Source organism: Pseudomonas sp. WS 5021, from assembly GCF_012985535.1.
In the GTDB taxonomy this organism is placed as follows: Bacteria; Pseudomonadota; Gammaproteobacteria; order Pseudomonadales; family Pseudomonadaceae; genus Aquipseudomonas.
In genome coordinates this window covers 1-115343 of record NZ_JAAQWP010000007.1, presented here as the reverse complement: position 1 = coordinate 115343, position 115343 = coordinate 1, and the positions used below count along the sequence as shown (strand labels likewise).

Below are 115343 nucleotides of genomic sequence, written 5' to 3'. Positions count from 1 at the left end.
GAGATAAAGCCTTCGGACGTGGCATAGATAAACGTCACGGGCTGAAACAGCGCTATCGCATACAGCACATTGCGCAACGGGTCGAAGGCTATGGTCGGCCGCACTTCGTCAGCGGGCAGCAAGGCGTACAGCTCGTTCGCGTCCGACCAGCGAAACCAGTAGACCGCCACGCTGAACAGCACGTAGGCCAAGGCAATCGTCGCCGAAAAACACCACAGGAACCGCCACGAGCCAAACCCGCGGCGCATACCCACGTTGATGCTCCACTTGGTCAACTGGATGGTCACGCAGTCGATCACAATCGCCACCAGCAGGCCCTTGCCATAGAAGTCTTTGATGGCTTGCAGCACGTTCGGCGGCGGCGGCACATTGAACACGTGCTCGGGATTTTTAAACAGGTAGAGATCCAGCAGCCACACCACAAAAAACACCAGCGACACCAGCAAGGTGTACAGCGGGATGCTGATCAGTTGGCGCCGGGCCAGGAACGTACTCCCGAACACCCGCTGGAAGAGGTTGGCCCACAACTGGGCGATCCCGATAAACCGGTCGCGACCAAGGCTCATGCCACTCAAGGTCTTGAGTATTTGCAGGCGACTTTTCTTGGTGCCGAACGCAACGGCGACCAACACCCCGGTACACCCGAACAAAACGGTGGAAACGACGATCAACGCCCCGATCATTTCTTTCACACTGGCATCCCTTGCTGTGAATTTTCGCGCTGCACATCCTGGCTTATCCCACGCGTAATCCGCAAGCAACGGCGGTTTACCGCTCCCTCTAATACGATCAAATGACCACCCATCGAATAAAAAACATCCAATCGAACCTATCCGCTGACAGCCCACTCCACCTTACTCAACCCGGATGGTGGAGTAGTGATCATGGCTCAGCCATCGATATTGGTATTGGAAGACGACGAGATCATTCGCTCGTTGATGGTGGATGTGCTGGAGGAGTTCGGCGCGGTGGTGACGTCTTTTTCTTCAGCCGATGAAGGGATGATTTTCCTCGAGCGCACCAGTGACCCGGTGGACCTGATTGTCAGCGATATCCAGATGCCCGGCCTGCTCAATGGCTATGACCTGAGCAAGGTGGTGGCCCATCGCTGGCCGTCCTTGCCCGTCGTGCTGACGTCGGGCAATACGGTGATGGCGGCGCAGTTGGGCAATACGGTGAAGTTCCTGCCCAAGCCATGGAGCACCGAAAGGCTGCTGCACTGCGTGCAAACCGCCTTGGAACAGGGCCCTTCCCTGCACTAATGGCATCGCGACACCTACACAATCGAACTTCGCGCTAAGCCGTGAGGTCTTTCTTTGGGTAAGTTTTGATATTTCTGACGCCAATGTCAGATTTATCAATACATCCCATCAGATAAAGACTATAGGTTGTATAGAATTGCGCCCCACCCTTATCCACGCGCCAGCCATGGCCTGCCCTGGCCCACCAGCTCGAGCTTATTGAATGCATCCACAGGCCCATGACGTTGGTGTGCCCTCCCTGCTTGAAGCCCTGCGTTCAGGCACAGGTCTGCTACACGTGGCCCTGGAAAAGCGCTTGCCGTTCTTTTCTGCACAACTGGATGCCGGCTGGTATCAGCGATTGCTTGAGGCTTACTACGGTTTTTACCGCCCAATGGAATCGCGACTGTACGACAGTGGCTTGATTCCCGTGGGATTCGACCAGGCCCTGCGGGTAAAGACGCCGACCTTGCACACCGACCTGAACGCCTTGGGCTTGGCCAACCAGGCAATTGCCGGGTTGCCCGTCTGCCCTGCGCTACCCCGCCTCGACACACCGGCCGCCTGCCTGGGGGCGCTGTATGTGCTGGAAGGCGCGACCCTCGGCGGCCAGGTGCTGCGCCGGGAGATGGCCCAACGCCTGGCGCTGGACGCCAGCAACGGCGGGGCCTTTCTCAATGTATACGGTGCCGAGACCGGTCGGCGCTGGAAAGATTTTCTCGACTATTTGGGCCACGTCCCGCTGGACGACCTCGGCCGTCAGCAGGCGGTGGACGCGGCCTGCTCGACATTCCGCTGCTTTGAGCAATGGCTCGACGGCCAGGAGGTATTGCTGTGAAACCCCAGGATTTTGAAGAATTACTTGCCAACTGCGCCGACGAGCCCATTCGTTTTCCCGGCGCGATCCAGCCCCATGGCGTGCTGCTGACCCTGCGCGAACCGGACCTGCAGATCGTGCAGGTCAGTGCCAACGTCGCCAGCCTGTTCAATCACCAGCCCGATGCCTTGCTCGGCCAGACACTGGACACGCTGCTGGGAGCGGAAAATGCCAACCTCGTGCAGCAGATGGCCAGCCAATCCAGTTTCATCGACGCCCCGGCGCTGCACGTCACGCTCAACGGCGCCGAGTTCGAGGGCCTGCTGCATCGCCACCAGGGCGTGCTGGTGCTGGAGTTCGAGCCGTTGCACAAGCATTTCCAGCCCAAGCCACAGAATGGCCGCACCAGTAACCTGGGCAAGATGTTGCAACGTTTGCAGTCGGCGAAAACCCTGCAAGCCTTGTACGAAATCAGCGTCAGTGAAATCCAGGCCATGACGGGCTACGACCGGGTGCTGATTTATCGCTTCGAAGAGGAAGGCCACGGCCAGGTCATCGCTGAAGCATCCGCGCCGTCCATGGAACTGTTCAACGGCCTGTTCTTCCCGGCGTCCGACATCCCGGAGCAGGCCCGCGAGCTGTACCGCACCAACTGGCTGCGGATCATCCCCAATGCCGACTACGAGCCGGTGCCACTGCTGCCCAAGCTACGCCCGGACACCGGGCAGCCCTTGGACTTGAGTTTCTCGACCCTGCGCAGCGTGTCGCCGATCCACTGCCAATACATGAAGAACATGGGCGTGCTGTCGTCCATGAGCATTTCCCTGATGAAGGGCGACAAGCTGTGGGGCCTGATCAGTTGCGGCAACCGCACGCCACTGCACGTGCCCAACGACTTGCGCACCACCTGCCAGACCATCGGCCAGGTGCTGTCCTTGCAGATCAGCGCCATGGAAGCCCTGGACACCAGCCGCCAGCGCGAGGAAAAGGTCGCGGCACTGGGCGTGCTCAACCAGGCGATGAACGCTGCCACCGACAATGTGTTCGATGGCCTGGCCCAATACCCGCAAGTGTTGATGGACCTGGCGCAGGCCGGTGGCGTGGCGATCATTGACGGCCAGCAACTGCACCGCTACGGCCACTGCCCGGAGCCGGCGCAGATCCGTGCGCTGCACAAATGGCTACAGGAAACCGGGCAACCGGTATTTGCCAGCCACCACCTGTCAGCGCTCTACCCGCCGGCGGCGGACTACCAGCCAGTGGCCAGCGGCGTCCTCGCCATGAGCCTGCCCAAGCCGGTGGACAATGGCGTGCTGTGGTTCCGTCCGGAAGTCAAAGAGAACATCCAGTGGAGTGGCGACCCGAAGAAACCGTTGGCCCTGGAAAAATCCGACACGGGCCTGCGCCTGCGCCCACGCACCTCGTTTGAAATCTGGAAAGTGGAAATGGCCGGCATCTCCACCAAGTGGAGCCACGGCGACCGTTTTGCCGCCAACGACCTGCGCCGTTCAGCCCTGGAAAACGACCTGTCACGCCAGGTCCTGCGCGAGCAGCAGGCAGTGCGTGCCCGTGATGAATTGGTGGCAGTGGTGTCCCACGACCTGCGCAACCCGATGACCATCATTTCGATGCTCTGCGGCATGATGCAAAAGGCCTTCAGCTCCGATGGCACCCATTCTTCGCGGCGTATTTCCTCGGCCATCGACACCATGCAGCAAGCCGCCGGACGCATGAATGTGTTGCTCGAAGATTTGCTCGACACCTCCAAGATCGAGGCCGGCCGCTACACCGTCAGGCCCGTGCAACTGGAGGTCAGCCAGATCTTTGAAGAGGCCTATGCGCTGCTCGCGCCACTGGCTCTGGCAAAGGGCGTCGACCTGTCGTTCAACGCCGAACCCGGCCTGCAAATCAATGCCGACCCGGAGCGCCTGTTCCAGGTGCTGTCGAACCTGATCGGCAACGCCATCAAGTTCACCCCACGCCTGGGCAATATCGGGATTTCGGCGATGAGCAATGGCGAGGAGATTGTATTTGCGGTGCGCGACTCCGGCGAAGGCATTGCCCCCGAGCAACTGCCCCACGTGTTTGACCGCTATTGGACCAAGGGCGAAAACAACCCGACGGGCAGTGGCCTGGGCTTGTACATCAGCCAGGGTATCGTCCAGGCCCACGGCGGGCGGATCGAGGCCGAAAGCGAACTGGGGCGAGGCAGCGAGTTTCGCTTTACCGTACCCAAGGTGGCGGGCTTGTGCTGACCGTTTTGTAGGCGCCGGCTTGCCGGCTCCTACAGGTGTTGGTTGCTTTGACAAAACACCGACATCCACTGCGTTAACCTAGCCAGTCCAATCCCGCACAGAGCCATGTTTTCATGCTGCAACCCGAGACTTTGCCCGCCGTCCTCGCCGGCCCCCTGTTGCGCCGCCTGGAGCCGGGGCGCCTGGTGTTGTGGCTGGTGGGCAGTCGCGCGCTGGCATTGACCCTGCGGCTGCAGTTCAGCCAGGACCAGCACCCATGCGTTCTGGATATTGAACTCGACGCCACCCGCTGCCAGGTGATCCCCGTGGGCCGCGCAGCCTTTATCCACCTGATCGATGTACCGCTGGCCACGCCGCTGCCCCAGGACGTCCCCATCAGCTACGACCTGCTGATCAATGATGGAGCCGGTATCATCCAATGGGCCCCGCACCTGCTGTACCCAGGTGCCAAGACCCCGGATTTCATCCTGCACAGCCGTATCCACCAGTTGCTGCACGGCTCTTGCCGCAAACCGCACCATTACGCCGATGAAGGCCTGCTTTGTGCCGATCGCCTGCTGGCCGCAGACCGCAGCCTGACCCAGCGTCCGGCCCTGTTGATGATGAGTGGCGACCAGGTGTACGCCGACGATGTGGCCGGGCCGATGCTGCGCGCCATCCACGGGCTGATTGCACGCCTGGGCCTGTTCGACGAGCACCTCGATGGCGCCGTGGTGGACGACAGCGCCAAGCTCTACGACCACCCCGCCAGCTACTACCATCGCGCGGACCTGCTGCCGGCCCTGGAAAGCAACGAGACCCTGCGCGAACGCTTTTTTGGCGGGGTGAAAAAACCCATCTTCACCAGCAGCACCGCCGACAACCACCTGGTGACTTTTGCCGAACTCATGGCGATGTACCTGCTGGCCTGGTCGCCGACACCCTGGACCCTGATCGCCGCACAACCTCCCAGCGGGCTCACGCCCAAAGAACAGGAGCGCTACGCCCGCGAGCAGGTGCCTGTGGATAAGTTTCGCGACGGCCTGGGTGGAGTGGCCCGGGTGTTCGCCCATGTGCCATGCCTGATGATCTTCGATGATCACGACATCACCGATGACTGGAACCTCAGCGCCCAATGGGAACAGACCGCCTATGGCCACCCGTTCTCCAAGCGCATCATCGGCAACGCGCTGCTCGCCTATATGCTCTGCCAGGGCTGGGGCAATAACCCCGATGCCTTCGCCCAACTCGTGGAAAAAACCCTGGCCCTGACGGCAACTGCCCAGGACCACGCCAACCATTTGTCCGCGCCCGCCCAGGACCAGTTGCTCGAAGACCTCCTGAAGTTCCAGCAGTGGCACTACGTGCTGCCCACCACCCCGGCGCTGGTGGTCATCGACACCCGCACACGGCGCTGGCGCAGCGAATCCACGCTCAAGCAACCCTCCGGCCTGCTGGACTGGGAAGCCTTGAGCGAGCTGCAACAGGAACTGCTCGACCACCCTTCGGCGATCATCGTATCGCCCGCGCCGATCTTCGGCGTCAAGCTGATCGAGACGGTGCAGAAAGTCTTCAGTTGGTGCGGCTACCCACTGTTGGTCGATGCAGAAAACTGGATGGCCCACCGGGGCGCCGCGCAGGTGATCCTGAATATCTTCCGCCACTCCCGAACCCCGGGTAACTACGTGATTCTGTCGGGGGATGTGCATTACTCGTTCGTCTACAAAGTACTGATCCGCCAGCGTAATGCCGGGCCGCACATCTGGCAGATCACCAGCAGTGGCATCAAGAACCAATTCCCGCCGCGCCTGCTGGAATGGTTCGATCGCCTCAATCGCTGGCTGTACTCACCCCGTTCGCCCCTGAACTGGCTCACCCGCCGTCGCCGCATGCAGGTGGTGCCGTACATCCCGGCACATGCCGAAGCCGGCGAACGCCTGTGGAACAGTGCGGGCATTGGCCAGGTGTTTTTCAACGAGCAGGGCCAGCCCGAGGCGATTTACCAGCACAACGCCAACGGGACGCCACCCACGCGCATGCTGGAACCGCAATAGCCCAGCCGGCGCCAATAATGGCGTTTAGCCACACTTTCATCGCCCCTTCTAAGCCGGCAAACCTCGTTGTACAGTACGCGCAGCCACGGAGTATCGGCGTTAACACCTGACTGGCCACAGTGAGCCAGCATCCTCGCAGGGAGCGCGCAGATGGGCGATACATCCGATTTTGATCCGTTGAAAAGTGAGCTTTTCGACGTCAACGCCGACCTGGTCCATGCCATCATGGAACTGGTCAGCGATGGAATCTGGGACTGGGATGCCAACACCGGGTTTGTCTATCGCAACCCCGGCTGGTACGAAATGCTGGGCTACGATCACCACTCCCTGGAAAACACGGTGTTCACCTGGGAAAGCGTGATCCACCCCGACGATTACCCCCATGTGATGAAACTCTTCGACGACTACATCAACAGTCGCACCCCCCTTTATCAGGCCGAATATCGCTGTCGCAAAAAAGACGGCACCTGGTTGTGGATCGAAGACCGAGGCTACATCATCGCCCGCAACCCCGATGGCTCGGTGTGGCGCATGGTCGGCGCCCACCGCAGCATTCATCAACGCAAACGTTCCCTGGAACAGCTCGAGCGGCGCAACCAATCCCTTGAAGCGCTGGTAGCCGAACGCACCCGCGAACTGTCGCGGGTCAACCAGCAACTGCAGTTGCAACTGGACGAAAACCGCTCCCTGGCCGAGCGCGATACCTTGACCCGGATTGCCAACCGCTATCGCCTGGAAAAAGTCCTGTTCGAGGAGTGCGAGCGCGCCCAGCGGTTTCGCCTGCCGTTGGCGGTGATTGCCATGGATGTCGATGATTTCAAGCCCATCAACGACCAGCACGGTCACGCCGTAGGTGATGCCACGCTGTTGCGGGTGGTCGAACGCCTGGAACACTGCGTGCGCCAGGGCGACCTGCTCGCGCGCTGGGGAGGCGATGAGTTCATGGTGGTCCTGCCCAAAAGCACCATGGAAACCGCCAGGAAGCTGGCCGAGCGCATCCGCCAGGCCATTCACGACATCCCCCCCGTGGGCGATTTCAAGGTGACCTTGAGCCTGGGGCTGGCGCAACGCCTCCCTGACGAGCCCCCCACCAACCTGATGGCCCGGGCAGACCAGGCGCTGTACCGGTCCAAGGCAGCGGGCAAGGACCGGGTTTCACAGTAACCGCGCACAGGCTCCGACAGTCCGCACTACACCAGACTGTAGGAGCCCAGATCAGTAACGCGCGTCCACCGGCTTACCGCCGTTCGGCCAGTCCTTCACCTTGTCCGGGAAGTCAGGGCGTGGTTTTTGCGAGAAGTAGGCAGCGACGTCTACCGCTTCCTGGTCCGACAAGCCGCCCTGGCCCAGTGGGAATTTCTCGTGGAAGCCGATCGGCATGTTGCGTTTGACGAACGCTGCCGCCGTGTAGGTGCGGGCCATGCCGGCGCCGATGTTGAAGGACTGATCGCCCCACAACGGTGGGTACACCAGGCTGCCGTCGGCGCGGGCCAGGCCCTCGCCGTCGTTGCCGTGGCACACCGCGCATTGCTTGGCGTAGACCTGCTCGCCATTGGCCAGGTCGGGCTTGATGGCCGGGTCGATCTTGCCTACGCCACGGCCGGGGACTTTGTCCTCGGGCTTGGTGTTGTTTTTCATCCAGTCGAAGTACGCCACCATCGCCTGCATGTCCGCCGATTGTGGTGGCACGGGCTTGCCATTCATCGAGCGGCGGAAGCAACCGTTGATGCGCTCTTCCAGGCTCACCACCTTGCCAGCACGCGGGGCGTAACTGGGGAAGAATGCCGACACACCCACGAACGGCGAACCATCAGCCACAGTGCCAGCGTTGAGATGGCAACTGGTGCAGTTCAGCGAGTTGCCGACATTCTCGGGCAGCAGTTCCTTGGTTTGCAGGTGCAGGCGCATGCCGCGTACCACCTGGTCGGCATTCGGCGCCGCCAGCAGGTTGGCCAGGCGCGGCGTCTCGAACGCCGAGGAGTCGGTGCTGACCGGGTTGAGCTGGTCACGCATTTTCTTCACCTGGGCGGTGCTGATTGGCGTGCCTTCGTTACCCCAGCGCGTGCGCACAAAGGTGAGGATTTCCGCTACTTCGTTATTCCCCAGGCGTGCGAAGCCCGGCATGGTGTAGACCCGGGGATGGGCGGCGGTCTCGGCGGTTTCCCAACCGGTGAGGGTGATGTGCAGCAGCGAGGTCGGGTTGCTGGCCATCACGCCGGCGTTGCCGGCCAATGCCGGGAACAGGCCCTTCACGCCCGCGCCGTCGCTGCGGTGGCAATCGCTGCAAAACTGCATATAGCCCAGGCCGCCCCGGCTGGTGAACAAGTCCTTGGGCAGTTCGACAGGGCCTTTGGCGACAGCCGGCATCGGCAAGTCGTCCTTGCCCGGTGGCAGGGATTTGAGATACGTCGCAATGGCCGTCAGGTCGGCATCCGTGAAGTGCTGGGTGCTGTGACGGATCACGTCCACCATGTTGCCCGACACGGTGGCAAAGCGGTTCTGCCCGGTCTTGAGCAACTGCACGGTGTCTGGCACCGTCCACAGGTTACGCAGGCTCAAGGCACGCCAGTGTTCGACGGTTTCCCCGCCCAGGTAGTGCTCGCCGCCGCTGCCGGTGTCGCTCATGGCTTTTTCCTGGAAGGCGATACCCCGCGGGGTATGGCACGAGCCGCAGTGGCCGAGGCCCTGGACCAGATAGGCGCCGCGGTTGAGCACGGCATCCCGGGCCGGGTCGGGCTGGAACGGTTGTTTGTCGAGGAACATGAAATTCCACAACGCCAGGCCCCAGCGCTGGTTGAACGGGAAGCCCATGTCTGCCTCAAGGTTGACCTTTTTCACCGGCTCGACGGCTTGCATCAGGTAGGCGAACAGGGCCCGCATGTCCTCTTCGCTCATCTTCGCGTAGGACGGATACGGCATCGCCGGGTACAGGTTCATGCCGGCCGGTGTCACGCCTTCGCGCATCACGCGGTCGAACTGTTCGAAGCTGTATTGACCAATCCCGGTCTCACGGTCCGGGGTGATGTTGCTGGAGTAGATGGTGCCCATGGGCGTGTTCAGCTCCAGGCCACCCGCCATCTCGGCGCCTTGCTTGGCGGTGTGGCAGGCGATGCAGTCACCCAGTTGGGCAACGTATTTGCCCTGGGCGATCAGTTCGGTATCGGGTTTGGCGGGTTCGTTGGCGTGCAGGGGAAGCGCAAGACACAGCGTCGCCCCCATCAAGGCCAAACGTGACAGAGAAAGGGCCATCGCATTATTCCTTTAATAACCTGGCCTGGGGGTTGGCCCCTGGGTACAGGTTTTGTCTTCGTTTTTATGAGGTCATCAGGCGGATAACCGGGGCTGGGTAAGCCCCGGTTGTGTTGTAGCGGATTTTCGATGGTGGCCCGTTGATATGGATCAGGGCCGAAGCGCTTCAGGCGTTTTGCAGGTAGTGCGCAGCGTCGAGTTCGATCATCACCGGCTGAGGGGTGGCGGCCAGGCTTTGCAACAACGCGTGCAAGGCCTGTGGCGTGTCGGCCATGTGGTGGGCGACGTGGCAACTGCGGGCCATCGCGGCAAAGTCCGGGGTCAGGATATCCACCCCCAGCGGCGTGATTTCCCGGGCCTGCATATAGTCCCGGATCTCGCCGTAGCACTGGTTGTTCCACACCACCAGGATCACGCCGATGCCGGCCTCGCGGGCCGCGATCAGTTCGTTGCTGGCAAACTGCAGGCCGCCATCGCCCACCAGCGCCACCACCGATCGCTCGGGCTTGGCCAGCTTGGCGCCGATTGCCGCTGGCAATCCGTAGCCGAGGGTGCCGTAGCCGGTTCCGGCATTAAACCAACTGTTGGCAGCCGGGGCCTGGTAGCCCACCGCGCCCTGGTACACCGGCTGGGTCGAATCGCCGACGATCAGCGGGTCGACCAGGCTGTCGCGCAGCAGGTCCAGCAAGCCTTGCAGCCCCTGCTGCTTGGCATTCCACGTCTCGCGCTCCAGGCGGTTGACGCGCTGCACGCTGTCCTGCGCCCAACGCCCGCTCGGCGCCGGCGGACTGACCTCATCCAGCAGCGCCTGCAACCCTTCGCGGGCATCGCCCACCAGCCCGACATGGGCGCGTTGCACGCCCATGACTTGCATCGGGTCGATATCCAGGCGGATCAGCGGCGCCTTGAATTTCAGTGGGCCAAGGCCGAAGAAATCGTAGTCGGTTTCTCCCAGTTCAGTGCCCACGGCGAGGATCACATCGGCCTCGTCAAACAACGAACGGCCATGCCTGGAAGACTGCACGCCGTCCAGCAACAACGGGTGGCCCATGGGCAGCAAGCCACGGGCATTGGTGGTCAGGGCCACCGGCGCTTGCAGGCGTTCGGCCAGTTGCTGCAAGACTTCGGCGCAATCACGGGCGCCGCCGCCGGCGAGGATCAGCGGCCGCCGCGCCTCATTGAGCAGGCTCAACGCCGCCCGCAGCGAGGCCGGCGCCGGGGCCGGGGCGCCTGGCAGGCTGCGGGGCATCAGGTTGAGGTCCACGGCGGGCATGTCCAGCACATCCAGGGGGATTTCCAGATGCACCGGGCGTGGGCGCGCGCACTTGAACACGGCGAAGGCGCGGGCCAGCAATTCCGGCAATTGCTCCGGCGATTGCAGGGTATGGCTGAACGCACACACACCAGCGACCATCGCGCGCTGATCCGGCAGCTCGTGCAGATGCCCGTGGCCCAGGCGCAGGTGTTCGCGGCGGTTGGTGGTGGAAATCACCAGCATCGGCACCGAGTCGGCATAGGCCTGGCCCATGGCGGTCAGAATATTGGTCATGCCGGGGCCGGTGATGATGAAACACACCCCCGGCTTGCCGCTGGCGCGGGCGTAGCCGTCGGCCATAAAGCCGGCGCCCTGCTCATGGCGCGGGCTGACATGGCGCAGGCGGCTGCCGTGCAGGCCGCGATAGAGCTCGACGGTGTGCACGCCGGGGATACCGAACACGGTATCTACCCCATAACCTTCCAGCAGGCGAACCAGGGACTGGGCGCAGGTGGTCATTGCTCATTTCCTTCTTATTGTTCTGTGTCGATTGGCCAGACCTTAGGACGCGCTCGGAGGGCGGACAAGCAAAAAATTTACCGGCCATTGGCAAAAAAAATTCACGGATTGCCGCGCGTCAAAGCCCGCCACCCAGCTGCGATTTCACCCACTCGCCAAATGCCTGTACCACCGGGCGCTCGACTTTCTGGTGATCGGCCACCAGGTAATAGCCACGGTTGGATTCGATCTCGGTCTCGAACGGCCGCACCAGCAAGCCCCTGGCCAGGGCCTCGCCGCTGATCAGGTTGTCGCCCATGGCGATGCCCTGGCTGGCGATGCACGCCGACTGCACAAAGTGCGCATCGGCAAACACGATGCCGCGCTGCACATCGACATTCGGTGCACCGGCGGCGGCCAGCCAAACGCGCCAGTCGGAGTAGTCGATCATATGCAGCAACGGCGCACCGGCCAGGTGCTCCGGGTTCTTCAGGCCGCCCATGGTGTTGACCAGGCGCGGGCTGCACACCGGGAAGTAGCGCAGCGAGACGATCTTCTGCACATGCTGGTTGGGCCAGTCGCCCATGCCGTAGGCGATAAACAGGTCGGCGCCGTGGTCGCTGGTGTCGTCCGGGGTGCGCGGAGAAATCAGGTGCAGTTCGACCTGTGGATAAAGTGCCTGGAAGTCGGCGATATGGGTGCACAACCAATAGGTGGCAAACCCCGCCGGGCTGCTGATACACAGGCGCCCGCTGACCTGCTGGCCATCGAAACGCTGCCCGGCCTCGAGGATATTGGCCAGCAGCCCGTGGATATCCCGGGCATAGCGCTCGCCCTGCCAGGTGATGCGGATATTGCGCCCGGTGCGCTCGGTCAGGGCAAAACCCAGGGTCTGTTCCAGGCTCTTGATCTGGTGGCTGATGGCGCTGGGGGTGAGGTTCAGCTCGGTCGCGGCCTCGGACACGCTGCCCAGCCGGGCCACCGCGTCCAGCGCCCGCAAGGCGGTCATGGAGGGGTAACGCATGGATGTTCACCTGCTCAAAGATACCCGCACCATAGCCGCAATCGCGCCTGAGACATAGCCGCCGACGCGCGGGACAGTTGAATTAAATTTCAATATCGAGCGAAAAATGCTCGATTGACCTCAAGTGGCCAGTGGCTATTCTCGAACTGCATCACGGCATTCCAAGACTGGCCGGCGATGGTCGTCAGCGATGACGTGGGCATTCTGGATAAACGCGGTGTTCTGGCGTTTTTCGCTGGCAAGCCAGCTCCTACAGGGGGCGGTGTCCAGGTTGATCAATTTACAAAAATAAAGAGGGAAAACCCTTGAACCCAGTCACCCCGGTGGTCGCCATCGATGCTCTGCACAAGAGCTATGCCGCGCACCATGTTCTCAAAGGCATTTCCCTGCGCGCCAATGAAGGCGATGTGGTGTCGCTGATCGGCTCCAGCGGTTCGGGCAAAAGCACCCTGCTGCGTTGCATCAACCTCCTGGAAATCCCCTGCAGCGGCAGCCTGCGCATCAACGGCGAAGAAGTGCGCCTGAAAAAGGACCGCGCCGGCAACCCGCTGATCGCCGATCCTGACCAGGTGGCACGCCTGCGCACGCAACTGGGCATGGTGTTCCAGAGCTTCAACCTGTGGCCCCACCGCACCGTGCTGGAAAATGTCATCGAAGCACCGGTGTATGTGTTGGGTGAAGACCGCAAGGACGCCATCGCCCACGCCGAGCACCTGCTGGAAAAAGTCGGCCTGGCCAGCAAGCGCGATACCTTCCCCGCCTTCCTGTCCGGCGGCCAGCAACAGCGCGTGGCCATCGCCCGCGCCCTGGCCATGCGCCCGCGCGTATTGCTGATGGATGAACCCACCTCGGCCCTCGACCCGGAACTGGTCGGCGAAGTGCTGAAGGTGATCCAGGGCATCGCCGAAGAAGGCCGCACCATGATCCTCGTCACCCACGAAATGGCGTTTGCCCGCGATGTATCGAGCAAGGTCATGTTTTTGCACCAAGGGTTGGTTGAAGAAGAAGGCACGCCCCAGCAAGTCTTCCACAACCCCACCAGCGAGCGTTGCCGCCAGTTCGTCATGGCCCAGGACAATCGCGTTTGAACTGCCGCTTCCATCCTTCAAAACAATAACTTCGAAAGGGTCAAGCCATGCATAACTCTCTGAAATCCCTCGCCGCCGGCTGCGTGCTCGCCGTGCTGTCCCACAGTGCAATTGCCGCCGAGAAAATCGTCTTCGGCATCGCCCTGGAACCCTACCCGCCGTTCTCCGAAAAAGCCGGCAATGGCGCCTGGAGCGGCTTCGAGCCGGACCTGATCAAGGCCCTGTGCGAACGCCTGCGAGCCCAGTGCCCGCTCAAGGAAGTGTCCTGGGACGGTTTGATCCCGGCGCTGCAATCGAGCCAGATCGACGTGATCCTCAACTCCCTGAGCATCACCGAGGAGCGCGAAAAGGTCATCGCCTTTACTGCCCCGTACTACCAGACCCCGGCCATGTGGGTCGCCGACAAAAGCCTGGATCTGGTCACCACCCCCGAAGGCCTCAAGGGCAAGCTGATCGGCGTGCAGGGCTCGACCTCCAACGCCACTTACCTCAAAGCCTACTACGCCAAGGGCTCGACCCTGCGCTACTACAACACCCAGGACGACATGACCGCCGACCTGCAAAGCGGGCGGATCGACGTGATGCTCGCCGACGCCCTGACCATCGAGCCGATGCTCAAGTCTGATGCCGGCAGCGGCCTGGCCGACAAGGGCCTGGCGCCCAAAGACCCGCTGTTTGGGTCCGGCATCGGTGCCGCAGTGCGCAAGGGTGACGACAGCCTGCGCGAGCAGCTCAACACCGCACTGGCGGCGCTCAAGGCTGACGGCACCTACGACAAAATTCGCAGCCGCTATTTCAGCGTCGATATTTCCGCGCAATAACGTCCAACGGAACGCGCCATGATTTCTTTGTCCGAACTCACCCAGCTGTTCGTCGCCGATGGCTGGCTCAACGCCCTGCTCCAGGGGGCGGTGGTGACCTTACAGATTTCCGCCGGGGCCTTTGTGCTGGGCCTGGGCATCGGCCTGCTGGTGGCCATGATCAAGCTCAAGGGCCCACGCTGGATGGTGCGCCTGGCCAACCTGTACACCACGCTGTACCGCGCGGTGCCGGAGCTGCTGCTGATTTTGCTGCTGTATTACGCCGGCACCGACCTGCTGAACATGGCGATGGCCGCCATGGGCCGCGAGAGCGTGACGGTCAACGGTTTTATCGCCGCCGTGCTGGTGCTGGGCATCGTCCAGGGCGCGTATTCGGCAGAGATCATTCGCGGCGCGATCCAGGCCATTCCCGTGGGCCAACTGGAAGCGGCGCGGGCCTTTGGCATTGAGCGCTGGCTGCTGGTGCGCCGGGTGTTGCTGCCGAGCATGTTGCCGTTTGCCATGGCCGGCCTGTCAAACCTGTGGCTGGTGCTGGTCAAGGACAGCGCGCTGATCAGCATCGTCGGCTACAGCGAGTTGCTCTCGGTGGGCAAACAGGCGGCCGGTTCCACCAAGCATTACCTGGTGTTCTACCTGGCGGTGGCGGCGGTGTATTTCATCATCACCCTGATTTCCAACGGCGCCTTCCGGGTGTTCGAGCGACGGATCAACCGCTGGATGCCGCAGCACTAAGGAGCGCAGCCGATGGACTTTTCATGGATCAACAGTTTTGGCAACGAACTGCTGCACGGCCTGGGCATCACCCTGAAGTTGCTGGCCTTGTCCGGGGTGTTTGGCTTCTTGCTGGCGGTGCTGGTGGCGTTGGGGCGCTTGTCGTCCAACCCACTGATCAGCGGGCCGTTGCGCGCCTATACCGCAGTATTCCGGGGCACGCCGCTGCTGGTGCAGATCTACATCCTGTATTACGGCGTGGGCAGCGTGTTTGCCAGCTACCCGCTGATTCGCGGCAGTTTCCTCTGGCCGTACTTGCGTGAAGGTTTCTGGTACGTGGCCCTGGCGCTGATTTTGTGTGTCGGCGCCTATGTCGGCGAAGTACTGCGCGGTGCCCTGCGCGCCGTGCCACGGGGCGAACTGGAAGCGGCGCGGGCGTTTGGCATGAAGCGCCTGATGGTGCTGCGCCGGGTCTGGTTGCCACGGGCCCTGGAGTTGGTCAAGCCGACGCTGGTGGGCGAAACCGTGCTGCTGCTCAAGGCGACTGCGCTGGCCTCCACCGTGGCCGTCACCGACCTGCTCGGCGCCGCCAACCTGGTGCGGGCACAGACGCTGCGGGTGTATGAGCCCCTGTTGGCGGTGGCGGTGATCTACATTGTCCTGGCGTTCGTGATCGAACACGTCTTCTCGCGCTGGGGCAAAGTCCCGCAGCGCCAGGCTTGAATCAATTTTAGGAGAACAAGGATGCGTTATTCACCGTTTGTCGAGCGCATTAGTGGCGAGTCCGTCAGCGCCTGGGATATTCACTACGCGGCCGTCGAAGCCCGTGGCCGTGGCGAAGATGTGATTGTGTTGAGCGTCGGCGATCCCGACTTCGCCACCGCCAGTGCCATCTGCGAAACCGCCGTCGACGCCCTGCGCGCCGGCGACACCCATTACACCCACGTCCTCGGCCGACCGGCTCTGCGCGAGGCGATTGCGGCCAAGCAAAGCCGTCTGCAAGGCATTGGCGTACACGCCGATAACGTGGCCCTGGTGGCCGGTGCGCAAAACGGCCTGTTCGCCACCTCGTTGTGCCTGTTCAGCCATGGCGACGAAGTGCTGGTGCCGGAGCCGATGTACCTGACCTATGAGGCGTGCATCCACGCCTCCGGTGCGCGCATCGCGACCATCGAGCAACCGGCGGCCAACGGCTTTCGCCTGACCCGCGCGGCCCTGGAAAAAGCCATTAGCGCCAAGACCCGGGGCATTGCCCTGGCCACGCCGTGCAACCCCACCGGGAACGTCTACAGCCGTGAAGAGCTGGAGTTGGTGGCGGAAGTCGCCCGCGAGCATGACTTGTGGGTGATTTCCGATGAGGTCTACGGCCAGATCACTTACGACCAGCCGCACCTGAGCATCGCCTCGCTGCCGGGCATGGCCGAGCGCACCGTGGTGCTCAACAGCCTGTCGAAAACCCACGCCATGACCGGCTGGCGCGTGGGTTGGGTGGTGGCGCCGACCACATTGGTCGGCCACCTGGATAACCTGCTGCTGTGCATGCTCTATGGCTTGCCGGGGTTTATCCAGGAAGCGGCGATCAAGGCCCTGGAACTGGATGACGAGGTGGTGAGCGACGCGCGCACCGTGTATCGCCGCCGGCGTGACCTGGTGGTGGCCGGTCTGGGTGACATCGCCGACCTTGATTGCCGGGTACCGCAGGCCGGGATGTTCATGCTGGTGGACGTGCGCCGGACGGGGCTGTCGAGCATGGACTTTGCCTGGCAGCTGTTCCGCGCCACCGGGGTGTCGGTGCTCGATGCCCAGGCGTTTGGCGCCAGTGCCGAAGGCTTTGTGCGCATCTCCTTTACCGTCGCCGACGACACCCTCAAAGACGCTTGCCAGCGGATTGCCGGGTTTGTCGAGGGCCTGCGCGCCAACCGCTGATTCTGTGAACACTGGGCTTTATGTGGGAGCTGGCTTGCCTGCGATAGCATCGCCTCGGTGTATCAGTTAGACCGAAGCGATGCTATCGCAGGCAAGCCAGCTCCCACACAAGCCAGCTCTCACATTTGATCTTTGCTCGTCTTGAATATTGAGGTTTCCCCCGTGACCGCTTCCGACCAATTCACTTCCACCCACTCCGTTGTCGGCGAGCACGCTGACCTGGTGTTGCACCACGGCCGTTTCTACACCCTCGACCCGGCCCAGCCATGGGCCGACGCGGTGGCGATTCGCGGGGGACGTTTTATCGCAGTCGGCACACTCGCCGACCTGCAACACCTGATCGGCCCGCAGACCCGCCAGCATGACCTGCTGGGCGCATTCTGCATGCCCGGCCTGCACGACATGCACACCCATCCGGACCTCGCCCTGGCGCCACGCTACAGCGATGACCTGGACGTGGGCATCGAAGATCCCACCCCCGAACAACTGGCGGCGGCGATCCACGCCTACGCCGATGCCCACCCAGGCGATGGCTGGATCTACGGCCAGTACTGGGTGCGCTATACCTTCCGCGAAGCCGGCCTGACCCCAGGGCGCGAGTGGCTCGACAGCATCATGCCGGACCGCCCGGTGGCGCTGCTGGACCGTATGTGGGGGACCATGATGGTCAACTCCTGCGCCTTGAAACTGGCCGGCATCGACCGCCACACCGCCGACCCGCGCAACGGCTATATGGAGCGCGACGAACTCAGCGGCGAGCCCAACGGCCTGATGATCGACGGCGCCTACGCGCTGATCCACGCGGCCATGCCGCCGACCCCGGTGGCGGTGCTGCGCCGGGCCTATCGCGACGGCGTGCATTTCCAGAGCTCGCGTGGCGTTACCGCGACCAAGTATGTTCACGTCTGCGAGCGACGCCTGGACGCCCTCAAGGAGCTGGACGACGCGGGCGAATTGAGCCTGCGCGTGGAAGCCGCGATCAGTTGGCAGGACGACATCTTCCCGGTGCGCCGGCGTTGGGAATTGCTCGGCGGCGAGCGTCACTACTATCGTAGCGCGCGGCTGAACGCCAACGCGGTGAAGTTCCACTTCGACGGCACCGTGGAGCCCAAGTCTTCGTACCTGATGACCCCCTGGGCGGCCGACTCCACCTGGCGCGGCAAGCTCAACCTGACCCCGGAACATATCACCGACATGGTGGTGGACATGGACCGGCGCGGCCTGCGGGTGATCGCCCATTGCACCGGCGACGGCGCTTCCGATGTATTTCTCGATGCGGTAGCCGAGGCGCGGCGGGTCAACGGTGACAGCGGCATTCGTCACCAATGTGCCCACAGCACCCTGCTACATCCGGGCAACCTCAAGCGCTTCAAGGCGCTGAACGTGATCGCCGAGTTCTCCCCGGCGGCCTGGTACCCGACGCCGTTTGCCAGCGGCGCCCGCTCCGGTTACGGCGCCGAGCGCCTCAAGCGCATCTACGACTTCAAAGGCGTGCTGGCCGAAGGCGGCCTGGCGGTGATGGGCACCGACTGGCCGGTGGCCTCGATTGACCCGTGGTTGGCCCTGGAAACCATGGTCACCCGGCAAAACCCCTGGAACCAGGAACCGGACTGCTTCGGCGAGCCGATCACCCTGGAGCAGGCACTGCAAGTGGCGACCCTCAACGGCGCCCACGCCATGGGCCTGGAGCACTCCACCGGCAGCCTGGAGGTGGGCAAGTGCGCCGACCTGATCGTGATCGACCGCGACCTGTTCGCCCAGCCCGCGCGCAACTACATCCACCAGACCCAGGTGCTGCTGACCCTGGTCGATGGGCGGCCGGTGTACGACCGCCTCAACACTTTTGAAGGCACGGCGCTGCAAGCCGTGTGGCAAGGCCTGCCGCCGGTGATCGAATGAATAGCGAGCGTATTGCGGTCACGGTAGTCTCGGGCTTTCTCGGCGCAGGCAAGACCACCCTGCTCAACCGTATCGCCCAGCAGCCGCAACATGGGCGCATGGCGGTGATCGTCAATGACTTCGGCGAGCTGAATATCGATGCGGCGATCATCGCCGAAGTCACCGACGCCGTGTTCAGCCTGCAGAACGGCTGCATCTGCTGCACCGTGCAAGAGGACCTGCTGGCGCAACTGGTGAGCCTGAGCCAGATGCGCCCACGCCTGGATCGGATCGTGATCGAGTGCAGCGGCGTGTCCGACCCGCAACGCATTGTACAAACCCTGGGTTATCCACAACTCAAGGCGCACCTGTACCTGGATACGGTGATCACCCTGGTGGACGCCAGCGGCTACAGCACCCTGGAAGGTGAATTCGCGCGCTTGTCCAGGGCCCAGGTGGCGTGTGCCGACCTGGTGCTATTGAACAAGGCCGACCTGGTCAGCGCCGCCGAACTGCAGCGCCTGCGCGCCGAGATCGGGGCGCGTACGCGGGTGATCAGTACCGTCCAGGCGCAGATCCCCGACGCCCTGCTGCTGGGCGAACGCAACCCACGCAACGGCCTGACGCCGGTGCCGGCGCCGCACCACGAACTGTTCGAAAGCTGGACCTGGCAGGGCACCCAGGCCCTGCCGGCCAAAGCCCTGCGCGATTGGCTGGGGCAACTGCCCAAGGATTTGTTCCGCCTCAAAGGCCTGGTGCATTTACAGGGCAACGACCAACCCTTCTGGTTGCAACATGTGGGCAACCGCAGCCAGTTCACCCTGGCCGGCGGCGAGCATGCGCAGGATTCATCGCAACTGGTGTTCATCGCCCGACGTGGCAGCGAGCTGCGGGAGCGGCTGGAGACACAACTGCAAGAGATACAGGGCCTGTAGACGCGGATGACGATGAAGGCAGAGTGCCGCCTTGACCTTGCTACCCTGGCCCTTGAAAATGCCCGACGCTTTTTCGTCTCCCCGCTTACAGAAGTAGTGAAATTTCAATGTCCGATTCCCGTACTGAAGAATCCGTAGTCACCTTGCAATCCAAAGCTGAATACGAAAACGCCATCAATCTTTCACAGCATGTGCCAGCGGCCAAGAACATCAGTGAAATGGTGCTGGACGCGTTCCATACCTCCAAGGAAAGCGACCAGATCCGCGAATTGCGCATCGCCATCCGCCAGGCCCACGACGCCTTCGACGATGACCAGGCCTACGACCTGATGGGCCAGCTCAAACAGCTCAAGGACGCCGAAGCGGCCGACAACGCCGCCCTGGAAGACCTGAGCAGCAAGTTTTCGATCAGCCGCATCCTGTCCAGCTTCAAGGACGACCCCGAGTTCCAGGAACTGGTGTATGGCCTGGCGCTCAAGGTGCTGAACCAGACCCACCAGGCCATCAGCAACCCGAGCGCCGGCAAGGGCAAGGCCGCGCGGGCGAAGAAGGAATTGGAAGTGTTTGTGATCAGCAAGGACGGGATCAGCGTGACCCTGCCGCTGCGCACGCCGCGCTCCAAACTCAATGTTGACCGCGAGGCGCTGGAGTTCCTGGGGTTCAGCTTTGTGGGCGAAGGGGATGAAGCGGAGCTTGAGAGTGAGAGCTTTGTGGATAACTCCGGTGTCGAGCAGCCTTTGACGCGCAAGAGCATCGTCACCGCGCTGCAACAGCAGACTGCGTTTGACGGTTACAGCATCGCCCAGCAATAAGCCCTACCCCCTCTAAATGTGGGAGCGGGCTTGCTCGCGAATGCGCAGTGTCAGTCACTTATTTGTTGATTGATACACCGCTTTCGCGAGCAAGCCCGCTCCCACAGGTAAGCAGCTCCGCGCTCTGGTTTTGCTGTTGCTTTTGATCTCAGGCGCCCCGTTAAACCACGATGGCCGCAGGCAGGTATTGCGCAGTGGGCACCCCGGCAGGATGCCGGGGTAGCCGCGACACGGCCATGGATGGCCGATCGCGGCGGGCCCACGGAGCAATGCCTGACTGCGGGCATGCCGAGCCTAGGCGAGGCACCGAGTGGTGGGGCAAGAGCCCTTTGCTTACTTTGGGGCTTTTCCAAAGTGAGCCGCCGTCAGGGCGGAACCCTAGGCCGCCGTTACCGCAGAAATGGATATGTACTCATACCAAACCACCCCCACAAAAAAGCCCCGCGCTTCTCTCGAAGGCGGGGCTTTTCATTGCATCCCAACTCAGTGGGCGTAAGTCAGCAGCAACTCTTTCGGCACCTGGAAATCCAGGGACATCATCACGCTCAAGGCCGTGATGGTGAAGATCGAGAAGACGAACAACTTGCGCGCCCAGACAGTGTCATCCACCGCCTTGTAGCCGGTCCAGGCCATGTACAACCAGTACATGCCCATGGCCGCGGCGACGGCGAGGTAGCTCATGCCGGCGTAGCCACTGAAGGTCAACATCAAGGTCGCCACGAGGAAGGCCAGGATGTAGAGCAGGATGTGTTTCTTCGCCACCTGGATGCCGCGCTTGACCGGCAATACCGGAATCGAAGCCGCCAGGTAATCGTTGAAACGGAAGATCGCAATGGCGTAGGAGTGCGGCATCTGCCACAGGCTGAACATCACCAGCAGCACCAGCGCAGCCATGTCGAAGCTATTGGTCACAGCGACATAACCAATCACCGGCGGCATCGCCCCCGACAGGCTGCCCACCAGCGTGCCGTGAACCGACTTGCGCTTGAGGTACAGGCTGTAGAGGCCGACGTAGATGACAAAGCCGATCACGGCAAACAACGCCGCCAGCGGATTGGCCACCGTGTACAGCAATGCCACGCCGGCAACACCGAGGACGGTCGCGAAGATCAGTGCCAGTTTCAGGGAGATTAGGCCCTGGACCAGCACACGATTCTTGGTGCGCTCCATCTTGATATCGATGTCACGGTCGATGCAGTTGTTGAACACGCAACCGGATGCCACAACAAGGGAAGTGCCGATCATTGCCGCCAGGAAGATGGCCAGATCGACATGCCCCTTGGAGGCCAGGAAGAAACCGCCTGCCACAGAAAGCACGTTACCGAAAATGATCCCCGGTTTGGTGATTTGGATAAAGTGCTTGAGCGACATCGGGTCTTACCTCACTTCGCCATCATGTAGGTGTGGATGCTGAACATGATCCACAACGACAGGCCGACCAGCAGCAGGATCACAATGGCCGTGAACACAAACGCAATCACGTTGTTGCGCTGGGCCTGGGAGCGATCCAGGTGCAGGAAGTAATACAGGTGGACAACCACCTGGATCACCGCGAACAACAGCACGATGGCCAGTGTCGTGGCCTTCGGCAAGGTTGGGTACATCACCAGGCCGAACGGGATGATCGTCAGGATCACCGACAGGATGAAGCCGATAGCGTAAGACTTTACGCTGCCGTGGCTCGCATCATGGCTGTCATGGGAGTGTGCATTAGCCATTACAGAGTCCCCATCAAGTAGACAACGGTGAAGACGCAGATCCAGACCACGTCCAGGAAGTGCCAGAACAGGCTCAGGCAGCTCAGGCGGGTCTTGTTGGTCGACGTCAGGCCATGCTTGTTGACCTGGTACATCATGATCGCCATCCAGATCAGACCGGCGGTGACGTGCAGACCGTGGGTACCGACCAGGGTGAAGAACGCCGACAGGAAGCCGGAACGGCTAGGGCCGTAGCCTTCGGAGATCAGCAGGTGGAACTCGTTGATCTCCATGGCGATAAAGCCAAGGCCGAGCAGGAAGGTCAGGCCCAGCCACTTCAGCACGCCCGCCTTGTTGCCACGGAAGAACGCCAGCATGGCGAAGCCGTAGGTGATCGAACTGAACAGCAGCAAGGCGGTTTCGCCCAGTACGTAATTCAGTTCGAAGATGTCGTGGCCCGATGGGCCACCCGCTACGTTGTTTACCAGTACCGCGTATACCGCGAAGATCGATGCAAACAGGATGCAGTCGGTCATCAGGTAGAGCCAGAAACCGTATACGGTCATCTCGCCCGAGTCGTGGTGATGGTCATCGTGCCCATGGTCATCGACATGGGCGTGTCCAGCATTGGTCACTAAGTTCGACATGGTTTAAGCCTGTTCCAACGAGGTTTCAACACGGTTGGCCGGAATCTTCTTCTCGGCTACCAGGCGAGCGTGCTGCTCGGCTTCGATGCGCTCGATCACGTCGACCGGCACCATGTAGCCTTGATCATCACGAGCCGCGTGGATCACGAAATAGATCACGGTGCCAGCCAGGCTTGCGATGGCCAGCCACCAGATGTGCCAGATCATCGCGAAACCGAAGACCGTCAACAGCGCGCCCATCACCACGCCAGTGGCGGTGTTGTTCGGCATGTGGATCGGCTCGTAGCGCACAGGTCGCTGGTACGCAGTACCGTTTTCCTTGGCTTCGGTGAACGGATCGATGGTCTCGGCCTTAGGCAGCACGGCGAAGTTGTAGAACGGCGGTGGCGACGAGGTCGACCATTCCAGGGTGTGTGCATTCCATGGGTCGCCGGAGTCGCAGGCGTTTTGCTTGCGGTCACGGATACTCACGTACAGCTGGATCAACTGGCAGGCAATACCGACAGCGATCATCACCGCACCGAACATGGCGACGTACAGGTACGGCACCCACTCAGGGTTGGTAGTGGCGTTCAGACGACGGGTCATGCCCATGAAGCCCAGTGCGTAGAGCGGCATGAACGCGACGAAGAAGCCGGTGATCCAGAACCAGAATGCAGCCTTGCCCCAGCCTTCGTGCAGCTTGAAGCCGAACGCTTTCGGGAAGTAGAAGCTGAAGCCAGCGATGTAGCCGAATACCGCACCACCGATGATCACGTTGTGGAAGTGCGCGATCACGAACAGGCTGTTGTGCAGCACGAAGTCAGCACCCGGGATGGCCAGCAGTACGCCGGTCATGCCGCCGATGGCGAAGGTCACCATGAAGCCCAGGGTCCACAGAACCTGGCTGGTGAAGCGCAGGCGGCCGTGATAGATGGTGAACAGCCAGTTGAATAGCTTCACCCCCGTCGGGATCGAAATCAGCATCGTCGCCAGGCCGAAGAAGGCGTTGACGCTGGCCCCCGAACCCATGGTGAAGAAGTGGTGCAGCCAGACCATGAAGCCCAGTACGGAGATCGCGCCCGAGGCGTAGACCATCGAGTGGTGACCGAACAGGCGCTTGCCGGTAAAGGTCGAGATCACTTCGGAGAAGATACCGAACGCTGGCAGGATCAGGATGTACACCTCAGGGTGACCCCATGCCCAGAACAGGTTCACGTACATCATTGGATTGCCACCAAGTTCATTGGTGAAAATGTGGAAATCCATGTAACGGTCAAGCGTCAGCAGGGCCAGGGTAGCGGTCAGGATCGGGAACGAAGCCACGATCAGGACGTTGGCCCAGGTGCAGGTCCAGGTGAAGATCGGCATGTCCATCAGCTTCATGCCTGGGGTACGCATTTTCAGCACGGTGGCCAGGAAGTTGACCCCCGTCAGCGTCGTACCCAGCCCGGATAGCTGTAGCGCCCAGATGTAGTAATCCATCCCCACGCCCGGACTGTATTGCAGCCCCGACAACGGCGGATAGGCAACCCAACCGGTCTTGGCGAATTCGCCGACGCCCAGGGACAGGTTGATCAGCACGACGCCGGAAACCAGCAGCCAGAAGCTCAGGGAGTTGAGGAACGGGAACGCAACGTCACGCGCACCGATCTGCAGCGGCACTGCCAGGTTCATCAGGCCGGTGAAGAAAGGCATCGCCATGAAGATGATCATGATCACACCGTGGGCGGTGAAGATCTGGTCATAGTGTTCAGGCGGCAGGTAGCCAGGCGAACCCTCGGTGGCCATGGCCAACTGGGTACGCATCATGATGGCGTCGGCAAAACCACGCAGCAGCATGACCATGGCGACGATGATGTACATCACGCCGATTTTCTTGTGGTCGACCGACGTCAGCCACTCGGTCCACAGGTAGGTCCACTTCTTGAAGTAGGTGATTGCCGCAAACAGCGCCAGACCACCCAGCGCGATCATGGCGATGGTCACCATCACGATCGGCTCGTGGAATGGGACCGCTTCCCAACTTAATTTACCAAACATCGTTTACTCCTCTGCCCCGGCAGCTGAATGCGAATTTGCGTCCGTCCCTTCCACAGCAGCCACTTCTTTCTTCTCGTGCTTGACCGGCTTGCCTGGCTTCATCCCTTCATACTTATCGATGATTTTCTGAAACAGGTCCGGCGTGTACGAGGAGTACAGCTCTACAGGGTTGTTCTGGCTTGGCTTGGCAAGGGCTTCGTATTCAGCTTTTTCAAGCTGTTTTGGTGAGCTCTTGGCTTCTTGTACCCAGGCATTGAAGTCTTCCTGGGTGGTGGCGATTGCTTTGAATTTCATGCCGGTAAAGCCCGCGCCACTGTAGTTGGCGGAGATACCGTCGAGCTCGGCGTTCTGGTTGGCAATCAGGTGCAGCTTGGTCTGCATGCCCGCCATCGCGTAGATCTGGCCACCCAGGCCCGGGATGAAGAACGAGTTCATCACCGCATCCGAGGTCACTTTGAAGTTGATCGGGGTGTTGGCCGGGAACACGATCTTGTTGACGGTGGCGATCCCTTGCTCGGGATAGATGAACAGCCACTTCCAGTCCAGCGCGACCACTTCGATAGTGATTGGCGGCACGTCGGATTCCAGCGGACGGTAAGGGTCCAGCTCGTGGGTCGACTTATAGGTGATGTAACCCAGGGCGATGATGATAAGTACAGGTACCAGCCACACCGCGATTTCAATCTTGGTGGAGTGCGACCACTTCGGCGCGTAGGTGGCCTTGGTGTTGGACGCGCGGTATTTCCAGGCGAACGCGAAGGTCATCACGATCACCGGCACCACGACCAACAGCATCAGCAAAGTGGCCGTGATGATCAGGTTACGTTGCTCCACGCCGACCTGACCCACAGGGTCGAGCAGCGTCCAGTTGCAGCCTCCCAGCAATAACATGCCGAAAAGCGGCACTATGCCTAGTAATCGGGTGTACCTGTTTTTACTCATCTCACGACCTCTAAAGCAGCTTGCGCAATGCAGTTGGGTTTTGATCGCCAACACTTCACCCTGCCAAGGGTTGGCATTTCTCTTCGATTGAATAAGGGCCTGCCCGGCGCTTCATGCGCTGATCGACACGTCCAGGTCTGGCGGTGAATTCTTATTCGATTTCGTTGGTCAAAGGCCTTGTTACAGACCAATTCCATTTGGTGCGGATAGTTGAAAGGCTGCCGGCACCTGGGGTCGCATGAAGCAATGTTTTCGCCTCTCGACCGCCCTATTTGCTCAGGGTTGAGCAGCACCGGACACTCAGTGCGGGCGATTGTAGTTAGCTAGCGATGTATAAACCATGACTTATAAAGAAATAATTTTTATCGATTCCAGCAATAATCCTGCGCCATTGTTGCAAAGGTTCGGGATCCTATCGCGTTTGATTCTCAACAAAAACCACAAAAAATGCTGTGTTATTGCCTAATGTGTCGCACCTCAAGGCCCCTTTCAGGGTCGCCAAACCCCAGGCAAGCCCGCTAAAAGCAAGGCATTCGCCGATCACCGGAAGTTCTCGAGAGCACGCCGTGCGCGGGGTCGGCCGGGGTGGAAAGTGACAGGCAGCAGCCCCCGACCAATGGTCGATTAAGCGCCCTGGCGCGGGGTGGGAAACGTCCTGCGACGCCCTCAGTGTGACAACGTGTCGCACGTTGCGCGCCGCCAATCTTGTCCGGCGTCACGGTCCTTTCACAAAATCCCCGCACACAAAAACGCCCCGGCCTGCATCAGCAGGACCGGGGCGTTTTGTAGGACGATTTAAGCGCTGTGCTTGCGATTGCGGTAAATGCCCAGGGGCACCAGGATCACCGTCAACACGAACGCCACCAGCGCCCACTGCGCCAGGGACAAGCCCAGCACCGGCGGGTATGGCGTGCTGCAGAAACCATCGACCTGGAAGCCCAGGGGGAAGATCTTCGCCAGGGGCAGGTCATCGACAATCGGCTGCAGCACATCGACGCCGCAACTGATGGCCGGGTAGAACTGGGTGTACACATGATGCCCGGCGGCAGCGACACCGCCGAGGGCGCTGAGCACGACCAGCACTTCAAAGACCGTGACACTGCGTTGGGTACGCATGGCCGCGCCGATAAAGGCAAAGAGCGCAATCAGCAGCAAGGCATAGCGCTGCAGGATGCACAGCGGGCATGGCGCTTCGCCCAGCACTATCTGCATATAGAGTGCGCCACCGATCAGCGCCAGGCAGATGATCCCCAGCAACACCAGGAAGCGCCGCTCCCGCCCCAACCGCATTTCGTCAATCATCCCCGTTTCCCTTTGCCTAATGATGGGTGTGCCAATGGCCGCAAGTTTACACACAGGAGGTGAAAATTTAGCAGTAGGCGTCGGCATCTTAGGCGCAGGCGGGTTAACGACACATTAATGTGGTGGTCTTTCGGGCCTCTTCGCGAGCAAGCCCGCTCCCACATTTGAATGTATTCACAGATCAAATGTGGGAGCGGGCTTGCTCGCGAAGAGGCCAATACGGTGCTGAAGAGCGGCCGCTTATTCCAGCGCCGCCGCCGGCCCGAAGAACTCATACCGGCTCTGCTTCTCAGGCACACCCAAAGCCTTGAGGTGACGCTTGATCGCACTCATGAAGCCCTTAGGCCCCAGGAAGTAGGCATCCACATCACGCTCCTCAGGTAACCACGCCGCCAGTTGCTCCTGGGTCAGCATGCCGAGCTTGTCCGCCGCCGGGCTGATGCCGTCGTCTTCGGCATAGCAGTAAAAGCGCTGCAATTGCGGATGACGTGCAGCCAGGGCATCGACCCAATCACGAAACGCATGCACGCCGCCATTACGCGCGCAGTGGATAAAGTGCACCGGGCGCTCGGTGGCCAGCGCCGCTTCCAGCATCGGCAGGGTGGGAGTGATGCCCACCCCGCCGCTGATCAGCACCAGGGGCTTGTCGCTGGGCACCAGGGTGAATTCCCCCGATGGCGGGAACAGGTCGATGGTCGCGCCCACATGCATCTGGTCATGCAGGTAGTTGGACACGCGCCCGCCCGCTTCGCGCTTGACACTGATGCGGTACAGGCCCGCGTCGGTGCGCGCCGACAATGAATAGTTGCGGCGCACTTCTTCGCCATCGAGGACCAGCTTCAGGCCGATGTACTGGCCAGGCTCGGCAGCGAGGATCGGGCCGTTGTCCACCGGGGCAAAGTACAGGGAGATGATTTCACTGCTCTCCTCCACACGCTTGACCAGCAAAAACGGGCGCGCCCCACGCCAGCCGCCAACGGCCTGGGCTTTTTCGTCGTAGATCGCGCTTTCTGCGCCGATCAGGATGTCGGCCAACTGACCATAGGCCGCGCCCCACGCGCTCATCACTTCTGGGGTCGCGATTTCGTCACCCAGCACCTCGGAAATCGCCCGCAGCAGGCAATTGCCGACAATCGGGTAGTGCTCCGGGAGGATTTGCAGGGCCACGTGCTTGTTGATGATCTTGGCCACCAGGTCGCCCAACTGGTCCAACTGGTCGATATGCCGCGCGTACATCAACACGCCGTTGGCCAGGGCACGGGGCTGGTCGCCGCTGGCCTGGTGGGCCTGGTTGAACAGCGGGCGCACTTCGGGGTATTCGGACAGCATCATGCGGTAGAAGTGGGTGATCAGGGCTTCGCCACCGCTTTCCAGCAGCGGCACAGTGGACTTGACGATGGCACGGTCTTGAACGCTAAGCATGGGGAGACTCCTGAGCCTTTGGGGCTTCTGAATGATTACCCTGTAGCACTCAGTATTCGTGCCAACTAATAAACCTATATTTATCAGTGAGTTAATTTATAAGTAGTCAATATGACGTCCTACACTTTATAGTCATTAGGACTACAAGGAGTCATTATGACTGCACACTCCCTGCTCACCACCCTGCTGCCACTGGTGGCTGACCTGTCCCGCGAACTGCCGGAAGGCGAGCGCTACCGACGCCTGCTGCAAGCCATGCGCACCCTGCTGCCCTGCGACGCCGCCGCGCTGTTGCGCCTGGACGGCGAATGGCTGGTGCCGCTGGCCGTGGACGGCCTGAGCCCGGACACCCTGGGCCGACGCTTCAAGATCAGCGAACACCCGCGCTTTGCGGTGCTGCTGAGCAGCCCCGGCCCGACCCGTTTCGACAGCGACAGCGAACTGCCCGACCCCTACGACGGCCTGGTCGATGGCCTGCACGGGCACCTGGAAGTCCACGACTGCATGGGCTGCCCGCTGTTTGTCGACGATCATCCCTGGGGCCTGCTGACCCTGGATGCCCTCGACACCGAACGCTTCGAGCGCGTCGAACTGGACGCCTTGCAGGCCTTCGCCAGCCTCGCCGCCGCCACGGTCAATGTGGCCGAACGCATGGAACACCTGGCCCTGCGTGCCGAGGACGAACACCAGCGCGCGGAAATCTATCGCCAGGCCAGCGGCCAGCAGCACAAGGAAATGATCGGCCAGAGCAAGACCCACAAACGCCTGGTGGAAGAAATCAAACTGGTGGGCGGCAGCGACCTGACCGTGTTGATCACCGGCGAGACCGGGGTTGGCAAGGAGCTGGTGGCCCAGGCCATCCACGCGGCCTCGCCCCGCGCCGAGAAACCGTTGATCAGCCTCAATTGCGCCGCCCTCCCCGAAACCCTGGTGGAAAGCGAGCTGTTCGGCCATGTGCGCGGTGCGTTTACCGGCGCGCTGAATGAGCGTCGGGGCAAGTTTGAATTAGCCAATGGCGGCACCCTGTTCCTCGATGAAGTGGGTGAGTTGTCGCTGACGGTCCAGGCCAAGCTGCTGCGGGTCCTGCAAAGCGGGCAGTTGCAGCGGCTCGGTTCGGATAAGGAGCACCAAGTGGACGTGCGCCTGATCGCCGCCACCAACCGCGATCTCGCCGAAGAAGTACGCAACGGCCGCTACCGCGCCGACTTCTATCACCGCTTGAGCGTGTACCCCCTGCAAGTGCCGGCCCTGCGTGAACGCGGGCGCGATGTGTTGCTGCTGGCAGGCTTTTTCCTTGAACAGAACCGCTCGCGCATGGGCCTGGGCAGCCTGCGCCTGACCAGCGATGCCCAGGCGGCGTTATTGGCCTATGGCTGGCCCGGGAATGTACGCGAGCTGGAACACTTGATTGGCCGCAGCGCGCTGAAGGCCCTGGGCAATTGCCGCGAGCGGCCGAAGATCCTCAGCCTCAGTGCCAAGGACCTCGACCTACCCAATGAATCTGCGCCATTGATCGAAGCGCCCGTGGAACTCGCACCGGTGACCGGCGATCTGCGCCAGGCGACCGCGCACTACCAGAGGCAAGTGATCGGCGCTTGCCTGGAGCGCCACCAGCACAACTGGGCCAGCGCCGCCCGCGAACTGGGCCTGGACCGCGCCAACCTGGGGCGCATGGCCAAGCGCCTGGGCCTGAAGTAACGCGGATCACCCTGTAGGAGCTGGCTTGCCTGCGATAGCGGTGGGTCAGTCAGCATAGACATTGCTGATTCACCGCTATCGCAGGCAAGCCAGCTCCCACATTAGATCTTCTTACACATTAGGTTTGCTTCGGCTGAAAAAGTGGGCTCACAGGTGCAACCGCCCTGGGCTTACGAAACACCAACACATTCCCCAGCATCACCAGCACCAACCCGGCCAGCGCCGGGGCGGTCCATTGGTAGCCTTCGACCAGCGCCGAGACGTTCAGCGCCACCACCGGGAACAATACGGTGCAATACGCCGCCCGCTCCGGGCCCATGCGGCCGACCAGGGTCAGGTAGGCGGTAAAGCCAATCACCGAACCGGGGATCACCAGGTACAGCAACGAGCCGATGTAGCGGGTGTTCCACTCCATCTCAAATGGAATGCCCTGCACTACGCAGTACAGCGCCAGCATCGAGGCGCCATAGGCCATGCCCCAGGCGTTGGTGGTCAACGGCTTGAGCCCGGCTTTCTGTTGCAGGCTCGACAGCATGTTGCCCGCCGAAAAACACAGGGTCCCCAACAGCGCCAGGCCCAGGCCCAACAGTGTCTCGGGGCTGGCGGTGTGCCCGGCCAGTTCGGGCCAGAACAAAAACCCCAGGCCCAGCAAACCAAGGCCACCGCCCAGCAATACATTGCGCGCGATTTTCTGGCCGAAGAACACCCGGGCATTCAGCGCATTCCACAACGTCGCGGTAGAGAACACCACGGCCACCAGGCCGCTGGGGATCCACTGACTGGCCGTGAGGAAGCACATGAAGTTCACGCAAAACAGGCACAAGCCCTGGGCCAGGCAGATCAGGTGCCCACGGCGGTTCATCACCTGCAGTTTGCGGCTGAGCAGCAGCAACACAAACAGCACCAGCGCCGCCAGGCCGAAGCGATAGACGATCGAGACCGGAATCTGCACCACGCCCAACTGCCACTTGAGGGCGATCCAGGTCGTACCCCAGATCAGCACGGTCAGTAAATACAAAGATAGGTTCATGGCGCACTCCGGTGGTTGAGCCACAGTTTCACCCCGCCTTGCTGCCAGGCACTTGCAGATTCTTGCGCTTTTGTCGGGCCGAGGGATCACAGCGCCGGCCGCCGGGAGTAGGATGCAAGGCGTCGGAGAGAACCCCATGCCTGCACTGGAAAACCTACAAGTCTTCAAAGCCCTGAACAGTTCGCCCAACGCTCGCCTTGAGCTGTGCGCCGAGCTCGGTGACGGCTTGTCTGCGGCTTTGTGGAGCAACCACCACGACTCCCAGGACTACGAAGCGCCCAGCCATCACACCCTGTCCTGCTACGTGGGCGGCGGCACCGAGACATTTCGCCGTGGCCAGCCCGGCACCAAGGGCGGCCCCGATAAATTGTGCATCCTGCCCGCCGAACATCAGTCGGCCTGGGTGATCAACGGCGAGATCCGCCTGGCCCACGTGTACTTCAGCCCAGAGCAATTTGCCCTGGGTTGCATCACCCTGCTGGACCGCGAACCCCGGGCGCTGCAACTGCGCGAAAGCACGTTTTTGGAAGACCCGCAGCAAGCCCGGCGCTTTCACCAACTCATCGGGCTGAACTGGCAGGAACCCGCCGAACGCCTGCTGACCAGTAGCCTGGCCCATGAAATGCTCAGCCACACCCTGCTCAGCCAGGTTGGCCTGCGCGAAGGCTTGCGGCTCAAGGGCGGATTGGCGGCGCATCAACGCCGCCAGTTAGTGGACTACATCGAGCAGCAACTGGCCGAGCCGATCAGCCTGGGGCAACTGGCGGGGCTGTGCGCCTTGTCGGAATACCACTTTGCGCGGATGTTTCGCACAAGCTTTGGCCTGCCGCCCCACCAATATGTGCTGACCCGCCGCCTCGCGCAGGCCCAGGCCCTGTTGCGCAGCGGGTCAATGCCGCTGGGGGAGATTGCCCTGGCATGCGGGTTCTCCAGCGCCAGCCACTTTACCAACCGGTTTCGCCAGGCGATGGGAGCGACACCGGGGGAATATCGGCAGGCGTTCCGACCCTAGTTGCCTTGACACAAAACTAATGTGGGCATGGGATTTTGTGGGAGCGGGCTTGCTCACACATTGTTCAATCGCGGCTTTGCGCCAGGACCACGGCCACTCGATCTTCCAACGCCTTGATCCGACTCCCCTCCACCACATAGTTGTTGGTCAGCATCGAAAACACCAACCGCCGCCCCCCCGCATCGGTGATGTAGCCCGTCAACGAAGACACCCCACCCATCGACCCCGTCTTGGCCTGCAGGTTGTTTTGCGCCGCAGTCCCGCGCAGGCGGTAACGCAGGCTGCCGCCACCGAGGCGATCCGGGTTACCGGCGATGGGCAGCGCGTCGTACCAGGCGTTGAACCATGGCTGTTTGCCCATGGCCAGCAACAGGTCGGTGAAGTTCTGCGCCGACACCAGATTACGTCGCGACAAACCCGAGCCATCCACCTGGCTTAATGTTGCCGGGTCCAGGCCCTGGCGCTTGAGAAAGTCAGCCACCGCCGCAACCCCGGCCGCCGCCGTGCCGGCGTTGGCCTGTTGACGTCCCATGGCCTTGAGCAACGCTTCGGCCATGCTGTTGTTGGACAGTTTGAGCAAGGGCCGGATCAGCTCCTGCAACGGCGCCGACTGGTGCGTCGCCAACACCGTGGCGGTGGCCGGGCTGACACCACCGATCACGCGCCGACCCTGCACGCTGATCCCCTGCTGCGCCAAGGCCTGGGCGAACAGATTGGCCACCAGTTGCGTCGGCTCCCACACGCTGACCCATTGCCGGCTTTGCGTCCCCGGCGTCAGCGTGCCACTGAGGCGCAGCAGGTTGCTGCCATGCTGGCGATTGAGCCCATAGCTGTTGCCCGGACCGCTGAGCGCCAGGTTGCTCAGTTGCACATAATCAGTAGGCGGGCTGAGGGTGACGCCCAGCGGTTGGCCGACCGCCATGGGTGCCTTGGCCGTGACGATCAAGGTGCCCGCATCAAAATCAGCATTGGGCGACACGGTCAGTGCGGAAATCTGCGCGCCGTAATACTTGTCTTCGTCGTCGTGGGCCCAATCCACACCCAGGCGTTCGGCGTCGAACCAGCTGTCATCGAACACCAGGTCGCCGTCGATCTGCCGGATGCCCTGCGCGGCCAGGTTCGCCGCCAGGGCCTGATAATCCGCCCACTGGATCGTCGGGTCGCCCAGGCCTCGCAGGTACAGATTGCCCAGCAGGCGCGAGCCTTGTCGGCTGCCGGTGCTCAGCAACTGCGTAGAAAACCGATACTGCGGGCCCAGTACATCCATGGCCGCCGCCGTGGTCAGCAGTTTCAGGCTGGAGGCCGGCACCAGCCGCGTGCGGGGGTTGTGCTGGTACAGCGTGCTGCCGCTGCGGGCGTCACGCACCATCAACGAAACGCTGGCCCCGGCCAGGGCCGGATCGGCCAGCAATTGCTCCAGCGCCTGCTCGCCGGTTTTCGAAGGGCTGGCACAGCCACCCAACAACAGGCTTACGCCCACCAGCATGGCGCTGGTGTGTATCCATCGTCCCAACTGCATCAAACCGTCCCGGCAATCCTCAAAGAGCGCAACGCTAGCAGCTCAGGCCGCCAGCGTCATCGCCGACGGTCAGAACTCCAACGTGCTGGACAACGACACCTGGCGCGCATCGCCCATGGACACAAACAACCGGCTGACGGCCGAGGTGTAGTAGGTGCGGTCAAACAGGTTCTTCACGTTTAGCTGGAACTTGACCTTCTGCCCGTCGACCTTGGTGTCATAGGTGGCAAACGCATCGGCCACGGTGTAGCCCGGCAGGTCGAAGCTATTGAGTGCATCGCCGGCCCGCTCGCCGACGTAACGCGCACCGGCACCGACGCGCAGCTGGTCGCCGCCGACGATAGTGCCGAAGTCGTACACGGCTGAAACAGAACCGGAATTTTTCGCCACGTTTTGCAGGCCTTTGCCTTTGTAGGCCGGGTGCTCGGTGACTTCGGCATCGGTGTAGGCATAGCTGCCGATCAGGCTCCACTGGTCGGTCAACTGCCCGCTCAGGTCCATTTCCAGGCCACGGGAGCGCACCTTGCCGGCGACGCTGTAGATCGAGGTCGCGCCCTCGGTGATCGACACCAGCACGTTGCGTTTGTGGATATCAAACAAGGCCACGTTGGCGGTAATGCGCCCCGGCATATCGAACTTGGCCCCAAGCTCCCAGGACTTGGACTGTTCCGGGGCGATGCTGCCGTCGATCACCATCTTGTTGTCCAGCGGCGCAATGGTGGAGTTGGGTTTGAACGATTCGGTGTAGCTGCCGTAAAACGACAGCTCATCGGTGTAGCGGTACACCAGGCCGGCGCGGGGCACCCACTTCTGGCCGTTACTGTCGGTGTTGGCCGTGAACGGGCGGCCCTTGCCGGCGTACTGGTCGTACGTCTGGAAACGCGCACCGCCGACCAGGATCCACTGGTCAGTCAGGTGGATGGCGTCCTGGAAAAACACCGAGTCGCTGCGCAGCAGGTCCGTCTGGTTGCTGTCCGGCGCGCTGACGGTGGTGCCCGCCACTTCGCGGCCGTACACCGGGTCGTTGTAGTTGAACACGCTGCGGCTGGCCTGGCGGATCAGGTCGGCGCGGTAGATTTTGCGGTATTCGTCATCCAGGCCAAACACCAGGTCATGGCGCATGCCGGCCACGTCCACCTTGCCTTCGAGGCTGATGGTGGTGAAGCGGTCGGTGGTCAGCGCGCCCTGGGTGCCGTCCATATTGCGCGTCAGCACGCCGTTGGCGTTGACCTTGCTCACGCGCACCTGGCTGGCGTCGTAGGTTTCGCGGTTCCAGCTGTAGCCGAAGTGGGCCTTCCAGTCGTCGTTCAGGTCATGGTCGACCTCAAGGCGATACAGGTCGGAGCGGCCTTCCATATTGTTGAACGGCTCATCCAGGCGGCGCGTGGCGGGGATATCCAGGGGGTGATTGGTCGTGGGGTCGATGGCCGTGCCACGGTCGAACGGCGAGAGAAACTCGCGGTGCTCGTAGGCCAGCAACACCTTGGTGGCGTCGCCGTACCAGGCCAGGGATGGCGCGATCAGGCTTTCGCGGTAAGTGCCGAAATTGCGCCAGTAATCCTCATCTTCGTGGTCGAGAATCAAACGATAAGCCAGGCCACTGTCGCCAATCGGGCCGGTGGTGTCGAGGTTGCCGCCGCTGCCGTTCTTACCGCTGCCATAGGTCGAGCCGCGCACGGTCAGGGCGGTGGATGGGGTCAGCTCGGGTTTCTTGCTGACGATATTGATCACCCCGCCGGGGTCCTGGATGCCATACAGCAACGACGCCGGGCCCTTGAGCACTTCGACGCGCTCGGCGGTTTCGTTCAGCGCCCGGCCCTGCACCACAGGCATGCCGTCGCGCATGACCGAGCCATTGCGGTTGTCGCCAAAGCCCCGCAGCATCACCGCATCCTGGGTACTGCCCAAGGTGTTGGCCTGGGTGATGCCGCTGACGTTGGCCAAGGCATCGTCGAGGTTGCGCGGCACCTGGTCGCGCATCACTTGGGCCGGCACCATGTTCACGGTTTGCGGGGTTTCCAGCAGCAGGCCCTGGGAGCGCATGACCGAACTGGTGGGCGGTGGCTGGTAGCTGGTGGCTTGCTGCTGGTTGACGCCGCTGATGGTGGTGGCGCCAAGATTGACCGCGCCTTCGCTAGGCAGCGGCTCCAGGGCCAGGGTGCGGGCGTCGATCTGGCGGAAGGTCAAGCCGGAGTTACCCAACAGGCGCTGCATGGCCTGGGCGGCGCTCATCCGCCCACTGACGGCCGGGGCGTTGAGGTTGTAGGGAGCTTCGTCGGTGTAGACCACGCTGATGCCGGTCACCCGGCTGAAATCGCTCAGCGCCTGGGGCAACGGCTTGGCCGGCAGTGCAAAACTGAAGACTGCGCTCTGCTCCTGCGCCGCTTGCGCCAGGCTCAGGGGCTGTAATGCCAGGCCGGAAGCGGCCAGAAGGGAGGCTCCCAGCCACTGTTTAACCGAACTGCCTGCCGCCGACTTTGCCCTGGACTTCATACTTGAGAACCCGTGTAGAGAACGCTGTTAATGCGAATTGATCGCAGTTTCAAGCACTACACGAATGGCGCGGGGTTTTACCTCAGGTGAAATTGAAAATAATTTCACCCTCAGCCTTTGTTCTTGTTTTTCGCCCCGCCCTGCCGGGCCTTGAAGCGTGGGTTGGATTTGCAGATCACATAGATCCGCCCCCGGCGCTTGACGATCTGACAGTCGCGATGGCGGTTCTTGGCTTCTTTGAGTGAGGACAGGACTTTCATGGGGTGGCTCCTTGATAGGGATGTAATAACATATCATAAATGCAAATAAGAATAGTTATCAACCTTTGTTCGGACCATCCCCTAAACCAGCTCCCACAGGAACGCAGCTTCGCGCTCTGGCTCTGCTGTTGCTGTTGCTGTTGCTGTGCTTTTGATCTGGCTTTTGATCTCAGGCGCCCCGTTAAACCACGCTGGCCGCAGGCAGGTATTGCGCAGTGGGCACCCCGGCATGGATGCCGGGGTAGCCGCGACACGGCCATGGATGGCCGATCGCGGCGGGCCCACGGAGCAATACCTGACTGCGGGCATGCCGAGCCTAGGCGAGGCACCGAGTGGTGGGGCGAGGACCTTTTGGTTACTTTTGGGTCCCAAAAGTGACCCGCCGTAAGGGCGGAACCCTAAGTGGCCGTGACCGCAGGAATGGATATGAACACAGGCGAGTTGTGTCGATGCTCATGCTGCGATGGCCCCTGAAGGGTTGCGCTGCTCTTCCAGACGCCATCGCGGGCAAGCCCGCTCCCACAGGGGGTGGCTGGTTTTCAGCGGACGACGATCAACCGACCCAACACACTGTGCTGCTCAAAACCCAGCACCGCTTGCAATGCGTTGAGCACCGCCTCCGGGTCCTTGCTCGGGAAGCTGCCGCTGACCCGGCGGGCGCCGAGTTCGTCATCAAGCAGCAGGATGCGACCAGGGTAGTAACGGCCAAGGTCCTTGAGCACATCGGCCAGCGGGGTCTTGTAGTAGTTGAGCCAGCCGTCGCGCCAGCCCAGGCGCGATTCACTGTCCACCGCATGCCGCTCATCAGCCACACCCTCGGCGTAGGCCACTTGCTGGCCGGCCGTCAGAATTTGCTGAGTACCCTGGGCCGAGGGTGTAACCCCGACCCGCCCCGACAACACCGTCACCTGGGCGCCCGCCGGTTGCAGGCGCACTTCGAACTGCGTGCCTAACACCCGCACTTCGCCACTGCCTGCGTGCACTACAAAGGCTTGCCCGGTGTGGGTCACGCTGAAAAAACCGGCGCCACGGCGCAGTTGAATGTGCCGCTCGCCGTGGCTGAAATCCACGGCAATCGCGCTGTCGGCATCCAGGGTGACTTGGCTTTGATCGGCCAGGGTCACGGTTTTGACCTCACCCGGCGCACTGACGTAATCGGCGCCCAGGTCATCGACCCAGCGCTGTGGCTGCCAACCGGCGCCCATCGACACCATCAGCACCAGGCAGGCCGCCATCGCCAGTGCCGCCGACCAGCGGCGCATACGGGAGCGTTTTGCGCCGTCCATGGCCTTGAGGTAACGCTGCAGGGCCAACGCGTCTTCGGCGGCCAGGGTGCGCGCCGGCACTTCGCTCAATTCCCACAGCACCTGGGCCTGGGCATACGCCTCGACGTGGGCCGGGTCGGCGCGCAACCAGTGGCTGAAGGTGGCCTGGTCACCACTGCTGGGCGCATCGTGCAACAGGCTGAGCCAGGCCAGGGCGGCCTGTTCCTGGGCGGGCGTCGGGGTGACGTTCACGGTGCTTTCCCTGGCGAGCGTGGCGGATGGGCTTGCCGAAGGCTGGCTTTGCAGGCTTCGAGGGCACGCATCATATGTTTTTCCACGGCACTTTGGGACAGGCCCATGGCCTTGGCGATTTCTGCGTATTTGCGCCCGTGGATGCGGTTGAGCAAAAAGATCTGCCGCGTACGCTCCGGCAAACTGCGCAGCGCCGCTTCCACATGGCGCAGATCGTTGCCCGCTTCCAGCGCAGCCTGGGGCTCGGAGCCATGATGATCCTGCTGCTGCGGCAACCAGCCTTCAGTGCCGCGCACCCGCGCGTTTTCGCTGCGCAGGTGGTCGATGGCAATATTGCCGGCGCAGCGCAGCAGGTAGGTGCTGAGTTCTTCGACCTGCACCAGGGGTCGGCGCCAGAAGCGCAGGAACAAATCCTGCACCAGGTCCGCCGCCGTCGCACGACAGCCTACGCGGCGGCTGACCAACGCCTCCATCTGTGAGCGCTGGGACAAAAACACCTGTAGGAAATGTGCGCGCCCGCCCGACGATTCAGCGTGAGGGTGATCCTGGGGCTCGGGCGGCGTGGTGATCATCAACGGTGCTCAGAGGGTCGCGAAGGCCGCAACGGGGCTGGCCAGCAGGCCAACGCCCGCGAGGATCAAGGCCAGCCTTGGCCGATACGGCAACAGCAACACCAGCAACAGCCCACTGAGCATCAGCACCGCACACCAGTCCACCAGGCCCCGGCTCCAGCCGGCCAGGTGCACCGCCGGCCAGATCGACAGCCCCAACAGCAGCCAGCCACCCACGCGCAACCCCAGGCGCCGCCGTGGCGAAGGTTTGCTGTGCAGCAACTCGCCATGGTGACGGTCCAGGGACAGGCACAGCGCAACAAAGCCTGCGTAGCACAGCAACAAGGCCAGCAACATCAGTGCACCTCGCCTTTGAGGGTCAGTGGGCGGGCCCGCTCGGCACGGGGCTGGCCGGCGCTGCGGTGCTGCATCTTCCAGGCGGCCCAGGCCAGGAACAGGCCGCTGCCCAGGCAGGTCAGGTCAAAGCCGGCCATGGCCCAATCACCCTTGGCCAGCGACACGCCCAGGTGCTGGGAAGTGGTCAGCGCATTGAGCAGCGGCACCGCCATAAACAGCACCGCGCCCAGGCCCAGTTGCTCGACCCAGGCGCGGCGGCCACGGCGCAGCATGGCGTGCAGCAAGGTCAGGCCCCAGGCGATAAAGAAGCTTTGCACCTCCCAGTCCGAACGCTCGGCGAAGGTCGCCGGCAGCAGGCGGTTGGCCCAGAAAAACACAGCAATGGCGATGACCAGCCCGGACATGCTGGCAAGGTTCAACACCTCCACCAGGCGCAACTCAAACGGCATCACCCCGGTTTTGGCATGCTTGAGCTGACGCTTGCCCAGCCAGATCACCAGGCCGGTGCCAATCATCGCCGTGCCCGCCAGGCCGCAGATAAAGTACAACCACCGCAGCACCGGGCCGGCGAAGTGGCCCATGTGCAGGCCATAGAAGCTGCCGCTAATTGCCATCGGCAGCGACTGCTCGGCACTGACCCGCAGCAATTCGCCGGTGCTGCCATTAAAGGACACGGTGCTGCCGAAATCATGCACCACCCGGTCAGAGCCGGCGCGGGAGACGTTGACCGAGGCATTCACATCGCCAGGGTTGTTCACCGCCAGCCGCCCCACATGACCACCGCCCCACTGCGCCCGGGCCTGCTCCACCAGCGGCGCCAAAGGCAGCAGCTTGCCCGGCTGGCCGAGGGCCGGGGCGTTGTCGGTGGCCGGGAACAACTCATTGAAAAACCCACGGGTGTCGCCGTCATAAGACGCGAGGATGCTGGCAGGCATGACCATGGTCATGAAAATCACCAGGCTGCTGTAGGTGATCATCAGGTGGAACGGCAACACCAGCACGCCCACCGCGTTGTGCCCATCGAGCCAGGAGCGCTGGCCCTTGCGCGGGCGGAAGGTGAAGAAGTCCTTGAAGATTTTCTTGTGGGTGATGATCCCGGTGATCAGCGCGACGAACATCACCATCGCCGCGATGGTCGACAACCAGCGGCCCCACGGATGAGGCATCTGCAACTGGAAGTGGAACCGGTAGAAGAACTCGCCGCCCATGGTTTCCCGGGCCTGGAGTTGTTCGCCGGAGACCGGGTCGAGCATTTTCTCGATGAAATTGCCGCGCCGGCCAGGGTCGATCTTGTCTTGCCACATCACCGATAAACCAGGGTCGCGGCTGTTGGGCAAGCCGATAAACCAACGGGCCGCCGTGGGTGCGTGCTGCTCCAGGTAGCTTTGCGCCACGGCCACGCTGCGCGCATCGTCCACCGCATGGGCTGGCACTTCGGGCTGCATCCAGTGGGTGATTTCACCCTTGAAGTAAGACAGGGTGCCGGTGAGGAAAATCGCGAACAGCAACCAGCCGAAAATCAACCCGGCCCAGGTGTGCAACCAGGCCATGGCCTGACGGAAACCCTCTTTCATGGGCGTGCCATCCAATAGGCCAGGCCAGCCAGGGTGGCCAGTATCGCGCAGGGCACCAGCACGCCGAACCAGGCGCGGGCCGCACTGCGGCAGGCAAAGCACCAGATCACCGCCAGCAGGTAGAACACAAAGGAACTGAGCATGCCGCTGACCACCGCATCGGCGCGGGAGATTGGCAGCCAGAAGGTCAGGCACACGCTGGCCAGGGACGCCAGCACATAGCCGCCGACAACAGCCGCCAGCAGCCGCGACGTCACACCGAGCCGGTAGGAAAGAGGAAGTGATGCTTTGCTTTTCATGCCAGTGGCGCCTGGTTCGTCAGGGGCGAGAGTCTAATGATAAATATTCTCATAAGCAAAAGAGAACGGATGAAGCGGGCACCAAAAACAGAGGTGGGGCTTGTGTGGGAACTGGCTTGCCTGCGATGCAGCCACCTCGGTGTGTCTGGCAGAACAAGATGATGCTATCGCAGGCAAGCCAGCTCCCACACAAGCCAGCCCAGAGGGTTCTGTGGCGATAAAAGCGGCTATCGGTCTTATGCTGATTGCCGAATGCCACCCGCCCACCCTACAATGCGAACAATTCTCGTTATCTAAAGCATGCTGATGCTGCCGGAGTGTTCGCGTTGCGGCCGTCCAATACCGTCGAAGTCCTGTATCACGACCATCACCACTGGCTGACCGGCTGGTTGCGACGCAAGCTCGGCTGCCCGCACAGCGCCGCCGACCTGGCCCAGGACACGTTTATCCGGGTGTTGACCGCCCGCGAAACCCCGACGCTGATCGAGCCCCGCGCCTTCCTCACCACCATCGCCAAGCGCGTGTTGTTCAACCATTACCGCCGCCAGGACCTGGAGCGCGCCTACCTCGACGCCTTGGCGCAAATGCCGGAACTTGCGGCACCATCGGAAGAAGAGCGGGCGATCATCCTGCAAACCCTGATGGAACTCGACCAGTTGCTCGACGGTTTGCCCGTGCCGGTCAAGCGCGCCTTCCTGCTGGCCCAGCTCGACGGCCTGACCTACGGGCAAATCGCTGCCGAACTTGGGATCTCCATCGCCACCGTCAAACGACATTTGAATAAAGCCGCCATGCGCTGCTATTTCGCCCTATGAACCGCGCCGCGAATTTCTCGACCCAGGTCGCCGAACAGGCGGTGCAGTGGCTGATGCAAATGCAGCAAGGCCCGCTCAACCCGCGCCAGCAGGCAAACTGGCAGCGCTGGTTGGATGCCCACAGCGAGCACCAACGGGCGTGGGAGCATATACAGCGGGTCAACCAGCGCTTGCGCGCAATGCCCTCGCCCCTGGCCCACGCGGCACTGAACGCACCGCAATCGAACAGTCGGCGCCAGGCGCTGAAGCTGTTGCTGATCCTCGGCGCCGGTTCGGCAGCGACCTGGGGCTTGCGCCAGCAGCACTTGATCGCGCCATTGACCGCCGACTACCGCAGCCCCTTCGGCCAGCGGCGCAAGGTCCAACTGGCCGACGGCAGCCACCTGCAACTCAACACCGCCAGTGCGGTGGATGTGCAATTCGATGGCCCACAGCGCCTGATCCGCCTGCTCGAAGGCGAGATACTGCTGCGCGCCAGCACCCCGTTGCAGATCATCACCGGCCAGGGCATCGTCACCGCCCGGGCAGCGCAGGTGAATGTGCGCCAGTTCAACGATCACACCCAGGTCGCCGTGCTGGATGGCCAGGTCGAGATTGCACCCAGGTCCTACAGCGGCTTACCGCTGACCCTGGAAAAATCCCACCAGGCCAACCTCACCCGCAAAGGCTGGGATACGCCGCGCCTCACTGATGCCAACACCGGGGCCTGGGCCGACGGCATGCTGGTGGCGTCGCACATGCGCCTGGCAGATTTCCTCGAGGAACTGAGCCGTTATCGCCGGGGCCAATTGCAGTGTGATCCGCAGGTGGCCAACCTGCTGATCTCCGGCAGCTACCCGCTGGACGACAGCGAACGCATCCTCGACCTGCTGCAAATCAGCCTGCCGGTGAAAGTGCGGCGTTTTACCCGCTATTGGGTCAGCGTCGAAGCCCGCGCCTGAATTATTTTCAGGCACCTGTGAGCCGTTTTCCGTACCTCGCGTGACAGAGAGGGAAAGCCACCCTGTTTCCCACCTCTGAGGAACGTTCTTCATGCCCCAGCAACCGACTCGCCTGACGCCACTTGCCCGTACGCTGCGCCACTTGCTGCTGGGCGCCAGCCTCAGTTTCAGCGCCCTGCCCTACGCCATGGCGGCCGAGGCCAAGCCTTATCACATCGCCCCGACGTCCCTGGAAGCGGCGCTGAATCAGTTTGGCCGCGAGGCCGGCGTGCTGATTTCGTTTGGCTCCGAAGTGACTGCCGGCGCGCAAAGCCAGGGCCTGCAGGGCAACTACACCACCTTGCAAGGTTTGAACGCATTGCTCAAAGGCACCGGCCTGCAAGCCCGCGCCGAAGGTAACAATGCCTACAGCCTGCAACCACTGAACGCGCCGGCCACCCTGGAGCTGGGCACCTCCAATGTGGTGGGCGACTGGCTGGGCGACGCGGCGCAAACCAACGTCTTCGAACACCCCGGCGCCCGTGATGTGATTCGCCGCGAAGAATTCGAGCGCCAGGGGGCGACCCAGGCCCGTGACGTGCTCAATCGTATTCCCGGGGTCAACGCGCCGGAAAACAACGGCACCGGCAGCCACGACATGGCGCTGAACTTCGGTATTCGCGGGCTCAACCCACGCCTGGCGTCGCGCTCGACGGTATTGATGGACGGCATTCCGGTGCCTTTCGCGCCGTATGGCCAGCCGCAGTTGTCGTTCGCGCCGGTCAGCATGGGCAACATGGATGCAGTGGACGTGGTACGCGGCGGTGGCGCAGTGCGTTACGGGCCGCAGAACGTCGGCGGCGTGGTCAACTTCGTGACCCGGGCAATTCCCGATGCACCTACGGTCAAGGGCGGCCTGCAGACCGAGACCAGCCCGTCTTCCAGCCACGATGGCTTCAAGACCACCGGCAACCTGCTGGCCGGCGGCACCGCCGACAATGGCCTGGGCGGCGCGCTGCTGTATTCCGGCACCCACGGCGGCGATTGGCGCGAACACAGCGACACACAAATCGACGACCTGATCCTCAAGGGCAATTACCAACTGGACGAAGCCAACAGCTTCAATGCCATGGCCCAGTACTACGAAGGTCAGGCCGATATGCCCGGTGGCTTGAGCACTGCGGCCTACAAGGCCGACCCGTATCAGTCCACCCGCCCCTACGACAAATTCTGGGGCCGCCGTACGATGTTTAACGTGGGCTATCGCTACCAGGAAGATCGCCGGGAATTCACCGTCAACAGCTTCTTTACCAAGACCCTGCGCAGCGGCTATCTGGATCAGGGCAGCTTCCTTTCGCTGTCACCGCGCGAGTATTGGGTACGCGGCCTGGAAACCCGCCTGGCCCAAGGCTTCGACCTCGGCCCGACCAGCCACGAGGTTGGCGTGGGTTACCGCTACATCAACGAGGCCGGGCACGAATTGCGCTACCGCACGCCGATCAGCGCCAACCAGCAACTGCCCAATACCGACAGCCGCAACGACCGCGACACCCGCGGCGGCACCGAAGCCAACGCATTCTTTATCGACGACCGCATCGATATCGGCAAGTGGACCGTGACCCCTGGCATCCGTTACGAGATGATCAAGTCCCAGCAAACCAACAACCTGACCGACGTCAAATACAAGGGCAACTACAACACCGCCCTGCCGGCGTTGAACGTGCTGTATCACCTGACCGACGACTGGAACCTGTACGCCAACACCGAAGGCTCCTTCGGCAGCGTACAGTACAGCCAGATGCCCAACCGTGTGAGCAGCGGCGCGGTCAAGCCGGAAAAGGCCCGCACCTGGGAAGTCGGCACCCGCTACGACAATGGCGCGCTGCGCGCAGAAATCGGCGCGTTCCTGATCAACTTCGACAACCAGTATGAAAGCAACCAGACCAACGACTCGGTGATCGCCCGGGGCGAAACCCGGCACCAGGGCATCGAATCCAGCCTCAACTACGCCCTCGACGGCTTGAGCCCCGCGCTGGCCGGCTTTGATGTGTACGCAAGCTACGCCTATGTCGATGCAACCATCCGCGAAGACGGCCCGAACAAAGGCAACCGCGTGCCCTTCTCGTCCAAGCACAAAGGCACCCTGGGCGTTGGCTACACCGAGGGCCAATGGAAGTTGAACCTGGACAGCACCTACCAGAGCAGCCAGTTCGCCGACAACGCCAACACCCAGGCCGAAAGCGTGGATGGCAGCAATGGGCGCATCCCCGGCTACATGCTGTTCAGCAGCCGCGCGGCGTACGACTTCGGCCCGCAGTTGTCGGATTTGAATGTGGCGGTGGGGGTGAAGAACATCTTCAACACCCAGTACTTCACCCGTTCGTTTGACGATAACAACAAGGGCAAATACGTGGGTGAGCCGCGCACGGTGTATGTGCAGACCTCGGTCGCGTTCTGACGAATAGCCTGAATACACTCTTGGCTTATGTGGGAGCTGGCTTGCCTGCAATGGCGGTGGGTCAGCTGCAACTTCAGTAAATGGCAGATCGCCATCGCAGGCAAGCCAGCTCCCACATTTGATATATATTCGCCACAAAAAAACGGGCCTGCATCTGCAGGCCCGTTTTGTATGGGGTTGAAAAACATTCAGCAATCAGCTGTTAAGCGCAGCCTGTTCGTTTTCCAGGAATTCCTCTTCAAGCCCGGCTTCATCGACTTGGTTGTTGGGCGTGCGTTTCTCTGCACGCGGCTTGCCTTGCAATCTGCCGAACAGATGCTCCAGCGCGTTATCCAGCTTGGTGGCCGCCCCGTCGATGGCTTGTTCCAGGGTGTCGGCTTTATGGATGACCGAAATCGGTTGATGACCCTTTGGCCGCGCTTCCAGGCGGCAACTTAAATCGTGTGGGCCCGGCTTGTCGCCGTTCTCATCCTTCAAAAAGACTTCGATGCGGGTCAAGTCTTCTTCATAACGTTCGAGCGTGCTCTCAATGGTAGTACGTACCCACTCCTCCAGTCGGATGCTGCTTTCAATATGGTTATCGCTGTTGACTAGGATTTGCATAGTGTTTCCCTTATTTCAGCTAGCTCGCCAGAGGTCACAACTGCAACACCGATGCGGTGAAACCATGACCTCTTGATTACACAATTGAGCACCTGAGGGAACAATTCAACCCCTATTCAAAGATAAATCCTACATTACAAATTAAGTCTGACAATCGCCCAAAGCGCTGTTATGGTCGGGAGTTGGGTACACCCGCCCACCCGGGCAAATCCTCACAATTGCCCCTCTCCCAAGGGGTGCAATCCGCGAAAAATCCCCGCCTCTTCCACCAGCCAGTCATGCACCGCACGCACGCCGGGATGGTTCAGCGCGCCTGGCGCATACAACAGCACGTAGCGCTTGTGATTCGGCACCGCGAGCCCGAACGGCACGATCAGGGTGCCGCGCTCCAATTCGTCATTGAGCAGGGTGCGCCGGGCAATCGCCACACCCATGCCGGCAATGGCGGCCTCGATGGTCAGGTGGTTGCGGTTGAAGGTATGCCCGCGCCGCACGTCGGCGTCGTGATAGCCGATAGCATTCAGGTAAAACTCCCACTCGGCGTACTCATAACTCCCACGCCAGGCTGTGATGTCGTGCAACAGCGGGAAGTGGGCCAGGTCGGCCGGGCCGTGCAACGGCGGCCGTCCGCGCAGCAGGCTCGGCGCGCACACCGGGAATATCTGCTCATCGAGCAAGGCTGTGGATAACAAACCCGGATAGCTGCCGTCGTTAAGGTCGATGGCCAGGTCGAAGTCGCCTTCGTGCAGGGCAATGCTGCTGTCTTCGGCCACCAGGCGCAGTTGGATATCCGGGAAACGCTGCTGCAAACGCGGCAGGCGCGGTGTCAGCCATTTACCGAGAAATGACGGAATCGAGCGCAGGCGCAAGGTGCCGCTGATCATCCCCGCATCCAGGCGCTGCAACTCGGCATCGATGCTGCCGTAGGCCTCACTCACCGTAATCGCCAACCGCTGCCCCTCGGCACTCAGCTCCACGCCACGCGCCCGGCGATGAAACAGGCGAAAGCCCAGGCGTTCTTCCAATTGGCGAATCTGCTGGCTGACCGCCCCCGGCGTGATGTGCAGTTCTTCGGCGCAGCGCGTGAAGGATAAATGCCGTGCGGCGCAGGCAAATACGTGCAACCAGACATAGGTCTGGGCATGAAGCGGGCGAGCCATAGAGTTTAGTCCTGCTAAAGGGTGTCTTAGGATAATTCGTTGGTCAGTGCCGATCTAGAGGCTCAGTATCGCGCCACTTCCGCTTGTCCTACAAAACATGGCAGCGATTCCTACTCCATTGCTTGTAAGGCTTTAGCATGGCTATCAGCGTTTTTGATCTATTCAAGGTGGGCATTGGCCCGTCGAGCTCCCATACCGTCGGCCCCATGCGGGCAGCGGCAACCTTCGCCCAGGCCCTCACCGACCAACAATTGCTGGAGCAAACCCAGCGCGTGGAAGTGCGCCTGTACGGTTCACTGTCGGCTACCGGCGTGGGCCATGCCACCGACCGTGCCTGCGTAATGGGGTTGATGGGAGAATGGCCTGATCGAGTGGACCCTACCTCCATCGGGCCGCGCATCCAGCAGTTGCGCGAATCTGGCCGCTTGTTGCTTGCCGGCACCCAAGAAATCTCCTTCAACTGGCAGCACGATCTCCTGCTGCTGGAGGAAAGCCTGCCCTACCACCCCAACGCCATGTCCCTGCATGCCTACGGCAAAAACGGCCTGTTGACCGAACAGACCTACTACTCGGTGGGCGGTGGTTTCATTATCGAGGCAGCGGAAGCCGAGTCGGGTATTGCTCCCACCAGCGATGTAGAACTGCCCTACGACTTTTCCAGCGCCGTCGAACTGCTGGCCCTGTGCAACAAGCATGGCCTGCGTGTTTCTGAATTGATGATGGCCAACGAACGCGCGTGGCGCAGCGACGAAGAAATCCGTAGCGGCCTGCTGCATATCTGGTCGGTGATGCGCGAGTGCGTCGAGCAAGGCCTGCGCGATGAAGGCATCTTGCCCGGCGGTTTGGATGTGCCGCGCCGCGCCGCCAAGCTGCACCGCAGCCTGCTGGAAATCGGCAAACCGAATGTGATCACCTCGACCTTGTCGGCCATGGAATGGGTCAACCTGTTCGCCCTTGCGGTCAACGAAGAAAACGCCGCCGGTGGGCGCATGGTCACCGCACCGACCAACGGCGCGGCCGGGATCATCCCTGCAGTGCTGCACTACTACATGAAGTTCAATGCCGACGCGTCCGACGACGATGTAGTCAACTTCTTCCTGGCCGCAGCCGCCGTCGGCATCCTGTGTAAGAAAAACGCCTCGATCTCCGGTGCCGAAGTCGGCTGCCAAGGTGAAGTCGGCTCGGCCTGTGCCATGGCCGCCGCTGGCCTGGCAGATATCCTTGGCGCCACCCCCGAGCAACTGGAAAACGCTGCCGAAATCGGCCTGGAGCACAACCTTGGCCTGACCTGCGACCCCGTGGGCGGCCTAGTCCAGGTGCCCTGTATCGAGCGCAACGCCATCGCCGCCGTCAAAGCCATCAACGCCACGCAAATGGCCCTGCGCGGCGATGGCAAGCACTTCATTTCCCTCGACCGGGTGATCCGCACCATGCGCGATACCGGCGCCGATATGCATGACAAATACAAAGAAACTTCACGGGGCGGCCTGGCGGTCAGCTGGGTGGAGTGCTGAGGAGCACGCCTACCCGCCCCATACGTGAGCCCGCGCAAAAATAATAACGAGGCAATAACGATGACCGATGTACGTACACCTGCTGCCGAAAATCCCGCTGCTGTCACGCAAACTGTAACGAGCGGCTGGAGCAAACACGACACCACCTGGATGCTGGGCCTCTACGGTACCGCCATCGGTGCTGGCACTCTGTTTCTGCCGATCAACGCCGGGGTCGGCGGCTTCTGGCCGCTGATCGTGCTGGCGCTGCTGGCCTTCCCCATGACTTTCTTCGCCCACCGTGGGCTGACGCGCTTTGTGCTGTCGGGCAAATCCGGCGACATCACTGACGTGGTGGAAGAACATTTCGGCGTTGGTGCCGGCAAGCTGATCACCCTGCTGTACTTCTTCGCCATCTTCCCGATCCTGCTGGTGTACAGCGTCGCGCTGACCAACACCCTCGGCAGCTTCATGGAACACCAACTGCAAATGACCCCACCGCCACGGGCGATCCTGTCCCTGGTGCTGATCCTCGGTCTGATGGCCATTGTGCGGTGCGGCCAGGGCGTGATCGTCAAGGCCATGAGCGTGCTGGTCTACCCGTTCGTCGCCGCCTTGCTGCTGCTGGCGCTGAGCCTGATCCCCAACTGGAACGGCGCGTTCTTCGCCTCGGCCAGCGAGGGCATGCCCCTGCCGGTGTTCTTCAAGACCCTATGGCTGGCGATCCCGGTGATGGTGTTTTCGTTTAACCACTCGCCGATCATCTCGGCCTTCGCCGTGGACCAGAAACGCGTGTACGGCGCCCAAGCCGAACGCAAGAGCAGCGGCATCCTGGCCATGGCCCACGGCATGATGGTGCTGACGGTGATGTTCTTTTGCTTCAGTTGCGTACTGGCACTGTCGCCCGCCGACCTCGCCGCCGCCAAGGCGCAGAACATTTCGATCCTGTCCTACCTGGCCAACCACTTCCAAACCCCGGTTATTGCCTACGCCGCGCCATTGATCGCGCTGGTGGCCATCACCAAATCCTTCCTCGGCCACTACATCGGCGCCAGCGAAGGCTTCCAGGGCCTGATCGTCAAATCCCTGCGTGGCCGCAACCGCACCCTGTCGGCGCGCTGGCTGGAACGCTGCACCGCGGTGTTCATGATCCTCAGCTGCTGGGCCGTGGCCACGTTCAACCCAAGCATCCTGGGCATGATCGAAACCCTCGGCGGGCCGATCATTGCGTGTTTGCTGTTCCTGATGCCGATGTACGCAATCCGGCGCGTGCCATCTTTGCGCCAGTATTCGGGCCAGGTGTCGAATGTGTTTGTGGTGTTGGTGGGGCTGATTGCGCTGTCTGCGGTCATTTTCTCGCTGGTGCCCTGAAACAGCCCACTGCACAGATCAACCTGTGGGAGTGGGCTTGCCCGCGATAGCGCTGCATCAGTCACGCAATGGTTGGCTGATCCACCGCTATCGCGGGCGAGCCCGCTCCCACAGGGACAACTCGTTGTCAGAAAGATAGCTGTACGGCACGGCCCTTGCTGTACACCCCATGAAGGAAAACGGAGCTTGCGACCGGTGGTCAGGCAACACGAACCAATCGCCATACCGGTCGTCAATCAGTGCATGTTCTTATCAGGCGGTAACGCACCATGGACAATCCTTTTCAGCTGATCACCGACACGTTCACCCCCCAATACCGGGTCAACCTGAGCATCCAGCGCCTGGACGGCAGCATCATGCTGACCCTGTCCGACGACAGCGGCGTAGTTGCCAAACGCATGATCAGCGCCGAACAGCGCAACGACCCACAACGGCTCAAACGCCTGGTGCAAAGCGTGCAATTTGGCATTGCCATTGAACAGGGGCACAGCGCCATGGAGATTTTGGCAGTGATGACCGACGGCGACAGTCACAAGCTGTTGCAGCGCCCGCCGAGCACCCGGCCGCCGATCACAGCCGGGCTCTGACTCAGGAGTCGGACTTTTCCTTGACTGATGGGTAACGCGACGAGGCAAAACGCACCACTAGGATGGCGAACGCCAACAACAGAATCCCGCCACACAGGTAAATAATCCCCAGGTCCGGGGCATTGTGGTGGGACACGTCGCCGATCAGCAGGCGGGTCAGTGCGGTGATCGCCACATAGAGCAGGAAGCGGATGGGCATGTGGTTGGTCTTGACGATTGAGCCAAAGGTTTATCAAAAAAAGTCAATTTTTTAGCTCGTGTTGATACTCGAAACCACGAAAGGCCCGACGGGTCACTAACTCGAAAATGGACAGGTTGCCCCCTCCCCCCGAATTCGTGATCGATTTTAGAAATTGCTGGTTTGAACGCTGTAAAAAATAAATGGAGCCCAAAGAAATTTGCCTGAATGCCGCCTCTTGACTAGCGATCGCGGCTTAAACGGGAACTGAGTCATGAGGCCCAGCTCAATTCGTATCCTCAGCCTTATATTCGATCAGACAGACGGGCTGTAGGTGCCTACCTTTGCATTGGCAGATGCGCAGCCAGCAGTTACAGTGATAGCTCTGTGCCACCTGCAACTCTGTTTTAGTAGTCTACTGACTTGCAACATATAGGGAAATGACGTGTCGAATAATCAGCAAATTCCTCACCTGCACGACAAAATGGACATGCTTGAAAGTATCATTACTTTGGCACGACAACGAGACATTAACGAAGCCGAGACTCGGCATAAAATCATTGACTTTATACTTCATGATTTTCTTAGCTGGCCTAAGAACCGAGTGTCGGTTGAAGAATATATAGCTCCTGGCTTTGCAGACTATGTATTAAAGAAAAGTAATGGCGATGACCTACTATTTGTTGAAGCCAAACGATCAGGCATCTTTTTTGATTTACCTATAGCAAACTCACAAAGTGAAAAATCATCATACATAACAATAAAGAAACTCATTTCAGATGAAAAAATTAAGACAGCAATGGACCAAGTCCGAACATACTGTTTTGACACGGGATGCGAGTACGCCTGTATTACCAACGGGTCAGAATGGATTTTTTTTAAAACATTTGAGAAGGGTAAACGCTGGGAGACTCTCCAAGCCTTTGTCATAAGATCATTAGATTTTTTCAAATCTGAGTATACGAAATCAATAAACAATTTTTCATTTACGGCCATTACTGATCGTTCATCGCTTCCAATATTGCTAAGTAGCGCACCGCCAAAAGACCGAACAATTTTTTTTCCAAAAGAAAATATACTCTCATATTCTCACACCATTACCGCCAACCGGCTCGCATCCAAACTTCGTCCAATTGTCAACAGGTATTTCGGAGTCATAAAAGACGACGATACAGAATTCATGGAAAGATGTTATGTGTCTCAGCGAGAATATCAGGGAACCTCGGACGGAATGAGATCCTTAATACAAGATTCATTATCTCCATATTTTAGCTCTTACGGAGTGCAGCAATTAGATGACACAGGAAAAGGAGGGCGCCTGGGTGGGCGTCTCACTAAGAATATAAAAGATAAGAGAAAAGGGGAGGTTTTGGTTTTATTTGGCGGGAAAGGAGCAGGAAAATCTACATTTATTAAAAGGCTGTTACATCATAATGCTCCGCGCTGGCTCAGGGAACATTCAGCCATAGTAATAATCGACTTGTTAAAAACACCTGAAGATATTGAGATAATTCGGCAGTCGATATGGTCAGGTCTGGTCGCTCAACTAGACAAAGATAATCTCCTTCACTCTGAAAGGGCCACGATATTAACACAGCTATTCAGTGATAAGTTCACCATTGCTAAAAGACAAAATTTAGCTGGATTGTCTGACTCGTCAGAAAGCTACAACATCAAGTTAAACTTACTTGTTGAAGAGTGGAAAACGGACCTACCATATTGTGCTGAGCGCCTAGTAGAAAGACTTGCCATGCAAGAAAAAGGCGTAATTGTGGTCATCGACAATACTGACCAGTATTCCTCCCACATCCAGGATTTTTGTTTCTCATCAGCTCAAGAAATATCCGACCGACTCAAAAGTATCACTTTGATATCTATGCGGGAGGAGCGCTTCTACGACTCAAAAATACATGGAGTTTTAGATGCTTTCCAGAACTCCGGCTTCCATATAAGCTCCCCCAAGCCAGCTGAAGTTTTTAAGAAAAGACTGGACTACACCGTTTCAATTCTCACAGATGAGCGAAAGATCAGCAATGAAAACATTGATGACTACGACTCAACCTTTACTGTAGACAGCTCAAAGTATCTAAAAATACTTAGCCGTGAATTCTCCAATTATCAATCACCACTGAATCAATTCCTCACCGCCTGCGCCCATGGCGATATTCGGCTATCTCTTGATCTATTCAGAAGTTTCCTTCTTTCAGGGTACACCAATGTTGAAGAAATGATTTCCAACGGAAGTTGGAATTTCAAGATTCATCAAGTCATTAAACCGGTGATGATCCCTAACAGATATTTTTACGATGAATCCGTCAGCGACATCCCAAACATTTATCAAATACGTTCATCACGGCATGGCTCACACTTTACGGGACTTCGTATACTTCGCAAAATATCAAAAGGCACTGATCCTAGCGCACCTCAATATACTGCAGTCGCTGAGCTCAGGGCCTACTTCGCAGAAACATTTGGAATGGTAGATGATTTTGAAAGAAACTTAGATACGCTGCTTAGAAGTGGATTTGTAGAATCAAATAACAGGCTCGACTCATACTCGGAGTCTGTCGACAGTATAAAAATCACCAGCTATGGCCTTTATATGCTGAACAACCTTGGCTACTACTTCACTTATCTGGATCTAGTTTGCACAGACTGCGGTATATTTGACGAAACAGCTAGCAACTACCTAACCGAGGCAGCGAAAAAGGAATACAGCTACTTCATTAAAGGTGAACGTCTAGACAGAGTTAAAGTTAGACTAGAGCGGGTTGGCGAATTCTTGAAATACATAACTACTGAAGAGCAGAGAGAAAAGGAAATCTACTCGCTTGGCATGCCTGATGAAGAAATGTTTACTACAAAGGCGTCGGCAAGTTTTCAAGAAGAAAGCAAGCGTGTATTAAAGAGTGCAAAACGGCAAAAAAATTAAACTAAAAAACCAGACATCGTATGAGCACCTTTATCAATCTTGGTGCTCATACGTTCAACTCAGCGCATCTATTTATCAATTGTGAACTCAAGCGCTTTTCTGACTTCTTGTACCACAACGGTTTTTGTAACGCTTGAAATTCACCCTTTTGACAAAGATCTTCGACGGTGTCTTTTTTTAGCTAAAGAATCCAAGCGTGATTTGAAAAATTTGCTCATCTATAAAAAATATTTTTTGGTTTGCAGTATCTACCTCCACCCAAATATTATTTTCACAACAGCAAACCAGTTCCAACATCCGGAAAGACGACTCCCGTAGTGGTATTGCTTTACTGGAAGCAGCCAGCTCCGATGTGATCCCTTTACCGGCTTTTTTGTCACATTGGGCAATGTGCTGTTGAATGATATCCCTTATATGCATCAGTCCCGCTGCCCCAGCCGCGTTACCTTGACAGATACGCCGCATAATGTAGACCTGAAAAAGAAAAAGGCCAATCTAAAGCAGCCAATCCATTAAAGCTATTCTAATCAGACTTTTCTTTTACAGAGGGATACTTCGAAGATGAGTATCTCACAACAAGAATTGAAATCGCCAGCAGCAACACCCCACCACACACGTAAAGAATCCCGGTATCCGGCGCATTGTGATGAGAAACATCACTTATCAACAATCGAATCAATGCGGTTACGCCGATATACAATAAAAATCTTAGGGGCATGTGATTAGTTTTAAAATAAATTCCCGCCATAGCCAACAATTCTAGATAGATAAAAAGCAGCAAAATATCATCAACTGTAATTTTCGGCTGTTGGAGCATACCTATAAATGTAGACACTCCTGCCCAAACGGTTATTAATCCAATGGCGAAAAGGGCGAGGTAATGAAATGTTTCTACGAATAAATTGCCAATCGAATCAGCACCACCATGCAGCTTTTTACGCAGGCTTTCAGCCCATTTCACTTCTTGCGTCATCGTACCCACCACTGTTCAAAATTGAGCAAATCAATCCAACCACACGGCGTATCAGAAGCGGATCATGCACACAACATTCTAGCATTCTCAGGGCTTGCAAACGTCTAGTAACCACTTCGGGGAATGTTAGTAACGTATACCTTCGTCTTGAAATAGATCCCCACCATGGCGCCCAGCTCCAGATAGATAAACAGCAGCAGGATGTCATCAACGCTGATGCCGCCTTTTTGCAACATGTCGATAAAGGTCATTATTGCCGCATAAGCGGTGATTGCACCGATACCAAAAAGCGCGAGGTAGTGAAACGCCTCCACCGCCAGATTGCCCAGGGAATCTGCATTCGCGTGCAGGCTTTTGCGCACTTTGTCGGCCCACTTCATTTCTGTCATTGCTCACCACCACTGTTTAAAAAATAGCCAACCCGGCCAATACCTGCGTCGTGCCTCACGGCGGATCGGATAATGCCCGTTCGGCGTGACGATAGTTAGGCATGCAGAAAAAAGGCCAGGGATTGCAGAGTGAGATGATGGCGGGTTGATATGAAGCACTTCAATCAATTGAATGTCTTGCGACCTTGGCGTCAATCAGCGCCCGCATTTCTGCCATGACCTGATCATGAGGGACGCCACGGCTTGGATCATCAAGGACAGCGTTCACCTGGGAACGAAACCAGAGGTCATAACTGGCGGCGGGCTCTTGGGTCTCTGCGGGGATATCTAAGGGAAAAGAGGTCTCCATAATAATTCAAAGCCTATGCCGATTTTGTAGGAGCTGGCTTGCCAGCTCCTGTGTATTGGGATCGCCCTATGCCACCTGCTCTATCGCGCGGTCAACCAGTAAACCACCCATCTCCACCAACTGGTGAATCGCCAGCAGCAAGCTGCGCTGTGAGCCATCAAGATCAAAAGCCAGTGTGCTTGCCATTTCACGGGCGCTATTCAAGGTTTCGCTAGCGTTGACCAGCAGGGTTTGCGTGTCAGCCCGAGGCGTTACGCTGAAAAGCGTCGCGGGGGGCTCCGGAGCAGGTTGAGGCGATTCAGACCGCAAGTAGTGATCGATGGCCCGATTGGCAGCCGCTTGCAGCCGAGCGTCATTGCGTGAGTTGTCTGGGGGATTGGGGGAATGCTTTTTCATGGTGTAGTTCCTTAGCAGAGAAACCATCACCGCCTGCCGCCAAGCAGGTTGGGTGACGGATTGCACAAGGTTGGCGGACCGGTAAGGAAGAAACCCGGCACCCCGAAGGGTCCATGCGCAACCCGCCATGACATAAGAATGCAAATGCAAAAAACGCCTGCAAGCTCATTGAGGGTTGTTGCGCTTTCCTTGCTGGGCCGCCAAGCCCACTCGCTGCATACGCAGCGCCCGAGGAAGGTAAGCCACCGGACAAATCCAGCGCAACCCCGGCAAGTTGTCAGAAATTTCCGTTGTAGCAAACCCCCATTTCCCAACTACATTAAAAAGCTGCTACCCAAACCCCCTGGATTGGCTTATCCTTTTAGCTGTATATAAATACAGTAGTCGCAATAGACAACTATCGTGAAGGCATGTGAGGTGGTGAATGGCCGTCGAAGTGGTATACCGCAGCAGCCGAGATCTGGAGCGTTTGTTCATGGTTTTGCGGACTAGTGGACTGCCTAGATAGCCATTGGTCGGGGATGGGTGCCTCTAAAACTGCGGTGATATCAGTAGCCTACGCATCCAAATGGAGAGAGATTTTCCTTCGAAACCAATTACCCTGCCTAGTTTTCGCTTTTGCCACCCTGCCTAGTTAGCTCGTAGGACTTTAGTGAAACAGTTCGCAAGATTCATCGGCCAGCATTTGCTTTGAACAAATGCTTCCTCATACACACTGGACAAACAGACAGACGACGAGGCCAAAAATGGCAGTTGAGACTCTTTATCGCAGTACCCGAGACCTGGAGACTACTTTTGTGGACCGCAAACTCGCTGATGCGCATGATCAAATGCTTGAGCTGGCGGAGCTGCTCACGGACACACTGATGAAGCATGTACCGGGGATATCTGAGAAACACGCAGAAGATGTGAGCATCTACATGGCTAAAAATCGCTCAGTGTTCGCAGCAGCTTTCAAAAACAATGTGAGCGCTTTGAGCGAGCTTACTGAAGCCGCTGGGACTGAAGGATGAAATAGGTCTGGGCCTTCGAGCGGGCGTGATTGACCGTTTAGTAAGCGCTTGGAGCTTATGCAAACTAAGCTCCAGCGTAATCGGACTGTTTGGAATATTTCTAAGATTACAACCCCCTCGGGAGTGTTTGGTAGCTCATCGCTTAAGCCAATAACGGTCGACTGTGGCGCGACTGACACCCAGTCTACGCACGATCTCCATTTTTGCTAATCCTTCGGTTTGCAAAGTCTGGATGGCCAAACGATTATCTTCTGCCCGCTTTCCACGTACCCCGCGGCTCGCGCCATGATTGATAACACTACTCAGCAGGCCAGCTCCGAGCAGTCGGTTTAAATCACATTCTTGCTGATGCCGATAGGCTTCCAATTCGACCCCAACCATGCGCGCCTCCACAGCCATAAGCAAAAGGCTTTGGGAGATGCCCAGGCACTCGCATAAAGAATAGAATTTGAGAACGGAAATGGCCTGACGCCCTTGTTCGACCTTGGCAAGATGATCTCGATTTAGGGCTTGTGCACAGCCCTCTCGACTGAGTCCAGCAGCAACCCGGACTTCCCTTATGACCTGCCCTAAAGCCTCCAAATAATTCATCTCTCTTCCGTGTACTCACAAAAGAGAGAATAAAGCCACGCTTTGACGCATCACATCGTGGGGGTATACCATGCATATATAGCGCGAAAGCTTGGAATCCTCATCCTTCCAGGAACGTTCTACAAATCCTCAAACACTCACAACGCAGTCGAGATGCGTACTGCGATACCGAATGTTTTTTCACTGTGGGTGTACGAGCGGCACGGACTGAATCGGGAATGGGTTGGCAATTGATATATATACTTGACCCTGCAGAACGTAAAGTTTTCACCAGGACACACTGTGAGCTAGAGGGGGTGGGCTTTCTTATCACCATTACCTCAGCCCAGACAGGGATGAGTGATCGCGCCGCGATGGTCAGCTGTGCGTATGAACTTCAGTACTATCTGAATGCTGCTCCTGACGTTGTGATCAGTCATGTGCAGATGCTATGCCCACCAGCCCTGACCCGCTCCGACAGATGGAGTTTGGAAGATCTGGACCAAATTATTTGCTTCCAAGGCATAGCAACTCAAGAAAGTGCCGTTGTATATCGCACCTCTCACGGTGTTTACAAAATGGGAGAGCTGGACCTTCGCAAAAAAAAGACATCGCAGGTGTGGTTCTCGAAAAAGCGCTTGGAAAATCACCTGCCTCGGATTTCAGTGCCGGTTCCCAGATCAGCCAGTCACCAGATGTACGCTCCCCTCTACCTGAGGCGCAAGTCGACGAAAAGTCCCAAGTTCGCTTAAGTCTCCGTTGGTACAGCTGGGATTGTTACATCCGCGGCTGTGATTCACATCAATACTGATGTCAGCACCGGCGCTTAGAATGAATTGATGCTGATGTCAAAGCGACTGAGGTCCTTACGCGCCAGTGCGCACTGGTGCCCAGCAAGGTGCGTAACTGCATAGACTAGACGTAAGTGTTGATGCTGACCCCGGATTGACCCAATTGCCGACGCAAGACTGTCCCATCTCTAAAACTGCAACAATCGAGCACAGACAATAATTCACGAGGAGTCAGACTGGGTCAGTGAAATCTCGGCAACTGGTTCAACTCGGCATCGGCGCCAACACCCATCATGCTCTGTGATCCCCCGCCGGCCAATGAAGCAATTTTGCCGCAGGTCAAACAGGGGAGCTACTTTTTCAACAGAATCGGCCAAGTGCGGTCGTTCAGCTGTAGATCGAGTGGGAAGGGTACAAACCCTGGAAAAGGATCAATGAGTGAGTTGAGGTAATGCGACGCACACCGTTCGATCATCTCCGCTGCAAGTACCGACCTGTGGTCGGGTCAGTCTCGCCACTTTGCTCGCGTCATACTCAACCAGTGGCGGCGTTGACCATGGCCTCGATCAATGCAATCTGAACCGCCTGAACCCTGTCAATGGCAGCCTCGTCATGACTGACGATAAAGTTCTGAATGGTGGTCACGTCCCCATAAAGCTTCGACTTGGGCGATAAAAGGGTCATCTCGAGCGCGGCCGCGTGAAGGAATTGCGAACAAAGGTTTCGACCATGGACGGTCCGCCCGGCATACAACGGAATATTGACCCCATTCTGGATAATGGCCGCATATTTGATGTGCGCATCAAACGCATGCAACCTTGGATGATACTGAGATATGAAATCCACGTGGCCGGGATAACTGGAGAGAGAGCGCGCAAAAGTCTCCGATTGTGTCTTTCCCTTGAGCCGGTTGCAGCGTTCGCAACTGACCGCGAGATTCCAGAAGTGCAAGGTGAATCTTGGATGCTCGGACCGGGAAAGGACGTGTTCAATCGGGCGTGCGAAGCCGCCTTTAAGAAGCGGCTGCCGACAATAACAACACTGCTCTTCTTGCAACTCAGCCAAATGATCGCGTAGAGCAGACATCAGCTCCGCTCCCGTTATTAGACCTTCGGGTGTCTGCCACTCCGTCTTGTAGAATTCGCCCCATACATCACGGCTTTCCCTACGTTCAGCATCAAAGAAACTCTCGCCCTTCATGATATCCGCCGCATGGGGGCGACGCTTCACCCTCCGATGGCTCTTCGCCAGATACGCTGCTTCTTCTGCTAGCCGGTCACGACCTGCGGGTAACAGACTCACCGCCCACCCTCCCCAGTCTCCTGAGCCCAGGTTTGCAACTGAACCAACGCCTCGATAGTTTTTTCGATCAGCAGCAGTTCGCTATCAAGGGATGAACTGCGCAATTGTCCAGTTGCCGAGTGGACGGTGCGGCGCATCGCAACCAGCTCCTCCTCTAACCGGGTGACGACCTGTAGATTTTGATACTCCGCGTTCACGGCTTTAATGGCCTCCGAGACAATCGCGGCACAACGTTCGTGTACTTGTCTGTTATTTTCAGTATGGGTGCCAAAGCCAGTGAACAGCACCCGCTCAACAGAGCCGCGATCATGGACTCGCAGAGGGATCAACTGCTGATCTCGGGCAACAAAGCAACGATTACTTGCGGTCAATGCACTCGTTACCAGTAGAGGAGAGTGTGTCGCTACCACCATGTCGCACTCGAAGTGCTCACACATCCTACTCAGCATGACGGGCAGCAAGCGCTGCCAACTCACATGCAGGCTAATCTCGGGCTCATCAATCAATATGAGCGCGCTTGGCGTCGCCGAAACTACCAGTTTCACCAGTAAAGCCAGCATTTGCTGTTCTCCCGAACTCAGCTCGGAGAACGGCGTGACCTCACTGCGCGCGCTCATGCGCCCCAGCGCAGGCTGCATACTCGCCAACGCGCTCGGCTCAACTAAATCTATATTATCCTTGGCAAGATCACTCAGCAGAACTGTCGAGCTGACCAGCAAATCGGTATCCTGGCCGCTCCATTCAGATGTAAAAGGCACCAAATACCGCCGCGCCCTGAAATCCAACAGTTCCAATCCCATACTGAACGCCGCCAGTCGATGGGGATCGCAATGAATGTCAAACATCTTCTTACCCATGTCCAAGGCGACCTTCTTGCCTGACGCTGTCGAATTGGCGTTGCGAGTACCCTCATAACGGAAAAAAACGTCCTCTTTATTCTTCTGGACGCGATGGGCAAACCGATCACTGAAGCCAAAAGCTACCCCAATCGTGACGCGCCCTTGGTCTACACACTGTTCTGCAATTTCACGCAGTAGCAGGCTCTTACCCTCACCATTGTTCCCAATCACATAGATTGGCTCACGGGGCTCTCGCTTTGCTGTTAGCAGTTGCGCGATAGCGGCACTATCCAGTCCGGAAGCCCAGATGCGGGGCTTCTGAGAAGCCAGGTAGTCACGGGCTTGTAGACGAGAATTATTCGCCAACAGCTGTTGCCTTGACACGCGCGCGCACACACCAGCCACGTCACGATAGCCATCACCGAATTCTCTCAGGTAGATATTGTGCAGGCGTTTGTCGCTGCTGTTGGTCCTATCCGGCAGCGACCAGTCGGCATGATGTAAATCCCCTTCCCACGCAAGGACCAGACGAGCCGCAAACTCGGCCAAAGCAGTCCAACCATCACGATGATTGGCAGGTAACAGTGCTCGCATGTCCGCCATCAGCACCGCCTTACTCGGAGGGCTCGAATGGGCACGAAGCACCCACGCACTATGGGAAATAGTCGTATTGCGGCTGCCCGAGGGAAAATCGATCACTGCGACCAGCATCCCCGACTCCACCAACCACTCTCGCACTCTTTGAATCTCGTGTTTGATAGCGATCCGTTCTGAACCGCGAACCATCACCACGCCTTCGAGAAAATGATTGTGGCTTAGCAGCGCGTCCAGCATCTGCACAGAACTGTCGGCAGCGGATACTGATCGCGGCTGCTGAAAAGCGCCTGAAACACGATTTGACAGCTTCCGAGGAGCGTCAATCAGGAAAAAATCCCCAGACAGGAGCTTGAGGTCGCCAAAGGCCTTCTCATCGAGTTGTTTTGTAGCGGCTTGAAGAAAAGCCATGCGAAGTCGCAACTCAAACTCCCATCCCTTGATGAAGCGCACAATGACAGGGTCCCATCCAGGTGGAATAGCAGGCGTTCCGGAGTGACTCAATGACAGGAACTCACCTGTCAATGCGAATGCCTCGACTCGTCTGAAAGCTCTTCGAGCCAACATGCTTGAGAACCTGGCGACCATGCTCAGGTAGCGTGAACTGGCCCCAAGATCAGCGGCAGAGCTGGCGAAAAACAGATAATCGAACAGTCTCAACACCTCGTCCGGTGAACGCGGTAGCTCACCGTCAATGGCTTCGAAAGCTTCCGTGAAGAAGGGTCTGTCGATGATTGATCCAAAAAATTCAGCCTGCGGTGGCAAGTCCAGAATGCCGATCAATTCATCACAGATGCCCCTCCACTGCCGGTTGAATTCCTGATCGTTCTGCTCGCGCAAAAGATGCCTTAAGTGGATAGGCTTCTTAGCAGAAATCGATAACAGCCCCCGATCGAGTGCTACGATAAATAGCATCTGCAGCAGAGCCTTATCCACCTGGCGATCGTCGCTTCGCTCGCGTGAAGCGATACGTTTCTTCAACATCTTCCAGAACTGGGCGACGGCAAAATCCTTTTCGTCAAACATCGTGCATTACCATTACATAACCTTGTAGATGGAAGGCGGCCTGCGCCGCAGGCGGCCCTGCTGCAGGAACCGCGATAACTAGGGGTGAGTTCGTCGGGAAAAATGATACTCAGTACAGTCACGCGGAGCCGCAGCGCCTTACAACTGCAGGGGCGGAGGCAAAACGGCATAAAAGTAACGGGTTATGACTGGCGAAACAACCGACACGTCGCGTTTGGACAAGGCAACAAACCAAGGCTGGCGGGGGAGAAGGATTGCCAAGCCGGAAGAGCCCAGGCGACTGAACTTTCTTTACCACCCAGGTGAATCGCCCTGAGTTTCTTAGATACTTTGACGGGCTGCTTTTGGCCGGTTTCTGCGTTGATGAGCGATTGTAATGGGTTGGTTGCTGCCCCTCGCGCCAGGCGGCAATCGGCCAGTAGCAGTCAAACTATACCCCTAGAAAACCGCGGTAATCAATTATCCGTAGGGTTTACAACATTAGGAGGCGAACTTTGAGAATATCACTCACCGCAATTTCCGCTTAGCAAGCCTACCGGTTCATGCTCGACTCCAAAAATAGCTGCAGCATCAAGGAAATGGTTCGAAGCATCACGGGATCGTTTTCGCAGCATCAGCCTAGCCTCCCTCTCGAATTGATCTTTCATGAGCCACTTGATTGTTTTGGCCTTACGTTTGCCTTTCATGATCAATCTCATTAGGTCTAATCGTTTGGAGCGCTTTGGGGTGAAAGTATCACCAAACGCTGCAGCATGGTGGTTCACAAGGCAAACGGTTCAGCCACTTGAATCAACATCATCTCAACCGCTCTTGTGTCGGCAATGAACGCAAGGGTAGCGCTGCCGTGGTGATGCATAGCTACCGGCGGAAAATATCCGAATATATCCTGCTGATTATAAATTATAGTCAGCAGGATATATTCGGATATACACCAAAATTCATACGCCCTCTATCGGGACTGATTTGCTGCCCAACGCGCATAGTTTATATTCTCAATGATCAATCAGCGGGCGACTGCTTGCTCAATAGCATTTTCGTCGAGGACTGGCGGAGGTCTGGCGCGCAGCAAAATTGGAGATCATTATGACCGATATTGAGCGTTTCCGTATGAGCGTCCCCATAAGCCAAACCGACTCGAAGGTCGAAGTCAAGTTCCAGCTGAACGAATCCCACGCCAAGATGATAAAACAAAATACGCCATGGATGAAGACGCGGCCCTCAAGTCTTGGCCCGACGCAAAAATCTGGTGCATGCGCACTTACATTCTAAGTACCCCTTCTGACTCCGAGATGGAAAGTATCGAGGGAGTCTCGCCCCCCGAGTGAGATAAGTCGCTCACAACTCGAACCGCGTCTGGAATTCCTCCACAACTTAGCTTTTCTACCGTACGCAAGACCGCTGATCTAATCAGCGTACGGGAGTCTGAGTTACCAGTCGCCAACAAAGGAAAAGTTCGTCTCACTTTCTTACGGCGGCATACTTGAACCATGGTATGCTCTTGCAACGGTCGCTACTTAATCCCGCGTCATCTGATCAACATTAAGACCGACGACTGCTTCCTGAGCATTAGGCTTAGTTTCACAATTAAATAAAAGAGAACTGTAACCACATGAACGAGGCAATCGCCAAACGGCACTGAGGTTGAATTCCCAAGATGGGAGACCACCTAAAGGAGATTTGCTGAAATGAGTTTGATCAACGAATCCCGCTCCACCGAAGAAGCTATCAAAGAGCTTAAAGCTCGTTTGAATTCTTCGAAGTCCAATGACGGCTTGCAAAAAAACTTGAGTTCGAAACAAAGCTGAAAAATCTGATGGGCGAGTACAGCAAGAGCCTGCGTGATGTGATCGCACTCCTCGACCCTAAACGCGCTGGTCGGCCAGTCAGCGCTCAAACGAAAAAAGCACTGAACGTGCCGCTCGCAAAGTCAAACAATACAACAACCCGCACAACGGCGAAGTCATCGAAACAAAAGGTGGAAACTACAAGACTTTGAAAGAGTAGAAAGCCAAGTGGGGCGGTGACGTGGTCGAAGGTTGGGCTACTGTTCAATAAGTTTTACCATAACACCAAAAGCTAGGGAGGTATCCCAGGTTTTTTTATGAATGGCCCGTCTAATCCACGACAACTGACGCGTCCACACGAGCATGCAGAACCTCCTCACGTATTCACATGCCCGGCCGATAACTACTATACCCTTCTGGGTACTGGATAACGGAATTAGGGAACCGGATGATGTTTCGCAACGCTCTCGCATTTACGCTGGCATTAGTGGCCTGTAACTCAATAGCAGCAAGCTTTGATTGTTCCAAGGCCGCAAACTTTGCGGAATCCAGCATCTGTAAGGACGGCTATCTGAGTGGCGTCGACAGCATTCTCGGTCGAGCCTATCAAAAAGCCCTCGCTGAAACAGAGCACCCAGATGGTCTGCGCCAGTCACAACGCGAATGGCTATCCGTACGAGATCAGTGCGCCACCCAGAAGTGTCTCGATCAAACCATGGGAGCTCGTGTCACCTTTCTGGATAATTACTCCAGCGTTGAAAAAAGTAAGGCATACGCAGCAGAAGAGAAGCTGCGCAAGGATGAGTATGAAGCTCAGCGCCAGGCAGAGGAACTTGCCAGCTCCCAAAGAGATGAGCAGTACCGGATCGCTCAGGAACAATCCCGCCAACAAAGACAACAATCTCCTCAGCAGCATCAGGCGGCTCAGACACCGTCTCAAAGTGTGCAACCGGCGCCCTCCTCTCAGAGCCCAGCCTATGTGGTCTCGGCACAGCAAGTGCGCCCTGCTCAGCCAGTAGCTGAGAAACCAGCAGTGCTACGCATGTGGCAGGCCTTCTGGGCAGGCCCGGCATGGAAATACACGCTCTTGATAGGTTCTTTGATCACCTGTCTGGCGATCTGGAGACACCACACAGAGGCTGCCACGATCTACACCGACTACACCGATGCTGCGATCACGAATGCGCTGCCCGCGATCGGTGCCGTTTCGGCTCTGATCCTTCGGTGGCTTGAAATGCCTGGCTTGGTCTCAGGGATAGCGTTGGGTACCGGGATTATCTTGGCCATTGCATACGCCGTATTCGCGACCTTCCGGACTAACCAGGGAGTTCTGAGTATCACCCTAGTTATTGTTGCCAAGCTCACTCTCATCACAGTGTTCTATGCGGTGATTGGAATGCTGATCGCGTCGCTCTTTTCGAACAGTGCTCGACGCAAAGGTGAATCTCAAGCGCGTGCTGCTGCGAGAAACAGTCGAGAGAAGAAGCAAACCATGGCTCTGATCACAGGCTTGTCGGTGGCTTACACCGCTTTTACTGCCTGGGTCTGCCGGCGACCTGAGTTCACCTCACTTTCCGTATGCCTGGAATTTGATACAGCACCTGCATAAGCCAGGGCGATCGGAACGCGATCGCTTGCTTCAGCAAACAAGTAGCCCGGGAGATTTCCTGGGCTTTTTTTGAGCCGTCGTTACTATCACTGCAGCACCTACACATTTGCTAACCAAGTTTAGTAGCACCCCAGCGGTCAAAGGTGAAAACCCAAGATCGAATTGGGGCAGAATTCGACGATCAAAATGGAGCACATAAATGAAGTGGATTAAAGGGGTGGTTATCGGCGCAATCTTGCTCGTAATCACTGGTGCGGGACTGGGTCTGTTTTATGTTTTGCCGCAGTACGACGTGGTGGCCATCACCGGCGTTGAGGTAAAACGTGTGGACGATGACGGCGTCATCAATGCTGAAAACCCAGCAGACGGCCCTACCCGGGATGTGTATTTCATTAACACTGAACACCCAACATCGAAAAAGGTAATGGTCTATCGCAATGAAGATACCGGGTGGAGTTTTCCGTGGTACTTCAAGTTTGACTCGGCCGACGTTCAGGCAAAGGCCCAGGGTTACTCACGAGATGCCCAGCAGCTGGCTCTCATTCGTTATTACGGCTGGCGCATTCAAATCTTGTCCGTGTTCCCAAACATCACAGACATCGAAGCCACGAACAGTCGCGAAGAGCCGTTTCCTTGGTTCAACACGATTTTCCTCACCGTAGGCACGCTGCTGATTTTGTTTGTGGTGTTTTTCCTGCGCCGGCGATTCAAGCGCAAGACCAGGGGCGAAGTACTGGGTTGAGCGGTTGAACCACTCGCCTTTTCAGCTTGGAAGATTCGTTAGCCGTAGAATGAAAAATGCTAGTCAGTTACCTGACTGGCATTTTTTGTAGGTGAGATTCCTTCATCCGGCCGGGCTAAAGCAAGCCAGTCAGCGCTTTACCATTTCACACTGACGTCGCAAGTCATCGTTTTTGATGCTCCCGCAACTGCCATTGCCAGTCTTGGCGTAGCACAAGTATCGCTGATCGTCGTCACGGATACTAGCGCAACTCCCGTTGCCTGTTTCGACGTAGCAGGCGTTACGCAAGTCGTCATTGTTGATGCTTGCACAGCTCCCGTTGCCCTCTTTCACGTAGCAGTATTTGCGTTTGTCATCATCACGGATACTCGCACAACTGCCATTGCCGGCCTCCACATAGCAGGTAGCGCGCAGATCGTCGTCCTTAATGCTCGCGCAACTCCCATTCCCCTCTTTGACGTAGCAGTAGGCGCGTTGATCGTCGTTGTTGATGCTGCCGCAACCGGCGTGAGCGAAGCCGCTGAGCACCAGCAGCATTACCAAAATAAGCCTCATCCCACCCTCCATGAATTGCCGAACGCTACCTGGAACTGTTCGTAGTAGCCGCGTCGATTACCGTGGTTCGGAGCAAATGACGGATCAGCCGCGGGCTTCCTTTCGGAGGTCGTCCAGTTCGTCGACAATGTCCTCATCGCGATCCTCGAACGCCTTGGCCATATCACGCTGCAGATCCACCTGGACGTCCATGGATTTTTTTGCCAACTTCATGCCGTCCTTAGAGCCCATAATAATTTTCATCGCCTGATCAGGATGCTTGTTGGCCTCGATCATCAGTTCGAGCTCGTCGGCATCAAAGTGATCTGCGTATACCTGGACCAAGGTATCTTTCAGTAGGTCCTGGGAAATGTTGTCCTCGATCACGGCCTTGATTTTTTCAGGCGCGACTTCGCGATATTTGGATGCATAGCCCGACGTGGCGACTTGCACTAGCATCTTGTATTGGACATCCATACCCATCAACTTGACCAGTTCTTCAGCTTTGTCCTGGCTTGAACCGCAACCGGCCAGCAGCACCGAGCAGAACGCCGTGATTGCCCATTTGGAAACGTTCGTCATGAAATGCCTGCCTTTGTCTTGATATTTTTTTGGTGACAGTGGAGTACGGCGGACCGCACTCCAGGTTTTAGGAAATGTGGTGATCAGTTCGTCTCAAGCGTGAAGCTTTTGCTCACGAACAGGCCGGAAAATAACGACTTGTCTTCCTTGAAAATGTAGGACTCTTCAAACTTGGCATCGGTGACCAGCTTTTGAGCGATAGCGCACTCAGAATCGCTGTGATCCTTGCCCTTGACTCCAAAGTCACTCTGATAAACAGATAGGCCTGTTTCATTGCAAAAGCCGGCGAACTCCTCACGCTTGGTAGCGGCCTTGAATTCGTCGAACGACTCCTTTAACTGGTCGAAGCCTTTGTAGGTCAGCGAGTAGCTGGCCACCTTGGTCTTACGAGCAAAGTCACCTGCGGCTTCCGCAATTACGGCCTGGCCCATGGACGTACTGTAAGCCCCCATGATGAAGCCACTTAGCGCGCTCTTGAGTTGCGCCTGGACATCGTCAAGCTCTGGGATGGACGCAAATTGGGCCTCGCGCACAATCCGGCCAACTTCACTGCCGTCATTACGATGCACCACTACAAACTCGACCGAGCCTTCGCCGTCGCTAGAGCGCGTTAGCTTGAAGTCCAAGTCAACTTTGGTGCCGAACTCCCCTGTAGCGCCGGTGATAAATGCACCAGTGAACGGCAGACGTTGGACGATATTGCTACCCCACGAGTAGGGCGACTTGACCACGCCTCCGTACTGATCCATCTCCGCGCGCGGCTGGATCTCATCCGCTACTTCCGAGGGCAGGACCACATCCGCGCCTTTGTGCGACAGGTAAGGAGAACTCATGTCCATGCCCAACAATTGGAGATGAATCTCGCCCTTCTTGTTATCACCTTCGCGGCTAACCTTGAGGGCGTCGGCCTTCAAGTAAACGCCACCGGCACGACCGCCACCAGTACTGGACGAAAGCAGATACCGTGACCATTCGACCAGGGCAGACTCTTTTGCCCCGGAGTCCATTCCACCGAGCAGCCCCATAATCCCTTTCAGGAATTTATCTGCGCCGTTGGTCTCTGCTGCAACCAGGCGGATTTCTGGTGTTTCAACGGTGACGTTTCCCGACCAGAAGGAATAGGAAATATCTCCCTCGCTCAGGACGTTTTCTAGGAAGTACTGTTCCTTCATCTCATCGTACTGACGCAGCGCTTGCTTCTTGCCGGAGCTCGATAACCCCACACCTGCTGCAAGAATCGCAATACCGGCGACCGCAGCGGCGATGAGGATGTGCTTCTTGTTCATCGTTTTCATAGTCGGTTGCCTTACTGAATTTGAGCGGATGCTTGCTGCCAATCAATCACGTGCTGCTGAGAGACTGCAGGCGTCCAGTTGAAGTCGATCCCGGCGCCAGGAAATTCCTTGGCCAGTACGGCACCAAATGACACTCTGTCAGCACAGTGGTCTTGCTTGCAGGCCTCAGCCGCGCCAGCGGTATACACGCGATACGTAGGAACGGCGCGACCGTCTTCGAGCGGCAGGAAGGGTGTCATGTTTGCCGCCGGCAGCACGTACCACTGGCTCTCCAGTTCAGCATCAGTCTGTACACGCCCCTTACGTGGGAAATCGACCTCGTAGTAGTCGCCGCTCTTTCCAGTGACGTGTATCATCATCGGCACAGCTGACTTTGAAGAGTTCGGGTCCTGCATTGCGATCGGCGATGGGAAGGTGACTTTGATGCCGGCCATCTGCGCCAGCGCCTCAGCCTCCCGACCTTCGAATTCCTTCATCCCGGATTTGAGTTGTTCGTAACGCGCCAAGACGCGTGTGTGCAGCTCAGCCATTTGCTGCTGCAGACGACGTACTTCTCTCAGGCGGATCTCCTCGCGACGCAGGGCGAAGTTATTGCCTTGGCGAGCATCGAAGTAAAACTCACCACGGTTCTCGCCCATACGCGTTTTGAGAATGCTGTCTTTGGTTTCCGACGCGTATCCCTCGGGGTAAAGGGCTTCGAAGTTCTTGGCGAAGAAGAGGTTCGACAGGCCGACGGTCGTTGGCGACGTTGCCTTCACCAATTGGTAGACCTCAACCACAGCGCGCTTCAACTCAACCGCATCAAGCGCAAATGCCTCATCTGCAGTGATCACTACATAATACGGATCACTGGCGAACGGCGACAGGACACGGTAGTTGGGGCGCTCAAAGGCCAAATACACCTTCATGTTACGCGCAGGCAGTTCACCCACCTGAAAGAGTGCTTGGTCTGCCCGGCTATTCAGGAAAGAAAGCGCCTTGCCTTTCACCGCTGGGACCAGTGCCTGGTTGAACATCAGACCGCTCGGGTGCACGGTTGTTTTTGACCAGGTATCACCGCGATAGGTGTTGGGTACCGCCCAACGCAATTTGTCATAGGACCCCTCGGCATAGCCTGATGCAGAGCAAGGCATGGCGGGTGTCGACTGAAAGGACAGACTTGGATCGGACTCATCAGTTACCGACTTGCTGATAACCCATTTGCATCCGCTTCCGTCGGTAATCCCCATCAGGTTCTGGTTGGCCAGCACCAATGAGCGGCCGAAGTCACCGGTAGGAACTGCGGCAACAGCGGCCGACGCTTCAGCTGGCGCGGCAGGGTTAGGGGTGGCGGCTGGAGCTGCCTCCACAGGTACTGTGGCCACGGCAGCTACAGGTGCAACAGGGGCAACCGTCACAGGTACTTGAGCCACTGGCACCGGTTGCACTGGCGCGGGTGAAGCCTCCGGTGCTGGTTGTGGTATCACAGGTGCCGTTACAGGCGCTGGGGCCGGTGCAGCAACCACAGGCGCTGCGGCGGCAGGCTCAGTAGGCGCAGCGGCGGCTGGTAGTACAGATGCAGCCGCCACAGCTGCTGGTGGCGTAGGAGGAGAAGCCACGGGGGCTACCGAAACAGCGGGCGCGGCAGCGGCCGGAGCGGCAGGCGGTGAAGTCAGCGTGGCCAGGCCCAGATTGGTCGCATACCCCGCGCCGGTGGCGTAAACCGCCCCCTTTGCGTCGACTGCTTTCCAGGTGACCTTGGCCGTCGGGCATTCCTGGCCGAGAATATACGGGAGCTTCGATAGAAGCGTGTTCAGCGGTTTCTGGTCATCCCAGGTTGGGCGTTGCATGGTGATGGCCACTTCAGGTTTGCACCAGGTGGTCGCCTCACCATCAACGTTCACTTGGATCTGTTCTGTCTTCGAGTAGGCGAGCTGGTGAGCCCAGGCTTGCGGCGCGATGCCGCAAGCACCCACTACAACGAGAGCGAGTGCGCGGTTTTTCATGAAGATCCCTTAGATGAGTTCCCAGGTGCCGTTGGCTTGTTTGCAGAAGGTGTTCTTCTCCTGCACAGTGTTTCCGTCGGCCGCTTTGAGGCTCACGGTCACCGGCCGGCAAGACGTTTCAGCAGCGACCTGCTGAGTTGGCAACGTCGGGATCGAATCCAGATCGAAGGCCCTTGTTTCCTTGTCGGCAGCGACGTTCATCTCGTCCAGGTTGGCCGCGGACTTCACACGCTTCGCAACGGCTACTGATTTTGGTTCAACCAAATCTTTGTGGACGTAGCCGACAGTTACACCCTTGCGGCCGACAAGAATCCAGTCGCCTGTCGAACCAACGGCAGTGAACTCGGTGCCAGGTTTCAAACCACCCACTTTGTCTGCGCCTTTTTCAGGCGCGGCGCGCACATTCGAACTACTTTTGGTGACGTACTGTTCGTTGATGAGCTTCATCGAAGGGACGGCGACGATCTTCGGAGCACGTTTCACTTCAACCGTTTTGGTTTGGGTGAACTCTTTGCCCTGAACGATCTCCGCCGACGCGCCAGAATGGGCCGATGTCCAGGACACGGGCAGACTGGACCCGCTCGGCGAGGCGTTCAATGCATCTTGCGTGCGTTGTGCTAGGGCCTGCTGATCCTGCTCATCGAGTTTTGCACCGATTTTGTTACCGATGTAACCGCCCAGTGCACCGCCGACCAGGGTTGCCACGATCCGTCCGTTGCCTTTCCCGATGAACTGCCCGATGACAGCGCCAGCGACGACACCCACTGCGGTACCAGCCTGTTGCTTGTTGATACCCAACTCAGCGCAGCCAGAGGTTGATGCTGCGATGGTCAATGCCAGTACTGAAACGAGAAACTTTTTACGCACGGTGACTCTCCCTTTGTGTAAGTCACTCTGCTTTCAGCAGAGGCCTTGTAATGTTGTAAAGCATTGCTTCTGAGGACATGGCCCAATGGAAAACGGTGGCAAGCACAACTGGCTGTTTGCCCAAGCTCCTGAACGCATCTCTATAACCGGGGCTATCGACAATTGCGTTGCCAACAACGAGAGGCAGCATAACGATCGAAATCACGGCGACCGGTCGAACGAAGCGAATTCGCCCGGGGAGGCTTCGAAGCGCCTCAACACCCGAGATGATCAAGACCACAAGACTGATGCCGCCGAAGAACAACCCGCTAAGAAGGGAGAAGGGGATAAACCACATATTCTTGAGAACGTTCAAACCTTCAGCGCCGTGGATGTCGGTGTGAGCGACGTCATAGGCCATGTTGTCGGCAATGCCAGGCAGATAAGCCTGGTACTGCTCTCGCGTAGCTAGAAGGTTCATGCCCTTCACATAGAGAGGACCGAGCTTGGTCTTCGCCATGTGGCGAACCTCGGTGGTGTTGGCCAGAGCATCCCGTGTCCGCACACCGGGATTGATTGACCGGGCGTACTCGTCAATGGTCGGCTGGTATCCCAGATCGTCCCCTGCATTCGGCCATTTGATCGGTCGCCACTCACTCCCCGAGATGCCTCCCGCACGAAAACCTTCAATCTGTGCATACGCCCTGCTGATGTCACTGATGGAGGGCACGACAGTTTCTTGCAAGCGCTCGTATAACGCGTCTCCATTACGGACGGTGTAGCCACGAAAAACTGCAGCTGAAAAGCCTTGGAAGTTCCTGTCGATGCGCTCGACGTAGGAGCCTTGAACACTCATCAGAACGCCGAGGTTTGCTATAAAAGCCTTCCCCTCTCCCTGATCCTTGTAAGCCTTATAGGGGATCTGCGGAATAGTCAGGGAGTCATAGAGCAATCCCTTTTTGGTGACGTATGCGTAGAGGCTACTGACCCGTAGCGAGCCGGGGAACTGCTCTGCGACCCAATCCGGTGCCGCACCCTGAAACCACCACGTCAACGGCGTAACGACAAGTGTCGATGCTCCGAGCCAAACCCACAGCACCCTCCCCTTGCCTTGGTATCGTCGATAACAGATTCGCCATACCAGCAAGCACATACTCGTCGCCGCCAGGATCTGGCTATAGGTCTCAAGGACTTCGAGTTTTCGGAGGGGGATATCAGCGCCAGCCATGTTGAGCAGCTCGGCGTTGAACAGCAGACTGCAGATCAAATAAAGGGTGTTCAAAACCACAAGTGCGATTAGCATCCAACGTGTCCTTGTCAGAAATTAAACGCCAGACCCTGGATGATGAGGGGGAGCGCAAATAGATGTAGCATATTGCCATCTAGCAGGAGACCGCACCACTCAAAATGCCTTGTCGAATTCCGGTGCAGCACGCCGGGCAGATGTTTTTGTTTCCTACGATCAGAACTTAACGGGACTGAGAGGACTTTCAATGTCGCGCACAACATTCCCTTTCGTACGTTCCAATCTTGGGTTTCAGACGGTGTGTAAATGGTGAATGGATGTCTCGGCGGTCGCCGGCGGCCAAGCCGTTAAACTGCATCAATGCGATCAGTACCAATGAGGGGATTTTTCCCATTGGCCGGCCTTCGCGCTCAAACAACAAAAGCGCAGCGCATGAACAATGCGTCACGAAACCCCATGGAATAGGCGGCATGAATTGAATCAGTCACTCAAACCCGGCGAGAACACAACGATCTCTTCCTCCCAAGGGCGGGTGGAAGTTACCCATGCGGCAGGTAACAACCTGGACGTAAACCTTACTGCGTTTTTGGTCACCGACACTGGCAAGGTAGTGGATGACAGCGGCATGGTTTTCTTCAATGCACCCGAGCACTCTTCAGGCGCGGCGACATTCGCGCCCCCGGTCGCTCGTGGCGACACGGTGAGTCACAGCATCAGCTTCAACTCGTCTCGACTCCCAACCAACATAACGAAGATCGCTATTACTTTGACGCAAGACGGCAGCGCCGGCGGCTTCGAAGCAGTCAAAGACCTACGCGCTATCGTCATTGCCGGGGACCAAACCCTGGAACTGGCACCTGAGCCCTTCTCACAAGAGACGGGCATCATCGTGCTTGAGTTGTACGTCCGGAACGGCCAGCTCAAAGCGCGCTCTGTATGGCAAGGTTTCGCCTCAGGTCTTGCCGGACTTTGCGGGTTTTATGGCATCGAAGTTGAAGGCGATGCATCCTCCGGGCAGGCGGTAACACCTGAACCGCCTCCGAAGCCCGTCAACATCGCTAAGACCGTGGTAAAACTGGACAAACCTGGCAGCAGCCACAAGGTGTCCCTCGAAAAAGGGCCGTCAGCTCCAAAGGTAATTCGCGTCAGCGCTACGTGGGTTGATAACGGCGACGGAGCTGACAACGACGACCTCGATCTGCGAATCGGCATCCTTCGTCCTGATGGACGAATGTCCATCATCCAGGCACCTGACAAGCGTGGGGCTTTTGACATCGATCCCTTCGTTTTCCATACCGGTGACGTAGTCAGCGCCAGCGCCTCCGCTCCTGGTATAGAAACCGTCGAAATTAACCCAGCAATCTCGCAGCTCATGGGCGGCAAAGTAGCGCTGGTCTGCAGCGTTTATTCAGCAGTAGATAACGGTGCGGTTTCGGTGGCATCGCTGAAACCTAAGATGCGGATGGAGTATGGCGATCAGGTCGTGGAATGCGCATTTGAGTTCAAGTCCGGTTTTTTTAGCTCAATGGTGTACACCTATGTAATCGGGCAGATCGAAATTTCCCAGGACTTTGTCCTGCTTAGCCCGTCTGGAGTCACCTCCAAAGCCGGCAGCGAAGCCACCCCGTGGCTGACTCGAAAGGGAGACAAAATTGAGCTGACCATGGACGGCCCACACGTATTCAAAGGCCACCCAATCGAAAGGAGCGGCAAAAAACAGTATGTCTAAGCTTTCGTGCTAGCAGTCGCTTTCAGCAGACTCATGCTTGACAAGTACTCCCGCGACGGCACACGGCCGCCGTGGGATTTCTATTTTGGTTGTATGCAAGCATGATCGGCCTCGTCAACCCATTATGAATTGCCCCGTGTCCTCGAGAGAATGAACAGTTCTTCCCATAGGAATTTCCCGCGGCGACCTCATTGGCCTTATAAGACTTGCAGAAACATCGAGCGCTGTTAGGTTTAATCCTACGGATATACCAGCCACTCCTATGAAAACGGCTGTATCACCTTTGCCGTTTCTTAATCAGGCGCTCTAATCGTCACAAGGAACCATGCATGCAGATCACCCAAGGCCAGCGTATGCCTCTGGCAAATATTCTTCCCGGTCTCTCACTCACTCTCTCGGTCAACATCGAAAGCCCCAGCGCAATCGACTTCGTCTGTTTCGGTGTCGACGAACATGGCAAACTTTCTGATGATCGCTACATGATCTTCTTCAATCAGCCTTTCACGCCTTGCCGCAGTTTGGTTATCGCCCCCGGTGGCCAGTTTGAAATTAATCTAGCCACCCTGCCCGCCTCTATCGATCGCTTGGTCTTTACAGCCTCCATCGATGGTGCCGGGGCGATGAGTGACATCCAGAATGGCAACTTCAAAGTAATCGGCCCATCTGGTGAGATAGGAGCGACCTGCGCATTCTCAGGGCTCATATTCACAACCGAGAAAGCGGTAATGATCGTTGAGCTTTACCGTAAGAATGGGGAGTGGCGGTTGGCCTCAAACCTTCAGGGGTTTGCCGAGGGCTTGGACGCTCTCGTGAGGCATTTTGGCGGCGAAGTTGCTGAAGAGGCTGCACCGGCTCCATCTCCCTCCACAATCTCTCTGGAGAAGCGTGTAGCTGCTGTCGCGCCGGAACTGGTCAGTCTGGCCAAGAAGGCACAGGTTAGCCTCGAGAAAGCCTGCCTGGTTGGAATGAAAGCTCGCGTTTTGCTCGTGCTCGACGTCACCGACTCGATGAGAAATCAATACAAAACCGGCCGGGTGCAGGAAGTACTCAATCGACTTGTGCCAATCGCCGTCGCCCTAGATACAGACGCCGAACTTGAGTGTTGGACATTTGCCGAACGGCCATTGCGACTCTCACCAGTGACACTGAACAACTACCAGAACTTTGTCGCGGCCGACAACAATGGCTGGACCAAGTGGGACGTGGGTCGACGCTACAATGATGAGCCGAGAGCGATCCAAAAAGTGATCGAGTCCTTCGAAGCGTCTAATGACAAAACCCCAATGTTTGTCGTTTTCATTAGCGACGGTGGCGTGTCTGAAAACCGCAAGATCACGCAACTAATGGTGGATGCAGCGAAGCTGGGAATTTTCTGGCAATACGTAGGTTTAGCAGGCCGGAATTACGGCATTCTGGAGAAACTGGACACAATGCCCGGGAGAGTCGTGGACAACTGCGGGTTCTTTGCCCTGGATGACCTGCACGACATGACGGAAGAGCAGTTGTACGACCGGTTGATGCAGGAATTCCCGATGTGGATCTTGGAGGCAAAGCGCGAAGGAATCATTCGCTAATCCTCTCGTGCCCTGCCCTGCCCAACACCGCGGCGGCTCAAGCCGCCGCGGTTGTCTTCAGTTCATCACCGACATATCCATCGGTGTCACCTCAACAAAACGCGCAGAGCGGTCCAGCTTTACCACTGCGCCACACGCGTTCAGGATCGCTGCAGGATCGATCGCATCCAGACGATTAAAATCAATCGCATCCCACTGATCTCGAGCTACCAAGACCGAGAGCACGTATTGATCATCCACTGTCCCGGTAGCGGGGTTGTCACGCTGGATATAACCCGATACCAGAATCTTCTGGATTGCCGGCAGTAGAGCGAACACCTCCCCTACAACTCGAAACAGAGATCCATAGCACAGCGCGACAAAGTCTCTACGTACCTGGGCATCCGAACGGTTTTTGAAGGTTAGTTTGCCGTTGCCACGGGCTTCAGCGCTGCGCTGCGGGATATCGCCCTCATCAGGTAAATCAACATCGAGCGCGACGCCGGTAACGTCTTGTGAGAACTCATAGTCCACCTGGGTTTCTTTTGGCCAGGCAATGCCGCTCAACACATAGTCCAGGGCACGTTCCATCTGAGCACTGAAGCCCTTTGCCGCCAGCCGGAATGCTTTCTCGATTTCGGTGCGTTCAAATTCATGGGCGTCCCGGGTTGCATGCCAGTTCGCGAGGTCTTGTCGATATTGCTCTTCCGCCGACTCAGCCTCACGCTCAATCTTAGCGCTGCGCAGCAGCATTCGATCCATCAAACCTGGCGTCTGCTGAGTGGGCCTCGTGGGTTCTTCAATGGCGAATGGAGCTGGGATCAACGGCATGGCCCCCGGCCGCGGCGTCAGTAGGTGCACACCAAGGCAGGATTCGAGATCCTGATTGACCTTATCAGCTGCTTTCGTCAGCAAGTCCTGAATGGAATCGGCCATCTCGGATTTGACGCGTTTGATGACAGCAGCCGGCAACTCGATGTCATCCATATCCGTAATCAACAACGTGCCATCGTCGTTTACTTTCACCTTTACCTGGCCAGAGTATTCGCTTCCGGCAGGTCCTAGTTGGGAGCTACTCGATCTACTGGGCCGGTCGATCCTTTCACGATATGAAAGACCAGTACCAGGTAATCCCGCATTGAGATAGGTGCCATTGCGACCCATCGTCATACTCAGACCACGAGGCCCTATCGAAGTACTTACCCCTTTGCCGCTAATGTTAAGGCGTACGCCAGGCACAATCGTGATTCGCTTGCTGAAACGAAATCCCATGACTACTCCTTGATCCTTCTTCCTGGATTCTTTGTTGTTTGAAATGCCGGCTTCGGTCGGGCCCCTTAGACTGGCCCGACGTCCATTTACATCGGTGGCCGCGCATGTGGCAATAGCGCGACCTCCGATATGTCACTTATGCCCGTCCGGCTATGTAATCGTCGATCGAACTGAATTGCCGATGCCGGCACATCCAGCCTGAGAGGAATACGAATACAGTCGTGGCAAGGACTGCCCAGCCGCGCCGCCGCCGGGCCTCACTTTTGGTTCGCGCACCGCCGCACAGCAGGAGGGTCATCATCAGGAGGTAGAAAGTCAGCAGAATGACCTTTGCGAAGAGGGATAAAAGGAAAAACCAGATGCTGTTGCTTCTGTACGTTTGGATAAGCACCTGCAATGACATAAGACCACCAAGGACACAGCCAGCAATGATGGAGTAGTTGCGTGGCACCTCGAGCCAGGAACTCGCGACGAAATACGCACCAATCCCCAAGATCGGAGTCAAGGTTGTCCAAAGCGCGTCGGTGTAGTCCTGATAGATCGTAATGGTCCCCCGACGGTGTAGGTAGATGCAGACCAGCAGCAACATTGCCATCACGAACAAGCCAATCTTCAAGTTCAGGATCGCTTGATGATCATCCGTTGCATTTCGCGGGGCTGCCGGCTTCACCACGGGGGGGACCATTGGAGAAGTAGCGGCCTTTGAAATCACTTTCGTTTCAGATTGATCAACCCGGGTTGCGGCAACGGAGGTTGGCGCTTTGGATGGCTGATCCACCCTGGTGCTTAATAGAACACTGAGCCGATCAGTCATCGAAGCGGTTAAGCAACTGGCGGTCTTGCAATTGTCGCGCAGACGCAACCAGTCTCTTTGATCTTGACGGACCTGAGCCTTGTTCGGCGCTGCGTATAAAGCGCGGACATATTCGGAGTTCATCTGCTCATCCAGACGACTGAGTGCAGAATCTGTGCAAATCGATTTCTCAGCAAAGATTGCAGCTTTGGTGCAATCAAAGCTGGTGGCATTGGAGTGGACTGATACCAATGTGAGCAACATGGCGAAAAGGCCGGGGCCGATGTTCAAGCGCGACATATCCGATTTTCCTTCATTTTGTTTGCTCCAGCGTTTCGCCAGAGTCCTGCCTAACCGTGCTCGTATACATACGGTTAGGTGCCTGAAGCCTGGCTCTTACTTACGGCGTTGGGGCTTGAAGAAATGTTGTACCGTCCCACTTGTAGTTTTCGATGCTCTGAACACTCGGGCAACAATCCGCATCTTCAGGACCGACGGAGAGAACAGTCAGTCTGACGGTTTGGGGATCAACTACCTGAATGTCCTGGACACCATTGCCGACTACAGCTTTTCCACGGAAGTCCCATCGGGGTTGTGCCGAGATAAAGGAAATTTAGGACATTCGTTCTATAAGTATCTGTAATTACGTTGTTTTTGTTTATTCTATTTGCGGCTTAAGCTAATGCCCAAAGAGTTGTCATCCCGTATTTAGCTATGGCTTGCGCCGCAGTAACGAGCCCGCCGCGTTCTCCTCGAAGGCTCTAGCCTCTTCGATATAGCCGTGTACTGTGCCATCGTGCCGCCAGCCACCCTGACGCTTGATCTCCAGAAAGTCCGCCCCAGCCCGATGGGCGCTGGTGGCCAGTCCTCGACGAAGGCTGTGGCTGCTCATGATGGGGGCGTACGGCAAGCCCGCCTCTTGAGCACGGGCTGTCAGGATGGTATTAACGCTACCCTCGTGTAGCGCCACATCGCCGACGGCTCCCCAACGGCTAACGCGTCGAAACAATGGGCCTTGTTCAATCTGAGCGGAATCCAGCCAGCGTCTTAACGCCTTCGTTGGGCAGCATAGGTTGTCGCCATAGGGGATCGCTCGCTCCAGCCCCTCACCCTCTTGATCGGTTTTGGAGCGCGGCAGCGTGATCTTTAGTCCTTCTCGCTCCCACTGCAAATACTGAACTTCCACGGTGACCAGCTCACTGCGCCGGAACGCTCCAAAATAGCCCAACTGTAGCAGCGCGCTGTCACGCAGCGCGGCGAGCCCTTCGAGCGTGTCCAAGTGCGCCACGATGAGCTCGAGATCTCCCAGCAGCAGCGCCTTGGCTTTTTGTCGAGGACGCCCGTTTACCCGCTCAATACCGCGCAAGGTTTTGCGTACGGTGGCGCTGGCTGCCGGGTCGGGAAAACCCTGATAGCGGTGCCATTGCGACAGCGCGGTCAAGCGCAGAGCCAGGGTGCGTGGGTTCAGCACGTCCGCGAAGGACAGCAGGTAGCGAATCACCACCGCTTCATCGCACGGCAGGACGCCGCCCCAGGCCTGAAAGTGACGGATGGCCGAGCGGTAGGTACGACGGGTGTTGTCGGAGGTGGCCGCCGCAAGAAAACGTTGGTGTTGCTCGGCCAACTGCTCGGGCGTGGCAAGCGTACCGTGGGTACGCGCCTGCACCGCCGCTTCTTCGAGCAGTATTGGTGGGCGGTTTTCGTCGTTATTGCTGACCGTCATCCAGAAACGCCTGTTCAGGCCGTGTGTACTGCGGATTATAGAAGCGAATGCCGAACATGAGCGTGTAACCCACGATAACGGAGCTTATCGTGGGTTAGGCGGCAGTTATTCAAGGCTGATCTATTCTGTACTTAAATCGCTGTATTACGTTTTCCATATTACGGTACGAAAAAATCCGAGGTGTTTATGGCCCGTTCCGGTGTCCTCTATGTGCATGTCGCAAACGCGGCGGCCCGGCTGGTGGCCGACGGCCATAATCCGACGATCGACGGTATCCGCGCGACTTTGGGCGGGACCGGTAGCAAAAGCACGATTGCCCCCTTGTTAAAACGCTGGAAAGCCGCTCACCCAGGCACAGTGGCGCAGGCCGAGTTGGGATTACCGGCCGAGCTGGTCCTGGCAGTGAAAGGGGTGTACGAAAAAATACAGACGGAGGCGGCCCTGCACGTCGAGCAGGCTGAGCAGTTGCATCAGACAGCCACCGCTACGTTGCAGGAGCAGTTGCAGCAAGCTTTCGTGGAGCAGGACGCCTTACTCAGCGCGCAGGAGCAGCAGGCCCAGGCGCTGGCCGCCGCCACTACGCACTGCCAAGGGCTGACTGAAACCGTAAAGTGTCAGGAGATTGTCTTGGCCGGCCTCGGCAGTGAAAAGCTCGGCCTCGAACAACGCTTGGCTGATCGCACTTTCGAGGTGGCCTCATTGACCCAACAACTGCAACAAGCGCGGGGGCAGTTTGAGCATTATCAGGAGTCGGTTGCTCAACAACGCGCCGACGAGCGTCAGAACGCTGAACAACGCCAGCAGCGTCAGGAAGACGAACTGGCTGAACTCCGGCAACGGCTACTCGTTCAGCACACCAACCTAGGTGAACGGCAAGCTCAAGAGCAGCACCTGAAACAGGATAACGAGCGCCTGCAGAACACCCTGCTCATGACTCAGGAGGCGTTCATCCAGAGTCGTAGCGCGCATGAGCAGGTTGGACGTCAACTCACCGAGTTGAAACAAATGCATCAAGAGCTGGAACAGCGCCTCGGTCAGGACACGCAGTCTTTGGCTGAGGCGCAGACGAACCTGGCGGTGATCGAGCGGGAGCGAAGCCTGCTGGTGGAACGCATAACCCTGGCTGAAAGCCAATTAACCACGTTGGTCACAGAGAAGCAGTTCCTCCTGCAAGACAATGCGGTGCTCGCCAGTCAACTTTCGGAGTCAAAGGCCAAGTGAGAGATATGCCTAGATAAGGGGGGTCATTCGATTCGTCAATAACCTACTGTTATTTATTAATTTCTTATTTTTTACGGTCAAAAATAATTGGTGATGAGCTCCTCAGGAAGCCCGCCGTTGAACTCTTTCAAGATCGCTATTTGTCAACAGCCCTCGTCGGCTATGCATTAAACCGGACTCGGTATCGACGCCAATGTGCGCTTTCATCCCGAAGAAATACATATTCTCCTTCTTCATCTGATGCCTTTCCGGATCGCGCTTGCCGTCCTTGTTCTTGGTCGAGCTCGGGCTCGGGCATGACTGATCGTCGCATCGACCACGGTGCCTTGGCGCCGCATCAAGCCACGATCGTCCAGATAACCGTTGATGGTCTGCAAAATCCTGCCCGCCAGTTCATGTTTTTCTAGCAGGCGGCGGAAGTTCAGGATCGTGGTTTCATCGGGAATCAGATCCAGATTCAAGCCCGCGAACTGGCGCAGAATCGTCGTTTCATATAGTGATTCTTCCATCGCCGGATCGCTGTAGCCGAACCAGTTCTGCATCAAATGAACGCGCAACATGGTCATCAACGGATATGCCGGACGGCCCCCTTCGCCCTTTGGATAATGCGGCTCGATCAAGGCAATCAAGCCCTTCTAGGTCACGACCTGATCCATTTCAATCAGGAAGCGCTCGCGGCGGGTCTGCTTACGTTTGCCGGCGTACTAGGCATCAGCGAAGGACATCTGTTTCATGGGGTAAAACCGTCATGTTCGTTATTTCACCAGAGCTGGAATTCTTTTTCAGAGTTCTCTTAAGTATGCCATTAACGGAGCAAAGACCTTGCCTGACAGACATGTAATGTTAACGGCAGCTTTCTGACAGGTATCATTAGCTACTATCTAGTCACCAGTGAATTAGAGCTCGTAGAATCATGAAAACATTGAATGCAGTCATCGCTATTTCGATATTGGCAGTTTCATCCTTTGCCATGGCTGAAGGCGGAGGAGATCGTGTTTATGGTCGGATGATGCAAGAAAATCAACAGGCGATGGAGCAATACGCTCTCAAAAATAGTAAAGCCATACCTGAGATTGTTCATTATGAATATGGTATGAACCTGGATGTTCAGAAGGTAGTTAGTGTCACCCAAGCCAACAAATCCTGTGACGTTGCGCCTTCGCGCATGACCTATGAGGACTCTGCTGGCAAACTCAATACCTTGGAGTACAGAGTTATGGGTACCAAATGCCAGCACGGAGGCTAGTCCAAAGGAGCCATGTCTGCGTCATATTACTTGGTTTGATTGTTTAAGCGCGCTTACGGCTAGCTGACATAAAAGTAATTTTCAGGTCGCACTTGAGTTATCTTTTGTATGGAGTCATGTCTGCCGGCACGTAGAAAAAACTCTCACGTGCCGGAGGGTTTTTATAATGATAAAATATTTCATAAAGAAACTCTGCCAAGCTATAGCCTGGAGTGTTACATGAATAATAAAAACCTTTATGGTCTTCCCCTCATTGCCCTTGGCATGAGTATGGGGCAGTTTGCAGTGGCCGTTGAGCAAAAACCAGAGAGGTTCATTGAAGGGAGCAGCTTTAACATTCTCAACCGCAATCTCTACTTCAATCGTGACTTTCGCAACGGTCAGTCCAGTCGAACTATCTTTGCATATTGTGTTGAAAGTAGAGCTTTTCGTCGCCATACCGAGATGCCACGATCTTGGAATTTAGAACCAGCTGGCCTAAAAGTTTAGCCTGCTCGACCGTCTCGCCTTTATCCAAGGCGTAAACGTCGTACAGCACCTCTCCGACAGGGAAGTCAGTCAGCTTTATCCGAAAGTCATCCTGCATTGCCACCCCGTTGAAGCGAGCAACAGCTGCCGGCCGCGGCTTAAAAAGAAGTTGATAAGGCGCCCTTGGCGCAGCCACTTTAGAGCCATCGATGTTAATGCCGGCCAGGTGCTCAACGGTCAAGTGACCAGGATCTGAATCTCTAGCCCCAAAACGTATGGCTGCCCATTCAAAGAAACCGGCTAGTAAGCGCGTCGCAAAAGAGGTTGCGGGTGGAATGATGTTACTGAAAGTCTTTTCGAAGAAGTTGTATCCCTCTTGGCCGTCGATGGAGTTCATAACCTGTAGATTGACCGACGGGTGATTATCGTCAATGAAAAACTTCAAAGCTAAGGCCGGCACAGAGTGCGTATCCGTCGGCTTAGTCGCCACCGAAAGACGGCCGATCACGCAGTCGGCGCCACTTTGGAAGATGCCGGTATAGCGACTCGCCACTCCACGGTTTGCCACAAACCGGAAGCGCGCCTCTGCACCAAATGCATGCACCAATTTGCGCCGCCCTTGCTCCAGCTCATCGCCTTGCGCAGTCAGCGACTTAACCGTAAAACTCGGCATTGCCAAGGTTAAGGTATCGCCGATGCCTGGCGCAGTCAGCGCCGGGAGTTCAGAGCCGTAGAGGGAAGGCACAATCTTGTTTTTCCAGATGAAGTCCTCCTTTTGACACGCCGATTGAGGTCGCGCTACGGCATCCCCAGTGATTGATAATGGCTGAACGCTGGGGGGTTGGCAGCCCGTCGTCGTGAATACAAAAAAGGCGGATAAGAGCGTACTTGCTTTGATCAACGGCATCGTCTGGCTCCGAGTATTCCCTACCGATGTATGCACAATAACCACGATCTCCGTATAGCGCGGCAGATTGGGGTCTTCGGTTCTGCTTCATCGAGCAGCGCCGGTACCTCGGCCCCTCGATATAGCCGTATACGGTGCCATCGCGCCGCCAGCCACCTGACGCTTGATCTCGAGAAAGTCCGCTCCGGCACGGTAAGCGCTCGTAGCCGACCCGCGGCGAAGGCTGTGGCTGTGCTCATCTCCCGTAGCCTTGCCTCTCAGGCTCGTGTCGCCTGGGTGGTATTAACGCTATCCCCATGCAGCGCAGCATTACCGACAAATCCCTACTGCTAATGAGCAGAAATAAAGGTCGCTGCTCAGTCCGAGCTGCCTCTCACCAGCACGTAATGTCGTGGGCTGCTATCAGTGTATGGCCGAAGCAGACCGTTCTTCGAGATTAACTTTTCAGCGATAGTTGTCCTTGAGGGCGTTGTGTATCGCGGTCGCCGCAGTCGTCGCATGGGCGACTCCAACACTCATCTGATTGAGCGCGTTGACTACATCGCCCGCCGCGTACAACCCTAGGACTGACGTGCGCTGGTCGGTGTCCACCACCAACTCGCCATCGCTCTCAAAAGTTACGCCGAGGCTTTTGGCCAATTCGGTCCGTGCGTTGGAGCCAAGCATCGGGTATAGGGTGTCGAAACTGAGTTCGTCGCCGTTAGCCAAGCGTAGCGCCACACGATGCCCTTTGATCTTGCGGATTTGCTCGATCGGTTCCTCGATGAGACGGACGCCTGCCTGTGCAATTTTGAGACGTTCGTCGTTGTCTAGTTCTCTGCCGCCCGGTTGCACAATAAGTGTGAGCTGGCGGGTGTAGGTACGGAGAAATAGCGCATGCTTGAAACCTTCCTCGGCGGAGGCGAGAAGAGCAATGTCCTGGTCGATGACATCGTATCCGTCGCAAATCGGGCACCAACGCACATAGCCACCGAGAGTGGCCTCACGTAGATTGGGTATCTCAGGAGGCTTATCAATAACGCCGGTGGCAAGAATCACAGTTGACGCAACAACGCGGTCATCGTCGATGTCGGCGATGAAGTCGTCTCCTCGCTTTGATAGTGCTTTCACGGTGGCTCGTCGGACATAAACATTGTAGCGCTCTGCCTGATTGCGCAGCCGAGCCAACAACTCGGCGCCCGAAACACCTTGAGGAAAACCGGGATAGTTGTGCGTGATAGGGATCAGCTCCGCACGGCTCTGGCCGGCATCAACCAGGAGAACCTGTCGGCGATAGCGCGCCAAATAGATAGCCGCCGTCAGCCCGGCAGGTCCTGCACCGACGATAAGGCAATCCACCACATGATATTGAGCCTGCTTGCTTGTCATCCGGCTTTCCTTCTGTTGCCGACGCTGCCGGAAACCAGAGTCATTTGGCAGTGAATTGAGGCGTCCAGTTCTAACTCCAAAAACTACTGTTTCAGGCGGCCAGACCACCGGCCAACTTGGTATCTATCATTCATTTACCGAGCTGAAGTGCTGTCTAAGTCACTGCGTAGCGTTGTCCGAAACTGATAATTAACGGTATTGGCATTGTAGTGGCTCGGCAGGCGCAAGCATCTCGCGCGTCTCGCGCCACGACCACGAACGGGCCGCCGGGCGACTGCAAAACCGTCGCTTCCGGCAACCGATTAGTCATTTTTGCCCGCATACGATCACTTTGGCGTAAGCGCAGCCTCGGTCCCTCTTATAGTTGGCCATTTTCGAGACGCCCAGCTGAGTACTTGCGCGGCGCCCCGATCAGACCGTAGCTGGCGGTACCCAAGCGCGGAGCGGTCATATCCAACACATCGCACGGGGTATGATCGCTCCGCCGACCACGCGGCTCATCCGCGCCACGAGCAGGACAATACCGGCCATCATGCAGTTATCGGAATTAGCTCGAACAGGACGCTTTGGCCCATGTTCTGGTCTCGCAATGTCTGTACCGCTCTCAACGATTTTGCTTCCCCACGCGCAGTGACAGAGGAAGAAGATCATTTCGGATTCAAATAGTGTCTTTGCTTGCAGGTCTTTGGCCTATCTCGAATGGTTTTGGAAATCCATGAACCAAACGCAGCTTAGTTTTCGTCCAGTACCAGTTCACAGTGATATGCGCCAGCAGCGAATTACCGTCCAAACCGGCGCGGTTATTTCCTTCAAAGATACGGCGCACAGATCGACTTCGACATCACCCTAGTCATGGTTTTTTATTTGCTTTAATCCACTGATCGAATACGACGATTTCCTTCTTCTGTGCGGCAATTATCTCCTTGGCCATACGGAGCATCTCCGGATTTTTTCCGCTTTTGAGTTCGGCTTGCGCCATCTCGACTGCCATTTGGTGGTGCATGCGCATGTTGGCCGCGAAGTCATAATCCACATCACCAGTCATGGACATGCCGCCCATTTGTTTCATCATCTTCGAATGATCCTTCTGCTCGGAAGGCATCTGCATCGCTTCGCTTTTCGTGGGGTCTGCGGCATTAGTCCACGTCGGCGCTGCTGCCATTACCGCGACAGCCATCGCTACCACCCTCATCGACAAAGTGAACCGGCTAGAGCTGTTGTGCTTGATATGCTGTGACATTGTGAATCTCCTATTAGCGCCGAAGGGTTGGCACATGCATGCCATGGCCCCCGAACACGGAAATTGCTATTTCTGTACTGCATGGGGCTTGACTAACTCTGTTCGCCAGCCATTTTTCGGCAGATCTCTGCGCATTCACGGCAGGCCCTGACGCAATCTTCCATACCACCGACCTGTTCGCAGCTCTTCACGCAAGCATCACAGATCTCGGCGCAAACCCCACAAACGTGGTGGTGAAAGGTGGAACCACTCAACAAGAAATTGGCCGACGTCTGACAGATCTCGGCGCAGTTGATCATTAGGCGAAAATGTTCGGCCTCAAGGTGTTTACCCCCCGCCTCAAGGCAATGGGTCATCGCTGTATTCAGACAGGTTTTGTGGCAGTCGCTACAAGCCTCAACGCAAGGCCGCAGGTATTGGTGAGTGTTTCTGTGAGAGGTAACCGGGGTGTCGCTCATAGCTATGTTCTCCATTGCATCCAAGGAAAGACAACACTAGCAGTGGTGCTGAGACCAGCGGCATTCGATAATTTCTATTAAAAACAACTGATCATTTCAGACTGATCGCGGATGAGTGATACTGCAGACAAACACCAAGCGTAACGCGAGCAAGATGCTGTTAAATAGCATTCAAGTAAGTGCATACCCAAGGGCCAAGGGCCAAGGGCTCATATTTCACCCTAGACCACGCTCGGCGGACAGTCGACTGAAATTAAAATTACATTTCTGTCAGCTCTTGGTTGGTTAACACTTCGTTGCGAATTGAGTTTAGTACCGAACGTCACCTAATAACGGTCGAAACACAAATCATAGGCGCGCTGTTAAGCATGCCATTAATTGAGTAAAGACCTTGCCTGACAGATATGTAATGTTAACGGCAGCTTTCTGACAGGTATCATTAGCTACTCTCTAACCATCAGTGAATTAGAGTTAGGAGAGGGTCATGAAATCATTGAAGGCAGTCATCGCTATTGCGGTATTGGCAGTTTCGTCCTTTGCCATAGCTGAGGGTGGAGGGGATCGCGTCTTTGGTCGGATGATGCAAGAAAATCAGCAGGCGATGGAGCAATATGCCATCAAAAATGGTAAGGCCATACCTGAGGTTGTTCATTACCAGTATGGTTTGAACCTTGATATCGCAAAAGTTATCAGTATGACCCCAACCACAGGATCTAGATACTGTGGGTTGGCCCCTTCGCGTATGACCTACGAAGACTCGAGTGGCAAGTTGAATACCCTCGAGTACCAAGTGCTGGTCAGCAATTGCCCTCATGGTGGCTGATCGCTTACGGTCCAAGTGCAGTAGAGAAACTAAGGTTTATTTATGGAGCACCAACTGGATAATTACATTCCGCTGACAAAAAAGTAATTTTTAGGTCATGCTAGCGTTATTTTAGATGTGAAACTATGCTGCTGCACGCAGGGTGTTCACCTGCATGCTTATAATCATAAAATGTTTCACATTAAAACTCTGCCAAGCAAAAGCCTGGGGTATTACATGAATAATAATAATAACTTTTATAGTCTTTCCCTCATTGCCCTTGGCATGAGTCTGGGGCAGGTTGCAGTGGCCGTTGAGCAAAAGCCAGAGGGGTTCATTGAGGGGAGCAGTTTTAACATTCTCAACCGAAATCTCTACTTCAATCGCGACTTTCGCAACGGTCAGTCCAGTCGAACGGGGAACGGTTACTCCGAAGAGTGGGCTCACGGAATTATCGGACGTTTTGAGTCAGGCTTCACACAGGGCACTGTGGGCTTCGGCATTGATGCATTCGCAATGCAGGGGATCAAGCTTGACTCGGGTGATGGCCGTTCTGGAGCCGGTGGCACAGTAGACATCATGCCCTACAACAGCAAGGGTCAGCCTGAGGATACCTATTCAAAAGTCGGTGGAGCAGCCAAGCTTCGCTTGCTAGATACGGTCGTCAAGGTTGGGGACGTATTTCCTTCCACGCCTGTTGTGGCGTATGGGGACTCACGACTGCTGCCTGAGAGCTTTCGTGGCGCCACGTTTGCCAACACCAGCATTGAAGGACTGACCTTGCAGGGTGGTCGCCTGCATGCGATGAGCCAACCGAATTCAAGCAGCATGCGCGATGGTTTCGCTACGTTCTATGCAGGATCTGTAGACGCGCCTTGGATCGCCTACTTGGGTGGCGATTACACCGTTAACGAACATATCGGTGTGAGTCTCTATACCAGCCGCTTCAAAGATGTGTGGAACCAGTATTACGCTGGCACCACGTTAAGCTACCCACTTTCCGAGACTGTCGCGCTGATTGGTGGCCTGAACTACTACCGAGCAGTCGACGAGGGAAAAAAACTGCTGGGCAGCTTCGATAACAACATCTGGAGCGGTAAGACCGGTATCCAGTTTGGTGCCCACACGCTGACCGTTGGCTACCAGCGCAGCAATGGGGATGACGATTTTGATTACCTGCGCCAATCTGATTCTATTTTCCTGGATAACTCTATCCAATACAGCGACTTCAACTCCCCGAAAGAGCAATCCTTGCAGCTACGCTATGACTTGAATATGCAGCCCTTTGGCATTCCTGGCCTGAGCTTCATGACTCGTTACGCGAAGGGCTGGGATGCTGACTACTCGAATGCGAACAGCGTCTATATGCGCCGAGGAGCTGATGGCGCTCCACTGCAGGACCAGAAGCGTTGGGAGCGAGACATCGAGGCTAAGTACATCATTCAAGCCGGCTCTCTGAAAGACATGTCCTTCCGTGTGCGCCAAGCGACGACTCGGGCTACCGCCTTCGAATCAGATTTGGATGAGGTTCGTCTGATTGTGGAGTACCCGCTGCAAATTCTCTAAATCGAGCATTAGCTACCTAGCTCACCAGGTACAACCCGTCTCTTTGTTACTCCTTTGGTTGGGAGGCGGCTTAGGCGCCCTTGTGGCGCCTTTTTTTATGGTGCGCCAGACATGGCGCGTTGCGCGCAAGCGCAACCAGTTTGGCTGTGGTGGCCCCACTGGTGACTTGGAGGTGAAAGTCCTCTACACACCCGGCAAGGGGAAGTGTTAGCCAGAGGCAAGGGTGTCGCGGGTGACCGCGAATCTGAAGGAAGCCCGAGGCAAAATGCTGGCCTGACGAACAGGAAGCGGATTAGGCGGCACAGCGGGGTAAGGTAGCCATAATTGCCCAAGCCCAATACTTGCACGGAGCGCTGTGACGTAAATCCGACAGGCATAAGCCAGGAAGGTCGCGCGAATTACCCTGGGAGATCTGTTTAGCCTGCCATGTGCTACCCGGCATCGGGAGATGACGGGATGGGCGACAGAAGTCAGCAGAGGCCGTAGTAGCTGCTCGAAACCGGAGCAATGAAGGGCTGAACCTGCCATGAGTGGATAGTCGGGTGTGATCTCTGCAGAGCGTAAAGCAGAAACTCCGCGTAGCGGGGGTCGAGACCATCAGGAGGTAGGAGCCGGAAGCTCCGAGGGCCGGTCTGGGCGCTTAGATACCGCAGGCGACACATCAACGGAACCAAACTCGCTGACGCTGTTTGTCAGTAGGCAGGAAGCGTTTTGCACCAGCCGATCCAAAATGGCATCGGCCAAGGTCGGATCGACGATAAGCTCATGCCATTTGTCCACCGGCATAGGGCGGTCATCCAGCAACTCCAGCATGTCGCGCCGTTGCTCGGCGGTAAGCGGCACAAGCCGCCAGTCGAGGATCAGCAGATCGGTCTTGGCGTAGCTGTCCATCAGTTTCGCGAAGAGGTCTTCCAGCAGGTGTGGCAGGCGCAGGTAGCGCACTCTGTAGCCGTTGTACCCACGCCCTTGGAGTCGCCATGATCAGGTTCAGCCCAACGCACTGCCACCAGCGTCGATCTCTATCAGCCGTGTTTTGACGCAGTTCCGATAGAGTTCGATCACCGATTGATTATAAAGGTCGCCCCCTGCCAGACCAAAAAATCAGACTGCTGGATGACGTTGCACAAACAATCATGGGGCGTGCAGTGGCGGACACAATCACTTCATGGCCTGCTTCCTTCCGAGGGTATGGATTCAACCGCGAGGCGTCGGCGGCGCATCAATCGGTAAGCTGCCGGGATGACAAATAGGGACAGTAAGGGCGCGGTAACCATACCACCGACCATGGGCGCAGCGATGCGGCTCATTATTTCGCTACCGGAACCGCTGCCCAATAGGATCGGTAATAGGCCAGCAATGATGACCGCCACCGTCATGGCCTTGGGTCGAACCCGCTGCACGGCTCCTTCGCTAATTGCTGCTATTAGCCCTCGCTCGGTACTGTCGCCGGCCTCTACACGTTCGGCCCAGGCGTTTTTCAAGTAGAGCAGCATGATCACGCCGAATTCGGCAGACACACCCGCCAGAGCAATGAATCCGACGCCGGTAGCCACCGACAGGCTAAAGCCGAGTAGGTAGAGGAACCATGCCCCACCAGTAAGGGCGAACGGCAAGGTGGCCATGATCAGCAAAGCCTCGTCGAATCGGGAAAACGTCAGGTACAGCAGCACGAAAATGATCATCAGCGTGGCCGGCACTACCAGCTTGAGCCGTGCGTTGGCTCGTTCAAGAAACTCGAACTGCCCCGAGTAACTCAGGCTCATGCCTGGCTGCAGCTTGACCTGCTCATTGACAACACGACGCAGATCGGCAACCACTGAGGCAATGTCCCGGCCACGTACGTCGATATACACCCACCCGGAAGGTCGGGCATTTTCACTCTTGAGCATCGGCGGGCCTTCACTGACCTTGACCTTCGCCACCGTGCCAAGAGTGATCTGGCTACCTAGCGGAGTGTAGATCGGCAGTTGCTCTAGGGCGCCAAGCGAATCACGCCACTCTCGGGGATAGCGCACATTGATCGGAAAACGGGCGAGCCCTTCAATGGTCTCGCCAACATTCTCACCACCAATAGCACCGGCGACGATCGACTGCACATCAGCGATATTCAACCCGTAGCGGGCAGCGGCTTTGCGGTCGATATCCACATCGATGTAGCGGCCGCCCGTCAATCGTTCAGCCAGAGCCGAACTGACCCCGGGCACGTTTTTGGCTACGCGCTCGACCGCCTGAGTCGCCGCGTCGATTTCCGTCAAGTTTGTGCCGGCAATTTTCACTCCAATCGGACTCTTGATCCCGGTGGCGAGCATGTCCATGCGGTTGCGGATCGGTGGTATCCAAATATTAGTCAGCCCAGGGACGCGTACCACTCGGTCCAGCTCTTCCACCAATTTTTCCTGGGTCATGCCAAGACGCCATTGCTCGCGAGGTTTGAACTGGATTGTGGTCTCGAACATCTCCAGCGGCGCGGGGTCGGTGGCAGTTTCAGCGCGGCCGGCCTTACCGAAGACGCGTTCGACTTCGGGTACCGTTTTGATCAAACGGTCGGTCTGTTGCAGCAGCTGCGCCGCTTTCTGCGCCGACAACCCCGGCAGAGCCGAAGGCATATAGAGCAAATCGCCCTCGTCCATCGCGGGGAGGAACTCGCCACCCAAACGAGAGATCGGCCACAACGCACTGAGGAAAACCATTAACGCGATTAGTAGGGTGACTTTGGGCCGATGTAACACCGCATCAAGGGCCGGCTGATAGATCCTGATCAACCAGCGGTTCAGCGGGTTCTGGTCCTCCTTGGGGATTCGACCTCGAATCCAGTAGCCCATCAGCACTGGCACCAGAGTTACCGAAAGTCCGGCCGCCGCAGCCATGGCATAGGTCTTGGTGAAGGCCAATGGACCAAACAGACGACCCTCTTGAGCCTCCAGGGTGAACACCGGGATGAACGATAGGGTGATGATCAGCAAGCAGAAGAACAGCGCCGGTCCCACCTCCGTCGCCGCTTCGGTTATCACATGCCAGTGACGTTCGCCCTTCAACTCCTCCCCAGGATGGGCCACATGCCAGGCCTCGATCTTCTTGTGGGCGTTCTCGATCATTACTACGGCGGCGTCGACCATGGCGCCGATGGCAATGGCGATCCCGCCAAGAGACATGATGTTGGCGTTGATTCCTTGATGCCGCATGACGATGAAAGCAATGAGCACCCCCACCGGCAAAGAGATAATGGCCACCAGGGATGAACGTAGGTGCCAGAGAAATATCCCACAGACCAACGCGACGACGATGAACTCCTCGAACAGCTTGTAGCTGAGGTTTTCCACGGCGCGATCGATCAGCTTGCTGCGGTCATAGGTCGTAACGATTTCCACCCCAGCCGGCAGACTGCTTTTCAGATCGTCCAGTTTGGCCTTGACCGCCGCAATGGTCTCGCGAGCGTTCTTGCCGCTGCGCAGAATCACCACGCCGCCGACGGCCTCGCCTTCGCCGTCGAGTTCAGTGATACCGCGACGCATTTCTGGCCCCAGCTGGATAGTCGCAACATCGCCGAGGGACACTGGCACCCCACCGGCACCGAGCTTGAGCGGAATCGCACGAAAGTCGTTGAGTGTTTTCAGGTAACCAGAGGCGCGCACCATAAACTCGGTCTCCGCCATCTCCAGCACCGCGCCACCTGTTTCCTGATTGGCCTTGCCAATAGCTTCGGTCACCTCAGCCTGAGTGATACCGAGGCTGGCCAGCTTGAGTGGATCGAGTTGGACCTGATACTGCTTGACCATGCCACCCACGGTAGCCACCTCCGCAACGTTGGGCAGGGTCTTGAGCTCGAACTTGAGGAACCAGTCCTGTAAGGCGCGCAGTTGCGCCAAGTCGTGTCCGCCACTGCGGTCTACCAGTGCGTACTGATAAATCCAGCCCACGCCTGTGGCGTCTGGCCCCAAGGACGGTTTGGCGGAAGCCGGCAGGCGGCTTTGGACCTGACTCAAATACTCCAGCACCCGCGAGCGGGCCCAATACAAATCGGTACCGTCTTCGAACAGCACGTAAACGAAGCTGTCGCCGAAAAAGGAATAGCCGCGTACGGTCTTGGCCCCTGGCACCGAGAGCATGGTGGTGGCCAACGGGTAGGTCACCTGGTTCTCAACGATCTGCGGCGCTTGTCCCGCATAAGGGGTGCGGATAATCACCTGAACATCGGAAAGGTCTGGCAATGCATCGATGGGAGTGCTCTGAACCGACCAGACGCCCCAGACCGTGACGAAGATCGTCGCCAGCAGCACTAGAAATCGGTTGGCCACTGACCAGCGAATCAGGGCGGCGATCATGGCTGACCCCTTAGTTTTTCCAGGCGTTCAATGCGTAAACCATCATCGGTTTGGCTAACCGATACCCTAACCTTGTCTCCCGTCTTGAGACCTTGGACGAGAGCAGGGTCAGCCAATGGGAAGGTCATGGTCATACCAGGCATGCCCAGCGTCTTGAACGGACCAAGGGCGATTGTTACGTCTTGGTTATTGATCTCGACGATCTGCCCATCCGCCTCATGAAAGCTGGAGGCTGCTGCGCTGGGAGGTGACATTTCCAGCGTGCTCGCAACAATGCCCTTGAGACTGGCCTCAGAGTCGAGCAGGAACTGTCCAGAGCTGACTACCTGCTGGCCTTCTTCCAACCCCTTCAACACCACCGTCTTGCCTTCGTTTTCCTGCCCGAGTTGCACTTCTAGGGGGCGGTAGCGACCCGCGTCTTCGGCGAGCATCACCAGGACGCGTCGGCCGGTGCGAATGATTGCCTCGCTCGGCACCCACAGCACGCTTTGTTCGGTCGAACGATTCAGGTGCACCTGGGCCGTCATACCCGGCCTGAGTCGCCCATCAGGGTTGGGCAGTTCGACCCGGACACGCACAGTTCGGCTGTCGGGGTTGGTTTCGGGCAGAATCGCACTGACTGTGCCCTTGAGCACTGTTCCCGGAAAGGCTGGCAAACGTGCTTCTACCGCTTGCCCCATGATGATCGATCCAGCCTCCGATTCTGGAACGGCCACTGCCAGCCAAACACTGCTCAAGCCATTAACTCGAGCCAGAGTCTCGCCGGCCGTCACGGTCATACCCGAGCGTACATCCAACTCTTGCAGTACACCGCTAATGGGGCTCGTGAGCGTCAGGACCGGCTGGGTCTTGCCGCTTCGCTCCACTTGAGCAATCAGCGGTGCTGGCATCCCGGTCAAGCGCAAGCGCTGGCGTGCTGCCGCCAGCAAGTCGGCATCGCCACTGCGTTTGAGTGCGAGAAACTCTTCCTGAGCAGCGGCCCATTCCGGTACCAGGATATCGGCCAAAGCCGCATGGGCTTTGAGCACATCGCCTGGAGCACGGGCGTACACCCGCTCCACAAAGCCAGCAGTACGCGATTGAATCACTGCAACATCCCGCTCGTTGAATGCCAACACACCGACCACGTCCAAGTTGGAAGTAAGCACGCCGCGAGTGACTGTGGCCAGTCGCAAACCGAGATTCTGGGTCAGGCTGGGGTCGATACTGATGGCCGCACTGTCCGCTGCAGCATCCGCGTAGCGGGGCTTCAACTCCATATCCATAAAGGGAGACTTGCCTGGTTTATCGAACTTCTGCTGCGGGGACATCGGGTCGTACCAATACAGTACTTTGCGTTCGTCTTGGACTTTAGGGGCCTGTTCGGCTGTGCTATCAGGCATGCGCTGTTGAGCGAACCAGTAACCGCCGGTAGCGCCCAAGGTAATCGAGAGACCAGCCAGCAAAGCCCCTTTCCAGATTCGAGTACTCATTGATTGGTGTCCCCATAGGCGAAATACAGGCGAGCACTGGTGAGGGCTCGCTGTTCTTCGAAGTCGATCTGTTTGAGGCGGGCCTCGATGAGTTCACGTCGGGCAGTGATAACAGGTGCCAGGTCGCTTTTACCGGCCCGGTAGCTGGCCATGGTCATCCCGACTTTTTCCTTGGCCAGGGGTAACAGACTGTCCTGGCTGCGGTACACGGCACGGTTCAGACGCTCGTATTCGGCCAGATCGTCCTCCAGTTGCTGGGTGTGTTCACGTACGAGAGCTTCGCGCTCGGCCTCCAACTGATTCAGTTCAGCGTGTTTGGCGGCGATCTTCGGGTTCTGTCGGGACTCGGGGAACAGTGGCAAGTCGAACGTGAACTGCACGCTGACCATGTCGCCGAACTGACGGTTGCGGCGCTGGTAATCAAGCTCCCAACTCCAGTCGGACTGCTTTTCGGACTCTGCTTCACGGACCTTGGCCTGCGCTTCGCGAGTCATTGGCGCGTATGCCGCCAATGCGGGGTGATATTGCAGCTTATGGGAATAACCCGAGGCGTCGACAAGCCATTCGGGCAAGCTGCCGACGGGCTGGTCATTGGCGGCCGGACCTATCCAACGCCTGAGAGCCGCTCTGGCTTGTGCCCGCAAGCGGATCAGATCGTCCTGTTGTTCCGCCAACTGAGCCGCCTCCTGTTTCGGCGTTACTGCATCGGCAGGTTGGGCACGACCACCGGCGATCTGCGCCCGGACGGTATCGGCCAACAGACGGTTCTCCCGGTAAAAATCCTGAAACAGCACCTCTTTACGCCCGACGGAGTAGCTGCTGATCCAGGCCAATGCCGTGGCCTGACGAACGTTCAGCCGCTCGACACGGCCTTCGGCCGCGGCTCGATCTACGGCCGCCTCGGCAACTTCGATACGCGCCCTACGCTTGTCACGATTGGGCACCTCCTGCATGACGCCGACCATCTGCATGGTCATACCGTCCTGCTCGAGGCGCCAGCGGTCAGGGCCACCGATGGGATAGTCTTGTATGCCCAGCAGGAGCTTCGGGTCGGGTAGTTCTCCAGCTGGAATGGCGGCGCTGCTGGCCGCTTGCAGTTTGGCCGCTTGGGCGGTCAGCGATGGTGCATTGTTTTCAGCCAACCGTAAGGCTTCGTCGAGTGTCAGGGGTGCAGCAAGGCTTGGCAATGCCAGCACGCTTGCCGCCAGGGCAGCCACGAGGGGCCAACCGGTGCAGTAGCACTTGGGATTCATGTTCACGATTCCTGTGATGATCCACTGCGCGTGTCTTGGGCTCGCGCGCAGATATGCCATCCCGCGCCAGGGCGGGATGAGGCTCAGTGGGGTACAGGAATCAAGCGCGAGGCGGTCGCCACACCCCGGAGGGAGCCTGAGTAGGCAGGGAGTCGCTGAAGATTGTTAGTATTTGCGGACTGGACAAACGGGTGGCAGGTTTCCCCAACAACACTTGTAGCAGACTGGCGCTCCTGCATTCCTGACCAGGTTTGCAGGGTTTGCCATGATCGGCGGAGCTGCTCATATCACCGCAGCAGTCCTGGTTCATATCATCCATCATGGTCATACCCGTCGTGTTCGTCGGGCAAGGCTCTGTCGGTGACTGAATGCCCGCCATCCCGCTCAGGGGAAGCGCCAAGCTGATCAGAAAAATGAGGAACAACCGCAGATAGCGTTTCATGCGAGGAAGTTTAGTCGCTGGCGACGGGCGATACCATTACGAATCTGTCAGGTAGAACCAGCAGCAACGGCGCTCCTTAATTTAGCGGCCTGTCTATACGCATGCTGATAGGTCAGGCTTCGTAAATGATTGTCTCGTGAGTCGGTAATGCCACGATAAGGATCACCGAAACGGGTAGAACCAGTGGACCGTGCCGAGAACAGCGATCAACAACAGATAGATACCCGCCAAACACCTACTATCCTACCGCCTATAAGTTTGTTGAGCAGGTAGCTCAATATGAGCTCGCCGCAACAGAATCACTGGACGCTGTAGATACACTTGCGGACGACAGCCAAGGAAACTGGAATATGTCCGAGACAATAGCTACACATAGCATTCCCCGTACGGTCTGGGCGCTAGGTTTCGTCAGCCTGTTCTTGGACTTTTCTTCAGGAATGGTTCATAGCTTGCTGCCTATCTTTCTGGTGGGCACTCTAGGCATCAGCATAATCACTCTGGGTCTGATCGAGGGCATTGCGGAGGCGACGGCCCTGATAGTGAAAGTGTTTTCAGGGGCGATCAGCGACTACGTCGGTCGTCTCAAGGGCTTGCTGCTGGTTGGCTAGGGTCTTGCGGCACTCACCAAGCCGCTCTTTCCATTGGCTCACTCTGCAGAAATGGTGTTCACCGCACGCTTTCTGGATCGGATCGGCAAAGGTATTCGCGGCGCTCCACGTGATGCCCTGGTCGCTGATGTATCGCCACCGCAGATCCGTGGCGCTTGCTTCGGTTTACGTCAATCCATGGATACGATAGGGGCCTTCCTCGGGCCAGCAGTAGCCATCCGCCTGATGTATGCCTTCAGTGAAAACATTCCACTGGTGTTATGGATCGCGGTGATACCGGCGTTGGTAGCGGTCAGTCTGATTTTTATTGGCGTCGATGAGTCCGAACACGAGCATTCAGCTCAGCGCTTTCGTTCACCCTGGCACGTTTTAGTGAGGCCTTCCTGGGCTTGCGCGCTCAGCAAGCAGGGTTGCCTGCAACCTGGGTGCCGATAGTAATGCCTTGTTCTACACGCTCTCGGCCTACCCTGTGGGGAAGCGCTCTGACCGTGTAAGTCGCACAAGACTCCTCAGGGTCGGGTTGATATTGCTGATCTTGTCCGATCTGGTTCTAGCCAGTGCCGAATCCGTCTCAATGTTGATACTCGGCGTCGCCCTATGGGGACTTCATATGGGATTCAGTCAGGGGCTACTGGCTGCGCTTGTCGCTGACACGACACCGGCAGAATTGAAAGGAACCGCTTTCGGGATTTTCAACCTGGTGAGTGGTGTATCCATGTTGCTGGCAAGCGGGATTGCGGGGTTACTTTGGCAAACGTATGGCTCAGCAATGACATTGCTGAGCCGGCGCGGTTTTTTCTGCGATAGCGCTCATACTGCTGATAGCACAACGTAGCAAGAGCACACATCGCTTGCATGATCACGGGCAGTGATCATGCAAGAATCAAGGAAAGTTTGAAACTTAGTTTGCCGGGTACTCGGCAATCACTTGGTCAGTACCTGCTTTGCTCAGGCCGATGACCTGATAAACATCCTGCTTCCCACCGACCTCCATGCCAGGCGAGCCTGCCGGCATGCCCGGCACAGCTATCCCGATAAGGTCGTCGCGTTTGCTCAAAGCAACTATTTGCTCGGCAGGCACGTGGCCTTCAACAAACTTGCCGTTGATCACCGCGGTGTGGCATGACGAGAGACGCGGAGCAACACCCAGGCCCTGCTTGACCGCGCTCATGTTGGTTTCTACATGATCAACAACGGTGAAGCCGTTAGCTTCAAGGTGCTGCATCCACTTCTTGCAGCATCCACAGTTAGCGTCACGATGGACGTCGATCGTCATCGATTCTGCTGCATGACCAGCGGAACTGATAAACAGAGCCGCGAATGCAGCGAGGCGAAGTGCCCGGCCAGGACGAAGAAAGTTATTTCGCATGGGTATGCTCCTTCCCATCAGCATGGGTATGAGTTTTTGGCTGATCCGCAGGAGCATCTGCACCCTCAGTATGAGCATGCTCAGTACTTTCATCCTGAGAGGGTGCTGCGTCTTCATCATGAAGATGCGCACTATTTTTGTCGTCATGATGATCGTCGGACTCAGCTACTTCTTCAGCTCCGCCTGCATCATGATGTCCAGCGGCAGCCTCTTTTTGACCGTCATGCTGTCCTTCATGGTTATGCATTTTGGTCTCGCCGCCACCGTGTTGGTGGCCATCGCTGCTTGCTGTCAGGGCCTTATATTGCTCTGCATCCAAGGTGGGAAGCTGCTGAAGAAAAGCAACCATCCCCCAGATGTAGGGGTCGGCCATGCTTTTGCCCCAGGCTGGCATGCCTGTGGACTTGATACCGTGCTTGATGATCCAGAAGGCGGCGGCTGGATTTCCATCAACGCCCAGTTTTGAAAGATTTGGAGGTGCCGGGTAAAGGCTTTTACTCAACTCGGTTCCAGCGACACTCGGAGCCAGGTGGCAGCCAATGCACATTGAGTTGTAATTGCCTGCACCTGCACGAATGAGAGCTTCATCGCTTAGGTCGGGGACTTTAATGTCGCGTGAACGCACTGCAATCGAGCGATCCCGAGCAGTGGACAGAAGTGCGTAAACGGGATCGGAGTGGGGTTCATCGGCCCCAACGTTGAACACACCAAAATGCACGACGCCGGCCCCCATGATGACTGCAACCACACCGGCAGCAGCCAACGTTTTTATTGTTCTTTTCATATAAGGTTCTCAAAACCACATCCGAATACCTACGACAAATCGCGCCTCGTTCGTATCCTCTCCTTCATCGCTAGCGAGGTCTGCGGTCTTGCCATAGGAGCGACTCCAGGTAACGCCGATGTAGGGGGCAAACTCGCGGACAAGCTCGTAGCGCAACCGCAAACCTACTTCGGTATTGGCCAAACCAGAACCAATGCCGCGTTGCGGGTCGTTTTTCCCGTAAAAGTTCATTTCGGCTGTGGGCTGCAAGATCAAGCGATTGGTAAGCAGAATGTCGTAATCGCCCTCTAACCGAGCCGCGGTCTGCCCGTTCTCACCAATGAATGCGGTGGCTTCCGCTTCAAAGTTGTAGAGAGCCATCCCTTGGATACCCAAAGCGCCCCAAGTCTGTGGCGAGCCTGGTTTAAAATCTTGACGCACCCCGGTAACAACGTCCCACCACGGACTGATCGAGTGCCCCCACAGTGCTGTGATTTCGGCGCTCTCGGTTACACCGTTGGTACGTTCACCTTCCGAACGCAGCCACAGACGATCAACGTCCCCACCGATCCATCCCGTAGCGTCCCAGCTCAGGGCACTGCCGTTGTCAGCGTCCTGATACTCGAACTGATCGAGGAGAAAGAACGTGTTGAGGCTTTTGTCAGAGAGGCCATGACCAGCCACCGGAGGAAAGGCGGCTTCACGATCAGCGTCGGTCAGTACCGGAATAGGGGTTCGGCTCGTGGTAGTCGCCCTTGCATCCATACTCATTTTGCTGTGGTCCATGCCTTCCATCTGGCCTTGATCCATTTGCCCATGATTCATTTTGCTATGGTCCATCGGCTTTTCTTGGCCTTGGCCCATGTTCATTTTACTGTGGTCCATAGGCTCCATCGAACCATGATCCATCTTGGAATGGTCCATCTGGCTGTCTTTGGCGGGGATCGACTTTTGAACCCCCGAGGGTTTCGAGTCCGAACTCGAGGGCATGGTCATCGACGGATCCATTGCCTCAGCGGCGTTCGCCAAGCCAAAAAAAGCGGGGCTGATGGAGACGGTCAGTGCCAGCAGGGTTGGGCGTAAAAAATTACTGGTCATGATCTCAATCCGCTTTTTTAGTTTTTTGGTCATGATCCATCGACTCATCGCTCATTTTGCTGTGATCCATCGAGCCATGGTCCATGGAACTGTGATCGGTTTTGGATTCATTGGTCTTGGGTTTTTGGGTTGACTCTGGCTTGTCCGTTGATGATGCAGGAGTTGGATGGGAATGATCGCCACCGCTTTCTCCTGCCAGTGCAACGGGCACTCCCCCTAATAGGCCAATGACGAGGGCGCAACCGATCAGCGACTTACGATTCAGATATGTGTTCATAATCCGTCTCCTTTACTCATCAACCCGTACTTCACGGAACATGCCCATTTCCATATGGAATAGCAGGTGGCAGTGATAGGCCCAGCGACCCAACGCATCAGCGGTGACTCGATAGCTGCGTTTGGTTCCTGGTGGCATGTCGATCGTGTGTTTGCGCACCATGAATTTCCCGTTCTCATCCTCAAGGTCACTCCACATACCGTGGAGGTGGATGGGGTGAGTCATCATGGTGTCGTTCACCAGCGTAATGCGCAGACGCTCGCCATACTTGAGGCGCAATGGTTCGGCGTCAGAGAATTTGATGCCGTTGAATGACCAGGCGAACTTTTCCATATGACCGGTCAGGTGCAGCTCAATGGTGCGATTGGGCTCGCGGCCATCCGGATCCTGGAAAGTGCTCTTAAGGTCAGAGTAGGTAAGCACGCGACGGCCATTGTTGCGCAAGCCAATACCCGGATCGTTGAGCTTCGGCGTAGGGGTCATGGCTTGCATGTCAACCAGGGGGTTATTGGTTTCGGAGGCGGGGTGAGTCTGCATCTCTCCGCCCATGCCGCCCATACCTGCCATACCGGACATGTCACCCTGGTCCATACCTGCCATATTGCTGTGGTCCATACCGGTCATATTGGACATGTCATCCTGGCCCATGCCGGTCATTTTGCTGTGATCCATGCCGGCCATACCGGACATGCCACCTTGCTTCGTAGCGCCGCCATCCATGCCCGCCATGCTGCCATGGTCCATACCGGCCATACCGCCCATCCCCATGTCATCCATGGTCACAAGAGGGCGAGGATCAATCGCCGGTATCGGCGCCTTCAATCCTTCGCGCACGGCCAAGGTTCCGCGCGCATAACCGGTTCGATCCATGGACTGGGCAAAAATGGTATACGCCTCTTGACTGGCAGGCTCGACGATCACGTCATAGGTCTCTGCCACGGCGATGCGGAATTCGTCGACGCTGACCGGGTTGACGTGCTGGCCGTCGGCGGCCACAACGGTCATTTTCAAGCCTGGGATACGGACGTCGAAATAGCTCATACCCGAGCCGTTAATGAAGCGTAGGCGCAGCTTCTCTCCCGGCTTAAAAATACCTGTCCAGTTACCGTTGGGGGCCTGGCCGTTCATGAGGTAGGTGTAAGTATCCCCACTGACGTCCGCGAGATCGGTGGGGTTCATTTTCATTTCGGCCCACATCTTCCGATCCGCCACTGTCGCGGACCAGCCTTTCTCGCTGACATCGTCGATGAAGTCGCCCACGGTACGCTTGTGGTGGTTGTAGTAGTCCGATTGTTTCTTGAGCTTGGCCATGACGCGAGCAGGATCTTCATCGGTCCAGTCGGTCAGCATCACCACGTAATCGCGGTCGTACTGAAAAGGCTCCGGCTCTTTTGAATCGATCACGATGGGGCCATATACGCCAGCTTGTTCCTGAAAGCCCGAGTGGCTGTGGTACCAGTACGTACCGTTCTGATGCACCTTGAATTTATACTCGTACATGCCATCGGGGGCGATGCCGTGGAAACTCAAGCCCGGCACTCCATCCATGTTGGCCGGCAAGATGATCCCGTGCCAATGGATTGAAGTGTCCTGATCCAGGCGGTTTTTTACCCGCAGCGTGACCGTTTCCCCTTCGCGCCAGCGCAGCAATGGTCCCGGCAAGGAGCCATTGATGGTCATGGCCGTGCGTGGCGAGCCGGTGATGTTTACCGGGGTTTCACCAATAAACAGATCAAATTCGTTGCCGGTGAGTACGCTCGGCAGACCAGGACTGGTCACTGCCCATACAGGAGTGCGCCAAAGGCCAAAGCCGCCGAGAATGCCACCAGCGGCCAAGCCTTTAACGAATGTCCGCCTAGAGGTTTTGGAATGCATGCCGTTTATATCCAGTCAGTCGAAAGGGAAACCGTGCGAAACACGCTGTGGATTGTGCTTATAGGTTAGCGGGCTCTCAGGAGCTCGTCTCGAATCTCTATGAACCTTGCCCGCCGCCGCAAAGGACTAAACTCATACGGCAGGCGAGCTCAGAAATTGCCACATTTTAACCACCGAGGTGATTACATTTCTGTCAGCTTGGGAGTGCATCGAGCCGTTCAATATTTGGCTTGGTCGACAGCGTTGGCTTTGCTCTCGGCTACTGGGGGTTGAGTGCCTTGCTTTTGGGCAATTTGGTACGCGTCCATTGACCTCTTCATTGCAGCCTCCATGCGCGCGAACGTCCGGTCACCGCCACCTTCGGCCATCGCCAGAGAAGAGACGGTCAAAGCGGCTATGACAAACAGGGTTTTAATGGATTTCATGGGGGTATCCTCGAATAAGTTTTGGTCATCCCGTTGAATCCACATTGAAAAATGATTCTTGGGGCTGAGCTCAAGGCTCGATATAACTTTAGGACTCATCCCCTGTCAGAAACCTTAGGTGAATATTACAGTTGTGTCAGGCTGCCACTTTTCTCTTGAATAGCAGGCGGATTAATTCGTAAGCTCTCACTCATCCAAGCAACACTGCATCGTATTTAACCGATTAAAATTTATATATGACAATTTTGTAAGCTTCCCGTCATTTTTAAAGAGATTCGATGGTTTTTGAACAGCTGAACAGGATCTGAAATTCGTCGACGCTGATGCATTGTATTTAACCTTGAGTGTTCGATATGCGTATTGCGTCGGGTCTGGTAATTCCACAAAGGTGATTAGGTGTGAGTATTAGTTTTGAAAAAGCCGTTGGTTCTGCGGAAAGAGCGTTAATTTATCGCAGCCAAAGAGCGGAGGTGCTGAGCAATAATATAGCTAACGCCGATACGCCAAATTTCAAGGCCCGCGACTTGGACTTTCCTGCCTTGCTTGCAAGCCAGTCAAAGCGAATGACGGATGCTCAGTTTTCTTTACAAACAACAAACCTAAAGCACATTGCTGGGAACGGATCAGCAGCCGAAATTGATGAGAGAGCTTTACTTTACAGAATTCCAAATCAACCGTCCCTGGACCAAAATACCGTGGATCAGCAAGTCGAGCTTGCGAAGTATACGGAAAATGGAATTCATTTCGAGGCAGCGTTCACCCGACTCAATGGTTCATTTAAAGGCCTGATTAAGGCTCTTCGTGGGGAGTAATTGCCAAAAAATAAGTACCCGCATTATAGAATAGGCCGGTTATCTCTGCCTTGGTTGCCCTAAACTCAATGTCAGCAGACTTCGACCCATTGCCTACCACATTATGCACATTGAACCATTGAGGCTGGCTGGATAGGTACTGAAGCTATTACTCCAGGAAAATGCCAAGAAGACGTGGCCCAGCTCATCTCAGCCTTGGGCTCATATCTGAAATGAACCCAGGGAGAGCCTGTATATGGGAGCGTTAAAGCTGGAGCGGATCAGCACCATCAGGCGCTGATTTTGGAAGGAAAACCCAATGTTTCCACAGCTGCGCGGACTCGCTCAGGGTTTTCGCTACTTTCAACGTTGACCTTGCCGGCAGCACGATCCACCAAAACCCTTGCCTCGCTATCCAACGCGTGAATAGCTTTGGTGATTTTGCTAATGCAGCTGCCGCAACCAATGCCGGACACATCTAAGACGAACATAGTTATTCCTCTCGTATTGAGCGGCTTCTTTAGCCGCAAACACAGCATAAACGTTGACATGATGGCAAGGTCAAGTCTTGCCTGCACCCTGGTTTGGGGAGATCGCAGAAAACGGAGTTCCGCACACTAAGCGACAACCGACCGGCTTCAGCCTTTGTGACACGGCCTATGTCAGGCTGGAGCACACCTCAATCAGGCACACCTGTCAGGGTCGGGGATCGTACGCATGCTAGACCTTGCACTGGGTACGCAGGTAGGAGCCGCCAGCCCTTGTTTCTGGTCGCCCCCGACAATCGCCGTGATGAGGTTGCACAGCAACTCAAGAGACCCGTTTTCTCGCGAGTATCCGAGCTGGGCATCCGATATCTTCCCTACAACCAACTTAAAGAGCATAGGGAAGCGATTGGGCGATTCGGCTCCAGTATCAAACCGTTGATGGAGATTTCCCAGCCGCTCTAACTTTTCCTGGTCGAGGCTTGCCGGACTGCTTTAAAGCCGGAAATACCAATGTGAAAGGCGTTTCGCCATCCTTTTGGCTGCACATCCGGACTTGTCCGCCATGGGACAACATGATGGAACGCACAATGGCCAGGCCGAGCCCGGTACCGCCCACCGGAGCGCGCACGGCCGGAATCAACGCGGTAAAAGCGATCAAGGACCCGCTCCAGATGGGCCGGGGCGACTCACCCAAGTTGGTCACCGCCAAGGTGACGTTTGGGCCTTCTGCAGCGATGGCTAAGGTGACCTTTGAATTGAAAGCGGCATGACGGACAGGGTTAGACACCAGATTGGTGATTGCACGCTGCACCAGCAAACGGCCTCCCAAGATTTTTGCATCTCCGGTCACTTCCAAAACGATGCCCTTGTCTTCAGCGATCAGAGACAAATAGTCAGTTACCCGATTCACTTCGTGAGCGATCGCTATGTGTCGAACATGACGGGGTTCTGAAACAGCAGGCTAAACGCCTGCTCGCAGGCGTCGTTGCAGGCTTCGCGGATTTTTTCCAGGGCTTGGGTCTCGCTCCCTGGGCTGCACGCGACGGTCAAACCGTCAAGGCGTCACGCTGATGCCGTTGGGGGCCTTGCCGACCGGTACGGTCTTCGTGACTTTGCGGTCCTTCACGTCGAGCACGGAGACCGAGTTGGCGTAGGTGTTGGTAACGTATGCGTACCGTCCGTCACGGTCGACGACCACGCCATGAGCACCGGCGCCAGTCACGACTGTCTTGGCGACCTTGAAACTCTCCAGGTCGATCAGGCTGACGGTTTTGCCAGGCTTCTTCGGCGTGCCCTGGTTGGCCACCAGCAGCGTGCGCGAATCCGGCGTGACGTACAGCTGGATAGGCACCGTTCCGACGGCGACCTTGCGAATCACCTGGCGCGTGGCCGGGTCTATCACGGCGACTGCGTTTTCCTCCGACAGCGACACCAAGACAAGACGACCGTCCGGCGTGAAGCCGACTTGAGCCGGACCCTTGCCTACCTGCACCTGCGCGATCTCCTTCTGGCTGACGGTATCAATGACCGACACCGTGCCGCCCTTGAGGTTGGCGACGTAGGCCTGCTTGCCGTCCGGACTGATGCGAAGACCGTGGGGAAACTTACCGACCGGAATTGTGGCGACAACACTCTGCGCCGATGTGTCAATCACACTCACCGTGTCGTCGCCGCCGTTGGTGACGTAGGCAAAGCGGCCATCTGGCGACACCACCACATGGGCCGGGTGCGTGCCGACCGGCACCTTGGCGATTACCGCGTCACTACTGGTATCAATGGCCCAAACGGCTCCTACCGTCGCCATCGCGCTGTGTTCACCTTTGACCATTTCCTTATGCACAGAGCCAGCCGCCTGATCAGGCTCGCCGTTATTGGTCACCCATACGACCTTTCCGTCGGGCGATACCTGCACGTTGTGCGGTGTCTTGCCGACGCGCACGCTTGCCAGTGTCTTGAACGTCGCGGCATCGAGCACGCTGACCGTGTCAGCGCCCTCATTGGCCACATACACCTTGTCAGCGGCCCATGTAGCGCCGGACCAGGCCAGCAGCCCGATCTGTATTGCCGTTAAAAACCACTTACCTTTACTTGTCAGCATGATTAATCCTTATTGAGAAAATAAAACTTCTATCGTCAGGCCTCAGCCTGCGGCGGCCCGTCTTGGATGCCATTACCGGCCACGCCGCCTCTAATCTTGTGATTCACCTCCTTGACCGTGACAGCCGCCGTTGATACCACCAAAACAGCGGAGTCATACGCGTCTGTTTCGCAGCCGCAAAGCGTTGCCGATCACCGACACCGAACTCAAGCTCATGGCCAGCGCGGCAATCAGCGGCGACAGCAGCCAGCCGGTCAGCGGATACAGCACGCCGGCCGCAATCGGGATGCCCAGCGCGTTGTACAAAAAGGCAAACATCAGGTTTTGCTTCATGTTGCCCACCGTGGCTTCCGACAATGCGCGCGCAATCGCAATCCCGCGTAGATCGCCCTTGACCAGCGTGATCTGGGCGCTGTTCATCGCCACGTCGGTTCCGGTGCCCATGGCCACGCCGATATCGGCCTTGGCCAGCGCCGGCGCGTCGTTGATGCCGTCGCCCGCCATGGCCACCACGCGGCCTTCCTTTTGCAACCTTTCCACCAGCAGCAGCTTGTCGGCCGGCTTGACCTCGCCATGCACCTCGTCGATGCCCAGGCGGGCTGCAACAGCCTTGGCCGTGGTCAGGCCGTCGCCGGTCGCCATCACGATGCGCAGCCCCGAAGCCTTGAGCGTCGCCAAGGCTTCCGGCGTGCTGGCTTTGATCGGGTCGGACACGGCCAGCAGGCCCATCAGCTGGCCATCGACTGCCAGGTGCATCACGCTGGCGCCTTCTGCGCGCAAGGCCTCGGCCTGCGGCACCAGGGCAGCGACCGAGACGCCGATCTGCTCCATCAGCGTGGTGTTGCCCAGCGCCAGTTGACGCCCTGCCACCTGCCCACGCACGCCGATGCCCGAGCCGGACTCGAAATTCTCGGGCTTGTCGAGCAGCATGCCGCGCTCGCGGGCGGCGCGCACGATGGTTTCGGCCAGCGGGTGCTCGCTGCCCTGGTCCAGGCTGGCGGCCAGGCGCAGCACCTCGTCGGCATCAAAGCCGGGCGCAGGCACGGCGCGCTCGAACGTCGGACGGCCCTCGGTCAGGGTGCCGGTCTTGTCGATGATGAGGGTGTCGATTTTTCGCATGTTTTCGATCGCTGCAGCATCGCGGAACAGCACGCCGTGCGTTGCGCCGCGACCGGTGGCGACCATGATGGACATCGGCGTGGCCAGGCCCAGCGCGCAGGGGCAGGCAATGATCAGCACCGACACCGCGTTGATCAGGCCGAACACCCAGCGCGGCTCGGGACCGAACAGGCCCCAGCCGAGGAAGGCCAGCAGGGCGATCCCCATAACGGTGACGACAAAGTAGCCCGCCACGACGTCGGCCATGCGCTGCATCGGCGCCCGGGAACGCTGGGCCTGCGCCACCATCTGCACGATCTGGGCCAGCATTGTGGTCGCGCCTACATGTTCAGAGCGCATCACCAGTGCGCCGCTGGTGTTGAGCGTGGCGCCGATCACCTTGTCGCCCACGCGCTTGGTGACCGGTATCGGCTCGCCCGTGAGCATGGATTCATCGACCGAGCTGCCGCCTTCAGTTACCACGCCGTCCACTGGCACCTTCTCGCCAGGGCGAACGCGCAGCAAGTCGTCCACATGTACATGGTTCAGCGGGATATCCTCTTCGGTGCCGTCCTCCCGGATGCGGCGGGCGGTCTTGGGCGCCAGGCCCAGCAGCGACTTGATGGCCGCCGAGGTCTGCGACCGGGCCTTGAGTTCGAGCACCTGGCCCAGCAGCGTGAGCGAGATGATCACGGCGGCCGCTTCAAAGTACACGGCGACGCGGCCCATGGAGATGAACGAGGCCGGGAACACCTGCGGCGTGACCGTCGCGACCACGCTATAGACGAAAGCCGCACCGGTGCCCAGACCAATCAAGGTCCACATGTTCGGACTGAGGTTCACCACGGACTGCCACCCGCGCGTAAAGAACGGCCATCCGGCCCACAGGACGATGGGGATCGACAGCACCAGTTCGACCCAGCTCTGCACGGTCATGTCCATCCACTGGAAACGGTGGCCGAACATGGCGAGAACAAAGACCATGCCTGTCAGCGGCAAGGTCCACCAGAAGCGGCGCTGAAAATCGCGCAATTCGGGGTTCTCATCGTCGTCGAGTTCCGGCAGCAAGGGCTCCAGCGACATGCCGCATTTGGGGCAGTTGCCCGGATGGTCCTGACGTATCTCGGGGTGCATCGGGCAGGTGTAGATGGTGCCGGCGGCCGCTGGCGCTGTCTCCGCCGGTGGTGCCAGCGTGAGGTATTGCAGCGGATTCGCCGCAAACTTGCCCTGACACTTGGTGCTGCAGAAGTAATAAGGCCGGCCCTCGTGCGTTAACTTGTGAACAGACTGCTCCGTGACGGTCATGCCGCACACCGGATCACGTAGACCTTCACCTTGGGGGTTTAATGGATGGGAGTGATTATGGTCGTGGTGGCTCGTGTTGGTGGCCATGATTATTTTCCGTCCTCATCCTTGTTGGCTTCTGCCTGATCACCATCTCGACCATGCCCTCCATGGCCATGTCCAAAAAAATGCATCAAAGGACAAATCAACAGGATCAGATAGGGTAAATAAGGCGAAACATGGCTGAAATGTTCCCTGACCACGTAGAAAGCGCTGATCGCAACCAGCATGATCAGTAAGACACCCGTTTTGCTCCTCCAGAAAGACGAAGGAGCGTTTTCAACCGAATGCTGATGGTTAGTCATGATGTAGTCCCCACTGTCCTCGCAAAAGTTGCGGTGACGTCTGCGACTGAGAGTAGTCAACGCTCGCTTTGAGGCGGTGATATCGATCAAGCCACGTTTACTTCACTTCAAACTGACCAACCATTCCTGATTGGTAATGACCTGGTACGTTGCAGGCGAACTCCAGCCCAGCGCTCTTGGTGAACGTCCAAATGAGCTCTTTGGTTGCGCCAGGTTCGATCAAAACACTGTTGGGATCGTTGTGCTCCATCCCGACCATCTTCATTCCTCCCATGCTGTGTCCCATATCGTTCATGCTTTGCCCGGACCCAATAGGCGTGAGCGTGCCGTTCTGGAACATGGCTGCCATCTCTTTTTGGTGAGCAGCATGTGCAGCTGCGTTACCAATATTGAATTCATGCAGCAGCGAACCTTCGTTGCGCAGGACGAATCGAACCGTCTCTCCGGGTTTGACATTGATGTTTTTGGACGCGAAGAAAATGTCGCCCATTTTCACCTCAACGGTGCGGGTAACCTCGGCAGCGGTTCCAGGTTGACCAATGTCATCTTTGCCATGCCCCACACTAGCCATGGCTGTAGCACCGAAAAATAGAGCCATTGTCGCGATAACAGGGGTACAAAATTTAGCGTTCATAGTGACCTCAAGGATGAGCGAGAAAAACACTCGTTATGTTAAAGCGACTGAGCTGCCAGTTAACTGACCTGAGCACTACATTTCTGTCAGTTTTTAAAATAAACAACGGCGTCTAAGCGACGTCGTTTGTAATCGCAATTAATTGCGAAAAGCCTTGAAAACAGGATATTTACTGATGGTTTTCTGAAAGCATTAGTTTGTGTTCGCGTTGCATTTGGTTCAAAACGTCATCGACGATTTTGTCGTGCTTCTCCATCCAGGCGAGATGCTGTTGGGGCGACATTGATGCATCGGGATGGTCTTGATGGAGTTGGCTCATGATCTCGCCAAGCATTTTCATGTGGTCTGCCATGTGCACATGGCGTTGGCCCGCTGGGGCTTTTTCGGCTTGAATCAGAACGGTTTCCGCTTTATTACGCATGTTTTCCATGCGTTCCATCACTCGATCTCCGCCGCCCTCAGCCCAAGCCGAGGCCGAGAGCAGGATCGAGCCAACCAGAAACACGGTTTTGAGATAGCTCAAGCCGTAAATGTTGTCGATTTCTTTAATCGCGTCCTCAACGCGCCCCAGGTTCTGAGGTGCAAGTTTGAGGTGGCGCACGACCAAATTGGTTTCTGAAACGCCCAGACGATGCTTGCTTTCGCTCATCATTAACCCCCATTGGGTTCCAATCGTTTGACTGCAGATACACTATTGACAACGGCGCCCACGGACAGATCGAAGCGGGCCAACGGCACTCTGACCCGCTTCGATAACCCTGCCCATCAGGGTTATCGGTGGTGTAATCGGCTTGCCCATTTCCGTCAGCACCTGCGCCGGGAAATATGACCACTTACAACTAACAGCACCCGCCTTTGCTCTTGCCACTGCCGCTACCACAATGCCCGCTCTGAGCTGGAGCTGGAGCGGGTGCCGGTTCGGCATTGGCGCGAGCCGAGTAACCGGCAGTAACGACTGCCGAGACGAGATCGGCCGTACTGACATAAGCCGGGTCGTAGGTAACCGTCGCTTGCCCCGCTTCCAGGTAAACGGCGGCTGATTGCACGCCGTTTACCTGTATTAATGCTTTTTCCACACCGGCCACACAGCTGCCACAGTGCATGCCATCAATCTTAATAATCAAAGTTTCCATTGGTTTTTCCTCTGTCTCTTTCACGTTATTAGCTCCATCGCTGCAAGCAGCACGCTGGTCGTCAGCTGTTAGTCATGGGCATGGTCAGTCTGACTATTATTTGCCGAGCCCATCGGCATCATCATGCTCATACGAGCATCGATTCACTTATGTTTTTTTCTATCAGCACTTGGCGTTTTTCCGCATTATGTTTCTTGCTTTACTTCAGCCATCATTTTTTCATTCCATGCATGTGTTCATGTGTTCATGCGTTTTCATCATCTGCGCCTGGTCCATCATCATTGGCACCAACGGGGGTGGCTACTGCGGCGGCGATGGCGATGCTAGTAATTAACTTTTTCATGACTGCCTTCCTCAGGTTCTGTCGACATTGGGTAGAGAGGTTTTGATCATGGGAATCCAGGCCGGTGTGTTGTGCATATATGCGCGGTATTCGTCGCCAAACTCAGCTAACGCCATTTGCTCTTCGCGTTTGGCGAGTCGCAAATAAACCACCACCAATATTGGAAACATCACCAGCGTGGGGAGCGTTGGCCACTGCAATAAAAAGCCGAACATAATCATAATAAAAGCGATGTATTGCGGGTGGCGGCAGCGGGCATACCAGCCAGTGCTAGCAAGTGATCGGGTTTGTTGGGCCTTGTGCAATACCGCCCACGCCGAGGAGAGCATAAAAAATCCCAGTACGATGACTACGTTGCTGGCAATATGCAGCGGATCCCAGTGGGCGTTACCCTCAAAGCCCAAAAGGGTATGCCACAGATGGCCGTTTTCATGGGATAGGAAATCCACCCCCGGATATTTTTCAGCCAGCCAGCCCGACAAAAAATAGATACTCAGTGGAAAGCCATACATTTCGGTGAACAGCGCGACCACAAACGCAGAGAATGCGCCTAGGCTGCGCCAATCGGCCTTGGTTTGCGGCTTGGTAAAGCTGAACGCAAAAAAAATGAAAATAGCGGAATTTATTATTACTAAAGTCCAGAGACCATAAGCGGACTCATTGTGCATAACCTAGCTCCTTAGTGTTGATGGTGGTCAGTCTGGCGCTTGCCTGTATCCAGCCCGCGCTGATAGGCGGCGCGCTCGGCGGCACTGTCTCCGGACATAGTCTTGGGCGTATCTGCACCGCCCTGCTCATGCCCACCATGCCCACCATGTCCACCGTGCATAAAAATATGCATCAACGGGCACAGCAAAATGATTAGGAACGGCAAAAATACAAACACATGCTGGCGATGCTCCATCAGCAAAAAATAACTGACCGCACCAATCAGACCCAGCGCTGCTAATCCTTTAGGCGACCACCAGAAAGAACTTTTTTCGTTACTCATATTCGGCCTCTACGCTAAAATAAAAACACTGGCCCACCGCCTGCCTTATTTCACGTGCAAGGCACCGCGATACATTTGCATTTGGCAATGAAAGGCATAGTCCCCTGCCTTCAGCGCTGGCAGAGCAACTTGTATGGGTTTGTTCAGCGGCAGTGTCTCGCTGATATCTAAGTCAGGCCACAACACTAACTCGGCACAGGGCGTTGCATCCTTGCGCAAAAAGGTAAGGTTGATTGGGGTATTGGCTGGCACTTGAATATTGGCCGGTGTATAGCCGCCATTTTCCACGACGACCATCAAACCTTGCTCGCCCAGGGCGACTTCCTTCGGCTTATACAGCCAGAACCACCAAACAATCAGGGCAATCAGGACCAGCCCTGCAATATTGATTAGCCACATGGTGAAATCCCTCGTGCTATACGACAGTTAATGTTCCTGCGCCTTGAACAGGCGCAGGCGATTGGCATTGGTAACTACGGTGACGGAGGAAAATGCCATGGCGGCGCCAGCGATGACGGGGTTCATTAGCACGCCTAGCACCGGAAACAACACGCCGGCCGCTACTGGCACACCGGCAACGTTGTAGATAAAAGCCCCAAACAGGTTTTGCTTGATATTGCGCAGGGTGGCCTTGCTCACTGCAATCGCATCGGCCAGTCCGTGCAGCGACCCACGCATCAGGGTGATATCCGCGCTTTCAATCGCCACATCGGTGCCCGTGCCGATGGCAAAGCCAACATTGGCCAACGCCAACGCCGGAGCATCGTTGATGCCATCCCCGGTCATGCCAACAATTTCATTTTGCATCTGCAATTCGGCCACTTTCTTGGCCTTGTCTGCGGGTTGAACTTCGGCAAAAAACTCACTGATGCCCACTTTTTCTGCCACGGCTTTGGCGGTGGCGCGGTTGTCACCAGTGAGCATGATCACGCGAATGCCGTTGTTCTGCAGGCGCTTGATAGCCGCAACGGAATCCTCCTTGATGGGGTCGGCCACCGCGATGATGGCGGCAAACCGACCATCCACCGCAAAATACATGGGCGTTTTAGCTTCACTGGCTAGGCGCTGGGCCGCTTCAATGAATTCACTGACATTGATACCGCGCTCGCGCATCAGCTTTTCATTGCCGAACAGCAACGCCTGGCCGGCGACCCGTGCCTCTACACCCTGACCGGCGATGGCATTGAACGATTCGACCTTGTCGAGGGTTAAGTTGCGCTCCTTGGCCGACTCAACAATGGCCATCGCTAACGGATGTTCTGATCCGGACTCCACACTGGCCGCCAGTTGCAGCACCTGCTCCTGATTAAAATCGGCCTGGGTCACAATGTCGGTCACCTTGGGGGAGCCTAGGGTGATGGTCCCGGTCTTATCCAGAATCATGGCGGTGATCTTCGACGCGGTTTGCAGCGCCTCACCGTTGCGAATCAGGACACCCGCCTCAGCCGCTTTGCCCACCCCTACCATCACCGACATCGGCGTAGCCAGGCCGAGTGCACAGGGGCAGGCAATAATCAGCACAGTCGTGGCTGAGACTATGGCAAGAGCGATGGCCGGTTCCGGCCCGAAGTTCAGCCAAGCCAGCGCACTCAGCACTGCGATGATCATTACCACTGGCACAAAGTAGGCCGCAATCACATCGGCCATGCGCCCGATGGGCGGTTTGGAGTTTTGCGCACGCTTGACCATATTGATGATCTGCGCCAGCGCCGTGTCTTTACCCACGCGGGTAGCTTTGAAAACCAAGGTGCCGGTTTTGTTCAGGGTACCGGCCGCCAGCTTGTCGCCCGTAGACTTCTCCACCGGCATCGGTTCGCCAGTCAACATGGATTCATCGACGGCGGTATGGCCTTCCTGGACCTCTCCGTCCACCGGGATTTTTTCACCGGGGCGCACGCGCACCAAATCGTTGAGCAACACCTGCTCGATTGCAATGTCCAGTTCTTCGCCGTCGCGAATCACTCGTGCGGTTTTGGCTTGCAAGCCGATCAGGCGTTTGATCGCCTCACTGGTGCGGCCACGCGCTTTCAGCTCTAGCGCCAGCCCCAGATCGATCAGACCGATGATGATGGCGGTGGCTTCGAAGTAGACATGGCGCGCCATCAGCGGCACTGCATCTGGTGCGAACACCACCACCATGGAGTAGAGCCATGCCGTGCCAGTACCCAAGGCAATCAGGGTGTCCATATTGGCCGAATGATTTTTAAAGGATTGCCATGCCCCCACGTAAAAGTGACGGCCCGACACAATCATCACCGCAAGCGTCAGCAGCCCCACCACCAGCCAGACAACGCGCTCGACCGTGGTGGTAATCGTCATCTCGCCCACCACCAGGCTGTAGATCATCAGTGGCACACCCAGTGCCAGCGCGATCCAGGTTTTGCGCATCAATCTTTGGTAATAGGCCAAGTCAGCTTGTTCTTTCTCATCGAGCACATCGCTTTCCGACTCACTGGCCATATTTTTGGCGTTGTAGCCGGCCCGCTCCACCGCTTTCACCAACAACTCGGTAGCCGCACTGCCCTGTACCTGTACCGTGCGGTTGGCGAAGTTCATTTCTGCCGATTGCACGCCAGGCACGGCCATGAGCGCCTTTTCAATTTTGCCAACACAACTGGCGCAGCCCGCTCCTTCAATAATCAGGCTTTGACTGCTCGCAATAGCAGTCGCTTGATTTTCGGCAGGTGTCAGATGACCGTGATCGTGGAAAGCCGGAGGACTGTGATTCATGGTTGGGTCCTTATTATTGACGTCAGAATTAACAGCGCAGGGTCGCCTGCAAGCTAAGCCCGGGCTTTACAACGTAAAGCCTTCGATCAGATGGCAGATGCTGTTGCCACTGGGCTGCCGGTCCGGCCTACTGCCCCATTCGTTGAGTGCAGCGAGCATGCGCTTGCGCAGTTTCTGCATATCCTCAAACCGTTGCGTAGTCTCCTGCAGGCGCAGGGCAATCAGGTGGCGCACCGTGGGGCAGGCGCTTTTACCTCCATCGGCCTCAGCCAGTATTTGCGCAATATCGGCCACAGAAAACCCCAGTTGCCGTGCACTTAAAATAAACCGGAGGCGGTTTTCGTCGCGCTCGCGATATGACTTATAACCATTTGATTGGTCTTTGCCGGGTGTTACAAAACCAGCGCGGGTGTAGTAGCGAATAGTGTCGTCGCTAACTCCGAGCTTTTTGGCCAACTCGTTAACACGCATTGTTATCTTCCCACTGAATATTGCGATACAAACACTGTGGGCCATCTCGGCAAACTGCATTTGATCCAAATCAATCTATAGCGTCAAACCTAGGATTAACTCGCCACTCATTGATACGTTTTACACCTGTGTGTAAGACACAGGTCAAGCACCGGATCCTTTGCAAATAGGCACTTGAGATCGATGCCGCCGTGTATACAGCACCATTAACCGCCATGGATTTAAAGTTGCACCGACACCCTTGACTATTTCCCATGTAAATACCAAAAGTTCGTAAGCGTACGCCGAACTCACCTTGCGCGACTCAGGCAGGCGCCCACTGATGCGGCAGCAGTTGGCCGACCTCACTCGCCCGTTGCGTCGGCAGGCGTGTCAGCACGTCCTTGAGATAGGCATACGG

99 protein-coding genes and 9 pseudogenes (1 of these 108 running past the window's edge) are annotated in these 115343 nt (G+C 57.3%); 38 read left to right on the top strand and 70 right to left on the bottom strand.

What is annotated here, in order from left to right; genetic code table 11:
• Nucleotides 1-692: the 5' portion of a hypothetical protein gene (locus tag HBO19_RS21520; protein ID WP_170042985.1), read on the bottom strand. It extends 241 nt beyond the left edge of the window; only the first 692 of its 933 coding nucleotides appear in the window; it begins with the start codon at nt 690-692; its stop codon lies beyond the left edge, outside the window.
• A gap of 192 nt (nt 693-884) precedes the next feature.
• Between HBO19_RS21520 and HBO19_RS21515 the strand changes: the two genes are divergently transcribed.
• The 5 genes from HBO19_RS21515 (at nt 885) to HBO19_RS21495 (ending at nt 7510) form a co-directional block, all read left to right on the top strand.
• A complete protein-coding gene (locus HBO19_RS21515; RefSeq protein WP_170042986.1) occupies nt 885-1262 on the top strand; it encodes a response regulator in 378 nt (125 codons plus the stop codon).
• 202 nt (nt 1263-1464) lie between these two features.
• Nucleotides 1465-2079, top strand: coding sequence for a biliverdin-producing heme oxygenase (locus HBO19_RS21510; RefSeq protein ID WP_170042987.1), 615 nt, complete (start codon nt 1465-1467; stop codon nt 2077-2079).
• Nucleotides 2076-4313, top strand: a complete 2238-nt coding sequence (locus HBO19_RS21505) for an ATP-binding protein (RefSeq protein ID WP_170058277.1) — start codon at nt 2076-2078, stop codon at nt 4311-4313. Before HBO19_RS21510 ends, HBO19_RS21505 begins: the two co-directional genes overlap by 4 nt.
• Nucleotides 4314-4426: 113 nt before the next feature.
• The gene (locus HBO19_RS21500; protein WP_170058276.1) at nt 4427-6346 is read left to right on the top strand and encodes an alkaline phosphatase D family protein; all 1920 of its coding nucleotides are present in this window, start codon (nt 4427-4429) and stop codon (nt 6344-6346) included.
• Nucleotides 6347-6496: 150 nt separating this feature from the next.
• Nucleotides 6497-7510, top strand: coding sequence for a diguanylate cyclase (locus HBO19_RS21495; RefSeq protein ID WP_170058275.1), 1014 nt, complete (start codon nt 6497-6499; stop codon nt 7508-7510).
• 51 nt (nt 7511-7561) lie between these two features.
• Here the strand turns inward: HBO19_RS21495 and HBO19_RS21490 are convergent, their stop codons facing one another.
• The 3 genes from HBO19_RS21490 to HBO19_RS21480 form a co-directional block, all read right to left on the bottom strand.
• Nucleotides 7562-9595, bottom strand: a complete 2034-nt coding sequence (locus HBO19_RS21490) for a c-type cytochrome (RefSeq protein ID WP_170058274.1) — start codon at nt 9593-9595, stop codon at nt 7562-7564.
• Nucleotides 9596-9761: 166 nt separating this feature from the next.
• Nucleotides 9762-11369: a 5-guanidino-2-oxopentanoate decarboxylase gene (locus tag HBO19_RS21485; RefSeq protein WP_170058273.1), complete on the bottom strand. Its 1608-nt coding sequence runs from the start codon at nt 11367-11369 to the stop codon at nt 9762-9764.
• Nucleotides 11370-11487: 118 nt separating this feature from the next.
• Nucleotides 11488-12372, bottom strand: coding sequence for a LysR substrate-binding domain-containing protein (locus HBO19_RS21480; RefSeq protein ID WP_029300234.1), 885 nt, complete (start codon nt 12370-12372; stop codon nt 11488-11490).
• 323 nt (nt 12373-12695) lie between these two features.
• Between HBO19_RS21480 and HBO19_RS21475 the strand changes: the two are divergent.
• The 8 genes and pseudogenes from HBO19_RS21475 to HBO19_RS21440 form a co-directional block, all read left to right on the top strand.
• Nucleotides 12696-13460 (top strand): annotated as a pseudogene (locus tag HBO19_RS21475) (ATP-binding cassette domain-containing protein); the annotation flags it as partial.
• A gap of 47 nt (nt 13461-13507) precedes the next feature.
• The gene (locus HBO19_RS21470) at nt 13508-14281 is read left to right on the top strand and encodes a transporter substrate-binding domain-containing protein (RefSeq protein WP_170058272.1); all 774 of its coding nucleotides are present in this window, start codon (nt 13508-13510) and stop codon (nt 14279-14281) included.
• Nucleotides 14282-14299: 18 nt separating this feature from the next.
• Nucleotides 14300-15013: an ABC transporter permease subunit gene (locus HBO19_RS21465; protein ID WP_169902072.1), complete on the top strand. Its 714-nt coding sequence runs from the start codon at nt 14300-14302 to the stop codon at nt 15011-15013.
• A 12-nt stretch (nt 15014-15025) separates the two neighbouring features.
• Nucleotides 15026-15715 carry an ABC transporter permease subunit gene (locus HBO19_RS21460; protein ID WP_057437876.1) on the top strand — a complete coding sequence of 230 codons (690 nt, stop codon included), beginning with the start codon at nt 15026-15028 and terminating at the stop codon, nt 15713-15715.
• 21 nt (nt 15716-15736) lie between these two features.
• Nucleotides 15737-16918: an aminotransferase class I/II-fold pyridoxal phosphate-dependent enzyme gene (locus tag HBO19_RS21455; RefSeq protein WP_170058271.1), complete on the top strand. Its 1182-nt coding sequence runs from the start codon at nt 15737-15739 to the stop codon at nt 16916-16918.
• 162 nt (nt 16919-17080) lie between these two features.
• Nucleotides 17081-18817 (top strand): amidohydrolase, encoded by a 1737-nt coding sequence (locus HBO19_RS21450; RefSeq protein ID WP_169956224.1) that lies wholly within the window; start codon nt 17081-17083, stop codon nt 18815-18817.
• The gene (locus tag HBO19_RS21445) at nt 18814-19731 is read left to right on the top strand and encodes a GTP-binding protein (protein WP_170058270.1); all 918 of its coding nucleotides are present in this window, start codon (nt 18814-18816) and stop codon (nt 19729-19731) included. Before HBO19_RS21450 ends, HBO19_RS21445 begins: the two co-directional genes overlap by 4 nt.
• 107 nt (nt 19732-19838) lie before the next feature.
• Nucleotides 19839-20543 carry a hypothetical protein gene (locus HBO19_RS21440; protein ID WP_169956220.1) on the top strand — a complete coding sequence of 235 codons (705 nt, stop codon included), beginning with the start codon at nt 19839-19841 and terminating at the stop codon, nt 20541-20543.
• Nucleotides 20544-21026: 483 nt separating this feature from the next.
• Here HBO19_RS21440 and cyoE read toward each other — a convergent pair whose 3' ends face one another.
• Genes cyoE through cyoA form a run of 5 tightly spaced genes read right to left on the bottom strand, consistent with a single transcriptional unit; the run spans nt 21027 to nt 25851 of the window.
• Nucleotides 21027-21914, bottom strand: coding sequence for a heme o synthase (gene cyoE, locus HBO19_RS21435; protein WP_029300217.1), 888 nt, complete (start codon nt 21912-21914; stop codon nt 21027-21029).
• A gap of 11 nt (nt 21915-21925) precedes the next feature.
• Entirely contained in the window at nt 21926-22261 is a 336-nt protein-coding gene (gene cyoD, locus HBO19_RS21430; protein WP_029300215.1) for a cytochrome o ubiquinol oxidase subunit IV, read from the bottom strand.
• The gene (gene cyoC / locus HBO19_RS21425) at nt 22261-22887 is read right to left on the bottom strand and encodes a cytochrome o ubiquinol oxidase subunit III (protein ID WP_038446230.1); all 627 of its coding nucleotides are present in this window, start codon (nt 22885-22887) and stop codon (nt 22261-22263) included. Before cyoC ends, cyoD begins: the two co-directional genes overlap by 1 nt.
• 3 nt (nt 22888-22890) lie before the next feature.
• Nucleotides 22891-24909 carry a cytochrome o ubiquinol oxidase subunit I gene (gene cyoB, locus HBO19_RS21420; RefSeq protein ID WP_057444528.1) on the bottom strand — a complete coding sequence of 673 codons (2019 nt, stop codon included), beginning with the start codon at nt 24907-24909 and terminating at the stop codon, nt 22891-22893.
• Between the two features lie 3 nt (nt 24910-24912).
• Nucleotides 24913-25851 carry a ubiquinol oxidase subunit II gene (gene cyoA, locus HBO19_RS21415; protein ID WP_029300208.1) on the bottom strand — a complete coding sequence of 313 codons (939 nt, stop codon included), beginning with the start codon at nt 25849-25851 and terminating at the stop codon, nt 24913-24915.
• A 27-nt stretch (nt 25852-25878) separates the two neighbouring features.
• On the opposite strand from cyoA, the pseudogene HBO19_RS28720 reads away from it, so the two are divergent.
• A pseudogene (locus tag HBO19_RS28720) lies at nt 25879-26093 on the top strand (hypothetical protein).
• Nucleotides 26094-26646: 553 nt separating this feature from the next.
• Here HBO19_RS28720 and HBO19_RS21410 read toward each other — a convergent pair.
• Nucleotides 26647-27153 carry a disulfide bond formation protein B gene (locus HBO19_RS21410; protein ID WP_170042997.1) on the bottom strand — a complete coding sequence of 169 codons (507 nt, stop codon included), beginning with the start codon at nt 27151-27153 and terminating at the stop codon, nt 26647-26649.
• 240 nt (nt 27154-27393) lie between these two features.
• A complete protein-coding gene (gene hmpA, locus HBO19_RS21405; RefSeq protein WP_170058269.1) occupies nt 27394-28575 on the bottom strand; it encodes an NO-inducible flavohemoprotein in 1182 nt (393 codons plus the stop codon).
• Nucleotides 28576-28731: 156 nt separating this feature from the next.
• On the opposite strand from hmpA, the gene norR reads away from it, so the two are divergent.
• A complete protein-coding gene (gene norR, locus HBO19_RS21400; RefSeq protein WP_169954929.1) occupies nt 28732-30273 on the top strand; it encodes a nitric oxide reductase transcriptional regulator NorR in 1542 nt (513 codons plus the stop codon).
• A 118-nt stretch (nt 30274-30391) separates the two neighbouring features.
• Here norR and HBO19_RS21395 read toward each other — a convergent pair whose 3' ends face one another.
• On the bottom strand, nt 30392-31303 hold the full coding sequence (locus HBO19_RS21395; protein ID WP_170058268.1) for a DMT family transporter: 912 nt from the start codon (nt 31301-31303) through the stop codon (nt 30392-30394).
• 136 nt (nt 31304-31439) lie between these two features.
• On the opposite strand from HBO19_RS21395, the gene HBO19_RS21390 reads away from it, so the two are divergent.
• Nucleotides 31440-32315 carry an AraC family transcriptional regulator gene (locus HBO19_RS21390; protein ID WP_169954927.1) on the top strand — a complete coding sequence of 292 codons (876 nt, stop codon included), beginning with the start codon at nt 31440-31442 and terminating at the stop codon, nt 32313-32315.
• A 64-nt stretch (nt 32316-32379) separates the two neighbouring features.
• Here the strand turns inward: HBO19_RS21390 and dacB are convergent, their stop codons facing one another.
• The 8 genes from dacB to HBO19_RS21350 form a co-directional block, all read right to left on the bottom strand.
• A complete protein-coding gene (dacB, locus tag HBO19_RS21385; protein ID WP_170058267.1) occupies nt 32380-33834 on the bottom strand; it encodes a D-alanyl-D-alanine carboxypeptidase/D-alanyl-D-alanine-endopeptidase in 1455 nt (484 codons plus the stop codon).
• A 69-nt stretch (nt 33835-33903) separates the two neighbouring features.
• Nucleotides 33904-36327 carry a TonB-dependent receptor gene (locus HBO19_RS21380; protein ID WP_170058266.1) on the bottom strand — a complete coding sequence of 808 codons (2424 nt, stop codon included), beginning with the start codon at nt 36325-36327 and terminating at the stop codon, nt 33904-33906.
• A 110-nt stretch (nt 36328-36437) separates the two neighbouring features.
• Nucleotides 36438-36587 carry a type B 50S ribosomal protein L36 gene (gene ykgO / locus HBO19_RS21375; protein ID WP_020297337.1) on the bottom strand — a complete coding sequence of 50 codons (150 nt, stop codon included), beginning with the start codon at nt 36585-36587 and terminating at the stop codon, nt 36438-36440.
• A 539-nt stretch (nt 36588-37126) separates the two neighbouring features.
• Nucleotides 37127-38104 carry a FecR family protein gene (locus HBO19_RS21370; RefSeq protein WP_170058265.1) on the bottom strand — a complete coding sequence of 326 codons (978 nt, stop codon included), beginning with the start codon at nt 38102-38104 and terminating at the stop codon, nt 37127-37129.
• Nucleotides 38101-38679, bottom strand: coding sequence for an RNA polymerase sigma factor (locus HBO19_RS21365; protein WP_169954923.1), 579 nt, complete (start codon nt 38677-38679; stop codon nt 38101-38103). The genes HBO19_RS21370 and HBO19_RS21365 overlap by 4 nt, the downstream gene beginning before the upstream one ends.
• Nucleotides 38680-38685: 6 nt before the next feature.
• A complete protein-coding gene (locus tag HBO19_RS21360; protein ID WP_170043004.1) occupies nt 38686-39012 on the bottom strand; it encodes a DUF3325 domain-containing protein in 327 nt (108 codons plus the stop codon).
• On the bottom strand, nt 39012-40586 hold the full coding sequence (locus HBO19_RS21355; RefSeq protein WP_170058264.1) for a PepSY-associated TM helix domain-containing protein: 1575 nt from the start codon (nt 40584-40586) through the stop codon (nt 39012-39014). The genes HBO19_RS21360 and HBO19_RS21355 overlap by 1 nt, the downstream gene beginning before the upstream one ends.
• Nucleotides 40583-40885 carry a DUF3649 domain-containing protein gene (locus HBO19_RS21350; protein WP_169954920.1) on the bottom strand — a complete coding sequence of 101 codons (303 nt, stop codon included), beginning with the start codon at nt 40883-40885 and terminating at the stop codon, nt 40583-40585. Before HBO19_RS21350 ends, HBO19_RS21355 begins: the two co-directional genes overlap by 4 nt.
• A gap of 326 nt (nt 40886-41211) precedes the next feature.
• Between HBO19_RS21350 and HBO19_RS21345 the strand changes: the two genes are divergently transcribed.
• From HBO19_RS21345 to fecA, 3 genes are all read left to right on the top strand, one after another.
• Nucleotides 41212-41700 carry a sigma-70 family RNA polymerase sigma factor gene (locus HBO19_RS21345; protein WP_169954919.1) on the top strand — a complete coding sequence of 163 codons (489 nt, stop codon included), beginning with the start codon at nt 41212-41214 and terminating at the stop codon, nt 41698-41700.
• The gene (locus HBO19_RS21340; protein ID WP_170058263.1) at nt 41697-42641 is read left to right on the top strand and encodes a FecR family protein; all 945 of its coding nucleotides are present in this window, start codon (nt 41697-41699) and stop codon (nt 42639-42641) included. Before HBO19_RS21345 ends, HBO19_RS21340 begins: the two co-directional genes overlap by 4 nt.
• Before the next feature lie 91 nt (nt 42642-42732).
• Nucleotides 42733-45078 (top strand): TonB-dependent Fe(3+) dicitrate receptor FecA, encoded by a 2346-nt coding sequence (gene fecA / locus HBO19_RS21335; protein WP_170058262.1) that lies wholly within the window; start codon nt 42733-42735, stop codon nt 45076-45078.
• A 195-nt stretch (nt 45079-45273) separates the two neighbouring features.
• On the opposite strand, the gene HBO19_RS21330 is transcribed toward fecA, so the two are convergent.
• The gene (locus HBO19_RS21330) at nt 45274-45681 is read right to left on the bottom strand and encodes an HPF/RaiA family ribosome-associated protein (RefSeq protein ID WP_099167987.1); all 408 of its coding nucleotides are present in this window, start codon (nt 45679-45681) and stop codon (nt 45274-45276) included.
• Nucleotides 45682-45893: 212 nt separating this feature from the next.
• Nucleotides 45894-46841: a LysR substrate-binding domain-containing protein gene (locus tag HBO19_RS21325; protein WP_032857665.1), complete on the bottom strand. Its 948-nt coding sequence runs from the start codon at nt 46839-46841 to the stop codon at nt 45894-45896.
• A 137-nt stretch (nt 46842-46978) separates the two neighbouring features.
• Between HBO19_RS21325 and HBO19_RS21320 the strand changes: the two genes are divergently transcribed.
• The 3 genes from HBO19_RS21320 (at nt 46979) to HBO19_RS21310 (ending at nt 50292) form a co-directional block, all read left to right on the top strand.
• Nucleotides 46979-48355 (top strand): L-serine ammonia-lyase, encoded by a 1377-nt coding sequence (locus HBO19_RS21320; protein WP_169954916.1) that lies wholly within the window; start codon nt 46979-46981, stop codon nt 48353-48355.
• A gap of 60 nt (nt 48356-48415) precedes the next feature.
• Entirely contained in the window at nt 48416-49705 is a 1290-nt protein-coding gene (locus tag HBO19_RS21315) for a serine/threonine transporter (protein WP_170058261.1), read from the top strand.
• A 269-nt stretch (nt 49706-49974) separates the two neighbouring features.
• A complete protein-coding gene (locus tag HBO19_RS21310) occupies nt 49975-50292 on the top strand; it encodes a DUF3509 domain-containing protein (protein WP_169954914.1) in 318 nt (105 codons plus the stop codon).
• A 1-nt stretch (nt 50293) separates the two neighbouring features.
• Here the strand turns inward: HBO19_RS21310 and HBO19_RS21305 are convergent.
• Nucleotides 50294-50503 (bottom strand): annotated as a pseudogene (locus HBO19_RS21305) (phosphate-starvation-inducible PsiE family protein); the annotation flags it as partial.
• Between the two features lie 412 nt (nt 50504-50915).
• Here HBO19_RS21305 and HBO19_RS21300 point away from each other — a divergent pair.
• Nucleotides 50916-53402, top strand: coding sequence for a type I restriction enzyme HsdR N-terminal domain-containing protein (locus HBO19_RS21300; protein WP_170058259.1), 2487 nt, complete (start codon nt 50916-50918; stop codon nt 53400-53402).
• 177 nt (nt 53403-53579) lie between these two features.
• Here the strand turns inward: HBO19_RS21300 and HBO19_RS21295 are convergent, their stop codons facing one another.
• From HBO19_RS21295 to HBO19_RS21280, 5 genes and pseudogenes are all read right to left on the bottom strand, one after another.
• Nucleotides 53580-53867, bottom strand: coding sequence for a hypothetical protein (locus HBO19_RS21295; protein ID WP_170058258.1), 288 nt, complete (start codon nt 53865-53867; stop codon nt 53580-53582).
• 58 nt (nt 53868-53925) lie between these two features.
• Complete coding sequence (locus tag HBO19_RS21290) at nt 53926-54375, bottom strand: phosphate-starvation-inducible PsiE family protein (protein WP_170058257.1); 450 nt, start codon at nt 54373-54375, stop codon at nt 53926-53928.
• A 143-nt stretch (nt 54376-54518) separates the two neighbouring features.
• Nucleotides 54519-54764: pseudogene (locus HBO19_RS21285) on the bottom strand (phosphate-starvation-inducible protein PsiE); the annotation flags it as partial.
• Between the two features lie 160 nt (nt 54765-54924).
• Entirely contained in the window at nt 54925-55113 is a 189-nt protein-coding gene (locus HBO19_RS28600) for an antitoxin (protein ID WP_262386305.1), read from the bottom strand.
• A gap of 66 nt (nt 55114-55179) precedes the next feature.
• Entirely contained in the window at nt 55180-55509 is a 330-nt protein-coding gene (locus HBO19_RS21280) for a DUF6124 family protein (RefSeq protein ID WP_170058255.1), read from the bottom strand.
• 746 nt (nt 55510-56255) lie between these two features.
• Between HBO19_RS21280 and HBO19_RS21275 the strand changes: the two genes are divergently transcribed.
• A complete protein-coding gene (locus HBO19_RS21275) occupies nt 56256-56522 on the top strand; it encodes a YebG family protein (RefSeq protein WP_046071066.1) in 267 nt (88 codons plus the stop codon).
• Between the two features lie 135 nt (nt 56523-56657).
• Here HBO19_RS21275 and HBO19_RS21270 read toward each other — a convergent pair whose 3' ends face one another.
• The gene (locus HBO19_RS21270; RefSeq protein ID WP_046071065.1) at nt 56658-57113 is read right to left on the bottom strand and encodes a helix-turn-helix transcriptional regulator; all 456 of its coding nucleotides are present in this window, start codon (nt 57111-57113) and stop codon (nt 56658-56660) included.
• A 296-nt stretch (nt 57114-57409) separates the two neighbouring features.
• Between HBO19_RS21270 and HBO19_RS28595 the strand changes: the two genes are divergently transcribed.
• A complete protein-coding gene (locus HBO19_RS28595) occupies nt 57410-57844 on the top strand; it encodes a hypothetical protein (protein ID WP_046072656.1) in 435 nt (144 codons plus the stop codon).
• A gap of 573 nt (nt 57845-58417) precedes the next feature.
• On the opposite strand, the gene HBO19_RS21265 is transcribed toward HBO19_RS28595, so the two are convergent.
• The 3 genes from HBO19_RS21265 to HBO19_RS21255 form a co-directional block, all read right to left on the bottom strand.
• Nucleotides 58418-59185, bottom strand: coding sequence for a hypothetical protein (locus tag HBO19_RS21265; RefSeq protein ID WP_046071064.1), 768 nt, complete (start codon nt 59183-59185; stop codon nt 58418-58420).
• The gene (locus HBO19_RS21260; RefSeq protein ID WP_170058254.1) at nt 59182-61644 is read right to left on the bottom strand and encodes an AAA family ATPase; all 2463 of its coding nucleotides are present in this window, start codon (nt 61642-61644) and stop codon (nt 59182-59184) included. Before HBO19_RS21260 ends, HBO19_RS21265 begins: the two co-directional genes overlap by 4 nt.
• A gap of 503 nt (nt 61645-62147) precedes the next feature.
• A complete protein-coding gene (locus HBO19_RS21255) occupies nt 62148-62330 on the bottom strand; it encodes a hypothetical protein (protein ID WP_046071061.1) in 183 nt (60 codons plus the stop codon).
• 397 nt (nt 62331-62727) lie between these two features.
• On the opposite strand from HBO19_RS21255, the gene HBO19_RS21250 reads away from it, so the two are divergent.
• The 4 genes and pseudogenes from HBO19_RS21250 to HBO19_RS21235 all read left to right on the top strand — a co-directional run bounded on the left by HBO19_RS21250 (nt 62728) and on the right by HBO19_RS21235 (nt 65779).
• Nucleotides 62728-62913 carry a hypothetical protein gene (locus HBO19_RS21250; RefSeq protein WP_046071060.1) on the top strand — a complete coding sequence of 62 codons (186 nt, stop codon included), beginning with the start codon at nt 62728-62730 and terminating at the stop codon, nt 62911-62913.
• Nucleotides 62914-63329: 416 nt separating this feature from the next.
• Nucleotides 63330-63648: pseudogene (locus tag HBO19_RS21245) on the top strand (histone-like nucleoid-structuring protein, MvaT/MvaU family).
• Nucleotides 63649-63879: 231 nt separating this feature from the next.
• Nucleotides 63880-65037 carry a hypothetical protein gene (locus HBO19_RS21240; protein ID WP_170058253.1) on the top strand — a complete coding sequence of 386 codons (1158 nt, stop codon included), beginning with the start codon at nt 63880-63882 and terminating at the stop codon, nt 65035-65037.
• Between the two features lie 199 nt (nt 65038-65236).
• Nucleotides 65237-65779, top strand: a complete 543-nt coding sequence (locus HBO19_RS21235) for a DUF1523 family protein (RefSeq protein ID WP_046071058.1) — start codon at nt 65237-65239, stop codon at nt 65777-65779.
• Nucleotides 65780-65908: 129 nt separating this feature from the next.
• Here the strand turns inward: HBO19_RS21235 and HBO19_RS21230 are convergent, their stop codons facing one another.
• The 6 genes from HBO19_RS21230 to HBO19_RS21205 form a co-directional block, all read right to left on the bottom strand.
• A complete protein-coding gene (locus tag HBO19_RS21230) occupies nt 65909-66334 on the bottom strand; it encodes a hypothetical protein (protein ID WP_046071057.1) in 426 nt (141 codons plus the stop codon).
• Nucleotides 66335-66418: 84 nt separating this feature from the next.
• Nucleotides 66419-66895, bottom strand: coding sequence for a hypothetical protein (locus tag HBO19_RS21225; protein WP_046071056.1), 477 nt, complete (start codon nt 66893-66895; stop codon nt 66419-66421).
• Between the two features lie 83 nt (nt 66896-66978).
• Nucleotides 66979-68190, bottom strand: a complete 1212-nt coding sequence (locus tag HBO19_RS21220; protein ID WP_170058252.1) for a hypothetical protein — start codon at nt 68188-68190, stop codon at nt 66979-66981.
• A gap of 11 nt (nt 68191-68201) precedes the next feature.
• Nucleotides 68202-70175, bottom strand: coding sequence for a hypothetical protein (locus HBO19_RS21215; protein WP_170058251.1), 1974 nt, complete (start codon nt 70173-70175; stop codon nt 68202-68204).
• A gap of 9 nt (nt 70176-70184) precedes the next feature.
• Nucleotides 70185-71042 carry an SH3 domain-containing protein gene (locus HBO19_RS21210; RefSeq protein ID WP_046071053.1) on the bottom strand — a complete coding sequence of 286 codons (858 nt, stop codon included), beginning with the start codon at nt 71040-71042 and terminating at the stop codon, nt 70185-70187.
• 22 nt (nt 71043-71064) lie between these two features.
• A complete protein-coding gene (locus HBO19_RS21205) occupies nt 71065-72324 on the bottom strand; it encodes a hypothetical protein (protein ID WP_046071052.1) in 1260 nt (419 codons plus the stop codon).
• A 418-nt stretch (nt 72325-72742) separates the two neighbouring features.
• On the opposite strand from HBO19_RS21205, the gene HBO19_RS21200 reads away from it, so the two are divergent.
• Nucleotides 72743-73996: a TerD family protein gene (locus tag HBO19_RS21200; RefSeq protein WP_170058250.1), complete on the top strand. Its 1254-nt coding sequence runs from the start codon at nt 72743-72745 to the stop codon at nt 73994-73996.
• Between the two features lie 329 nt (nt 73997-74325).
• Nucleotides 74326-75570, top strand: a complete 1245-nt coding sequence (locus HBO19_RS21195) for a VWA domain-containing protein (RefSeq protein WP_170058249.1) — start codon at nt 74326-74328, stop codon at nt 75568-75570.
• Between the two features lie 57 nt (nt 75571-75627).
• Here the strand turns inward: HBO19_RS21195 and HBO19_RS21190 are convergent, their stop codons facing one another.
• From HBO19_RS21190 to HBO19_RS21180, 3 genes are all read right to left on the bottom strand, one after another.
• The gene (locus tag HBO19_RS21190) at nt 75628-76821 is read right to left on the bottom strand and encodes a DUF4236 domain-containing protein (protein WP_170058248.1); all 1194 of its coding nucleotides are present in this window, start codon (nt 76819-76821) and stop codon (nt 75628-75630) included.
• 136 nt (nt 76822-76957) lie between these two features.
• Nucleotides 76958-77914, bottom strand: coding sequence for a lysozyme inhibitor LprI family protein (locus tag HBO19_RS21185; protein ID WP_170058247.1), 957 nt, complete (start codon nt 77912-77914; stop codon nt 76958-76960).
• Between the two features lie 412 nt (nt 77915-78326).
• The gene (locus HBO19_RS21180) at nt 78327-79337 is read right to left on the bottom strand and encodes a site-specific integrase (protein ID WP_170058246.1); all 1011 of its coding nucleotides are present in this window, start codon (nt 79335-79337) and stop codon (nt 78327-78329) included.
• Nucleotides 79338-79523: 186 nt separating this feature from the next.
• Between HBO19_RS21180 and HBO19_RS21175 the strand changes: the two genes are divergently transcribed.
• Complete coding sequence (locus HBO19_RS21175) at nt 79524-80558, top strand: DNA-binding protein (protein WP_170058245.1); 1035 nt, start codon at nt 79524-79526, stop codon at nt 80556-80558.
• 120 nt (nt 80559-80678) lie between these two features.
• On the opposite strand, the pseudogene HBO19_RS21170 reads toward HBO19_RS21175, so the two are convergent.
• A pseudogene (locus HBO19_RS21170) lies at nt 80679-81223 on the bottom strand (IS5 family transposase); the annotation flags it as partial.
• A gap of 248 nt (nt 81224-81471) precedes the next feature.
• On the opposite strand from HBO19_RS21170, the gene HBO19_RS21165 reads away from it, so the two are divergent.
• Together HBO19_RS21165 and HBO19_RS28590 are read left to right on the top strand one after the other, a co-directional pair.
• Nucleotides 81472-81804, top strand: a complete 333-nt coding sequence (locus tag HBO19_RS21165; protein WP_028623315.1) for a DUF2790 domain-containing protein — start codon at nt 81472-81474, stop codon at nt 81802-81804.
• Nucleotides 81805-82068: 264 nt separating this feature from the next.
• Nucleotides 82069-82200 (top strand): annotated as a pseudogene (locus HBO19_RS28590) (OprD family outer membrane porin); the annotation flags it as partial.
• On the opposite strand, the gene HBO19_RS21160 reads toward HBO19_RS28590, so the two are convergent.
• The 3 genes from HBO19_RS21160 to HBO19_RS21150 all read right to left on the bottom strand — a co-directional run bounded on the left by HBO19_RS21160 (nt 82199) and on the right by HBO19_RS21150 (nt 85787).
• Nucleotides 82199-83179: a hypothetical protein gene (locus tag HBO19_RS21160; RefSeq protein WP_170058244.1), complete on the bottom strand. Its 981-nt coding sequence runs from the start codon at nt 83177-83179 to the stop codon at nt 82199-82201. The pseudogene HBO19_RS28590 and the gene HBO19_RS21160 overlap by 2 nt on opposite strands.
• 444 nt (nt 83180-83623) lie before the next feature.
• Nucleotides 83624-84547 carry an NAD(P)/FAD-dependent oxidoreductase gene (locus HBO19_RS21155; RefSeq protein ID WP_170058243.1) on the bottom strand — a complete coding sequence of 308 codons (924 nt, stop codon included), beginning with the start codon at nt 84545-84547 and terminating at the stop codon, nt 83624-83626.
• Between the two features lie 850 nt (nt 84548-85397).
• Nucleotides 85398-85787 carry a DUF305 domain-containing protein gene (locus tag HBO19_RS21150; protein ID WP_262386304.1) on the bottom strand — a complete coding sequence of 130 codons (390 nt, stop codon included), beginning with the start codon at nt 85785-85787 and terminating at the stop codon, nt 85398-85400.
• Between the two features lie 942 nt (nt 85788-86729).
• Here HBO19_RS21150 and HBO19_RS21145 point away from each other — a divergent pair.
• Both HBO19_RS21145 and HBO19_RS21140 read left to right on the top strand, forming a co-directional pair.
• Nucleotides 86730-87068: a DUF2790 domain-containing protein gene (locus HBO19_RS21145; RefSeq protein WP_034114901.1), complete on the top strand. Its 339-nt coding sequence runs from the start codon at nt 86730-86732 to the stop codon at nt 87066-87068.
• 216 nt (nt 87069-87284) lie between these two features.
• Nucleotides 87285-88613, top strand: a complete 1329-nt coding sequence (locus HBO19_RS21140) for an OprD family porin (RefSeq protein WP_170058242.1) — start codon at nt 87285-87287, stop codon at nt 88611-88613.
• Between the two features lie 597 nt (nt 88614-89210).
• Here HBO19_RS21140 and HBO19_RS21135 read toward each other — a convergent pair.
• The 5 genes and pseudogenes from HBO19_RS21135 to HBO19_RS28585 form a co-directional block, all read right to left on the bottom strand.
• A pseudogene (locus HBO19_RS21135) lies at nt 89211-89564 on the bottom strand (ATP-binding protein); the annotation flags it as partial.
• A 212-nt stretch (nt 89565-89776) separates the two neighbouring features.
• The gene (locus HBO19_RS21130; protein ID WP_170058241.1) at nt 89777-92935 is read right to left on the bottom strand and encodes an efflux RND transporter permease subunit; all 3159 of its coding nucleotides are present in this window, start codon (nt 92933-92935) and stop codon (nt 89777-89779) included.
• Nucleotides 92932-94407, bottom strand: a complete 1476-nt coding sequence (locus tag HBO19_RS21125; RefSeq protein WP_170058240.1) for an efflux RND transporter periplasmic adaptor subunit — start codon at nt 94405-94407, stop codon at nt 92932-92934. Before HBO19_RS21125 ends, HBO19_RS21130 begins: the two co-directional genes overlap by 4 nt.
• Entirely contained in the window at nt 94404-95660 is a 1257-nt protein-coding gene (locus tag HBO19_RS21120) for a TolC family protein (RefSeq protein ID WP_170058239.1), read from the bottom strand. The genes HBO19_RS21125 and HBO19_RS21120 overlap by 4 nt, the downstream gene beginning before the upstream one ends.
• A gap of 100 nt (nt 95661-95760) precedes the next feature.
• Nucleotides 95761-96102 (bottom strand): hypothetical protein, encoded by a 342-nt coding sequence (locus tag HBO19_RS28585; RefSeq protein ID WP_262386303.1) that lies wholly within the window; start codon nt 96100-96102, stop codon nt 95761-95763.
• Nucleotides 96103-96452: 350 nt separating this feature from the next.
• Here HBO19_RS28585 and HBO19_RS21115 point away from each other — a divergent pair.
• Nucleotides 96453-97582 (top strand): annotated as a pseudogene (locus tag HBO19_RS21115) (MFS transporter).
• A 29-nt stretch (nt 97583-97611) separates the two neighbouring features.
• Here HBO19_RS21115 and HBO19_RS21110 read toward each other — a convergent pair.
• The 6 genes from HBO19_RS21110 to HBO19_RS21085 all read right to left on the bottom strand — a co-directional run bounded on the left by HBO19_RS21110 (nt 97612) and on the right by HBO19_RS21085 (nt 102517).
• Nucleotides 97612-98079 (bottom strand): DUF411 domain-containing protein, encoded by a 468-nt coding sequence (locus HBO19_RS21110; RefSeq protein WP_170058238.1) that lies wholly within the window; start codon nt 98077-98079, stop codon nt 97612-97614.
• Nucleotides 98069-98863 (bottom strand): cytochrome c, encoded by a 795-nt coding sequence (locus HBO19_RS21105; protein ID WP_170058237.1) that lies wholly within the window; start codon nt 98861-98863, stop codon nt 98069-98071. The genes HBO19_RS21110 and HBO19_RS21105 overlap by 11 nt, the downstream gene beginning before the upstream one ends.
• 9 nt (nt 98864-98872) lie before the next feature.
• Entirely contained in the window at nt 98873-99973 is a 1101-nt protein-coding gene (locus HBO19_RS21100; protein ID WP_170058236.1) for a copper resistance protein B, read from the bottom strand.
• Nucleotides 99945-100217 (bottom strand): hypothetical protein, encoded by a 273-nt coding sequence (locus HBO19_RS21095; protein ID WP_139273583.1) that lies wholly within the window; start codon nt 100215-100217, stop codon nt 99945-99947. The genes HBO19_RS21100 and HBO19_RS21095 overlap by 29 nt, the downstream gene beginning before the upstream one ends.
• 12 nt (nt 100218-100229) lie before the next feature.
• Nucleotides 100230-102092 (bottom strand): copper resistance system multicopper oxidase, encoded by a 1863-nt coding sequence (locus tag HBO19_RS21090; RefSeq protein WP_170058235.1) that lies wholly within the window; start codon nt 102090-102092, stop codon nt 100230-100232.
• A 218-nt stretch (nt 102093-102310) separates the two neighbouring features.
• Nucleotides 102311-102517 (bottom strand): co-regulatory protein PtrA N-terminal domain-containing protein, encoded by a 207-nt coding sequence (locus HBO19_RS21085; protein WP_034114927.1) that lies wholly within the window; start codon nt 102515-102517, stop codon nt 102311-102313.
• Nucleotides 102518-102915: 398 nt separating this feature from the next.
• Here HBO19_RS21085 and flgB point away from each other — a divergent pair, with 398 nt between their 5' ends.
• Nucleotides 102916-103329 carry a flagellar basal body rod protein FlgB gene (flgB, locus tag HBO19_RS21080; RefSeq protein ID WP_170058234.1) on the top strand — a complete coding sequence of 138 codons (414 nt, stop codon included), beginning with the start codon at nt 102916-102918 and terminating at the stop codon, nt 103327-103329.
• A gap of 269 nt (nt 103330-103598) precedes the next feature.
• Here the strand turns inward: flgB and HBO19_RS21075 are convergent, their stop codons facing one another.
• From HBO19_RS21075 to HBO19_RS21010, 14 genes are all read right to left on the bottom strand, one after another.
• Complete coding sequence (locus HBO19_RS21075) at nt 103599-103799, bottom strand: heavy-metal-associated domain-containing protein (protein WP_034114911.1); 201 nt, start codon at nt 103797-103799, stop codon at nt 103599-103601.
• A 424-nt stretch (nt 103800-104223) separates the two neighbouring features.
• The gene (locus HBO19_RS21070; protein WP_170058233.1) at nt 104224-104685 is read right to left on the bottom strand and encodes an ATP-binding protein; all 462 of its coding nucleotides are present in this window, start codon (nt 104683-104685) and stop codon (nt 104224-104226) included.
• Between the two features lie 165 nt (nt 104686-104850).
• Complete coding sequence (locus HBO19_RS21065) at nt 104851-105894, bottom strand: cytochrome D1 domain-containing protein (protein ID WP_170058232.1); 1044 nt, start codon at nt 105892-105894, stop codon at nt 104851-104853.
• 153 nt (nt 105895-106047) lie between these two features.
• Entirely contained in the window at nt 106048-108297 is a 2250-nt protein-coding gene (locus tag HBO19_RS21060) for a heavy metal translocating P-type ATPase (RefSeq protein ID WP_262386311.1), read from the bottom strand.
• Between the two features lie 89 nt (nt 108298-108386).
• Complete coding sequence (locus HBO19_RS21055; RefSeq protein WP_034114928.1) at nt 108387-108641, bottom strand: DUF2933 domain-containing protein; 255 nt, start codon at nt 108639-108641, stop codon at nt 108387-108389.
• 97 nt (nt 108642-108738) lie between these two features.
• Entirely contained in the window at nt 108739-109275 is a 537-nt protein-coding gene (locus HBO19_RS21050) for a plastocyanin/azurin family copper-binding protein (protein WP_016779390.1), read from the bottom strand.
• 169 nt (nt 109276-109444) lie between these two features.
• On the bottom strand, nt 109445-109798 hold the full coding sequence (locus HBO19_RS21045) for a co-regulatory protein PtrA N-terminal domain-containing protein (protein WP_029611224.1): 354 nt from the start codon (nt 109796-109798) through the stop codon (nt 109445-109447).
• A 316-nt stretch (nt 109799-110114) separates the two neighbouring features.
• On the bottom strand, nt 110115-110432 hold the full coding sequence (locus HBO19_RS21040; protein ID WP_080758783.1) for a heavy-metal-associated domain-containing protein: 318 nt from the start codon (nt 110430-110432) through the stop codon (nt 110115-110117).
• Nucleotides 110433-110762: 330 nt separating this feature from the next.
• Nucleotides 110763-111419: an isoprenylcysteine carboxylmethyltransferase family protein gene (locus HBO19_RS21035; protein ID WP_034114912.1), complete on the bottom strand. Its 657-nt coding sequence runs from the start codon at nt 111417-111419 to the stop codon at nt 110763-110765.
• Nucleotides 111420-111430: 11 nt separating this feature from the next.
• A complete protein-coding gene (locus HBO19_RS21030; protein ID WP_034114913.1) occupies nt 111431-111742 on the bottom strand; it encodes a DUF2933 domain-containing protein in 312 nt (103 codons plus the stop codon).
• Between the two features lie 45 nt (nt 111743-111787).
• Entirely contained in the window at nt 111788-112141 is a 354-nt protein-coding gene (locus tag HBO19_RS21025; RefSeq protein WP_034114914.1) for a cupredoxin domain-containing protein, read from the bottom strand.
• 27 nt (nt 112142-112168) lie between these two features.
• Complete coding sequence (locus tag HBO19_RS21020) at nt 112169-114472, bottom strand: heavy metal translocating P-type ATPase (protein ID WP_080758784.1); 2304 nt, start codon at nt 114470-114472, stop codon at nt 112169-112171.
• Between the two features lie 66 nt (nt 114473-114538).
• A complete protein-coding gene (locus HBO19_RS21015; RefSeq protein WP_034114930.1) occupies nt 114539-114943 on the bottom strand; it encodes a MerR family transcriptional regulator in 405 nt (134 codons plus the stop codon).
• Between the two features lie 304 nt (nt 114944-115247).
• Nucleotides 115248-115343, bottom strand: a 96-nt coding sequence (locus HBO19_RS21010; protein ID WP_147392735.1) for a transposase domain-containing protein, incomplete at its 5' end; no start/stop codon positions are given.

Excerpts from the sequence above, each read along its gene's own strand:
- HBO19_RS21515 (WP_170042986.1), top strand. The coding sequence starts at position 885 with ATGGCTCAGCCATCGATATTGGTATTGGAAGACGACGAGATCATTCGC.
- HBO19_RS21510 (WP_170042987.1), top strand. The coding sequence starts at position 1,465 with ATGCATCCACAGGCCCATGACGTTGGTGTGCCCTCCCTGCTTGAAGCC.
- HBO19_RS21500 (WP_170058276.1), top strand. The coding sequence starts at position 4,427 with ATGCTGCAACCCGAGACTTTGCCCGCCGTCCTCGCCGGCCCCCTGTTG.
- HBO19_RS21495 (WP_170058275.1), top strand. The coding sequence starts at position 6,497 with ATGGGCGATACATCCGATTTTGATCCGTTGAAAAGTGAGCTTTTCGAC.
- HBO19_RS21490 (WP_170058274.1), bottom strand. The coding sequence starts at position 9,595 with ATGGCCCTTTCTCTGTCACGTTTGGCCTTGATGGGGGCGACGCTGTGT.
- HBO19_RS21485 (WP_170058273.1), bottom strand. The coding sequence starts at position 11,369 with ATGACCACCTGCGCCCAGTCCCTGGTTCGCCTGCTGGAAGGTTATGGG.
- HBO19_RS21480 (WP_029300234.1), bottom strand. The coding sequence starts at position 12,372 with ATGCGTTACCCCTCCATGACCGCCTTGCGGGCGCTGGACGCGGTGGCC.
- HBO19_RS21470 (WP_170058272.1), top strand. The coding sequence starts at position 13,508 with ATGCATAACTCTCTGAAATCCCTCGCCGCCGGCTGCGTGCTCGCCGTG.
- HBO19_RS21465 (WP_169902072.1), top strand. The coding sequence starts at position 14,300 with ATGATTTCTTTGTCCGAACTCACCCAGCTGTTCGTCGCCGATGGCTGG.
- HBO19_RS21460 (WP_057437876.1), top strand. The coding sequence starts at position 15,026 with ATGGACTTTTCATGGATCAACAGTTTTGGCAACGAACTGCTGCACGGC.
- HBO19_RS21455 (WP_170058271.1), top strand. The coding sequence starts at position 15,737 with ATGCGTTATTCACCGTTTGTCGAGCGCATTAGTGGCGAGTCCGTCAGC.
- HBO19_RS21445 (WP_170058270.1), top strand. The coding sequence starts at position 18,814 with ATGAATAGCGAGCGTATTGCGGTCACGGTAGTCTCGGGCTTTCTCGGC.
- HBO19_RS21440 (WP_169956220.1), top strand. The coding sequence starts at position 19,839 with ATGTCCGATTCCCGTACTGAAGAATCCGTAGTCACCTTGCAATCCAAA.
- cyoE (WP_029300217.1), bottom strand. The coding sequence starts at position 21,914 with ATGTCGCTCAAGCACTTTATCCAAATCACCAAACCGGGGATCATTTTC.
- cyoD (WP_029300215.1), bottom strand. The coding sequence starts at position 22,261 with ATGGCTAATGCACACTCCCATGACAGCCATGATGCGAGCCACGGCAGC.
- cyoC (WP_038446230.1), bottom strand. The coding sequence starts at position 22,887 with ATGTCGAACTTAGTGACCAATGCTGGACACGCCCATGTCGATGACCAT.
- cyoB (WP_057444528.1), bottom strand. The coding sequence starts at position 24,909 with ATGTTTGGTAAATTAAGTTGGGAAGCGGTCCCATTCCACGAGCCGATC.
- cyoA (WP_029300208.1), bottom strand. The coding sequence starts at position 25,851 with ATGAGTAAAAACAGGTACACCCGATTACTAGGCATAGTGCCGCTTTTC.
- HBO19_RS21410 (WP_170042997.1), bottom strand. The coding sequence starts at position 27,153 with ATGATTGACGAAATGCGGTTGGGGCGGGAGCGGCGCTTCCTGGTGTTG.
- hmpA (WP_170058269.1), bottom strand. The coding sequence starts at position 28,575 with ATGCTTAGCGTTCAAGACCGTGCCATCGTCAAGTCCACTGTGCCGCTG.
- norR (WP_169954929.1), top strand. The coding sequence starts at position 28,732 with ATGACTGCACACTCCCTGCTCACCACCCTGCTGCCACTGGTGGCTGAC.
- HBO19_RS21395 (WP_170058268.1), bottom strand. The coding sequence starts at position 31,303 with ATGAACCTATCTTTGTATTTACTGACCGTGCTGATCTGGGGTACGACC.
- HBO19_RS21390 (WP_169954927.1), top strand. The coding sequence starts at position 31,440 with ATGCCTGCACTGGAAAACCTACAAGTCTTCAAAGCCCTGAACAGTTCG.
- dacB (WP_170058267.1), bottom strand. The coding sequence starts at position 33,834 with ATGCAGTTGGGACGATGGATACACACCAGCGCCATGCTGGTGGGCGTA.
- HBO19_RS21380 (WP_170058266.1), bottom strand. The coding sequence starts at position 36,327 with ATGAAGTCCAGGGCAAAGTCGGCGGCAGGCAGTTCGGTTAAACAGTGG.
- ykgO (WP_020297337.1), bottom strand. The coding sequence starts at position 36,587 with ATGAAAGTCCTGTCCTCACTCAAAGAAGCCAAGAACCGCCATCGCGAC.
- HBO19_RS21360 (WP_170043004.1), bottom strand. The coding sequence starts at position 39,012 with ATGTTGCTGGCCTTGTTGCTGTGCTACGCAGGCTTTGTTGCGCTGTGC.
- HBO19_RS21355 (WP_170058264.1), bottom strand. The coding sequence starts at position 40,586 with ATGAAAGAGGGTTTCCGTCAGGCCATGGCCTGGTTGCACACCTGGGCC.
- HBO19_RS21350 (WP_169954920.1), bottom strand. The coding sequence starts at position 40,885 with ATGAAAAGCAAAGCATCACTTCCTCTTTCCTACCGGCTCGGTGTGACG.
- HBO19_RS21340 (WP_170058263.1), top strand. The coding sequence starts at position 41,697 with ATGAACCGCGCCGCGAATTTCTCGACCCAGGTCGCCGAACAGGCGGTG.
- fecA (WP_170058262.1), top strand. The coding sequence starts at position 42,733 with ATGCCCCAGCAACCGACTCGCCTGACGCCACTTGCCCGTACGCTGCGC.
- HBO19_RS21330 (WP_099167987.1), bottom strand. The coding sequence starts at position 45,681 with ATGCAAATCCTAGTCAACAGCGATAACCATATTGAAAGCAGCATCCGA.
- HBO19_RS21325 (WP_032857665.1), bottom strand. The coding sequence starts at position 46,841 with ATGGCTCGCCCGCTTCATGCCCAGACCTATGTCTGGTTGCACGTATTT.
- HBO19_RS21320 (WP_169954916.1), top strand. The coding sequence starts at position 46,979 with ATGGCTATCAGCGTTTTTGATCTATTCAAGGTGGGCATTGGCCCGTCG.
- HBO19_RS21315 (WP_170058261.1), top strand. The coding sequence starts at position 48,416 with ATGACCGATGTACGTACACCTGCTGCCGAAAATCCCGCTGCTGTCACG.
- HBO19_RS21310 (WP_169954914.1), top strand. The coding sequence starts at position 49,975 with ATGGACAATCCTTTTCAGCTGATCACCGACACGTTCACCCCCCAATAC.
- HBO19_RS21295 (WP_170058258.1), bottom strand. The coding sequence starts at position 53,867 with ATGCGGCGTATCTGTCAAGGTAACGCGGCTGGGGCAGCGGGACTGATG.
- HBO19_RS21290 (WP_170058257.1), bottom strand. The coding sequence starts at position 54,375 with ATGACGCAAGAAGTGAAATGGGCTGAAAGCCTGCGTAAAAAGCTGCAT.
- HBO19_RS28600 (WP_262386305.1), bottom strand. The coding sequence starts at position 55,113 with ATGGAGACCTCTTTTCCCTTAGATATCCCCGCAGAGACCCAAGAGCCC.
- HBO19_RS21280 (WP_170058255.1), bottom strand. The coding sequence starts at position 55,509 with ATGAAAAAGCATTCCCCCAATCCCCCAGACAACTCACGCAATGACGCT.
- HBO19_RS21275 (WP_046071066.1), top strand. The coding sequence starts at position 56,256 with ATGGCAGTTGAGACTCTTTATCGCAGTACCCGAGACCTGGAGACTACT.
- HBO19_RS21270 (WP_046071065.1), bottom strand. The coding sequence starts at position 57,113 with ATGAATTATTTGGAGGCTTTAGGGCAGGTCATAAGGGAAGTCCGGGTT.
- HBO19_RS21260 (WP_170058254.1), bottom strand. The coding sequence starts at position 61,644 with ATGTTTGACGAAAAGGATTTTGCCGTCGCCCAGTTCTGGAAGATGTTG.
- HBO19_RS21255 (WP_046071061.1), bottom strand. The coding sequence starts at position 62,330 with ATGAAAGGCAAACGTAAGGCCAAAACAATCAAGTGGCTCATGAAAGAT.
- HBO19_RS21250 (WP_046071060.1), top strand. The coding sequence starts at position 62,728 with ATGACCGATATTGAGCGTTTCCGTATGAGCGTCCCCATAAGCCAAACC.
- HBO19_RS21240 (WP_170058253.1), top strand. The coding sequence starts at position 63,880 with ATGTTTCGCAACGCTCTCGCATTTACGCTGGCATTAGTGGCCTGTAAC.
- HBO19_RS21235 (WP_046071058.1), top strand. The coding sequence starts at position 65,237 with ATGAAGTGGATTAAAGGGGTGGTTATCGGCGCAATCTTGCTCGTAATC.
- HBO19_RS21230 (WP_046071057.1), bottom strand. The coding sequence starts at position 66,334 with ATGAGGCTTATTTTGGTAATGCTGCTGGTGCTCAGCGGCTTCGCTCAC.
- HBO19_RS21225 (WP_046071056.1), bottom strand. The coding sequence starts at position 66,895 with ATGACGAACGTTTCCAAATGGGCAATCACGGCGTTCTGCTCGGTGCTG.
- HBO19_RS21220 (WP_170058252.1), bottom strand. The coding sequence starts at position 68,190 with ATGAAAACGATGAACAAGAAGCACATCCTCATCGCCGCTGCGGTCGCC.
- HBO19_RS21215 (WP_170058251.1), bottom strand. The coding sequence starts at position 70,175 with ATGAAAAACCGCGCACTCGCTCTCGTTGTAGTGGGTGCTTGCGGCATC.
- HBO19_RS21205 (WP_046071052.1), bottom strand. The coding sequence starts at position 72,324 with ATGCTAATCGCACTTGTGGTTTTGAACACCCTTTATTTGATCTGCAGT.
- HBO19_RS21195 (WP_170058249.1), top strand. The coding sequence starts at position 74,326 with ATGCAGATCACCCAAGGCCAGCGTATGCCTCTGGCAAATATTCTTCCC.
- HBO19_RS21190 (WP_170058248.1), bottom strand. The coding sequence starts at position 76,821 with ATGGGATTTCGTTTCAGCAAGCGAATCACGATTGTGCCTGGCGTACGC.
- HBO19_RS21185 (WP_170058247.1), bottom strand. The coding sequence starts at position 77,914 with ATGTCGCGCTTGAACATCGGCCCCGGCCTTTTCGCCATGTTGCTCACA.
- HBO19_RS21180 (WP_170058246.1), bottom strand. The coding sequence starts at position 79,337 with ATGACGGTCAGCAATAACGACGAAAACCGCCCACCAATACTGCTCGAA.
- HBO19_RS21175 (WP_170058245.1), top strand. The coding sequence starts at position 79,524 with ATGGCCCGTTCCGGTGTCCTCTATGTGCATGTCGCAAACGCGGCGGCC.
- HBO19_RS21165 (WP_028623315.1), top strand. The coding sequence starts at position 81,472 with ATGAAAACATTGAATGCAGTCATCGCTATTTCGATATTGGCAGTTTCA.
- HBO19_RS21160 (WP_170058244.1), bottom strand. The coding sequence starts at position 83,179 with ATGCCGTTGATCAAAGCAAGTACGCTCTTATCCGCCTTTTTTGTATTC.
- HBO19_RS21155 (WP_170058243.1), bottom strand. The coding sequence starts at position 84,547 with ATGACAAGCAAGCAGGCTCAATATCATGTGGTGGATTGCCTTATCGTC.
- HBO19_RS21150 (WP_262386304.1), bottom strand. The coding sequence starts at position 85,787 with ATGTCACAGCATATCAAGCACAACAGCTCTAGCCGGTTCACTTTGTCG.
- HBO19_RS21145 (WP_034114901.1), top strand. The coding sequence starts at position 86,730 with ATGAAATCATTGAAGGCAGTCATCGCTATTGCGGTATTGGCAGTTTCG.
- HBO19_RS21140 (WP_170058242.1), top strand. The coding sequence starts at position 87,285 with ATGAATAATAATAATAACTTTTATAGTCTTTCCCTCATTGCCCTTGGC.
- HBO19_RS21130 (WP_170058241.1), bottom strand. The coding sequence starts at position 92,935 with ATGATCGCCGCCCTGATTCGCTGGTCAGTGGCCAACCGATTTCTAGTG.
- HBO19_RS21125 (WP_170058240.1), bottom strand. The coding sequence starts at position 94,407 with ATGAGTACTCGAATCTGGAAAGGGGCTTTGCTGGCTGGTCTCTCGATT.
- HBO19_RS21120 (WP_170058239.1), bottom strand. The coding sequence starts at position 95,660 with ATGAATCCCAAGTGCTACTGCACCGGTTGGCCCCTCGTGGCTGCCCTG.
- HBO19_RS28585 (WP_262386303.1), bottom strand. The coding sequence starts at position 96,102 with ATGAAACGCTATCTGCGGTTGTTCCTCATTTTTCTGATCAGCTTGGCG.
- HBO19_RS21110 (WP_170058238.1), bottom strand. The coding sequence starts at position 98,079 with ATGCGAAATAACTTTCTTCGTCCTGGCCGGGCACTTCGCCTCGCTGCA.
- HBO19_RS21105 (WP_170058237.1), bottom strand. The coding sequence starts at position 98,863 with ATGAAAAGAACAATAAAAACGTTGGCTGCTGCCGGTGTGGTTGCAGTC.
- HBO19_RS21100 (WP_170058236.1), bottom strand. The coding sequence starts at position 99,973 with ATGACCAAAAAACTAAAAAAGCGGATTGAGATCATGACCAGTAATTTT.
- HBO19_RS21095 (WP_139273583.1), bottom strand. The coding sequence starts at position 100,217 with ATGAACACATATCTGAATCGTAAGTCGCTGATCGGTTGCGCCCTCGTC.
- HBO19_RS21090 (WP_170058235.1), bottom strand. The coding sequence starts at position 102,092 with ATGCATTCCAAAACCTCTAGGCGGACATTCGTTAAAGGCTTGGCCGCT.
- HBO19_RS21085 (WP_034114927.1), bottom strand. The coding sequence starts at position 102,517 with ATGAAATCCATTAAAACCCTGTTTGTCATAGCCGCTTTGACCGTCTCT.
- HBO19_RS21075 (WP_034114911.1), bottom strand. The coding sequence starts at position 103,799 with ATGTTCGTCTTAGATGTGTCCGGCATTGGTTGCGGCAGCTGCATTAGC.
- HBO19_RS21065 (WP_170058232.1), bottom strand. The coding sequence starts at position 105,894 with ATGCTGACAAGTAAAGGTAAGTGGTTTTTAACGGCAATACAGATCGGG.
- HBO19_RS21060 (WP_262386311.1), bottom strand. The coding sequence starts at position 108,297 with ATGACCGTCACGGAGCAGTCTGTTCACAAGTTAACGCACGAGGGCCGG.
- HBO19_RS21055 (WP_034114928.1), bottom strand. The coding sequence starts at position 108,641 with ATGACTAACCATCAGCATTCGGTTGAAAACGCTCCTTCGTCTTTCTGG.
- HBO19_RS21050 (WP_016779390.1), bottom strand. The coding sequence starts at position 109,275 with ATGAACGCTAAATTTTGTACCCCTGTTATCGCGACAATGGCTCTATTT.
- HBO19_RS21035 (WP_034114912.1), bottom strand. The coding sequence starts at position 111,419 with ATGCACAATGAGTCCGCTTATGGTCTCTGGACTTTAGTAATAATAAAT.
- HBO19_RS21030 (WP_034114913.1), bottom strand. The coding sequence starts at position 111,742 with ATGAGTAACGAAAAAAGTTCTTTCTGGTGGTCGCCTAAAGGATTAGCA.
- HBO19_RS21025 (WP_034114914.1), bottom strand. The coding sequence starts at position 112,141 with ATGTGGCTAATCAATATTGCAGGGCTGGTCCTGATTGCCCTGATTGTT.
- HBO19_RS21020 (WP_080758784.1), bottom strand. The coding sequence starts at position 114,472 with ATGAATCACAGTCCTCCGGCTTTCCACGATCACGGTCATCTGACACCT.
- HBO19_RS21015 (WP_034114930.1), bottom strand. The coding sequence starts at position 114,943 with ATGCGTGTTAACGAGTTGGCCAAAAAGCTCGGAGTTAGCGACGACACT.